Here is a 100,300-nt window from a genome sequence, read left to right on the forward strand (position 1 = left end):
CCAACGGCGGAGTACGGGAAGCGGCCAGGTCCCTCCGATGATCGGACGGATCGCCCCCCGGCTCCACGAAGCTTTCGAAGATCCCGCGGTGGGGATATGCGCCGCGCCGGGTCCGCGAGAAATCCGACAAGTTCCAGTGCCGCACCGTGGCCTCCGGCCACGCCGACACACCGAGGTTGCCGTAACCATGCGTCAGAACGAAGGAGTCTGTGGTGGGTGCTGACGTCCAGCTCGCCTCCGAGGCCAGTTGCCACCTTTTCTCCGGCTGCGGCTTCCCCGCTCCCGGCCTCGGTGAGTTCGACTTCAAGCCGATCTTCACGGTCGCCGGGGTCCACTTCACCAAGCCGATGCTGCTGGCGATCATCTGCGCGCTGCTGGTGGTCGGCTTCTTCTGGGCCGCGTTCGCCAAGCCGAAGCTGCTCCCGGGCAAGCTCCAGCTGGTCGGCGAGATCGGGTACGACTTCGTCAAGCGGAGCATCGTGCTGGAGACCATCGGCAAAAAGGGCGAGAAGTACGTCCCGATGCTGGTCTCGATGTTCTTCTTCGTGTGGATCATGAACATCATGTCCATCATCCCGTTCGCCCAGTTCCCGGTGATGTCGCGGATCGCGTACCCGGTCGGGCTGGCGGCGATCGTCTGGGTCACCTACATGGCGCTGACCTTCAAGAAGCACGGCTTCGTCGGCGGCATGAAGAACCTCTGCTGGCCGTCGGGCATCCCGGGCTGGGTCATGGTCATCCTGGTGCCGATCGAGTTCTTCTCGAACATCTTCGTGCGCCCCTTCACCCTCGCGGTCCGAGCCTTCGCCAACATGTTCGCCGGTCACCTGCTGATCGTCGTCTTCTCGGTGGCCTCGTGGTACCTGCTCAGCCCCACCATCGGCGCCCTGTACGGCTCGGTGTCCTTCGTGGTGGCCGTCGGTCTGACCGCCTTCGAGCTGCTGGTGCAGTTCCTGCAGGCGTACATCTTCGTGATGCTGGCCAGCAGCTACATCGCCGGTGCCCTGGAAGAGGCGCACTGATCCTCGCGGCCCCGGCCGCGCCCACGAACTCCCGGTGGCCAACACCCACCGGTATCCCATCCCCGCAAAGGATTAGCTGAGATGTCCGCTCTCGCTGAAGGTGTCCACGGTTCCGTCGCTTCCATCGGCTACGGCCTCGCCGCGATCGGCCCCGGCATCGGCGTCGGTCTGATCTTCGGTAACGGTGTGCAGGCGATGGCCCGTCAGCCCGAGGCCGCCGGCCTGATCCGCTCCAACATGTTCATCGGCTTCGCCCTGACCGAGGCCCTCGCCCTGATCGGCATCGTCATGCCGTTCGTCTACGGCCAGTGAGCCAGGCGCACCGGTAGTCAATTCCGACGAAAGGTTCTGATATGGCCCCCGAGGTTCTCCTCGCGGCTGAAGAGAAGATGAACCCTCTTCTCCCCGCGTGGCCCGAGGTCATCATCGGCCTGCTCTGCTTCTTCATCGTCTTCGGCATCCTCGGCAAGAAGCTCCTCCCCAGCATCGAGAAGGTGCTGGGGGAGCGCCGTGACGCCATCGAAGGCGGCATGAAGCGCGCGGAGACCGCTCAGGCCGAGGCCCAGGCCCTGCTGGAGCAGTACCGTGCCGAGCTCGCCGAGGCGCGTCACGAGGCCGCTCGGATCACCGAGCACGCTCGTGAGCAGGGCGCTGCCCTGATCACCGAGATGCGCGAGGAGGGCCAGCGCCAGCGCGAGGCCATCGTCGCGGCCGGCCACGCCCAGATCGAGGCCGACAAGAAGCAGGCGACCGCCGTCCTGCGCCAGGACGTCGGCTCGCTGGCCTCCCAGCTGGCCTCCCGCATCGTCGGTGAGTCCCTGGAGGACCACGCCCGCCAGAGCGGTGTCATCGACCGCTTCCTGGACGAGCTGGAGTCCAAGGCCGCCGCTGCCCAGGGTGCGTCCAAGTGATCGGCGCGAGCCGTGAGGCACTCGCCGCCGGCCGCGAGAACCTGGAGAGCCTGACCGACCACACTTCGGTGGACGCGGCCAAGCTCGCCGAGGAACTCGCTGCCGTCACCGCGCTGCTGGACCGCGAGGTCTCGCTGCGCCGCGTCCTGACCGACCCCTCGCGGTCCGGTGAGGACAAGGCCCGGCTGGTCGCCTCGCTGCTGAACGGCCAGGTCTCCGGCGAGACCGTCGACCTGGTCTCCGGCCTGGTCCGCTCGCGCTGGTCCGGCTCGCGCGACCTGGCCGACGCGGTCGAGGAACTCGCCGCGTACGCCGAGGTCATCGCCGCCGACAAGGCGGGCGTGCTGGACGACGTCGAGGACGAGCTGTTCCGGTTCGGCCGGGTGGTGGCGGGCTCGCACGAGCTGCGCGCCGCGCTGACCGAGCCGAAGGCCGACGCCGCCGCCAAGGCCGCGCTGGTCCGCAAGCTCCTCGGCGGCCGCGCCAACGCGGGCACCGTCCGACTGGTCGCCAACCTGGTCACCAACCCGCGGGGTCGTAGCCTGGAGGGTGGCCTGGAGTCCTACTCCAAGCTCGCCGCCTCCCGGCGGGGCCGTGTGGTGGCCCTGGTCACCAGCGCGATTCCGCTGTCGGACGTCCAGAAGCAGCGCCTCGCCGCCGCGCTGGCCGGCCTGTACGGCCGACCGGTCCACCTGAACATCGACGTGGACCCCGCGGTCCAGGGCGGTGTCCGGGTGCAGATCGCGGACGAGATCATCGACGGCACGGTGTCGAGCCGCCTCGAAGGCGCTCGCCAGGGCCTCGAAGGCTGAGCAGCAGCACCATCCGACCCTCGGTCGGGCGTCGGTCCACACCGGGTGGGCCGGCAAAACGTACGGCCGGTTCACTCGACCCGGCCGAGAGTCGAGCACTTGCGGCCCTCAATGGCGGGCCGAGGATCGCAAACTAGGAGAGCAGGGAAGCCTGATGGCGGAGCTTACGATCCGTCCGGAGGAGATCCGGGACGCGCTGGCCGACTTTGTCCAGTCGTACCAGCCGGACGCGGCCTCGCGTGAAGAGGTCGGCACGGTCACCGAGGCCATGGACGGTATCGCCAAGGTCGAGGGCCTGCCCTCGGTCATGGCCAACGAGCTGCTGAAGTTCGAGGACGGCACCCTCGGCCTCGCGCTGAACCTCGACACCCGCGAGATCGGTGTCGTCGTCCTCGGTGAGTTCTCGGGCATCGAAGAGGGCCAGACGGTGCAGCGCACCGGCGAGGTCCTCTCCGTCCCGGTCGGCGACGGCTACCTCGGCCGTGTCGTGGACCCGCTGGGCAACCCGATCGACGGCTTGGGCGAGATCGCCGCCACCGGCCGCCGCGCCCTGGAGCTGCAGGCCCCCGGCGTCATGGCCCGCAAGTCGGTCAAGCAGCCGCTGCAGACCGGCATCAAGGCCATCGACGCGATGACCCCGATCGGCCGCGGCCAGCGCCAGCTGATCATCGGTGACCGCCAGACCGGCAAGACCGCCGTCGCCGTCGACACGATCATCAACCAGCGCGACAACTGGCGCTCGGGCGACCCGGAGAAGCAGGTCCGCTGCATCTACGTCGCCGTGGGCCAGAAGGGCTCCACCATCGCGTCCGTCCGCGGCGCCCTGGAGGAGGCCGGCGCGCTGGAGTACACCACCATCGTGGCCGCTCCCGCCTCCGACCCGGCCGGCTTCAAGTACCTCGCCCCGTACACCGGTTCGGCCATCGGCCAGGAGTGGATGTACGACGGCAAGCACGTCCTCATCGTCTTCGACGACCTGTCGAAGCAGGCCGAGGCCTACCGCTCCGTCTCCCTGCTGCTGCGCCGCCCGCCGGGCCGCGAGGCGTACCCGGGCGACGTCTTCTACCTGCACTCCCGCCTGCTGGAGCGCTGCGCCAAGCTGAACGACGCCCTCGGCGGCGGCTCGATGACCGGTCTGCCGATCATCGAGACCAAGGCCAACGACGTCTCGGCGTACATCCCGACCAACGTCATCTCGATCACCGACGGCCAGTGCTTCCTGGAGTCCGACCTGTTCAACGCCGGCATCCGCCCGGCCGTGAACGTCGGCATCTCGGTCTCCCGCGTCGGTGGCTCCGCCCAGATCAAGGCCATGCGCTCGGTCGCCGGCCGTCTGCGCCTGGACCTCGCCCAGTACCGCGAGCTGGAGGCCTTCGCCGCCTTCGGCTCCGACCTGGACGCGGCCTCCAAGGCCCAGCTGGAGCGCGGTGCGCGCATGGTCGAGCTGCTGAAGCAGGGCCAGTACCAGCCGTTCCCGGTCGAGGAGCAGGTCGTCTCCATCTGGGCCGGCACCACCGGTCAGCTGGACGACGTCCCGGTGGCGGAGATCCGCCGCTTCGAGCGCGAGTTCCTGGACAACGTCCGCCTGGAGCACAAGGGCATCCTGGCTGGCATCGTCGAGACCGGTCTGCTGGAGCAGGGCACCGTCGACGCGCTGACCGCCGCGATCACCTCGTTCAAGCAGGGCTTCACCACGGCGGACGGCAAGCTGCTCTCCGAGCAGGCCTGAGTCCGGTAGCGAGGGAAAGGACGTAACGACCCAATGGGAGCACAGCTTCGGGTCTACAAGCGCCGCATCCGCTCCGTCACCGCGACGAAGAAGATCACCAAGGCGATGGAGATGATCTCCGCGTCGCGCATCGTCAAGGCGCAGCGCGCGGTGGCCGCCTCCACTCCGTACGCCGACGAGCTCACCCGCGCGGTGACCGCGGTGGCCACCCGGTCCACCGCGAAGCACCCGCTGACCACCGAGCCGCCTGCACCTGGTCAAGGGGCGAACGCCACCCGCGCCGCCGTGCTGCTGATCACGGCGGACCGCGGCCTGGCGGGCGGTTACTCCTCCAACGCCATCAAGCAGTCGCTGGCGCTCGCCGCCCGCCTCCGCGAAGAGGGCAAGGAGGTGGTCACGTACATCGTCGGCCGCAAGGGCGTCGGCTACTACGGCTTCCGCAACCTCACGGTCGCGGGCTCGTGGACCGGCTTCTCGGACAAGCCGACCTACGGTGACGCCAAGACGGTCTCGGCGGACCTGATCTCGGCCTTCACGGCCGAGACCGGCGGGGTGGACGAACTGCACCTGGTGTCGACCGAGTTCGTGTCGATGCTGACGCAGAACGCGGTGGACGCCCGGCTGCTGCCGCTGAAGCTCGACGAGGTCGAGCTGAGCGACGGCGCCCCGGCGAAGAACCAGATCTTCCCGCTGTACGACTTCGAGCCGTCGGCGGAGGGCGTCCTCGACGCCCTGCTGCCGCGGTACGTCGAGAGCCGGATCTACAACGCGCTGCTGCAGTCGGCCGCTTCCGAGCACGCCGCCCGCCGCCGCGCGATGAAGAGCGCGACGGACAACGCCGGCGAGCTCATCAAGTCGCTGACGCGGCTTGCCAACTCGGCCCGTCAGGCCGAGATCACCCAGGAAATCAGCGAGATCGTGGGCGGCGCGAACGCGCTGGCCGACGCTAGCGCGGGGAGCGAATGAGTATGACCACCACTGTTGAGCCGACGGGCGCCGGACTGGCCACGGGCCGCGTCGCCCGGGTCATCGGCCCGGTCGTCGACGTGGAGTTCCCCGTCGACGCGATCCCGAACATGTTCAACGCCCTGCACGTCGAGGTGAACAACCCCGACGGCTCGGGCAAGAAGACCCTCACCCTCGAGGTCGCCCAGCACCTCGGCGACGGCCTGGTCCGCGGCATCTCGATGCAGCCGACCGACGGCCTGGTCCGCGGCTCGGAGGTCTCCGACACCGGTTCGGCGATCTCCGTCCCGGTCGGCCAGATCACCAAGGGCAAGGTGTTCAACGCCCTCGGTGAGGTGCTGAACGTCGACAAGGCCGAGTTCGAGTCCCAGGTGCAGGTCCGCTGGCCGATCCACCGCAAGGCCCCGAACTTCTCCGACCTCGAGTCGAAGACCGAGATGTTCGAGACCGGCATCAAGGTCATCGACCTGCTCACCCCGTACGTCACCGGTGGCAAGATCGGTCTGTTCGGTGGTGCCGGTGTCGGCAAGACCGTGCTGATCCAGGAGATGATCTACCGCGTCGCCGAGAACTTCGGTGGTGTGTCGGTGTTCGCCGGTGTCGGCGAGCGCACCCGTGAGGGCAACGACCTCATCGACGAGATGGTCGACTCGGGCGTCCTGGACAAGACCGCGCTGGTCTTCGGCCAGATGGACGAGCCGCCGGGCACCCGTCTGCGGGTCGCGCTCTCCGCGCTGACCATGGCGGAGTACTTCCGCGATGTCGAGAAGCAGGACGTGCTCCTCTTCATCGACAACATCTTCCGGTTCACCCAGGCCGGTTCCGAGGTGTCGACCCTGCTCGGCCGCATGCCCTCCGCGGTGGGCTACCAGCCGAACCTGGCCGACGAGATGGGCCTCCTGCAGGAGCGCATCACCTCGACCCGCGGTCACTCGATCACCTCGATGCAGGCGATCTACGTCCCCGCGGACGACCTGACCGACCCGGCGCCGGCCACCACCTTCGCCCACCTGGACGCGACCACCGTTCTGTCGCGCCCGATCTCGGAGAAGGGCATCTACCCGGCCGTTGACCCGCTGGACTCCACGTCCCGCATCCTCGACCCGCGGTACATCACGCAGCTCCACTACGACACGGCCATCCGTATCAAGGGGATCCTGCAGAAGTACAAGGACCTGCAGGACATCATCGCGATCCTCGGCATCGACGAGCTGTCCGAAGAGGACAAGATCACGGTGCAGCGGGCCCGCCGCATCGAGCGCTTCCTCTCGCAGAACACCTACGTGGCGAAGCAGTTCACCGGTGTCGAGGGCTCGACCGTCCCGCTGTCGGAGACCATCGAGGCCTTCAACGCGATCGCGGACGGCAAGTACGACCACGTCCCGGAGCAGGCCTTCTTCATGTGCGGTGGCATCGAGGACCTCGAGCGCAACGCCGCCGAGCTGCTGAAGAAGTAGTTCGCCGAGCAGTACCGATGAGGGGTGGTCCCCGGCTCTCCGTCGGGGGCCACCCCTCACCGCTGGATCTCCTGTGATCCCGGTCATTTACGCGGTCTTGGTTTCGTTCCGGGGGCGCGAGCCCGTTATTCTTACCGAAACTGTGGAGTAGCTCCGCAGTTTCAAGAGCCAAGGAGCCCACGTTGGCTGAGCTGCACGTCGAGCTGGTCGCAGCCGACCGCAAGGTGTGGTCCGGTGCGGCCACCATCGTCGTCGCCCGGACCGCCTCCGGTGACACCGGCATCATGCCCGGCCACACCCCGGTGCTGAGCGTGCTGGAGACCGGCCCGGTCACCATCCGCACCGCCGACCAGGGCACGGTCGTCGCCGCGGTGCACGGCGGCTTCATCTCGTTCGCGGACAACAAGCTGTCGATCCTCGCCGAGATCGCCGAGCTGGCGGACGAGATCGACGTCGCCCGCGCCGAGCGCGCGCTGGAGAACGCCCGGTCCGAGGCCGACTCGCACGCCGAGCGCCGCGCCGAGGTCCGCCTGGTCGCCGCCGGCGGCCTGAAGGCGCACCACTGAGCTCGATCTCGACCGACGGTCCCGGGGACGCCTGTAGCGTGACCCCGGGACTGTCGTATCAGTTGGTAGGAGAGAGCGGCCGCGCGTCGGCCGTCACGGGGACGAAGGCAGCGAGGAGGTAGGTGAGCGTGGTCCTCGCCCTGGTGGTGTGCGTGTCCGTGGTGGTCCTCGCGGTAGCGGGCCTGCTCTGCTTCGCGGTCCGCCGCCGTCTGATCCAGCGGGTCGGCGGCACGTTCGACTGCTCCTACCGCCTGAAAATGCCGGCCGACGCCTCCACGCAGCCGGATCTCGACGAGAACGGCCGACCCACCTCCGCCCCGGTCCCGCAGACCGACGGCAAGGGGTGGGTTTTTGGTATCGGCCGGTACAGCGGCGACTCCATCGAGTGGTTCCGGGTGTTCTCCTACGCCCCCCGGCCGCGCAAGGTGCTGCCGCGCACCGAGATCGAGGTGCTGGGCCGCCGCTACCCGCAGGGCCAGGAGGAACTCGCCCTGCTCTCCGGCTCGGTGGTGCTGCGCTGCCTGCACAAGGGCGCCCCGCTGGAGCTGGCGATGAGCGACGACGCGCTCACCGGCTTCCTGGCCTGGCTGGAGGCCGCGCCCCCCGGACAGCGAGTGAACGTCGCGTAGCTCACCCCTTCCGGGTGTGAGCCACCGTTAACACGGTGCGGCCCGGCGGCTAGGCTGCCGGGCATGGTGAACCTGACGCGCATCTACACCCGGACCGGGGACGACGGCACGACCGCGCTCGGCGACATGAGCCGGACCACCAAGACCGACCCCCGGCTGATCGCGTACGCGGACACCAACGAGGCCAACGCGGCGCTCGGCGTGGCGCTGGCCGTCGGGCAGTTGGACGAGGAGCTGGTGACCGTCCTGACCCGGGTCCAGAACGACCTGTTCGACGTCGGGGCGGACCTGGCGACGCCGATCGTCGAGGACCCGAAGTACCCGCCGCTGCGGGTCGAGCAGTCCTACGTCGACCGGCTGGAGGGGGACTGCGACCGCTTCCTGGCCGAGCTGGACAAGCTGCGCAGCTTCATCCTGCCCGGCGGGACGCCCGGCGCCGCGCACCTGCACCTGGCCTGCACCGTGGTGCGGCGGGCCGAGCGCTCCACCTGGGCGGCGATCGAGGTGCACGGCGAGGGCATCAACCCGCTGACCGCGAAGTACCTGAACCGGCTCTCCGACCTGCTGTTCATCCTGGCCCGGACGGCCAACAAGGAGCGCGGGGACGTGCTCTGGGTGCCGGGCGAGAATCGCTGACGGCCCGTCAGGCGCGCGGGCCGGGGCGCTCCCGCTTGGGGAAGAGCGTGTAGCTGGCGGCGACCACCAGGTTGACCGCCACCACCACGCCCATCCGCGGGTACCAGGAATCCAGGCCCGCGGTGCGGGCGCCGTCGCCGACCAGCCACTGGACGGCCGCGATCAGCGCGACCGTGATCGCCGAGGCGAGCAGCGTCAGCGCGCACACGCCCCACTCGTAGCGGGCCCGCGCCGCACCGTACTTCGGCATCCCGGCGGGCTTCGGGCCGCCGGCCAGGCGGTGCGCGGCGTGCCCGTCCGCCCAGCGGACCAGGCGGCGGCCGTACGCCACCGAGAAGCCGACGTAGGAGGCGGCCAGGCCGTGCGTCCAGTCGGCGGTGGCGCCGCCGCGCAGGTCCGCCACGGTGGCGCCGAGGATCACCAGGTCGACCACCGGGAGCAGCGCCAGCAGCACCGCGCCGGTGCGGCGCAGCCGCAGCCCGTACCGGGCCAGCAGGCCGGCCGACAGCACCACCCAGAAGCCGATCTCGCCGACCACGATCAGGGAAACCATGCTTCGATCCTCCCCGGGCGCGGGCCCGGCCACATCGTCCGGCCAGGCGAGCGGGGCGTCCGACTTTCGTCGGACGGCGGGTCGTCCGACCGGTCGTTCCGGCCGCCGGGAAGGAGTGCTGGGATGGGTCCCGTGAGGCTCACCGAACGCCAGGAGGACCTGGCCATCGCCGCCGCCGGGCTGCTCGGCGGCCTGCTGCTGCTCGCGTTCGGCGCCTACGACGCCCGGCCCGGGCTGCCGGTGTGGGCGGTGGCGCTGCCACTGGCGGCGATGGCGGCACTGGAACTCGTCCGCCGCCGGTGGACGGTCTGGACGGTCTGCCTGGGCGGCGTGCTGTTCGGCGTCGCGGTGTACCTGGGCTCGCTGATGGCGACCCTGCTGATGTACACCGACCTGCTGTACGCGGCCACCCTGTACGGGCCGCCGCGGATGAGCAAGGTGCTGCAACTGACCGGCGCCGCCTCGACGCTGGTGCTGTCCGGGCTGACCTGGCGGTACGGCTCGGTGCCCGGGGCGCTGCTGGTCGCGGTGTTCTGCGGGCTGGTCTTCCTGGCCCCGGTCTGGACGGCCGACCTGCTGCGCCGGCACCGGGACCGGGCCGAGGCCGAGTGGCTGCGGGCCGAACAGACCGCGCTGCTCGCCGAGTTGGACCGGCGCGGCGCGGTGGCGGCGGAGCGCGCCCGGATGGCCCGCGAACTGCACGACGTGATCGCCAACCACCTGTCGGCGATCGCCATCCACGCCACCGGCGCGCAGGCGGTGGCCCGTCGGCAGCACCGGGAGCGGGACGAGCCGCTGGTGGAGGCGCTGGCGGTGATCCGGGAGAACAGCGTGCAGGGCCTGGCCGAGATGCGCCGGATGATCGGCCTGCTGCGCGCCGACGACCCCGAGGAGCCCTCGGTGGCGCCCCGGCTGGCGGCGCTGGACGTGCTGCTGGCGCAGGCCGCGACGGCCGGGCGGGCGGCCGGGCTGAGCTTCGAGCTGGCGGAGGCCGGGGAGCGCGGCGAGCTGCCCGCGCCGCTGGAGCTGGCCGCGTACCGGATCGTCCAGGAGTCGCTGACGAACGCCGTCAAACACGCCGCGCCGGGTCCGGTGCGGCTCCGCATCCGGTACGGGGAGCGCGAGTTGGAGATCGTGGTGGAGTCCGCGCACCGGGCCGGGGAGGGGCGGCCGGTGCCCGGGGCGGGGGCCGGGCTGGTCGGCATGGGGGAGCGGGCCCAGTTGCTCGGCGGGGAGTTCGCCGCCGGGCCGGCGGGGGAGACCTGGCGGGTCCGGGCGGTGCTGCCGCGGGCGGCGGGCGGGGAGCGGTCGTGATCCGGGTCCTGGTGGCGGAGGACCAGGCGGCGGTGCGCACCGCCCTGGTGCTGATCCTGCGGGCCGAGGCGGACGTCGAGGTGGTCGGCGAGGCCGCCGACGGCGAGGAGGCCGTCCGGCTCGCCCTCGAACTGCGGCCCGACGTCGTCCTGATGGACGTCCGGATGCCCCGGCTGGACGGCGTCTCGGCGACCCGGCAGGTGGTCGCGGCCGGGGCGGCGCAGGTCCTGGTGCTCACCACCTTCGACCTCGACGCGTACGTGTGGGGCGCGCTGCGGGCCGGTGCCGCGGGCTTCCTGCTCAAGGACCTGGAGGCGGACGCCCTGGTCGAAGGCGTCCGGACGGTCGCCCGCGGCGACGGCATGCTGGCGCCCTCGGTGACGCGGCGGCTGATCTCCTCCTTCGCCCGCTCCGCGCCCCCGCCGGTCGCGCCCGCCGGGGACGTGCTGGCCGCGCTCACCCCCAAGGAGCGGGAGGTGCTGGGCTGCCTCGGCGCGGGCCTGGCCAACGCCGAGATCGCCGCCCGGCTGCACACCGCCGAGGCCACCACCAAGACCCACGTCAGCCGCATCCTGGCCAAGCTGGGGCTGCGCAGCCGGGTGCAGGCCGCGATCCTCGCCCAGGAGCTGGGAGTTCCGCTCCCCGGCGAGTGACGGCCGGGCGGGGCCGGGAGGGGTGCAGATCACACCCCGTCCGGCGCAGATCACACCGCCGGAACGCACCACGGCGGGTGCGCTCGCACTAGAGTCCGGCGAGAGCGCCGCCGCTCCGCAGCCCGCCCGCGCGGTCCGGAAGCGGGACGTTCGGGGCAGTCGGGTGAGTTTGCTCACGGTCCGCCCGCAGACGGGTGATTTGGGCGGTAATCGAGCGTAGGTGTGAGGTCGTCCTGCGTATATTCCCTCGGACGGGTGAAGTTGAGGGGCAGTCCGGTGGGTGGCAGCAACCTGCGGAACCGGTTCACCGTCAGATTCAGGAAGGGGCCGTGCGGCGCGACGGCACGACCGCCCGCGCGAACGGCACCCGGCACCCCGGGCGCGGACGCACCGCAAGGACGGATGTACGGCGGACGGCCGAGGAGGAGGACAGCGTGCGCATCACCGGGGACCACACCGGACTGGCCATCGAAGGACGGCTCGACGTGCGCAGCGCCGCCGACGCCCGGGCCCTGCTGCACGCCGCCGTCGACGGCGGCGAGGGCGACCTCGTCCTCGACCTGGGCCGCCTGGAGTTCTGGGACGCCACCGGGCTCGGCGTCATCATGGGCACCCACCGCCGGGCCGGCCGGGTCGGCCGCCGGCTCGTCCTGCGCGACGTCCCCGGCCAGCTCCAGCGCCTGCTGGTGGCCACCCGGCTGCACCGCATCCTCGCGGTCGAGGGCGCCGTCCAGGATCCGTACGGGACGACGCTGCCCGCGCTCGGCTGACCCCGGCCCGGCCCCGTCCGGCCTTCTGCATGCACGTGACAGCCGGGCCGGTGTGGTGGGCCCGCGCAGGGGTGTGGGAAAGTCTCCGGTCAGGTGTCCGAGTTTGCGGGGTTGGCGGGGAGCAGCGACGTGGGTCAGCCGAGCGGAGAGTTCCGGGGGGACGGGGTGCGCCCGCGGAGCGGGGAACTGGTCAGCGGTGAGCGGCTGGTGGTGGTCGGCGGCCCCGAGGGCTCGGAGGCCCGGCACTGCCCCGACGAGTGGCTGCCGCAGCCCCGCCGGATCAGGGGCCTGGTCCAGGCCCGCCCCGAACTCGGCCCCAGCCCCGCCGTCGGACCGCTCGCCCTCGGCACCGGCGACCTGCGCCTGCTCGACCGGGACGGCGACATCGAGGCCCTGCTCGGCCAGCTCCGCGAGGGCCGCTCGGTGCGCCTGGTCGGCCAGGCCGGCTCCGGCCGCTCCGCGCTGCTCGCCGCCGTCGCCGAGGCCGCCGCCGAACTCGCCCCCGACGGCGTGGTCCGGCTCGGCGGCTACCGCCGGACCGCCGCCGACCTCGCCCAGGAGCTGTTCGCCGCCACCCACCACGCCCCCGACTTCCGCCCCGACCGGGAACAGCTCGCCGAACTGCTGGCCCCCGTCGCCGCCGTGGTCGTCGTCGACGACGTCGAACTCGCCGGGGACGAACTGGAGGACCTGCTCGCGCTCGCCCCCGAGTGCGCCTTCCTGCTCACCACCGTCCCCGGCGCCCCGCCCACCCCGCCCGGCTCCCGGCTGCGCGACCACCTGGTCGCCGGCCTGTCCCGCCCCGCCTGCCTGACCCTGGCCGCCCGGCTGGCCGGCCGCCGGCTCGACGACGCCGAACGCGCCTGGGCCGTCGACCTGTGGTTCGAGTCCGAGGGCCTGCCGCTGCGCTTCGTCCGGGCCGCCGCCCTGCTCCGCCGGCGCGACATCGCGGTGGACGCGCTGGTCGCCGCCCAGGAGGACCGCCGGAGCGTCTTCGGCTTCGCCAACCCCTACGAACTGCCCCGCGACCCCGCCGAGTTGGAGAACGAGCTGCGCCAGCAGGTGCCGCTGCCCTCGGTCGGCGAGTCCGCCGCCCCGGCCCGCCGACTGGTCCAGGGGCTCGGCGAGTCCGCCCGCCGGGTGCTGCGCCTCGCCCTCGCCCTCGGTGGGGAGTGCCCGACCGCCCCGCACCTGCCCGCGCTGCTCGACGTCGGCCTCGGCGAGAGCGCCCTGCAGGAACTCGTCGACGCCGGCCTGGCCGTCTCGGTCGGCGGCCACCACCGGCTCACCGAGGGCGTCGTCGCGGCCCTCGCGCCCGACGCCGAGGACGAGGACGGCTTCCCCGCCCCCTTCGCCCCCGGCGGCATCGCGCACGGCGCCGCCCGGCACCTCGCCTGGTGGGTCGGGCACGCCTCGGTGTCGACCCGTCAAGTCGCCGCCGAGGCCGAGGTGATCCTCGCCGTACTGCGCGCCGAACGGGACGCCGGCCGCCCCGAGGAGGTCCTCCGGCTGGCCCGGGCGGCCGCGCCCGCGCTGGCGCTGTCGCTGCGCTGGGGCGCCTGGGAGAAGGCGCTGCAACTCGGCCTGGAGGCCGCCCGGACGCTGGGCGCCAACGCCGAACAGGGCTGGTTCCACCACGAGGCGGGCGTGCTCGCGCTCTGCGCCGGCAGCCCGCAGCGGGCCGTCGCCGAACTGGAGGCCGCGGTCGCGCTGCGCGCCGCCGCGGGCGAGCAGCGCGGCGCCGCCGGGGCCCGCCGGATGCTCGACCTGCTCCGGGCGGAGCAGACCGCGGCGCTCACCGCCGGACCCGCCGCCACCCCCGTCCGCCGCCGCACCATGCGGGCGATCGCCCAGGTCCCGGGCCGGCTGCGCGGCCGGGCGAGCGGCGGGGCCCGCCGGACCGCGATGGCCGCGGGCGCGGCGGTGATGGCGCTCGGCGTCCTCGGCACCGCGGTGGGCGTGGCCCTCAGCCAGAGCGAGGAGCCGTCCGCCAAGCAGCCCGGCACCTCCGCGGACGACCTGCCGCCCGGCGACACCCCCAGCAGCCCGCGCCCCGGCACCACACCGTCGGCGACCGCGCCCGGGAGCACCGCCCCCGCGACCGGCGCATCCCCCGCCGACAGCCCCTCGGAGCCGGCGAGCCCGTCGGCGACCCACCGGACCAGCAACTCGCCGAAGCCGAGCAGCACCGCGAGCAGCACGAAGCCCGGCACGCCCAACCCGCCGAACCCCGGCCCGAACCCGCCGGCCCCGAGCACCAACCCGCCGAGCAGCGCGCCCCCCACGGCGTCGACCCCGCCGCCCGACCCGAGCCCCTCGACCTCCGCCTCCTCCTCGGCGGCCCCGCCGTCCCCCTGAGGACACCCGCCCGACGTCGGGTCGGCCCCGGGCGCTCCGGGGCCGACCGGCCGCCACCCTGACGGAGCGTCAACTCCCGGGGGTCCCGGGGGCGAGGGCCAGGTCCAGCAGCCGCCGGGCGAGAGGGGGGTGGGCATGGCGCTCGCGGAGCCACTCCGCGGCGGCGTCCGGGCCGCCGGCGGCGTGGACCGTCCGCAGCGGGACGAGCCAGCCCTCGACCCACCAGGCGGCGCGCGCGTCCGCCGGGACCTCGGCGAAGGTCGGGGCGAGCGCGGCGGCCAGCGTCCGGAGGTGGTCGGCCTCCTCGCCCGCCAGGTGCGGGTACTCCGCGACGAAGTGCGCCCACTCGGTGCCGCGGAGGCTGTCCGGGCCGAACGGGTGCTCGGCGTACACCGCCTCACCGGGCACGAACACGTCCCGCAGCACCGCGTAGCGCAGCCCGGTGGAGCCCGCGAGCAGGGCGGCGTCGTACAGGTCCTTGCCCTGCGGGTACGAGTCGGTGTGCAGCCACAGCAGCTTCCAGGCGAGGGACAGCTCCCGGGTGGCGGTGTTCAGCACCGCGCCCGGGGCGACCTCGCAGGGCTCCGGCGGCACCGGCAGCGGCTCGTGGAAGACGAAGTCCAACTGGACGGTGCCGCCCGGCAGTCCGTCCGCCGCCCAGGGCAGCAGCAGGCGGCGGCCCGGCACCCGCTCGTACGTCCAGATGTCCTCGATGACGGCCTCGGCGGGCAGGAAGCGCACCGGCCCGGCCTCGGCCGCCGCGGCCCGGACCAGGCCGTGCAGCAGGTCGCCGGTGCGCGGGTCGTCGATCGCCCACTCCTCGGGGACCACCACGAAGTCCAGGTCGCCGGGCTCGCGGGCGGCCGCGCCGAACCAGGCCCGCAGCAGCACCGAGCCGCGCAGCACCAGGTGGTCCACCCAGCCCGAGTCGGCGACGACCCGCAGGACGGCGTCCATCGCGTGGCGGCGGGCGGCGGACCAGGCCGCGCCGAGGGCCGGATCGGCGAAGCGCGGGTCGCCGGGGCGGTAGGCGTCCGCGTAGTGCTTCATGGCGGGGTCGAAGACGACGGGCTGGACGGCCCGCGGGTCCTCGATCGGGCGGAAGGTCGGGGGCAGTTCGACGTGGCGCCGCTGCCGGATCTCGCGGGCGTCGGTCACGGGTGCTCCTCCGGGTCGGGGGTGTCGAGCCAGCCGGCGTCCAGGGCGAGGGCGGAGTCGTGGACCACGTACTCGCGCTCGGTCTTCAGCGGGGGGAAGCCGGCGGCGGTGAGGGCGGCGGCCAGGCGGTCCAGGCGGGCGCCGGCGGTGGTCAGGCCGACCTGGTGGCAGCGCTGGGTCACGAAGTACTGGCGGTGGCCGTCGGCGGTCGTCCGGCGGGCGTTCCAGGAGACGTGCGCGTGGTGGCCCGCCGCTGCCGCGACCAGGTCCGCGCGGGGCGTTCCCGGGGCCGTCCGGACTTTCACGTGGTGTTCGAAGTAGTGGGCGGGGTCGGCGAGTTCGGCCTCCACGTCGGTGGCCGGAACACCCGGCGCCCAGGGGGCCGCCTCGATCTTCACCCGGACCGGGGTGAAGCCGGCGGCCCGCAGCCCGGCCGCCTCGGCGGCCGCCCGGCGGTGCTGCGCGGCGAGCGTCCCCTCGGCCCGCCAGCTCAGCATCGGCTGCGAGGGGTGCCGGCCGCGGGCCAGCAGGATGTGGGTGAACTCCAGCCCCCGCGCACCGGCCCAGGACGCCACCGCCCCGGCCTCGGCCGGGGCCAGCGTCAGGTGCGTCTCGTACAGACCGGTCGCCCCGGCGCTTCGAACGGGCATGCGGAGATTCTGGCAGCCCGCGGGGACGGGCCCCGGGGATTTTCCGCCCCCGGCAGGGGGCCGAGGGCCCTAGAAGAGCTTGAGCTTGTCGTCGTCGATGCCGCGCAGACCGTCGTAGTCCAGGACGACGCAGCCGATGCCGCGGTCGGTGGCCAGGACGCGGGCCTGCGGCTTGATCTCCTGGGCGGCGAAGACGCCCTTGACCGGGGCCAGCAGCGGGTCGCGGTTGAGGAGTTCGAGGTAGCGGGTGAGCTGCTCGACGCCGTCGATCTCGCCGCGCCGCTTGATCTCCACGGCGACGGTGGCGCCGTCGGAGTCGCGGCAGAGGATGTCGACCGGGCCGATCGCGGTCGGGTACTCGCGGCGGATCAGCTGCCAGCCCGCGCCGAGCACCTCCATCCGGTCGGCGAGGAGTTCCTGCAAGTGCGCCTCGACGCCGTCCTTCACCAGGCCCGGGTCCACACCGAGTTCGTGCGAGGAGTCGTGCTGGACCTCCTCCAACGTGATGATCAGCTTCTCGCCGGCCTTGTTGGTGACCGTCCACACCGAGCCGTCCTCCTTCAGGGAGCACGGCGGGGACATCCAGTTCAGCGGCTTGTAGGCGCGGTCGTCGGCGTGGATGCTGACGCTGCCGTCGGCCTTCACGATCACCAGGCGCACGGCGGACGGCAGATGTGCAGCGAGGCGGCCCGCGTAGTCCACGGTGCATTTGGCGATGACAAGGCGCATGGGGACAAGCCTAAGGCCCGCCGGGAGTGCCGCCGGACGTGTTCGATTCCGGCGGTCGGACGGAGCGCGGACGAAGTGTGCGCCCCCGGGGCAAGCGGACGCGACCGCTCCCCTCGGCAGTGCGGCCGGGCGGCGCCGAATCCCGAGACAGGCGGCCGGACCGGAGCAGGTGCCGGAGCCGTTTGAAGCGAGTGCGCGCACGGCAGGTGTCGCCCGGCCGGGAGGGGCGAAACATGGTGATCGCACGGGCACGCGCGGTGAGGCGTGCCAGGTCGGCGCACTGGGTTGGGGCACGTCGGATTCCGGCCAATCTCGGCTCCCGCACGGAGTTTCGGGCGGCCAATCCACCGATTCCCCCGCCTGCCGGGGGGTGGCCTGCCACCCTGGTCTGACCCCCTGGCCAGAACCCCGACGCGCGGCACGTCCACCGATCCGTCGTGCCGTCACCACTTGAGCACCGCGCGCAGTTCAGCGCGCGGCCGTCCACCGCACGGCCGCGCACGCACCCTCAGCACACCGGCACCACCGCCCCGGCGAACCCGCCGGGGCGGACCGCGAGAGGAGAACCCATGTCGCTCGACGTCTCACCGGCTCTGCTGGAGAAGGCCGAACGGGGCGAGGTCGACGAGCGGGAGTTCGTCGACTGCGTCCGCACCTCGCTGCCCTACGCCTGGGACATGATCAGCTCGCTGGTCGCCCAACTCAAGGTCGACGGAACCGACTTCGCCGACAACGAGGTTCCCCCGCCGAGCGAGCAGGAGCGCGGGCAGCTGCTCCGCGCGATGGCCAGCGACGCCATCCGCGGCGCCCTGCAGCGCCACTTCGGGGTCCAGCTGGCGTTCCAGAACTGCCACCGGGTCGCCGCCTTCGCCCCCGGCCCCGACACCGCCGAGCGGCTGGCCCGCTTCACCTCCGTCCGGGCCCAGCTGCTCAACCAGTCGCCGGAGCTGCGCGACTGCTGACCCGCCGTCGGCACCCCCGACCGGCGCACCGAGCGCGGGCCGCCCCGGCCACCCCGGGGCGGCCCGCGGGCGCGCCCGCCAGGACCCTGAGGCCCTCAGGACAGTTGCGGCAGCACGTCCGAACCCAGCCGAGCCACGTTGTGCAGGGTCGCCGCGGTGTCGCCCGAACCCTCCACCAGCAGCGCGAAGCGCCGGATGCCGGTGCCCTCCGCCGTCGCCAGCAGCCGGTCCGCGCACTGCCGCGGCGTGCCCACCGCGTGCAGGTCGCAGAGCAGTTCGGTGTACGCCCACGGGTCCCGCATCGAGCGCTCCCGGCCGTCCACCGTGCGGTGCGCGCCCAGCCCGTGCGCGAAGAAGTCCGGCATCGCCCGCAGCAGCCCGGCCCGGGCCGCGCCCGCCCGGTCGTCGATCTGCGCCACGCCCGCCGCCACGTGCTCCCGCTCCACCCGGGCCAACTGCTCCTCGCCGCGCCCCGCCGCCCGCCAGGCGGCCCGGTACGCGGCCAGCATGCTCCGCTTGTCCTCGTCGCCCGAGTGCATGCCCAGCAGCATCGGCAGGCCCCGCTCGGCGGCCGTCCGCACCCCGTTCGGCGAGGTGCAGGCCATCACCACCGGCGGACCGGAGCGGCCCGGCCGCCCGTCCTCCTGCCGCTGCCGCGGGATCACCGGCGCCGCGCCCTCCAGGCCCAGCCAGCCCGCCAGGTCGGCCCGCCGGGCCGGCTCCGCGGCCTGCGGCACCACCGCCACCTCCGGGAACTCGAACTGCGGCCCCGACGCCCCCACCCGGGCGCCGCGCAGCCAGGCCAGCAGCAGGTCCAGCCGCTCCGGGAAGCCCCGTTCGTACGCCTCCGGCCCGGTGCCGAACACCGCCAGGTCGATCCACGGCCCGCCCCGGCCCACGCCCAGCGTGAACCGCCCGCCCGAGGTCAGGTGCAGCAGCGCCGCCTGCTCGCCCAGCGCCACCGGGTGACGGGTGCTCAGCACGCTCACCGCGGTGCCCACCCCGATCCGCCGGGTGCGGCCCAGCAGCATCGCCGCCAGCGTCGCCGCGTCCGGGCACACCCCGTACGGGACGAAGTGGTGCTCGGCCAGCCAGACCGCGTCCAGCCCGGCCCGCTCGGCGGCGCCCGCCGCGGCCAGGGTGCGGTCCAGCGCCTCGCCGTGGCCCTGGCCGGGGAACTGGGCGGACAGCAGGAAGGCGCCGACCCGGATGCCGTCCGTGTCGGCGCCCCCGGCCCGCTCCGGCCCGGCCTGGACGGCCGGCACCACCCCGCTGCCGACCGTCCGCGGGCCGGCGGAACGGGACTCGGGCCGGGCGGTGGTCTTCGTCATCGGGATGCCTCCTCGGTGCGCGCAGGGTCTGCGAGCCCCGCCGTGTCACCACGTGAGTAACCCATGTCATGTGCCAATGGCACGCCGAACCGGTGATTTCCCCGAGAAAAGGATGGATTACCGCCGATTCGCGGCAGTCGCGCGCCGATCCGTGCTATTGGCGCTCAAGGGGCGCACGGGACGCGGGTGACCCCGGGAGTACAACGCGCCCGGCCGGGTCCGGTCACTGCCCGGCGACCGCCCCGCCGGGCCCCGTACCCTGGAGGGACAGCGCGCCCGACGGAGAGGTAGTCACGTGTCCCCCCGCCGCAACCGGATCGACCGGATCGACCGGTCCGACGAACGAGGCTCCGCCGCGCCGACGGGCGGCTCGCTGCGCCGGGTCGAGGAGTACCGCGGCGAGGACTGGGTGGTGCAGACCGTGGCCGGCACCGCCGGGCGGTTCTACCGCTGCCCCGGCTGCGACCAGGAGATCCCGCCGGGCGTCGGCCACGTGGTGGCCTGGCCCGACCACGGCGGGGGAGTGGACGACCGGCGGCACTGGCACCGGGCGTGCTGGGGAGCGCGGGAGCGCCGCGGCTCCAAGCTGCTGCGGGGCCGCAGCGCTCCGAAGTACTGACGGATCGTCAGGCGTCCCGCTTCTTCAGCACCAGGTAGCCGCAGAGCAGTGCGGCGGCCGCCCAGGCGGCGCAGATCAGCAGGCCGACCCACGGCCCGTACGGCTGGTCGGCGGGCTGGTAGACCTGGATCGACCGGGAGCCGGCCCAGTCCGGGAAGTAGTGCGCGACGGTCTTCACCTTCGGCACCACCGACAGGATCGGCGAGAGCAGGAAGAAGAACGGCACCAGGATGCCCAGCGCCAGGGTCTGGTTGCGCAGCAGCACGGTGATCCCGGCCGCGAACAGGCAGAGCAGGGTCAGGTAGCAGGCGGCGCTGAACACCGCGCGCAGCACGCCCTCGTCGCCCAGCGAGGTCGAGTGCTCGCCGAGCACGGCCTGTGCGACGAAGAAGGTGACGAACACCGTCACCAGCGAGACCGCGAAGGCCAGCGCGGCGAGCACCGCCGCCTTGGCCGCCAGCAGGGTGCCGCGCTGCGGGACGGCGGCCAGCGAGACCCGGATCATGCCGCTGCTGTACTCGTTGCCGACGGCGAGCACGCCGAACACCACGATCGCCAGCTCGCCGAGCATGATGCCGGAGAAGGCCGTGCCGGTGGCGTCGAACGGGGTGCTGGAGTCCTTGGTGACGTCGGCGAAGTTGTTCTTGGTCACCAGCGACAGCAGGGTGCCGACCAGCAGGGTGACCACGAAGGTGAGGGCGAGCGTCCAGACGGTGGAGCGGACGCTGCGGATCTTGGTCCATTCGGACTGGGCGACGGCGGGGAAGGCGGCCATCTCAGTTCTCCTTTCCGGCCCGGTTGGCGCCCCAGGCGGGCTGCGGCTGCGGGGGCGCGCCGGCCGGGCGGGCGCCGGCCTGGTACTCCACCGAGTCGGCGGTCATCTGCATGAACGCCTCCTCCAGCGAAGCCTGCTGCGGGCTCAGTTCGTGCAGGGTGACGCCGTGCGCGGCGGCCAGGTCGCCGAGGAAGGCAGGGTCGCCGTCGACCACCTCCCAGGCGCCGTCCGGGCCCGGTTCGGGCGTCAGGCCGGCGCCGTGCAGGGCGTTCAGCAGCTGCTCCTGGTGCGGGGTGCGCAGCCGGACCGAGGAGCGGGAGTTGCGCTTGATGAACTCGGACATCGGCAGGTCGGCGAGCAGCCGGCCGCGGCCGATCACCACCAGGTGGTCGGCGGTCAGCGCCATCTCGCTCATCAGGTGCGAGGAGACGAAGACCGTGCGGCCCTCGGCGGCCAGCCCCTTCATCAGGTTCCTGATCCACAGGATGCCCTCGGGGTCGAGCCCGTTCACCGGCTCGTCGAACATCAGGATCTTCGGGTCGCCGAGCAGCGCCGAGGCGATGCCCAGGCGCTGGCCCATGCCGAGCGAGAAGCCCCGGGCCCGCTTCTTGGCGACCGAGGTGAGGCCGACCAGCTCCAGCACCTCGTCCACCCGGGCGCGCGGGATGCGGTTGGACTGGGCCATCCAGAGCAGGTGGTCGTAGGCGGTGCGGCCGGGATGGACGGCCTTGGCCTCCAGCAGGGCGCCGATCTCGCGCAGCGGGTCCTGGATGTCGGCGTAGCGCTTGCCGCCGATGGTGACCCGGCCACCGGTCGGCTGGTCGAGGTCGAGGATCATCCGCATGGTGGTCGACTTGCCGGCGCCGTTCGGGCCGAGGAAACCGGTCACCACCCCCTCCGGAATACGGAAGTTCAGATCGGTGACGGCCAACTTGTCACCATAACGCTTCGTCAGGTGATGCAACTCGATCATTTACCACTCCTTGGTCTGGAGTCAGGTTAGGACAGAAAACCGACAAAACGGACTATCGTCGTCCGGGGCGTGCCCACCGGGCCCTACGGTGGAGCACATGACCTCCCCCAGCGCGCCGGCCGTCCGCGAGAACGGCACCGGCACCCCGCTCGTCCTGCTGCACGCCTTCCCGCTCTCCGCGCGGATGTGGGAGGCCCAACTGGAACGGGTACCCGGCCCGGCCGGGGACGACGCCCGGGTCGTCGCCCCGGACCAGTTCGGCTTCGGCGCCGACCCGCTCGACGACCGGCCGCACTCGCTGGACGACGCCGCCGACCGGATCGCCGCCCTGCTCGACCGCCTCGGCCTCGAACGCGCCGTGCTGGGCGGCCTGTCGATGGGCGGGTACGTGGTGATGGCCTTCGCCCGCCGGCACCCCGAACGACTCGCCGGACTCGTCCTCGCCGACACCCGGGCCACCGTCGACACCGAGGCCGGCCGGAACAACCGGGAGCGGATCGCCACCGCCGTGCTCGCCGCCGGCAGCGTCGACCTGCTGATCGAGGAGGGCACCGCGGAGAACCTGCTCGCCCCCGGCGCCGACCCCGAACTCGTCGACGCCGTACGGCGGATGATCGCCGAGGCCGACCCGGTTGCGGTCGCCCGGGCGCAGCGCGCGATGGCCGCCCGCCCCGACTCGCTGGACGACCTGGCCGCCCTGGAGGTGCCCGCCGCGGTCATCGTCGGCGAACTCGACACCATCACCCCGCTCGCCGAGGCCCGGATGATGGCCGAGGCCCTCGGCGACGCCGAACTGACCGTCATCCCGGCCGTCGGCCACCTCTCCTCGCTGGAGGCCCCCGAGACCTTCAACGCCGCCGTCCGGGCCCTGCTCAAGCGGGTCAAGCAGTACGGCGTCTGACGGACCGTCGGGAGACGACGGCCCGTCGGGAAACGCGGAAGGGCCCGGAGCCAGCCGGCTCCGGGCCCTTCCGGACGCTCAGCGGTCCGGACGAGGTCAGCGGGACTGCTGCGCCGGGACACCCATGGAGTCGTCGGTCGGCAGCGTGGCCGCGGCCACCGCCGCGCCCGTCAGCGTGGCCAGCATCTCGCGGACGTTGGTCAGCTGCGCGTTGATCGAGTCGCGGCGGTTGGTGAGCGCCGCCAGCTCGCGCTCCGACTCGCTGCGGACCCGGTCGGCCTTGGCGTTGGCGTCGGCCACGATGTCCTCGGCCTGGCGCTGCGCCGTCTCGATGGTCTGGCGGGAGCGGCGCTCGGCGTCGGTGCGCAGCTTCTCCGCCTCCAGGCGGAGCTGCTCGGCCCGGTGCTCGATCTCGGCGAGGCGCTTCTCGGCCTTGGCCTGACGGGCCGCCAGGTCGCGCTCCGACTGCTCCCGGCGCTTGGCCAGGTTGGTCTCGAACTCCAGCGCGGCCTGCGCGGCCTTGGTGCGGGTCTCCTCGAAGAGGGCGTCCGCCTCCTCACGCTTGTTCTGCGCGTCCTTGTTGGCCTCGGCCCGCAGCTGCGCCGCGTCCGACTTCGCCTTGTCGACGATCCGCAGACCCTCGTCCTCCGCCTTGGCCTTGCGGTCCTTGGCGTAGTTCTCGGCCTCGGTGCGGACCTGCTGCGCGGCGGCCTCGGCCAGCTCGCGGTGCTGCTCGGCGGCGCGGTGCGCCTCGTCGCGCAGGTCCTTCGCCTCCTCCTCGGCGAGGCGGAGGATCTTCTCGACCCGGGCGCCGAGACCGGCGTAGGAGGGCTCCGCCTCGGTGACCGCGGCCTGCGCCGTCTGGGTCTCCAGGTGGAGTTCCTCGATGCGCTTCTCCAGCGCGCTGATCCGGGAGAGCGCGCTGTCTCGGTCGGCCACCAGCTTGGCGATCCGCTCGTCGACCTGGGCGCGCTCGTACCCACGGCGTACCAGGTCGAAGCCGTGCGGGGAGTGACTGTCGCTCATGGGATTTCTGGGCTTCCTGTCGTCAAACCGCTGAGATGGTTGAGGGAATCCTGACACGGTACCGGAGTGTCAACGGCGAAACACCGTTGGTTCGCGGACAATGACCGCTCAATCGGGTGGCGCGCCCCCGGAGCGATTGCCTCCCGACCGCGGAGAGCCCACCCCGGCACCTGCCTTGGGCCCTCCGTCCTTCCTGTTTCCCCCGTTGCCGTGGCCCGACGACGCGGGCGACTCGAACGCCTCCAGCGCCGACAGCACGTCCTGGACCCGAGAGATCTCGGTGTTGATGTCCTTGCGGCGGCGGACCAGTTCGTCCAACTCCCGCTGGCCCTCGTCGGTCACGCGCTTCGCTTCGGCCCGGGCCTCGGCGAGCAGCCGCTCCGCCTCCTCGGCCGCCAGCCGCAGCTGCTCCTCGGCGTCCGAACCGGCCCGGCGAATCCGCTTCTCCGCCTCGTCGTCGGCCCGCTTGAGCCGGGACGCGGCCTGGTCGGCGGCCGCCTCCAACTGCTCCTCGGACTCCATCTCGGCGGCCTTCAGCTTCGCCTCGGCCTTGATGATCAGCGCCTCGGCCCGGGTGGTGGAGTCCGCGAGCTTGTTCTCGGCCTCCTTGAGCAGCGTCTCCGCCTTGCGGACCGCCGCGATCCGGACCCGGCCCGCCTCCGCGGACGCCTCCGAGGTCAGCTCCGAGGCCCGCGCCTCGGCCGCGGCGATCAGCTCGGCGGCCCGCTCCTCGGCCTCCGCGACCTGCGCCTGCGCCTGCTCCTCGGCCTCGGTCAGCTGCTCCTGGGCCGCCGTCACCAGCGCGTCCACCCGCTCGCCGGCCGACTTCATCGCCTGCGCGTTCTCCTTGCGGGCGCGCTCGTGCAGCGACTCGATCTCCGCATCGGTCCGCTCCCGCAGCTCCTCCGCGCGCTCCCGGATCGCCGTGGAGTCCCGGCGGGCCTCGGAGAGCAGCGCGTCCGCGTCCGAACGGGCCTTCTCCACCTCGGACTTGCCCTGCGCCTCGGCCTCCGCGCGCAGCCGCTCCGCCTCCTGGCGGGCCGCCGACACCATCGCGTCGGCCTGCTCCTCTGCCGCCGTGGCGGTGGCCAGCGCCTCGGCCTGGGCCTGCTCGCCGAGCTGCTCGGCGTCCGCGAACGCCTTCTCCAGCACCGACTTGGCCTGGTCGCGGGTCGACCGGTCGTACGCCTCGGCGGCCTCCCGGGTCTCCCGGTCGAAGGACTCCGCGCGGGACCTGATGTCCGCGTCGAACTCCTCCGCCAGCGTGCGGGTGGCCAGCGCGTACTCCTCGGCGTCCGCGCGCAGCGCCGCCGCCCGCTCCTCCGCCTCGGCCAGCGCCGCGGCCGCCAGCTCCTCGGCCTCGGCCAGTGCGCGCTGCGCCCCGGCCTCCGCCTCCGCCTGCTGCTGCCGGACGAACTCGGCCGCGGCCTCCCGCAGTTCGGCGGTCTCCCGGTCCGCGGCCTCGCGCAGCTCGCGGTCGTACCGCTCGGCGGCGGCGCGCAGCTCGGCGGCCTCCCGCTCGGCGCTCTCGCGCAGCTCGGCGATCTGCCGGCTCGCGCCCTCGTGCAGGCCCGCCACCGACTGCCGGACCTCGGCGGCCTCCTGCTCGGCCGCCTCGACCAGTTCGGCGGCCCGGGCCTCGCCCTGCGCCCGCAGCTCCTCGGCGGCCCGCTCGGCGCCCGCCCGCAGCTCGGCGGCCTCGCGCTCGGCGGACGCCCGCAGCTCCCGGTCGTACGCGGCGGCGGCGCTGCGCAGCTCGGTGCTCTCCCGCTCGGCGGCGGCCCGCAGGTCGGCGGTCTCCTGGTCGACCACGGCCCGCTGCTCGGCGGTCTCCCGGTCCGCGGCCTCGCGCAGCTCGCGGTCGTACTGCTCGGCGGACGCCCGCAGCTCGCGGTCGTGCTCCTCGGCGGCGGTGCGCAGCTCGGCGGCCTCCCGCGCGGCGGCCTCCCGCAGCTCGGTGCTCTCGCGCTCGGCCGTGGCCCGCTGCTCGGCGGTCTCGCGGTCGGCGGCCTCGCGCAGCTCGCGGTCGTACTGCTCGGCGGACGCCCGCAGTTCGGCGGCGGCGCCGGTGGCCTCCGCGCGCAGGCGGGCGGCCTCGGCGCGGTCGGCCTCGGCCTCGGCACCCAGTGCCGCGGCGTCGGTGCGGGCGGCGGCGAGGGCCCGCTCGGCCTCGGCGCGCAGCTGCTCGGCCTCGGTGGCGGCGGTCTCCCGGACCTGCTCGGCCGCGCCGTCCGCGGCGGCCCGGATCGCCGCCGCCTCGGCCAACCGCTCGGCGGTCTCGGCCTGTTCGCGCTCCAGTTCGGCCCGGGCAGCCTCGCGGGCGGCGGCCGCCTCCGCGCGCAGCGCCTCGGCGGCGGTCTCGGCCTGCTCGGTGACCGTCCGGCCGGCCTGCTCGGCCTCGGCCCGGACCGCCAGCCCGGCCTCCTCGGCCTGCGCCCGGTGCTCCTCGGCCCACTGCGCGGCGTCGGCGCGCAGCGCCTCGGCGGCGGCGTCGGCCTCGGCCCGGACGGTCGCGGCGGCGGCCTCGGCCTGCTCGCGCAGCGCGGCGGCGTCCCGCTCGGCGGCGGCCAGCCGCTCGTCGGCGGCGGCCTGGGCGGCCGCCAGCTTCTCGGCGCGCTCCCGCTCGGCGGCGGCGGTCAGCTTCTCGCCCTCGGTGCGGGCCCGGGTCAGGGTCTGCTCGGCCCGGCCCTGGACGGCGGCCGCCTGCTCGCGGGCCTCGGTGCGCAGCCGCTCGACCTCCTCGGCGGCGCCGGAGCGCAGCGCGTCGGCGTCGGTCTTGGCGGTGGTCAGCAGTTCCTCGGCCTGCTTCGCGGACTCCTCGACCTGGACGGCGGCCTGCCGGCGGGCCTCGGCCCGGACCCGCTCGGCCTCCGCCTCGGCGGCGGCGCGCTGCTCCTCGGCCTGCTCGCGGGCGGCGGCGGCCTCGGCCTGCATCCGCTCCAGCTGCTCGCGGATCGAGGCGGCGTCCTCCATGGCGGCGTTCTGCGCCTGCTCGACGGCCTCGCGGGCCTGCTCCAGCAGCGTGCCGGCCTCGGACTTGGCGTGCTCGACCAGCCGCTCGGCCTCCGCGGCGGCCTCGCCGCGGGTGGACTCGGCGTCGGTGCCGGCCCGGGCCAGCACCTCCTCGGCCTGCTTGGCGGCGCGGGCCAGCCGCAGCGCGGCGTCCTTGGCGGCCTCGGCCCGGCCGGCCTCCTCCGCCTCGGTGCGCAGCCGCTCGGCCTCGGCGGCGGCGCTCTCGCGCAGCGCGGCGGTCTCGCCCTCGGCGGCGGCCCGCAGCGCGGCGATCTCCGCCTCCGCCTCGGCGCGCAGCTCGTTGGCCACCGACTCGGCGGCGCCGCGCAGGCGCTCGCTCTCCTCGCGGGCGGCGGCCCTGGCGGCGTCCGCCTCGGCCTGCACGGTGGCGGCGGCGGAGCGGATCAGCTCGGCCTCGCGGGTGGCGGCGGCCACCATCTTCGCGATCTCGGCGCGGGCGGTGGCGGAGCGCTGCTCGGAGGCGGCGGCGCCGTCGGCGACCTTCCGCTCGGCCTCGCTGGTGGCCTCGGCCTGCAGGCGCTGCGCGGCGGCGGTGGCCTCCTCGCGCATCCGGGCGGCCTCGGCCCGGGCCCGCTCGGTCTCGGCCAGCGCCTCGGCGCGCAGCCGCTCTATTTCGGCCTGGGCGCCGGACAGCGCGGCCCCGGCGCGCTCCTGGTCGGCGCGGGCCTGCTGCTTGAGGGCGGTGATCTCGGCCTCGGCGGCGGCCAGCTTGCGCTCGGCGGCGGCGTGCGCCTCGGCGAGCTGCTGCTGGGCGGCGCCGAGGGTGGCGGCGCGCTGCTCCTCGGCCTGGGCACCGGTCTGCTGGGCCTGCTCGGAGGCGGCCCGGAGCAGGCGCTCGGCGTCGGTCTGGGCGCGCAGCAGGGCGGCCTCGGCCTGGGCCTGGGCCTCGCCGCGGGCGGCGTCGACGTCGGCGGCGGTCTGGGCGCGGGCCTGGTCGGCGAGCGCGGCGGCCTCGGCGCGGACCGCGGCCATCATCCGGTCGGCCTCGGCCCGGGCCTCCTGGAGCAGGCGCTGAGCCTCCTGCTCGGTGCCGGCCCGGGTCTGCTCGGCCCAGTTGACGTTCTCGCTGACGTGGCGCTCGGCGGCGGCCCGGAACTCGGCGAGCTCCTCCTCCAGCCGGCGGCGCCGGGCGTTGAACTCGGCCTCCAGCTGGGCGGTCCGCTCGGCGGCCTCGGCCATCATCCGCTGGGTGGCGGCCTGGGACTCGCGCAGCGCCCGTTCGGCGTCCGCGCGCAGCGCCTCGGCCTGCAGCTCGGCGTTGCGCAGGAGCTGCTCGGCCTGGCCGGAGACGGAGTCGAAGGCGCGCGGCTGGGCGAGCTGCCGCCGGGCCTCGTGCAGCTTGGCCCGGAGCACCTCCACCTGGTAGGCGAGGTCGTCGGCGTGCTCGACGGTCTTGTCCCGCTCCTTGCGGGCCTTCTCCAGCTCGGCCTCGAACTTGGAGAGGTGATCCTCAACCTCGTAGCGGTCGTAGCCCCGCACTCCGCGGTCCCATCCATCTCCTGGTCGCGTCCTCGACCGGGCCGCTCCGCCCCGCAGCCTGCCGGGTCGGACCGGTTGGTCCTTGCAATCGCTCCGCCGTCCGGGTGGACTCCTGAGCGAACTGTTGCCTCTGGAGAATGGTGACAGATCCGAACGGCGACCGTTCGGCCGTGCCCGCGTCGTGGACTCCCCTGCGGTGCGCGGACCGGTGGTACCTGCGCACCTGGGCATTGTAGTGGGAGCCGCTGCGGGGGGAATGGGGGCGAGGGTCTTTTCGGAAGTTACCGGCCGGTTCGTTACCGGACGGCCCGCCCCCGACCGCAGCCGCCCGGTGCCCGGCTCAGTGCTCGGACGGCTCCGCGGAGGTGACCAGCTCGGTCAGCACGCCGCCGCAGTCCTTGGGGTGCAGGAAGGTGATCCGGGAGCCCATCGAGCCGCGCCGCGGCTCGTCGTACAGCACCCGCACGCCCTTGCCCGCGATCGCCGCGGCGTCCCCGTCCACGTCCGCGGTGCCGAAGGCGATGTGGTGCACGCCCTCGCCGTTCTTGGCGAGCCACTTCGCGACCGTGGAGTCCTCCCGGGTGGGCTCCAGCAGCTGGAGGTAGGAGGCGCCGCCGTCACCGGTGTCGTTGATCTTCAGCATGGCCTCGCGGACGCCCTGCTCCTCGTTGACCTCGGTGTGGAACACCTCGAAGCCGTAGGTGGAGCGGTAGAACTCGACGGTGCGGTCCAGGTCGAAGCAGGCGATGCCGATGTGGTCGATGCGGGTCAGCACGGTGGTGTCCTCCGAGGGGTGCGGACGGGAAGAGGGTGGCACTCAGTGCAGCGCATCGCGGCGGGCGCACGCCAGCGGCGCGCCCTGCGAGTCTGCTCACACGCCCCTGCCCGGTTCCGGCACGGTGTTCACTGGACAGTGCCAGTAGCGCTGATCACATCGTCCCGGCGGTGACGCAGGGGTGACCGGTCAGTACATTGACGGCATTCCTACCCTCTGGTCCGACGCGCGAAGGGGCTCGTCCATGACTACTTCTGTGATCGTCGCAGGTGCCCGCACGCCCATGGGGCGGCTGCTCGGCTCGCTCAAGGGTTTCTCCGGTGCCGAGCTGGGCGGCTTCGCCATCGAGGCGGCGCTCCAGCGGGCCGGCATCACCGGCGAGCAGGTCCAGTACGTGATCATGGGCCAGGTGCTGCAGGCCGGCGCGGGCCAGATCCCGGCCCGCCAGGCCGCCGTCAAGGCCGGCATCCCGATGAACGTCCCGGCGCTGACCATCAACAAGGTCTGCCTGTCCGGGCTGGACGCCATCGCGCTGGCCGACCAGCTGATCCGGGCCGGCGAGTTCGACATCGTGGTGGCCGGCGGCCAGGAGTCGATGACCAACGCCCCGCACCTGCTGCCGAAGTCCCGCGAGGGCTTCAAGTACGGCGCGATCGGCATGCTCGACTCGATGGCCCACGACGGCCTGACCGACGCCTACGAGAACATCCCGATGGGCGAGTCCACCGAGAAGCACAACACCCGCCTCGGCATCACCCGCGAGGTGCAGGACGCGATCGCCGCCGCCTCGCACCAGCGCGCCGCCAAGGCCCAGGCCGACGGCGTGTTCGAGGCCGAGATCGTCCCCGTCGCCATCCCGCAGCGCAAGGGCGAGCCGGTGCTGTTCTCCCAGGACGAGGGCATCCGCGCCGACACCACCGTCGAGGGCCTGGCCAAGCTCCGCCCGGCCTTCGCCAAGGACGGCACGATCACGGCCGGCACCTCCTCGCAGATCTCCGACGGCGCCGCCGCGGTCGTGGTGATGAGCAAGGCCAAGGCGGAGGAGCTGGGCCTGACCTGGCTGGCCGAGATCGGTGCGCACGGCAACGTCGCGGGCCCGGACAACTCGCTGCAGTCGCAGCCGTCCAACGCGATCAAGCACGCCCTCGCCAAGGAGGGCCTGGAGGTCGCCGACCTCGACCTGATCGAGATCAACGAGGCGTTCGCCGCCGTCGCCCACCAGTCGATGCAGGACCTCGGCGTCAGCGACGAGATCGTCAACGTCAACGGCGGCGCGATCGCGCTCGGCCACCCGATCGGCATGTCCGGCGCCCGCGTGGTGCTGCACCTGGCGCTGGAGCTGCAGCGCCGCGGCGGCGGCGTCGGCGCGGCCGCGCTGTGCGGCGGCGGCGGCCAGGGCGACGCGCTGATCGTCAAGGTCCCCGCGCAGGGCTGACCCGAACCCCCTCCGGACCCCCGCCGGGCCGTGTCACGCGGCCCGGCGGGGCGTCCGTCTTTCTGCTGCGAGGAGCGATTTCGATGGCCGATGTGGCGACGCTGGTCGAGCAGGCCCGGCAGGGCCGTCCCCGGGCGGTGGCCCGGCTGATCACGCTGGTGGAGAACGCCGCGCCGGAGCTGCGCGAGGTGATGGCGGCGCTCGCCCCGCACAGCGGGCGGGCCTACACGGTGGGCCTGACCGGCTCGCCCGGGGTGGGCAAGTCCACCTCCACCTCCGCCCTGGTGTCCGCCTACCGCAAGCGCGGCAAGCGGGTCGGCGTACTGGCCGTCGACCCGTCCTCGCCGTTCTCCGGCGGCGCGCTGCTCGGCGACCGGGTCCGGATGCAGGAGCACGCCACCGACCCCGAGGTGTTCATCCGCTCGATGGCCACCCGCGGCCACCTCGGCGGCCTGGCCTGGGCCGCCCCGCAGGCGCTCCGGGTGCTGGACGGGGCCGGCTGCGACGTGATCCTGGTGGAGACCGTCGGCGTCGGGCAGTCCGAGGTGGAGATCGCCGCGCAGGCCGACACCTCGGTGGTGCTGCTGGCCCCCGGCATGGGCGACGGCATCCAGGCCGCGAAGGCGGGCATCCTGGAGATCGGCGACGTCTTCGTGGTCAACAAGGCCGACCGGGACGGCGCGGACGCCACCGCCCGCGAGCTCAACCACATGCTCGGCCTGGGGGAGTCCCGGCAGGCCGGGGACTGGCGGCCGCCGATCGTCAAGACCGTGGCGGCCCGCGGCGAGGGCGTGGACGAGCTCGTCGAGGCGCTGGAGAAGCACCACGGCTGGCTGGCCGAGAGCGGCGAACTCGACGCCAGGCGGCGGCGCCGGGCCGCGCAGGAGGTCGAGGCGATCACGCTGGCGGCGCTCCGGGCCCGGATCGGCGACCTGCGCGGCGACCGCCACCTGGACGCGCTGGCCGGACAGGTCGCGGCGGGCGAACTCGACCCGTACGCGGCGGCGGACCGGCTGGTCGCCGAACTCACCGGCTGACGCCGGGGACTGTGCGCACCGCGAGAGCGCGCCGTGGCGGGCAAGTCATTGCCCGCAGTGCGGTCCTGCGGTGCGCTCCCTTCCGCTGCGCGCAGTTCCCCGCGCCCCTGGTGGGCCTCCCGGGTGTGTTTCGCCCGCTTCCGGCGCTACGCCTTGCCGCGGAGGCCGCGGAGGTGTTCGGCGATCGGGGCGAGGGCCGTGTAGAGGGCGTCGAGCTGGTCGTCGGTGAGGCGGTCGACGAAGTGTTCGCGGACGCTGCGGACGTGGTCCGGGGCGACCTTGCGGAGGGTCTCCCAGCCGTGGTCGGTGAGGTGGGCGTAGAGTCCGCGGCGGTCGCCGGGGCAGTCCTGGCGGAGGACCAGGCCGGCCGTCTCCATCCGGGTGATCTGGTGCGAGAGGCGGCTCTTGGACTGCAGGGTGGCGGTGGCCAGGTCGGTCATCCGCATCCGGTGGTCCGGGGACTCGGAGAGCACGACCAGGATCTCGTAGTCGTTGATGGCCAGGTTGTGGGTCTGCAGTTCGCGGCTCAGCTGGTGTTCGAGCAGCTTGCCGACCTCCAGGTGGGTGCGCCAGAACCGCTGCTCGCGGGCGTCCAGCCAGGGCGTCCCCGGCTCCGCGTCGCGGGAGGGGGGGACCGCCGGCGCTTCGGTGTCGGGGGTGTCCATGCCGCCAGCATAGCCGATATTGTTCAATGTTGTACAACTTCTCGACGGGCGCCCGCGCGCGCCGCCCTCCCGACGGAGATCGTTCCGCGCCAATTCCCGGGGTGGAGTCGGACGGTGACACCGCGTTAGGCATAATCGCGGACATGACGATTCGGAGTGCGAATTTCCATTCGATAGCCGACGGCGTGTACGCCTGGCAGCCGCAGCAGCGCGGCTGGGGCCTGGCCAACTGCGGCCTGGTCACCGCCGCCGGCGGTGCGCTGTGGATCGACACCCCGTACGACCGCACCCTGGCCGGGGAGTTCCTGGACCGGACCCGCGCCGTCCTCGCGCCCGGGACCACCGTCGACCGGATCGTCGTCACCCACGCCAACGGCGACCACCTGTGGGGCGCCGGCGTCCTGCCCGACGCCGAGGTGATCACCACCCGCGAGGCGCTGCACCACATCGCCTACGAGCCCACCCCCGAGCAGCAGCACGCCCTGCTGCGGACCCTCGACCCGGACAGCGACACCGGCTCCTACCTGCAGGAGCACTTCGGCTGCTTCGACTGGTCCGACACCCCGCCGGTGGTCCCCGACACCGTGTTCACCGGCGAGCTCGAACTCCGGGTCGGCGACATCCCGGTGCAGGTCAGCAGCCTCCCGCCGGCCCACACCAGCGGCGACCTGATCGTCCACCTGCCCACCCGCTCCACGGTGTTCACCGGCGACATCGTCTTCGGCTCCACCGCCGAGCACCCCGGCGACCACGCCGTGCACTGGGCCGGCCCGCTCGGCAACGTGGTCGACGCCGTCGAGCGGCTCCTCGACACCGGCGCGGAAACGATCGTCCCCGGCCACGGCCCGCTGCTCACCCGCCAGGACCTCCGGGCCCATGCCGGGTACCTGCGCTACCTCCGGGACCGCGCGCACGCCCTGCACGCCGCCGGCGTCCCGCTCGCCGAGGCCGTCCGGACCGTGCTCGACGAGCGCCGCCACCCCGAACTCGGCCTGCCCGAACGGCTCCTGGTCACCCTGGGCACCGAGTACCGGCACCTCGACGGGGCCGAGCCCCCCGCCATGCTGGAGGTCGTCGGCAAGATGGCCGGCCTGGCCCGGCAGCGCGCCGCCGAGGGCGCCGCCGGCACCGTCTGATCCGCTGACCCGTTCCGCGTTCGACGACACCCCCGAGGACCCCATGGTCGAGATCGTGCTCGCCCTGCTGGCCGGCGCCGCCCTGGCCGGAGGACCGCTGCTGTGGTCCGCCCGACGCGCCACCCGCACCGCTCGAACCGCCGCCCACCGGGCCACCGACGCCGAGAACCGGGCCGACGCCGCCACCCGGCGGGCGCTCGCCGCCGAGGAGGGCGCCCGCGCCGCGGACGCCCGCGGCCGGGCCGCCGAGGCCCGGCACACCCTCGCCGAGGCCCGGCACACCCTCGCCGAGGCCCGGCTCGCCGCCGCCCTGCGGGAGACCGTCCACCTCGCCCAGGAACGGCTCCCCGCCGCCACCACCGCGCTCACCCACCCGCGCACCCCCGTGCCCGGGCCGCTCGACCCGGCCGCCGGCACCGACGAGTTCCACCACGCCCTGGACGCCGCGCTCACCGCCGCCGTCCGCGCCGTGCTCGCCGAGCGCGAGCGCACCGACGCCGCCGCCCGGGCCGCGCTGCGCGGCGCCGCCTCCAAGATCCAGGCGCTGCTGATCCAGGTCCGCTCGCTGCTGGAGGAGATCCAGCTCTCGGTCGACGACCCCCGGCTGCTCGCCCTGGACTTCCGCAACGAGCTGACCCTGCGCCGGGTGCAGTCCCTCGCCGTGCTCTCCGGCGCCTGGCCCGGCATGACCCGGGAGGACTCCCCGCTCGCCGAGCTCTGCGTCGGCGCGCAGTCCCGGGTGGCCGGCTACGCCCGCGTCGAGATCACCAACCACCTGCGCGAACCCCGGCTCGCGGTGGCCGCCCGGGCCGCCGAACCGGTCGCCATCGCGCTCGCCGAGATCCTCGGCAACGCCACCGCCTACTCGCACCCCGAGACCCGGGTCGTGGTCTCCATCGAACAGGGCAGCTCCGGCGCCCTGGTGGTGGTCGACGACATGGGCGTCGGCATGGAGCCCGACCAGCTGGCCCGGGCCGGCGAACTGCTCGACGGCCAGGCCGAGGTGCTGCTCACCGAACTCGGCGACCCGCCGCAGGCCGGCTTCGCCGTGATCGGCCTGCTCTGCCGCCAGTTCGGCTTCGGCTGCCGGGTCGAACCCTCCCCGTACGGCGGCGTCCGGGCCATCCTGCGGCTGCCCGCCGACCTGCTCACGCTGACCGACCCGGCCGCGCCGCTGTCCGCGCTCGCGCCCCGGCCGATCACCCAGACCGCGCCGGTGTTCGACGCGGGCGACGCGCTGCCCACCCGCAAGCGCCGCGCCCCGCGGATCCCCCGGCAGGACGCCGGCGCCCCGGCCGGCCACGCCCCCCTCGCCGCCCCGACGGGCCAGACCCCCGACCGGGCCCGCACCGCCTGGTCGGCCCTCCAGTCCGGCACCCTGGCCGGCCGCAGCGCCGCGGACCCGGCCACGAGCCCCGAAGGCCCCGCCGCCACCGAAGGAGACGACACCCCGTGACCGCCCAGCTCCGCCGCCACACCGAGGACCTCTCCTGGGTCCTCACGCCGCTGCTCGAACTGCCGGGCGTCCAGAACGCCGTCATCGCCACCGGCGACGGCCTGGTCACCGGGCACTCCGCCGACCTCGGCCGGGACAGCGCCGACCGGGTCGCCGCGATGACCGCCTCGCTGCACGCCGCGGCCCGCGCCTTCACCACCGCCTTCACCGGCGCCGAGCAGATCCGGCTCAACCAGACCGTGGTCGAGTCCGAGCACGGCTACGCCGTGGTCACCCCCGCCGGGGAGAACTCCTCGCTCGCGGTGTTCGCCACCTCCGGCGCCGACCTCGGCACCATCGCCTACCAGATGCAGGTCCAGGTCGCGGCGCTCGCCCGGGCGCTCGCCAGCCCGGCCCGGGAGGCGAGCGGCACATGACCGTCTCCCGCGGCCTCTACGGCCCCAGCCGCCGCCTCGTCCCGGCCTACCTCGCCACCCAGGGCCGCACCGCCGCCCCCGGCGGGCACCAGCTGGAACGGCTCAGCATCCTGCACGCCGCCGCCGACCTGCCGGCCGGACTGGGCGGCGAACACCGCCAGTTGTGGGAACTGGTCCGCCCCGGCGCGCTGACCGTCGCCGAGGCCGCCGCCCACCTCCGGCTGCCGGTCAGCGCGACGATCTTCATCGCCGCCGACCTGGCCGACCGCGGCGCCCTGCGCGTGCGCGCCCCGATCCCCAACGCCCGGCCGGTCAGCCGGGACCTCGCCGAAAGGCTCCTCAGTGGACTTCGCGCCCTCAAGTAGCACCGCCACCCTGGCCGGTGACGGACCGTCAGGCGCCCCCGCCTACCTCCCCGCCACCGACCCGATCCTGATGAAGCTCATGGTCACCGGGCCGTTCGGGGTCGGCAAGACCACCTTCGTGCGCTCGCTGTCGGAGATCCCGACCCTGCACACCGAGGAGACCATGACGGCCCACGGCGCGCCGGTGGACGACATCTCCCGCACGCCCGGCAAGACCGCCACCACGGTCGCCGTCGACTTCGGCCGGCTCACCCTGTCCGGCGGCGAGTTCGTGCTGTACCTGTTCGGCACCCCCGGACAGCAGCGCTTCCTGCCGCTCTGGCAGGACCTCGCCCGCGGCGCCCTGGGCGCGCTGATCCTGGTCGACACCAGGCGGCTCGCCGACGCCTTCGACGCCATGGACCTGATCGAGGAGGCCGGCCTGCCCTACGCGGTGGCCGTCAACAACTTCCCCGACACCCCGCCGATCGAGCTCGACACGATCCGCGCCGCCCTCGACCTCGATCCCGCCACGCCGCTGCTGGAGTGCGACGCGCGGGAGCGCGAGGGCTGCGTCGACGCCCTGATCGCCCTCACCGAGCACGTCCTGGACCGCCTCCCCCCGGAGCCCGCCCCATGACCCGCACCGCGCTGTTCGGCCCGCAGTTCGCCGCCGACCCGCACACCCACTACGCCCGGCTGCGCGACCGCGGCCCGCTGGCGCCCGTCCAGCTCGCCCCCGGGGTCGACGCCTGGCTGGTCACCGACTACCACGTCGCCCTGGAGATCCTCCGCGACACCGAGACCTGGACCCGGGACGCCCGCCGCTGGCAGGCCACCCAGCCCGCCGACTCGCCGCTGCTCCCGCTGTTCGGCTGGCGCCCCACCGCGCTGTTCTCGGACGGCGAGACGCACGCCCGCTACCGCCAGGTGATCACCGACAGCGTCGGCATCCTGGAGCCCCACCTGCTGCAGCGCGACACCACCGCCGTCGCCGAGCAGCTGATCGCCGAGTTCGCCGGCACCGGCCGGGCCGACCTGCTGGCCCAGTACGCCTACCGGCTGCCGCTGCTGATCCTCACCTCCTGGTACGGCATCCCGGACCCGGACATCGACCGGATCAGCGCCGCGATGAACCGGGCCTTCGAGTCCTCCACCGGGGCCGCCGCCGCGTACGCCGACCTGGTCGCGGTGATCACCGGGCTGGTCGCCGAACGCCGCGAGGCGCCCCGGCACGACCTGATCTCCGCCTTCCTCAACCACCCGGCGAAGCTCGCCGACGAGGAGGTGGTCCGGCACATCACGCTGACCCTGATGGCGGGCCACGAGCCCACCGCCAACCTCACCGCCAACGCGCTGCTGCGGATGCTCTCCGACGACCGGTACGCGGGCTCGCTGCACAGCGGCGCGATGACGGCGCACGACGCCGTCAACGAGGTGCTCTGGCAGGACCCGCCGCTGTCGAACTTCTCCCCGCACTACCCGCGCCGGGAGATCGTCTTCCACGGCACCGTGCTCACCCCCGAGCAGCCGGTCCTGGTCTCCTACGCCTCCGCCAACGCGCAGGCGGCGCTGCCCGCTGCGGAGGCCGAGTCGCTCGGCGGCTCCTACGCGCACCTCGCCTGGGGCGCCGGACCGCACCGCTGCCCGGCCCGGCAGCCGGCCGTCCTGATGGCCGTCACCGCCGTCGAGTACCTGATCAGCCGGCTCACCGACCTCCGGCTGGCCGTCCCCGCCGAGGGGATCGCCTGGCGGCAGGGGCCGATCCACCGGGCGCTGGTCTCGCTGCCGGTCGAGTTCACGCCGCTCTAGGAACGCCGGAACTCCGGAGCCCACCCGGGCGGTCGGCCACGGGTGGGCTCCGGGGGCGTTCCGGCGGGGGCGTGCTAGAGGCCGAACATCCGGCCGAGGTCGCCGAGGCTCGGGGCCTGCTGGCCGTGGCCGCCGGCCTGGTGCGGGACGCCGGAGCCCGGGACGCCCGCCTCGGCGGCGACCACGCCGACCGAGCGCTCGGCCATCAGGGTCTCGGTGGACTGCATCAGCACCTGGCCGGCGCCGATGAACTCGAACTGGTGCTCCTCGCCGCTGGCGCCGCCGATCCCGGTCAGGTGCCGCAGGCCGCCGATCAGGCCGTGCATGTAGCTGTGGTCGTAGTGGTGGCAGGGCGCGGGGCAGTCGGCCCAGCCGACCAGGGCCTGCGGGTCGACCCGGATCGGCGGCTCGACGAAGTGCACCGGCCCGTTGGAGGCGGCGACGAACTTGCCGGTGCCGATCAGGGTGAGGAACCCGGGGATGATCGACTGCTTGAGCTGCAGCGTGGGTTCGAAGGCCAGCAGGTTGCCCGAGCGCACCGTCAGGTTGCCCTCCTCCAGGTCGTAGGAGTTCAGGTCGAAGGCCCGGTCGGCGAGCAGCAGCTTGCCGCGGCCCTCGGCCACCACCCAGTCGGAGGCGTGCAGCGGGGAGTTGAAGTTCCGTTCGAGCACCTGGTCGAGCACGCCGCGGCCGATCCCGGAGAAGCGCATGTCGCCGTAGTAGGCGATCATCTTGCCCTTCTGCAGGTAGTACGCGCCGTTCAGGTCGACCGAGAAGCAGTACGGGTTGACGTTGTCGTTGACCGGCAGCGTCGACGGGTCGTGCACGGTCGGGCCCTCGCCGCCGGGCGGCTGGAACACCGGCGCGCCGAACTGCCCGGCCGGCGGCGCCTGGTAGGGCTGCTGCGGGGCGGGCATGCCGACCTGGGTGGCCTGGTACGACTGCTGGTACTGCTGCTGCGAGTAGCCGGGCTGGCCCGGCGGCGGCTGCGGGGGGTACGGCTGGCCGCCCTGCTGGGGCGGGTACGGCTGTCCCTGCGGCGGGTAGGGCTGCCCCTGCTGGGGGTACGGCTGCTGGCCGTAGGGCTGCTGCGGGGGGTAGGACATCAGAGCTTCACCTCGCTGGCCTGCACGTAGACCATGCCGTGTCCGGAGAGTTCGAGCTGGAACGCCTCGCCGGAGCCGCGTCCGATCATGTCGCGCCAGCCGAGGGCGCTGGAGAGCTTGTTGGTGACCTGGCCGCGGTGCGCGACGTAGGCCTGCGGGTCCACGTGGACGGGCTGGTTCGGGGCGATGGGGAGCTCCACCACGCCGCCGTGCGCCATCATCGCGACCGAGCCGTGGCCGGTCAGCTGGGTGGTGAACAGGCCCTGCCCGGTGACCTGGCCGCGCACCACGCCCATCAGGCCGCCCTGCTGGCCCATGAACATGGTGGACTGCTGCAGGCTGCCCTCGAAGGCGAGCAGCCGGTCCGCCTCGACGTACAGGGTGTCGCCGGTCAGGTCGACCAGGTGCACGTGGTGCCCGCCGTGGCCGAACATCACCTCGCCCTGGCCCTCGACGGTCATCAGCGGGGTGTCCTCGTTGGCGACCCGGCGGCCGATCATCGACATCACGCCGCCCTGGCCGCCCATCAGGTTCGGCTGGAAGGTGACCTCGCCGGAGTAGCCGAGCATCGAGCCGCGCTGGGACAGCACCCGCTGGCCGGGGAGGATCTTCGCGGAGATCATCTTGTTGTTGATCCGGGTGAAGGCCATCAGACGTCCCCTCCGAAGGTCATCCGCTCGGACGGCTGGACGTAGACCAGGCCGTCGCCGGTGAACTCGACCTGCATGGCCTCGCCGCCGCCCTCGCCGATCAGCGTGGTCCAGCCGGCGCCGGACTTGAGGGCGCGGTTCAGGTTGCCGGTGTGGGCGACGTACGCGCCGGGGTCGACCCGCAGCGGCAGGCCCTGGGCGACCCGGAGGATGACGGCCGGGCCCTTGGAGGTGACGGCGGCCCAGCCGTGGCCCTCGACCTTGGTGGTGAACAGGCCGTTGCCGGAGGCCATGCCGTTCAGACCGGTGAAGGAGGTGCCGGTGTGCAGCGTCGCCTCGGTGCACAGCAGGTTGTCCGACTCGACGAACAGCGTCTCGCCGTTCAGCCGGACCAGATTGATCTCGGTGGCCTTGTCGGCGAAGTAGCAGGTGCCCTGCCCCTTCACCTCCATGACCTCCATGCGTTCGCCGGTCAGCCGGCGGGTGACCATGCCGCGCAGGCCGTCGCCGCCGCCGGAGAGCTTCTTGAAGCCCATCTGCCCGGTGTAGGCGACCATCGAGCCGTTGCGTGCCTTGACGGTGTCGCCGGCGAGGTCGACGGCGAGGACCTTGGACCCCTGGAGTCGGAACTGTGCCACGTCCGGGAATCTACCGACCCCCTCCCAGGGTGGGGAGGGGGCTGGGGCCGGTCGGTACCGGTTCGGTACGAAATCCGGACACCTGACCCGCCGTCATCCGGTCGACAGTGGGGCGAAGCGGACAAAAGGTCAGGCCGGGTGCGGCACCGCCCCGGCGGAGGTCTCCACCTCCAGCAGCGAGGCCGAGTGCCGCTCGGCCTCGAAGGCGGCCAGGCCGCCGCGCAGGCCGAACAGCCGCTTGGAGAGCAGGATCCAGAGCACCGCGACGACGTTCAGCAGCAGGGTGCAGATCTTCAGCACGCTGACGTGCTCGGTCAGTTCGTAGACCTCCAGCGGCAGGAAGGCGGCGGTGGCGACCACGGTCAGGTACTCGGCCCAGCGGCGGCCCCACCACAGGCCGAACGCCTCGACGATCTCGATCAGCGCGTAGACCACCAGCGCGGCGGCCACGTACAGCAGGGTGGAGTGCTTGTAGTCGAAGGTCTTGCGGATGGTGTCGACGATCGGCGAGTGCTCCAGGTCCCAGTGGAAGTGCTCGGTCACCGGCTTCAGCACGCCCAGGTTCTCGTCGAAGATCCGGCGCACCGCGTCCTGGGAGTTGGAGAACTTCCAGACGCCCCAGGCCACCACGATGATCAGCAGGCCGCGCAGCAGCCGCTCGACGGCCAGGAAGCGCAGGATGAATAGGTCGCGCAGCGCCTTGCCGCGCGGCACCAGCGGCGCGTCCCCGGCCGGGCCGGAGCCGTGCGGCGCGCCGAGCGCGAAGTCGCCGCAGCGCAGGCAGCGCCAGACGGTGCCGAGGGCGGTCTCGGCGTGCAGCCGGCCGCGCAGTTCGGCCTCGTCCGGCGCGTAGGTGACGTGGCCGCGCCGGGCGCAGGTGTGCCGGTCCCAGTCCCGCTTGAGCATGTTCGTTCCCCCGTGGGTCCGCGGGCCTGCCGTTCAGGCCGCGCGCAGCACAGCAGGATAGGGGGTCCGTCCGACCGGGTTGTCAGGTCGGTGATAATAGGCCTGGCTTGTGCACCGGTTCACAAGCCCGCTGCCCGCCGTGCCCCCGTGAGGAATCCCCGTGAAGAGCGTCGCCGCCGTCCACCGCCTGCGCCTGGTCTCCGGCCCCGAGGGCCTGTCCTTCATCCTGCTGCTGATCTGCTCGGTGCTGAAGCGCACCACCAGCTTCAACGCGGTGCCGGTGATGGGCATGGTGCACGGCGTGCTGTTCGTGCTGTACCTGGTCTTCCTGGTGCTGGCGCACCAGGCCCGCCGCTGGGAGCCCAAGCGCACCCTGCTGCTGTTCGTGCTCTCGGTGCTGCCGACCGGCGGCTTCTTCGCCGAGCGGATGCTCGCCAAGGAGGAGCGCGGCGAGAGCGGCGCGGCCGCCCCGGCGACCGCCTGACGGCCCCGGACACCCCGGAAATGGTGCGCGGCGGCCGGGCCCCCTCGTGAGGGGCGCGGCCGCCGCGAGCTTTTCGTGCTCTACCGGGCGGTCGTCAGTTGACGTTCACCGCGGCCCAGGTGGCCGCGACCGCGTTGTACTCGGTCGAGCCGGCGCCGTACAGGTCCTTCGCCGCGTTCAGGGTCGCGGTGCGCGCGGCCTTGTAGTTGGTGGTGGAGGTCATGTAGACGGTCAGCGCCCGGTACCAGACCTGGGCGGCCTTGTCCCGGCCGATGCCGGTCAGGGTCGAGCCGTTGTAGGTGGGCGAGTTGTAGCTGACGCCGTTCACGGTCTTCGCGCCGCTGCCCTCGGACAGCAGGTAGAAGAAGTGGTTGGCGACGCCCGAGGAGTAGTGGACGTCCTTGCTGCCGACGCTGGAGGACCAGTAGTCGGCGGACGCGCCGTCCTTGGAGGGCTTGTCCATGTACCGCAGCGGCGTGCCGTTGCCGTTGAGGTCGATCAGCTCGCCGATCAGGTAGTCGCCCTTGTCCTTCGTCAGGTTGGCGGAGAACTCCACCATGGTGCCGAAGATGTCCGAGGTCGCCTCGTTCAGGCCGCCGGACTCGCCCGAGTAGTTCAGGCCCGCGGTGTTGGCGGTGACGCCGTGCGTCATCTCGTGGCCGGAGACGTCCAGCTCGGTCAGCGGGTGGGTGTTGGAGGCGCCGTCGCCGTAGGTCATGCAGAAGCAGCTGTCGTCCCAGAAGGCGTTGACGTAGTTGCTGCCGTAGTGGACCCGGCTGTACGCGCCGACACCGTCGTTGCGGATGCCGTTGCGGCCGAAGGTGTTCTTGTAGAAGTCCCAGGTGGCGGCGGCGCCGTACTGGGCGTCGACGGCCGCGGACTCCTTGTTGGAGGCCAGGCCGTTGCCCCAGGTGTTGGTGGACTTCGAGTAGAGGGTGCCCTTGCCGGAGGTCTTGTTGGCGAGGGTGGTGGTGTACTGGCCGCCGCGGCTGGCGTCCTTCAACTGGTAGGCGGAGCCCGTGTAGGTGGTGGTCAGCGTGACGTTGCCGACGAAGACGCCGTTGCCGCTGCCGGTCGCGTTGGCGGTCTGGATCTCCTCGTGGGTGGAGAGCACCGCGCCGCTGTCGGCGTCGGTGACCAGGATCTGCCGGCTCGGGGTGCCGTCCGCCCGCATGCCCTCCACGGTGGTCCGGTAGGCCAGCCGCGGGGTGCCCTCGGCGGCCCAGACCACCAGCTGCGCACCGTTCTTGGCGCCGGCGACCGAGGTCAGCGCGGCCTCCTCGGCGTCCTTGGCGCCGACGGTGGCCTGCACCGCGCCGGTGGCCCCGGAGGCGGCCTGGGCGGCGGTCAGCTTCGGGCTCAGCGAGGCCGGGGCCAGGCTGCCGCCCACCGCCTTGTCGCTGCCGCGCAGCTGGCCCTTGGCGTCCTGGTGGACGACCAGGTCGCCGCCGAGCACCGGAAGGCCGTTGTAGGTGCGCTCGTAGCGGAAGTGGCGGGTGCCGTCGGCGTCGACGATCGCGTCCTTGACGACCAGGTTCTCCTGGGCGCCCAGGCCGAGGGCCTTGGCGTTGGCGGGGGCCTGCGCCGCGGCCAGGGTCAGCAGTTCGCTGCGCTGCTGGCCCGCGGCATTCTGGGCGGCCGGGGAGGGAAGGGCCTGCGCGATCCCGGCGCTGACCTGGATCGCGCCGGCCAGCAGGGCCGAGGCAGAGAGAACGGCTCCGACAGCGAGCTTTCGCTTCACGGTACGGGTTCCTTCCGGATCAACCGCGTGTTGCGGTCGCACCGCGCTCCGGGGCACCGGGGTCAGTGCCTGCTGGGGCGGAAACGGGTGCTGACGTGCAGCTCCGTGCGGTCAGGAGACAGTCGCCGGTGGGGTGGGGCCGGCGGTGTCCAACGGGGCTGGCCAGAAGCATGACAACCCGCGGAATCCACGGACAGCGCCCCGGCAACAATTGGCAAACTCTCGCCAATGCGCAGGTCGTCCGGAATAGGGAAAAGTGCAGGTTTCGCTGCGAACCATGTGCTCCGGGCTGGGGCGGAGGCCGACTTCCGCGCTTTCACTGAATAGTGACGGAATATGAGGTGTAAAGAGTCGCCGCGCGCGGCCGCGTTCTTTCTTGGCGTGATCCCGCCAACCTGGTGCCTTGTCCAGCATCGTGGACACCTGCTACCCCCGCCCGCCCCCGCGGGTACGGTGGGGGCGTGCCCAAGCCCCTCGCCCTCGACTTCGACCCGATCGCCCGCGCCGACGAGCTCTGGACCCGCCGCTGGGGCAACGTGCCGTCCATGGCGGCGATCACCTCGGTGATGCGCGCCCACCAGATCCTGCTCGCCCGGGTCGACGCCGTGGTCAAGCCCTACGGCCTGACCTTCGCCCGGTACGAGGCCCTGGTGCTGCTCACCTTCAGCCGCTCCGGCGAACTCCCGCTCTCCAAGATCGGCGAGCGCCTGATGGTCCACCCCACCAGCGTCACCAACACCGTCGACCGCCTGGAGCGGGCCGGACTGGTCACCCGCCGGCCGAACCCGGCGGACGGCCGGGGCGTGCTCGCCGCCATCACCGCGCGCGGCCGCCAGGTGGTCGAGGAGGCCACCCGGGAGCTGGTCGGCGTCGAGTTCGGCCTGGAGGGCTACGACGCCGACGCCTGCCGCGAGGTGTTCGAGCTGTTCCGCCCGCTGCGGGTCGCCGCCGGGGACTTCGCGCCGCCCGCCGACGAGGGGGCGGCCCGGGGGCAGGTGTAGGGACGGTTACCCTCGTTGGCATGAAGCAGAGTGTGCTGACCCGCTACCGCACCATGGCCTACGTCACCGGTGTGCTCCTGATCCTGCTCACCCTCGGGGTGATCGCCAACCGCCTCCTCGGCATCTCGGGCGCGGCCGGCTTCACCACCGTCGTCGGCTTCGCGCACGGCTGGCTCTACGTGGTCTACCTGGTGTTCGCCTTCGACCTCGGTACCAAGGCCAAGTGGCCGCTGGGCAAGCTCGCCTGGACGCTGCTGGCCGGCACGATCCCCACCGCGGTGTTCTTCGCCGAGCGCCGGGTCAGCCGCGAGGTCGCGCCGCTGATCGTCGCACCGGAGCCCGCCGCCGCCTGACCGCGCCCGCACCAGCGCTCTGCCGGGGCGCCCCTTCCGCCGGAAGGGGCGCCCTTCGCGTGTCCCGGGGCGGCCGTCGACAGATAGTAGGACGTCCGAGTAAATTGATAGGACATCCAAGCAGTTCTCTCCGCCGCCCCACGAGGACGGCCGTACGGACCGGGAGTCGGAGCCGATGGACGCCGAGCAGATCGAAGCCGGCCGGCAGCGCTGGCAGCAGCGGTACGACAGGGCGCGCAAGCGCGACGCCGACTTCACCACCCTCAGCGGCGACACCGTCGAACCCGTCTACGGCCCCCCGCCCGGGCAGGAGGTCGAGGGCTTCGAACGGATCGGCTGGCCCGGCGAGTACCCCTACACCCGCGGCCTGCACCCCACCGGCTACCGCGGCCGGGCCTGGACCATCCGCCAGTTCGCCGGCTTCGGCAACGCCGAGCAGACCAACGAGCGCTACCGGATGATCCTCGACTCCGGCGGCGGCGGCCTCTCGGTCGCCTTCGACATGCCGACCCTGATGGGCTACGACTCCGACGACGCCCGCGCGCTCGGCGAGGTCGGCCACTGCGGCGTCGCCATCGACTCCGCCGCCGACATGGAGGTGCTGTTCCGCGGCATCCCGCTCGGCGAGGTCACCACCTCGATGACCATCAGCGGCCCCGCCGTCCCGGTCTTCTGCATGTACCTGGTCGCCGCCGAACGCCAGGGCGTCGACCCGGCGGTGCTCAACGGCACCCTGCAGACCGACATCTTCAAGGAGTACATCGCGCAGAAGGAGTGGCTCTTCGCCCCCGAGCCGCACCTGCGCCTGATCGGCGACCTGATGGAGCACTGCGCCGCCGGCATCCCCGCCTACAAGCCGCTCTCGGTCTCCGGCTACCACATCCGCGAGGCCGGGGCGACGGCCGCCCAGGAACTCGCCTACACCCTCGCCGACGGCCTGGCCTACGTCGAACTCGGCCTCTCCCGCGGCCTGGACGTCGACGTCTTCGCCCCCGGCCTGTCCTTCTTCTTCGACGCCCACCTCGACTTCTTCGAGGAGATCGCCAAGTTCCGCGCCGCCCGCCGGATCTGGGCCCGCTGGATGCGCGACCACTTCGGCGCGAAGACCGAGAAGGCGCAGTGGCTGCGCTTCCACACCCAGACCGCCGGCGTCTCGCTCACCGCCCAGCAGCCCTACAACAACGTGGTGCGCACCGCCGTCGAGGCGCTCTCCGCCGTCCTCGGCGGCACCAACTCGCTGCACACCAACGCCCTCGACGAGACGCTCGCCCTGCCCAGCGAGCAGGCCGCCGAGATCGCGCTGCGCACCCAGCAGGTGATCATGGAGGAGACCGGCGTCACCAACGTCGCCGACCCGCTCGGCGGCTCCTGGTACGTCGAGGCGCTCACCGACCGGATCGAGCAGCAGGTCGAGGCGATCTTCCAACGCATCCTGGACAAGGGCACCGCCGAGCACCCGATCGGCCCGATGACCTCCGGCATCCTGCGCGGCATCGAGGAGGGCTGGTTCACCGGCGAGATCGCCGAGGCCGCGTTCCAGTACCAGCGCGGCGTCGAGAAGGGCGACAAGCGCGTGGTCGGCGTCAACTGCCACCCCCGCAGCGTCACCCCCGAGTTGGAGATCCTCCGGGTCAGCCACGAGGTCGAACGCGAGCAGGTCCGGGTGCTGGGCGAGCGCAAGGCGCGGCGCGACGAGGCGGCCGTCCGGGCCGGGCTCGACGAGATGCTGGCCGCGGCCCGCTCCGGCGCCAACATGATCGAGCCGATGCTCCGCGCCGTCCGGGCGGAGGCCACCCTGGGCGAGATCTGCCACGCGCTCCGCGCAGAGTGGGGGACCTACCAGGAGAACGCCACCTTCTGACGCCCGGCCGGTCGCTCACCTCCCGGCCAGGAAGTCCTCCCAGGTGCGGGTGCCGCGCTCGGCACCCGCCCCGGCCAGGTTCTGCCGGGTGCGGTAGGCGCGGCCGACCTTGCCCGCCAGCGGGACGGGGAGGTTCGGGCGGCGGCGCTCCAGGGTGCTGCGGACCAGGTCGGCGAAGGCGTAGTCGCGGGGGCCGGCCAGGTCGGGGACCAGGCTGGCCGGCCCGGCCAGGGTGAGGGCGACCAGCCGGTCGGCGACGTCCCGGGCGTCGACCGGCTCGAAGCGCAGCCCGCCGGGCGCCGGGACGAAGGGGAGCCGGCCGACCTTCCCCGCGACGGTCCGCACCAGGTCGTGGAACTGGGCGGCGCGCAGCACCGTCCAGGGCACCCCGCTCCCGATGAGGGCGAGTTCGGCGTCCCGCTTGGCGCGGAACCAGCCCAGCGGCATCCGGTCCGCGCCGATCACCGAGACCATGACGACGTGCCGGACGCCGCCGTTCCGGGCCATCGCCGCGGCGAGGTGCTCCGCCGCCAGGTCGTCGCCCTTCGCGCCGCCCGCCAGGTGCAGCACGGTGTCGATCCCGTCCAGCGCCGCGTCCAGCCCCGTCCCGGCGACCAGGTCGCCCCGGACGTGGGTGCGGCCGGGGGCGTCGGCGCGGTCGGTGCGGGTGAGGACGCGCACGGGCAGGCCGGCGGCGGCCAGCCGGGGCAGGACGTGCGCGCCGAGGGTGCCGGTGCCGCCGGTGACGAGGAGGTGCATGTCGGGCTCCGATCCGGCCGCCGGAGTGATCGTCCGGCCTGCCACAGTAGGTGTCTGCTGTGTTGACCCCGATCGAGCAAGGGATGTGACGGATGAGCGGGGGAGCGCTTCTCGCGGAGCGGTTCGAGGAGCACCGGCCGCGGCTGCGGGCGGTGGCGTACCGGATGCTGGGGTCGCTCGGCGAGGCCGAGGACGCGGTGCAGGAGACCTGGCTGCGGTTGGACCGGCACGCGGAGGAGGTGGACAACCTCGGGGGGTGGCTGACCACGGTGGCGTCCCGGGTGTGCCTGAACGAGCTGCGCGGGCGCTCGCGGCGGCGCGAGGACGCGCTGGACACCGAGGTGCCGGACCCGGTGCTGACGGCGCCGGAGCGGGACGACCCGGAGGCGGCGGCGCTGCTGGGCGACCAGGTCGGGCTGGCGCTGCAGGTGGTGCTGGGGACGCTGGGCCCGGCGGAGCGGCTGGCGTTCGTGCTGCACGACCTGTTCGCGGTGCCGTTCGAGGACATCGCGCCGCTGCTGGAGAAGTCCCCGGCGGCGGTGCGGCAGGCGGCGTCCCGGGCCCGGAAGCGGGTGAAGGAGGGCGCGCCGGAGCCGGACCGCGACCCGGTGGCGCAGCGGACGGCGGTGGAGGCGTTCCTGGCGGCGTCCCGGGAGGGCGACTTCGAGGGCCTGGTGGCGGTGCTGGCCCCGGACGCGGTGCTGCGGGCCGACGGCGGTACCGCGATGGCGCAGCTGAGCAAGGTGATCCGCGGCAACACGGTGATCGCGTCCTCGGCGCAGGGCTTCCGGCAGCTGGCCCCGTTCGGCCGCCTGGTGCTGGTGAACGGCGCCTACGGGGTGCTGACGGTGATCGACGGGAAGCCGGTGTCGGTGATGGCGTTCACCGTCTCCGGCGGCCGGGTCGCGCAGATCGACGTGCTGACCGACCCGGAGCGGCTGGCCGCGCTGGACCTGACCGGCCTGGAGGGCCTGGACGGCCCGACCGGCCTGGACGGCTGACGGTGGGTCAGCGCAGCAGCCCCGGGAAGGGGTTGAGCAGCAGGGTGGTGAAGCGGCGGACCCAGTCGGCGGTGACGGGTTCGCCGCTCACCAGCAGCCGGTGCTCGACGGTGCCGGCGATGGTGTCGAAGATGATGTCGATCTCCTCGTCGGCGGCGGCCGGGTCCCGGTCCGGGTCCATCTCGCCGCGGGCCTGCGCGTTCGCCCGGCCGAGCTGGACCAGCACCTTCTGCGGCTGGACGATCCGCTCCCGGATGCGCCGGCGCAGCTGCGGGTCGCGGGAGCCCTCGGCGAACAGGGCGAGCAGCGCGGCCTGGGTCTCGGGGAGGCTGAGCAGTTCGGCGAAGCGCGCGACCACGGCCTCGATGTCGGCCTGCAGGCTGCCGCGGTCGGCGCACTCCAGCTGGTCGAAGAGGCTGGCGATGGCGTCGACCACCAGTTCGCTCTTGGACGGCCAGCGTCGGTAGAGGGTGGTCTTGGCGACGCCGGCCCGCTGGGCGACGTCGCCCATGGTGAGGCCGCCCCAGCCGAGTTCGGCCAGCGCCTCGCGGGTGGCGTCCAGGATGGCCTGGTCGGCGGCGGCGCTGCGCGGACGGCCCTTGCTGCGGGCGGGCGGGGCGTCGCCGGCCGGTGCGCCCCCGGCCGGTGCGACGGCGGGGGCGTCGGCGGGCGGGTCCGGGTGTTCGGCGGGGTGCCGGGTGGTGGGGGCCACCGCGCCTCCTGGTTTGTTTACTCAGAAGTAACTTTCTTGCCCCACGGTAGCGACCCGCCGCCCCCACCGGCACCCGCCCCGCCGCGGAAAGTGGGGCAGCTCACGCTCCCGGAGGGCGGTGGGGGCTTGCGGGGGGAGCCCCGGGGGCAGATACGCTACGACCAGTAGCGAAAGAGCGACAACCCTTGCGCCCCGCCCTCCGGGATCGGGCGGGCGCACGGCCCGGGTGGGGACCCGCGGCCACGGTTCCGGGCCCCGCCGGGGAGGCGGGCGGCTCGCGACGGTCTTTTCCGGGCGGATGGCGTCCGGTAGCGGCTCCGGCGGGGGAGGATAGAGCCATGCAGTCACGGAATTCGCGTCTCAACAGCTCCGCCCTGCGCGGTGCGGTGGACCTCGCCGCGGTGAAGGCGGCCGGAGAGGCCGCCCAGAAGGCCGAGCAGACCCGGGCCGAGCGGGCCCGGCAGGCGGCGGCGGGCGACGGCCCGGCCTTCGCCGATTACCCCCTCGTCCTGGACGTCACCGAGGAGACCTTCGAGGAGGAGGTCGTCCAGCGCTCGGCCGAGGTCCCCGTGGTGGTGGACTTCTGGGCCGAGTGGTGCGGCCCCTGCAAGCAGCTCAGCCCGATCCTGGAGCGCCTCGCCGAGGAGTACGCCGGCCGGATCGTGCTGGCCAAGATCGACGTGGACGCCAACCAGCTGATCGCCCAGCAGTTCGGCATCCAGGGCATCCCGGCCGTGATGGCCGTGGTGGCGGGCCAGTTGGTGCCGCTCTTCCAGGGCGCCGAGAACGAGGCCAACGTCCGCAAGATCCTGGACCAGCTGATCCAGGTGGCCGAGCAGCGCTTCGGCATCGTCGGCGGCCTCGGCCGCGGCGCGGCCGACGAGGACGGGGAGGCGGCCCCCCGGGTGCCGGCCGACCCGGCGCTGGAGGCCGCGCACGAGGCGCTGGACCGGGGCGACCTGGGCGGCGCGGTGCGGGCGTACCAGAACGTGCTGAGCGACCGGCCGGGCCACGTGGAGGCCAAGCTGGGCCTGGCCCAGGCCCAACTGCTGCAGCGGGTCGAGGAGTTGGACCCGCAGCAGGTGCGCGCCGAGGCGGCGGCCGATCCGAAGGACGTGCCGGCCCAGCTCCGGGCGGCCGACCTGGACCTGGTCGGCGGGCACGTGGAGGACGCGTTCGGCCGGCTGGTCTCCACCGTGGCGAAGACCTTCGGCGAGGACCGGGACACCGCGCGGCTGCGGCTGCTGGAGCTGTTCGAGGTGATCGGCCCGGAGGACCCGCGGACGGTGGCGGCCCGGCAGGCGCTGGCCCGGGTGCTGTTCTGACGGCCGCTCGGACAGCCGGTCGGACGGGCGTTCGGCCGGACGGTCCGGCGGCTGGCCCGGCGGGTGGCCCGGCGGCACCGGGTGACACCTCGGATGACCTGCGGTGTCGTCGGTGATTTGACGACTTTCGGGTGACCAACGGACAGGTTTACCAAATCTTGATAACACCCCTTCTTCGTCACTTCCCGTGACGGCGGAGGGGTGTTCGTCGTTGTTTCCCCGGGTTTCGAATGTGTTAACACCCGGCCTCCGTCACGATCCGTAGTGGAGCCTTCGATTCCATGATCGACCGTGTTCACTGTTGGATTACCCGTCAGTAACGGACCCCTTGTGCTTCGCCCGGGATTCGACAACGATCGGCGACGCCCGGTCCCTCGGCAACGGGGGTCCCCACCGGGTGAGGACAGGGGGGTAACCGCAGATCCCACGCGGCGGTTCCTGGCCTCCGCGGTCGCGCGCCCCGCGCGGTCGCAGGGTTGTCGCTCGGGGGTGATCGCCCGGTGCCGTCCCCACGGCGCAGGCGCTCTCCGCTACCGAGGACGTAGCTCTCTCCCATCCCGGGCCTGACCACGTGCGGGACGCACCGGAACGGCCGGAGATGTACGTCCTAGAAGGAGGACTCGCATGTCCCAGTCTTACGGCAAGACCCGCTGGAAGCGCTTCGCCCTGGTGATGGTGCCCAGCGTCGCGGCCACCGCGGCGATCGGCGTCTCGCTCGCCAACTCCGCGCTGGCGGCCTCGTTCTCGGTCTCCGGCCAGCAGTTCAAGGTCACCGTGCAGGACCTTCAGGGTGACGGCTTCTCGCAGTTCGGCGGAGTCGACTCCGAGGCGAACAAGACCCCGCACCCGGTCGCCATCTCGGCCTTCGACGACGCCAAGCTGCAGAGCCTGTGCCAGTCGGTCGTCACCGACCTCGGCCCGCTCGGCAAGTGGACCCTGGTCCTCAAGGCCGGCGAGAACTCGGCCAACGACGACTCGAAGAAGGTCCACGCCCAGCAGCTGCTGATCGACCTCAACCAGCTGAACGCGGACGCCGAGTTCAAGAACATCAACATCGGCCAGGACGCCTCCACGCTGACCGGTTCGGCGGTGGGCAAGCTCCAGAAGGACGGCGGAAAGCTGCCGACCGGCGCCCAGGGCTTCTCCCAGCACGCCGACAGCGCGCACCTGACCAACGTCCAGCAGACCGCCTGGGCGACCTCGGCGGGCACCTTCACGCTCCCGGGCCTGCACCTGAACATCAACCAGGGCACCGACTCCGAGTGCTACAAGTAGTCCCTGGCTGACGGGCCGTCAGGCCCCGGCAGTGGACCACCCGTCCGAGGGGGCGGCCGAGCGCGGCCCCCTCGGACGGCATCCCGGCACACCCGGGTTCCTCCGCCTTCCCCCTCGGACCCATCATCGAGGAGTCGCACCATGTCCAGCGCAACCGTCGAGGCCTGGCCCGAGGGCCAGGCCAGTCCCGTCAGCCGCGCCCGCGGAGGATTCCGCGCGTGGCGGCGCAGCCGCCCGTTCTGGGGCGGCCTGCTGGCCATGATCGCCGGCCTCCCGATCCTGTACTTCCCGTACGCCCACCTCAGCCTGGGCGGCCTGACCCTGGCGATGTCGACCACCGCCGGCGCCGGCTCGATGATCATCGGCATCATGATGATCGTGCTCGGCCTGACCGCCTGGTTCCAGCCGGTGGTGCGGATCTTCTGCGGCGTGGCGACCACCATCCTGGCGCTGATCTCGATCCCGGTCTCCAACCTGGGCGGCTTCGGCATGGGCCTGGTCCCGGGCCTGCTCGCGGGCGGCCTGCTGGTCTCCTGGGCCCCGCTGCAGCTGCCCGCCGAGCCGGTCGCCGACGAGGCCGCCGGTACGGCCGCCGCCGAGGCGCACCCCGCGCCGACCGTCGCCGAGCAGCCGCTGGAGTACGGCGCCGCCCCGCAGCCGAGCACCGGAGAGGGGCCGCAGTGACCGGGTCCGAGAAGCCGGCCGTCCCGGGCCCCCGGCACGCGGCGCCCCGGGAGGGCGTGCGCTCCCGGCTGCGCGGGCGGGCGCTGGCGATCGCCGCGGTGCCGACCGCGCTGCTGGTCGGCGCGGCCTACACGCCGACGCTGGCGGTCGCCGCCGACCCGGGCAGCGGCGCGTGCGCCAGCAGCCCGGACACCGTGCTCAAGGAGACGCCCGTCCCGAAGAGCGAGATCAAGGTGCTGCCGGACTCCTCGGTGAGCCAGGCCGAGGCCGCGCAGTCCGGGTCCGCCGGGCAGTCCGGGCAGTCCGGGTCCGCCGGGCAGGCGCCCGCGGGCAGTGCCGCCGCGGTGCCGGCGTCGTTCACCGGCACCGCCGCCGTGCGGTCCGCGGTGTACACCACGACCGACGCCGCGTCGGGCGGCGTCCAGCAGGCCGGGATCGTCGACGACTGGCTGAACAACCTGTTCCACCCGGGCCAGAACACCGCGTCCTCGCCCTCGCCCTCCCCTTCGCCGTCTGCGAAGTCCACCGCCCCGGCCACCCCCGCGCCCTCCGCCCCGGCGGAGAGCAAGCCGTCCCCGGCCGCCCCGTCGCCGTCCGCCGCCGGCCGGGCCGCCACCGCGCCGTCCTCGGCCGACCCGTCGGCCCCGGCCGGGAGCAAGCCGGCCGCGGGCGCCCCGAAGGCCGCGGCCGCCGCGCCGTCGCCGTCCACCTCCGCCTCGGCCGACCCGAACTGCCTGGTGAGCACCAAGGGCCTGGCCGCGAAGGCCGCGCCCAAGGGCGACGTGGTGCCGGACCAGAACTGGGTGCTGCACTCGACCCGGCTGGCGCTGCACGGCTCGGTGTTCAACGGCGTCTACGACGTCACCACCGAGAGCGGCACCAAGCGGGTGCTGAAGTTCACCACCGACAGCGCCGACATCGAGAACCTCGACATGTCGACCATTCAGATCCCGGGGCTGACCTTCCACGTGAAGAGCCGCCCGGGGTCGACCTCGACCATGCGCAACGGCCCGATCACGATGTACGTGGAGAGCCTGTCGGGCCACCTGGCGGCGGTCTACGGCCTGCCGATCCCGATCGACCTCGGTCCGATCACGCTCACCCCGGACACCCTGCCGAAGTGGCTGTGGGACCTGCTGGGCGCGGTCCCGATCCCGCTGGACCTCACGCTGACCGACGCCAAGGCGGTGCAGGCGGGCCAGTTCGGCGGCGACCTGAAGATCCCCGGCATGCGGCTGTTCAACGACCAGACCCCCTACGACGGCTGAGGCCGCCGTAGAACGCCCGCAGGGGCGGGACCCGGTCCTCGGGTCCCGCCCCTGCGGCTTCTCCTGACGTCCGGTCAGATGTCGGAGCGGTCGCCCAGGTGGTGCACCTGGACCATGTTGGTGGTGCCCGGGATGCCGACCGGCACGCCGGCCGTGACGATCACGGTGTCGCCCTCGGAGAGGCGGCCCATCCGCAGCAGCTCGCGGTCGACCTGCTCGACCATCTCGTCGGTGGTGGCCACCTGCTCCGAGACGTACGCCTCGACGCCCCAGCTCAGCGAGAGCTGGTTGCGGGTGGCGACGTCCGGGGTGAAGGCGATCACCGGGATCGGCGAGCGGTAGCGGGAGAGCCGGCGCGCGGTGTCACCGGACTTGGTGAACGCGATCAGCGCCTTGCCGTTGAGGAAGTCGCCCAGCTCGCACGCGGCGCGGGCGACCGAGCCGCCCTGGGTGCGCGGCTTGCGGCCCGGGTTGAGCGGCTGGAGGCCCTGCGAGAGCAGCTCCTCCTCGGCCTTCTCGGCGATCCGGCTCATGGTCTTGACGGTCTCGACCGGGTACTTGCCGACGCTCGACTCGGCCGACAGCATGACCGCGTCCGCGCCGTCCAGGATGGCGTTGGCGACGTCGGAGACCTCGGCGCGGGTCGGGCGCGAGGCGTGGATCATCGACTCCATCATCTGGGTGGCGACGATGACCGGCTTGGCGTTCCGGCGGGCCAGCGTGACCAGCCGCTTCTGGACCAGCGGCACCTTCTCCAGCGGGTACTCGACCGCGAGGTCGCCGCGGGCCACCATGATCGCGTCGAAGGCGAGGACGATCTCCTCCATCGCCTCGACGGCCTGCGGCTTCTCGATCTTGGCGATGACCGGCACACGAATGCCGACCTCGTCCATGACCTTGTGCACGTCGTCGATGTCCGCGGCGTTGCGGACGAACGACAGCGCGACCATGTCGACGCCCAGGCGCAGGGCGAAGCGCAGGTCGTCCTTGTCCTTCTCGGACAGCGCGGGGACGTTGACCGCCGCGCCGGGCAGGTTGATGCCCTTGTTGTTGGAGAGCACGCCGCCCTCGACCACCACGGTCTTCACCCGCGGGCCGTCGACGCTGACGACCTCCAGGGCGATGACGCCGTCGTTGATCAGGACCGGGTCGCCGGGCTTCACGTCGCCGGGCAGGCCCTTGTAGGTGGTGCCGCAGATGTGCTGGTCACCGGGGACGTCCTCGGTGGTGATGGTGAACGTGTCGCCGTTGTCCACGGTCACCGGGCCGTTGGCGAAGGTCGCCAGACGGATCTTGGGGCCCTGCAGGTCGGCCAGCACGCCGATGGTGCGGCCGGTGTCCTCCGAGACCTGGCGGACCCGGCGGTACCGGTCCTCGTGCTCGGCGTGGGAGCCGTGGCTCATGTTGAGGCGGGCGACGTTCATGCCCGCTTCGACGATGGCCTTCAGCTGTTCGTAGGAGTCCGTCGCAGGACCCAGGGTGCAGACAATTTTCGCTCGGCGCATATCCGTCAGTCTATCCGTTCGTGTTATCGGTACATTCGGCTCGAACCGTCAGATATCGCCAACGAACATTCCGAGGGGTGGGATACTGACGAGTAGTCATCCCGCGCCGGGCCTACACCTCGTGGACCAGCGCGAACGTCTGCTGGGCGATCTCCAGTTCCTCGTCGGTCGGCACCACGGCCACCGCGACCCGCCCGTACGGGGGCGAGACGACCCGGGCCTCGCGCGCGTGCACCGCGTTCAGCTCCGGATCGACCGAAATGCCCAACTCCTCCAGATTGGCACAGACCGCGGCCCGCACCGGCGCGGAGTTCTCCCCGACACCCGCCGTGAACGCCACCGCGTCCACCCGGCCCAGCACCGCGTAGTAGCCGCCCAGGTAGCGGCGGATCCGGTGCACGTAGGCGTCGAACGCCAGCCCGGCCTCCTCGTCGCCCTCCTGGGCCCGGCGCCACACCTCGCGCATGTCGTTGTCGCCGCACAGGCCGAGCAGGCCGCTGTGCCGGTTCAGCAGGTCGTCGATCTGATCGGCCGTCATCCCGCCGACCCGGTGCAGGTGGAACACCAGGCCCGGGTCCACGTCCCCCGAGCGGGTGCCCATCACCAGGCCCTCCAGCGGGGTCAGGCCCATCGAGGTCTCCACGCACACCCCGCCGGCCACCGCCGAGGCCGAGGCCCCGTTGCCCAGGTGCAGCACGATCACGTTCAGCTCCGCCGGGTCCCGGCCCAGCAGCCGGGCGGTGGCCCGCGAGACGTACTGGTGCGAGGTGCCGTGGAAGCCGTAGCGGCGCACCCGGTACTCGTCCGCGACCTTCCGGTCGATCGCGTACCGGGCCGCGTACTCCGGGATCGTCGCGTGGAAGGCGGTGTCGAACACCGCGACCTGCGGCAGGTCCGGGCGCAGCGCCCGGGCCACCTCGATGCCGGTGATGTTCGCCGGGTTGTGCAGCGGCGCCAGCGGGATCAGCCGGCGGACCTCGGCCAGCACCTCGTCGGTGACCAGCGTGGGCCGGGTGAAGCGCAGCCCGCCGTGCACCACCCGGTGCCCGATCGCCGCCAGCTCCGGCGAGTCCAGGCCCATCAGGTCCTTCGCCAGCTCCTCGGCGACCGCCGCCAGCGCCGCGTCGTGCCCGGCGAAGCGGCGCAGCGTCTCGCGCGGCTCCCCGACCAGCGGCAGGTGCACCAGCCGGCCGGCCTCCTCGCCGATCCGCTCGACCAGGCCGGAGGCCAGCCGGGAGCCGTCCAGCATGTCGATCAGCTGGTACTTCACCGAGGACGACCCGGCGTTCAGCACCAGGACACGGGTACCGGCGGTCACTGCGCTCCTCCTGCGGTCCGGGCCCGGTCCCGGGGCTGGGCCTGTGCCCGGTCCTGGTTCTGGTTCCGGGTCTGGTTCTGGGACTGGATCGCGGTGATCGCCACGGTGTTGACGATGTCCTCCACCAGGGCGCCCCGGGACAGGTCGTTCACCGGCTTGTTCAGGCCCTGCAGCACCGGGCCGACCGCGATCGCCCCGGCCGAGCGCTGCACCGCCTTGTAGGTGTTGTTGCCGGTGTTGAGGTCCGGGAAGACCAGCACGGTCGCCCGCCCGGCCACCGGCGAGCCCGGCAGCTTGGTCGCCGCGACGTGCGCGTCCACTGCCGCGTCGTACTGGATCGGCCCCTCCACCAGCAGGTCCGGCCGCAGCTCGCGGACCAGCTCGGTCGCCCGGCGGACCTTGTCCACGTCCGCGCCCGAGCCGGAGGTGCCGGTCGAGTAGGAGAGCATCGCCACCCGCGGCTCCACCCCGAACTGGGCCGCGGTCTCCGCGGACTGGACGGCGATGTCGGCCAGCTGCTGCGCGTCCGGGTCCGGGTTGACCGCGCAGTCGCCGTACACCAGCACCTTGTCGGCCAGGCACATGAAGAACACCGAGGAGACGATCGCCGCCCCCGGCGAGGTCTTGATCACCTCGAAGGCCGGGCGGATGGTCGCCGCCGTCGAGTGCACCGCGCCGGAGACCATGCCGTCCGCGATGCCCTCCTGCACCATCAGGGTGCCGAAGTACGAGACGTCGGTGACCACGTCCAGCGCCCGCTCCACCGTCATGCCCTTGTGCGCCCGGGCCTGCGCGTACAGCTCGGCGAAGCGCTGGCGCAGCGGGCTGGCCGCCGGGTCGACCACCCGGACCTGGGCGCCCGCGTCGCCCGGCTGCGGGAGCTCGATGCCCAGCGCGGCGACCCGGCGGTGCACCGCGTCCGGGTCGCCCAGCAGGGTCAGGTCGCAGATGTTGCGGCGCAGCAGCACCTCGGCGGCGCGCAGCACCCGGTCCTCGGCACCCTCCGGCAGCACGATGTGCCGGCGGTCCTCGCGGGCCCGTTCCAGCAGCGCGTGCTCGAACATCATCGGGGTCACTCGCTCGGACCGGCTCAGCTCGATCCGACTGGTCAACTCGGCGGTGTCCACGTGCAGTTCGAACAGGCCGAGGGCGACCTCGGCCTTCCGCGGGTTGTTCGGGCCGATCCGGCCCTCCAGGTGGGTGAGCGCCGCCGCCGTCAGCCAGGAGCCCTCGGAGACCTCCGCGACCGGGGTGCCCGGGGCCAGCCGGGAGGCCAGCGCCATCACGTTCGGGCCCGGGTGCTGACCGAGCGTCAGCAGCACGCCCGCGATCGGCGGGGAGCCCGCCGCGTGCGCCGCCAGCGACCCGATCACCAGGTCGGCCCGGTCGCCCGGGGTCACCACCAGCGCGCCCTCGGTCAGCGCGTCCAGGAAGGTCGGCAGCATCGCGCCGCCGAACACGAAGCTCCGCACGTCCCGGGACAGCCCCGCGGCATCGCCCAGCAGCACCTTCGCGCCGGTCGCCTCCACCAGCTGGGCGACCGTCGGCGCGGCCAGCGCGGGCTCCTCCGGGATCACGTACGCCGGCACCGGCAGCTTCTCGGCCAGCGCCCGCCGCACCTGCTGCTCGGCGCCCGGCGCGACCCGGTTGGCGATCATCGCCAGGATCGAGCAGCCCAGGTCCCGGTAGGCGCGGTGGGCGTTGCGGACCTCGGCGACCACCGCCTGCGGGTCCTCGTGCCGGCCGCCGACCACCGGCAGCACGACCGCCCCGAACTCGTTCGCCAGCCGGGCGTTGAAGGCCAGCTCGTCCGGGATGTTCGTGCCCGCGAAGTCGGTGCCCAGCACCAGGACCGCCTGGCAGCGCCGGGCCAGCCGGTGGAACCGGTCCACCAGCGCCGAGACCAGCTCGTCCTGGCCCTGGGCCGCCTGCAGCGCCGCCGCCTCGTCGTACGTCAGCCCGTACAGCTCCGCCGTCGGCAGGTCCAGCCGGTACCTGCTGCGCAGCAGCTCCACCACGTGGTCACTGCCCGGCTCCCCGGCGTCCCCCGCGTGCACCAGCGGCCGGAACACCCCCACCCGGTCCACCTGCCGGGTGAGCAGCTCCATCACCCCCAGCTCCACCGCCTGCCGACCGTCCCCCCGGTCGATCCCGGTCACGTACACGCTGCGCGCCACAGTGGAGCTCTCCGTCCGTCCGTCGTCCCAGGCCGCGGTCATACCGACCATACATTCGGACGGGGCGGAGGCTGCGCCGAGGCACCTGGCGGTGCGGCCGACGGGGTGTCAGGGGGTTCCGGGCGTCCGGGGGTCAGGTGTTGAGGTAGGTCAGGCAGGCGAGGCCGGCGAGGGTGCAGTAGACGGCGAAGGGGGTGAGGCTGCGGGTCTCGAAGTACTTGGTGAGGAAGCGGACGGAGAGCCAGCCGGCGGCGAAGGCGGCGAGGGAGCCGGCGAGGAGGGGGCCGCGGACGGGGGCGTTGGCGGGGGAGAGGAGTTCGGGGAGCTTGAGGGCGGAGGCGGCGAGGATGACGGGGGTGGCGAGGAGGAAGGAGAAGCGGGCGGCGTCCTCGTGGTGGAGGCCGCGGAGGATGCCGGCGCTCATGGTGGTGCCGGAGCGGGAGATGCCGGGGAGCAGGGCGAGGATCTGGGCGGAGCCGATCCAGGCGCCCTGGCGGAAGGTGAGGCGGGCCAGGCGCTGGTCGGAGTCGGCGGCGGGGTCCTCGGTGGCCCGGCGGCGGCCGGTGCCGCCGCGCTTCAGGCGTTCGGCACCGTAGAGGACCAGGCCGTTGAGGGTGAGGAAGAGCGCGGCGGGGGTGGGCTTGCCGAGGGCGTCGCGGAGCAGGTGGTCCAGGGCGAGTCCGGCGAGGCCGACCGGGATGGTGGAGACGACGAGCAGCCAGGCGAGCTTCTGCTCGGGGGTGCTGATCTCGCGCCGGGCGACCGAGGAGAACAGGCCGCCGATGATCCGGACCCAGTCGCGGCGGAAGTGCACGACCAGGGCGAGCGCGGTGGCCAGGTGCAGGCCGACCAGGACGGCCAGGTAGGGGGAGCCGTCGGCGGTGACGTCCAGGTCGTGCTGGGTCTGCCCGCCGATCAGCGCGGGTATCAGGATCGAGTGCCCGAGGCTGGAGACCGGGAACAGCTCGGTGACGCCCTGGAGCAGGCCGATGCCGATGGACTCGGGGTAGGTCAGGGACGGCGGCATCGCACTCTTCTCGGCGGCTGGGCGGGCTGCGGGCGAGCGCGAACCTACTACAGCGCTGTAGACGAGTGCGATGCCGGGTGCCGATCCTTCACCCGATGTTCAGCGGGCCGATCCGCGGGCCGATCTGCGGGCCGATCCGCGGGCCGGTCAGCGGGCCGGGCGGAGCCAGACGGTGGCCAGCGGCGGGAGGACCAGTTCGGCCGAGCGCGGCTGCCCGTTCCAGCCGGTGCCCTCGGACTTCACCGGGCCGGAGTTGGCCACCCCGCTGCCGCCGTACTGCTCGGCGTCGGTGTTGAGCACCTCCTCCCAGACCTGCTCGCCGCCCTCCAGCCGGGGCAGGCCGACCCGGAAGCCGGGCCGGACCACGGGGGAGAAGTGGCAGACCGCCACCAGCGGGCTGCCGTCGGCCGCGTACCGGACGAAGGAGAGCACATTGTCCTCGGCCGCGCCGCCGTCCAGCCACTGGAAGCCGGCCGGGACGGTGTCCTGCTCGTACAGCGCGGGGGAGTCCCGGTAGACCCGGTTGAGGTCGCCGACCAGGCGCTGCACGCCCCGGTGGTCGGCGTGCGCGGGCCAGCCCTCGTCGAGCACCCACCACTGCGGGCCGCGCTCGTGGTCCCACTCCGCACCCTGGGCGAACTCCTGCCCCATGAACAGCAGTTGCTTGCCCGGGTGGGCCCACATGAAGCCCAGGTAGGCGCGCTGGTTCGCGCGCTGCTGCCACCAGTCGCCGGGCATCTTGGCGACCAACGCGCCCTTGCCGTGCACCACCTCGTCGTGCGAGATCGGCAGCACGTAGTTCTCGGAGAAGGCGTACACCATCGAGAAGGTCATCTCGTTGTGGTGGTACTTGCGGTGCACCGGCTCCTTGGACATGTAGACCAGCGAGTCGTGCATCCAGCCCATGTTCCACTTCATGCCGAAGCCCAGGCCGCCGGAGTCGGTCGGCCGGGTCACGCCGTCCCAGGCGGTGGACTCCTCGGCCACCGTCAGCACGCCCGGGCAGCGCCGGTACACGGTGGCGTTCATCTCCTGCAGGAAGGCCGCCGCGTCCAGGTTCTCCCGGCCGCCGTACTGGTTGGGCGTCCAGGCGCCGCCCTCGCGGGAGTAGTCGAGGTAGAGCATCGAGGCCACCGCGTCCACCCGCAGGCCGTCGACGTGGAACTCCTCGCACCAGTACACCGCGTTGGCGACCAGGAAGTTGCGGACCTCGGTGCGGCCGTAGTCGAACTCCAGGGTGCCCCAGTCCGGGTGCTCGGCGCGCAGCGGGTCGGCCGGCTCGTACAGCGGCTCGCCGTCGAAGCGGGCCAGCGCGAAGCCGTCCTTCGGGAAGTGCGCCGGGACCCAGTCGACCAGCACGCCGATGCCGTGCCGGTGCAGGGTGTCGACCAGGAAGCGGAAGTCGTCGGGGGTGCCGAGCCGGGCCGTCGGGGCGTAGAAGCCGGACACCTGGTAGCCCCAGGAGCCGCCGAACGGGTGCTCCATCACCGGCATGAACTCGACGTGCGTGAAGCCGAGTTCGGCCAGGTAGCCGGGCAGCACCTCGGCGATCTCCCGGTAGGAGGTCAACTCCGGCCGCCAGGACGCGAGATGGAGCTCGTAGACGGACATCGGGGCGCGGTGCTGGACCACCTTCGCCCGGCGCGCCATCCAGTCGGCGTCCTGCCACTCGTAGCGGGAGACCGTCACCACCGAGGCGGTCTCCGGCGGGCACTGGGTGGCCCGGGCCAGCGGGTCGGCCTTCTCCAGTCGCTCCCCGCCCCGGGTGAGGATCTGGTACTTGTAGCGCTCGCCCTCGCCGACGCCCGGCAGGAACACCTCCCATACGCCCGAGGAGCCCAGCGAGCGCATCGGCTGCGCGGTGCCGTCCCAGTGGTTGAAGGAGCCGATCACCCGGACCCCGACCGCGTTCGGCGCCCACACCGCGAACGCCGTGCCCGCGACGCCGTCCACGGTGCGCACGTGCGAGCCGAGCGCCCGCCAGAGCTGCTCGTGCCGGCCCTCGCGGATCAGGTGCAGGTCCAGCTCGCCCAGCGTCGGGGCGAAGCGGTAGCCGTCCTCCTGGAGCAGCGGCTCGGCGCCCGGGTACGTCACCCGCAGCGTGTAGCGCGGGAACCCGTGCCCCGTCAGCAGGCCGGTGAACAGGCCGTCCTGCTGGTGCGTCAGCTCCGCCGGGCCGAGCTCGGTCTCCACCACCACCCGTTCCGCGAACGGGCGCAGCACCCGGATCGCGGTGCCCTCCGGCAGCGCGTGCGCACCCAGCAGGGCGTGCGGGTCGTGGTGCGCGCCGGAGACCAGCCGCTCCACCTCGGCGGGCGGCAGCGGCGCCTCCGGCAGCCGCAGCGCGGCGGCGGACGGGTCGGCGGGCCGTGCCGTGCGGGCCGGCTCCGGGTGCCGGGCGGCCGCGCCCCGGGCGGTGCCGCGCACGGCCGTCCGGCCGGCCGGGGCCCCGGCGAGGGCCTTGGCGGCCGGAGCCTTCGCGGCCGGGGTCTTGGCGCTCGCGGTCTGGCCGGCCGGGGTCTTGGCGGTCGGGGCCTTGCCGGTCGTGGTCTTGGCCGCCGGCGCCTTGGCGGCCCGGGCGGGCGCCCGCCCGGCGGCCCCCTCGGTGCGCGGCCCGCCCCGGAACGTGGCCGGGACGGCCGGTTGGCGGTCGGCGGACGGGTCGAGCGGACCGAGCGGAGTCACGGCGGAGTCCTCCTGGAACGGGGCGTCCTGCCCGGGGGAGGCAGGAACGGCGGGGAGCGAACGGCGGGGAGGTGAGGGAAACGGCGTTGCGGGAACGGGAGTTCGGGGGCGGGAGCGCGGGCCGCCCGGCCGCCCCCGTGGGCGGCCGGGCGGAGGTCAGACGGAGTCGGCCAGGCGGTTGATCGCGGCCAGCGGGATCGGCAGCCAGCCCGGCCGGTGCCGGGCCTCGTAGACCACCTCGTACACGGCCTTGTCGATCTCCAGGGCGCGCATCAGCTCCGGCGTCCCCGCCGGGTCGACGCCGCCGCCCGCGGTGTAGCCGGCGCAGTACGCGGCCCGGTTGCGGGCCGCCCAGGCCGAGGCCAGGTGGGCCAGCTCCGGGTCCTGCTCGGGCGCGCCCGCCAGCAGGTGCGCCGCCGCGTAGTCGAAGGAGCGGAGCATCGCGGCGACGTCCCGCAGCGCGGGCTGCGGCAGGCGGCGCTCGGCCAGCGGCTTCGCGGGCTCGCCCTCGAAGTCCAGCAGCACCCAGCCCTGCGGGGTGCGCATCGCCTGGCCCAGGTGCAGGTCGCCGTGGATGCGCTGGACCAGCAGCCCGTCCAGGTCGGCCTCGGTCAGCTGCCGGAAGGCGCCGCGCAGCGCGGAGCGGTAGCGCAGCAGGCCGGGCACCGCGCTGACCGCGGAGTCCAGCCGGTCGGCCATCGCGGCCGCCAGCTCGCCGATCCGGGCCCGGTCCAGCCGGGCGGTCGGCATGGTGCGGGCCAGCACCCGGTGCACCTCGGCGGTGGCCCGGCCGAGCCGGTGCGCCTCGATGGCGAAGTTGCCGGGCGACGGGTCGCCCTTCAGCCGGGCGACCTGGTCGAGGGCCAGCTCCCAGCCGTCCTCGGCGTCCGCCAGGTAGCGCTGCAGCAGCCCCAGGGTGGCGGGCTCGGAGCGCTCCAGCCGGCACTCGAACCAGGCGGCGACCCGGGGGATGCGGGTCGAGCCGGCCCGGGACAGCGCCAGCGAGAGTTCGAGGTCCGGGTTGGTGCCCGGACTGATCCGGCGGAACAGCTTCAGGATGAACGAAGTGTCGTAGATCACCGAGGAGTTGGACTGCTCGGCGGTGGACGCCCGCCCCGGCAGGTTGCCCGGCAGGCCCGGGCCGGGAGTGCGCCGGAAGGACAGCGGGCCGAACCGGTCGCCGGTGGCCAGGTGCTCCAGCAGCCGACCCGTCAGCTCCGGGTCGTGCACCGCGTCGTACAGCACCGCCCCGCCGTAGGTGCCGCCCTCCAGCCGGCCCAGCACCGCCGCCGGGCCGACCGGGGCCGGCCGCTCCGAGCGGATGCCCAGCAGCAGCTGGTAGACGTCGTCCGGCCCGGGGGCCGCGCCGCCGTGCTCCACCCGCAGCAGCAGGTGCAGCAGCGCCGGGTCGCCGACCTGGAGCGGGGTGCCGACCACCGGGGTGAGGGCGGCGATCGGCCGGCCCTTGCCGGCGTACCAGCGCTGGGTGGGAAGCCATTCGGCGATCAGCGGCAGCGCCGCCTGGACCAGCTCGCTGACTCCCGCGGCGGTTCTCCGCGCCCCCGGCGCCCGCGTCCCGACCGGCCCGGGGGCGTCGGACGGCTCGCGGTGCAGGTGGGCTCGAGAACGGGAGGGTTCGGACATGACTCCCTTTCCCCGGAAGCGGGCGACTGCCCGACGGATCGTGGCCGGGCCCTTCAGTCTTCCGGATTTCGGCGGCGCGGCGGCGACGGCACGCGAGCCGCGGCTCGGTGTCACGCCTTCGTGTGGGTGGCCGTTGGGCTGTTCTCCGTACGCGGTGGTGCGAAGACCCCCGGGGGTGCGCGGAACACCCGCGCACCCCCGGAGGGTGACGTCCCGTTCGGGGCCTGACGAGGGATCGTTACTTCGTTGACGTGCTGCGGAGGCTCCCGCCGCTACCGCGAACCGGACGGGTCCGTCCGGGCCTGGCGCAGCTGGAACCAGTAGAACCCGTGACCGGCCAGCGTCAGCAGGTACGGCCACTCGCCGATGGTGGGGAAGCGCACGCCGCCGATCAGCTCGACCGGGTACCGCCCCCCGTACTGCCGCAGGTCCAGTTCGGTCGGCTGCGCGAACCGCGAGAAGTTGTTCACGCACATGACCAGGTCGCCCTCGTACTCGCGGACGAAGGCCAGCACCGCGGGATTGCTGGAGGGCAGCTCGGTGTAGCTGCCGAGGCCGAACGCGGGGTTGAGCTTACGGATCTCGATCATGCGACGCGTCCAGTGCAGCAGCGAACTCGAACTGCTCTGCTGCGCCTCGACGTTGGTCACCTGAAAGCCGTACACCGGGTCCATGATGGGCGGCAGACTGAGCCTGCCCGGGTCCGCCGAGGAGAAACCCGCGTTGCGGTCCGGCGTCCACTGCATCGGGGTGCGGACGCCGTCCCGGTCGCCCAGCCAGATGTTGTCGCCCATGCCGATCTCGTCGCCGTAGTACAGCACCGGGGAGCCCGGCAGCGAGAGCAGCAGTGCGGTGAACAGCTCGACCTGGTTGCGGTCGTTCTCCAGCAGCGGCGAGAGCCGGCGGCGGATGCCCACGTTGGCCCGCATCCGCGGGTCCTTCGCGTACTCCGCGTACATGTAGTCGCGCTCCTCGTCGGTGACCATCTCCAGGGTCAGCTCGTCGTGGTTGCGCAGGAAGATGCCCCACTGGCAGCCGGACGGGATCGCCGGGGTCTTCGCCAGGATCTCCGAGACCGGGTAGCGGGACTCCCGGCGGACCGCCATGAAGATCCGCGGCATCACCGGGAAGTGGAACGCCATGTGGCACTCGTCGCCGCCGGCGGCGAAGTCGCCGAAGTAGTCGACCACGTCCTCCGGCCACTGGTTGGCCTCGGCCAGCAGCACGGTGTCCGGGTAGTTGGCGTCGATCTCCTTGCGGACCCGCCGCAGGAACTCGTGGGTCTCCGGCAGGTTCTCGCAGTTGGTGCCCTCGCGGGCGTACAGGTACGGCACCGCGTCGAGGCGGAAGCCGTCGATGCCGAGGTCCAGCCAGAACTTCAGCGCCGCCAGCACCTCCTCCTGCACCTGCGGGTTGTCGTAGTTCAGGTCCGGCTGGTGGCTGAAGAACCGGTGCCAGTAGTACTGCTTGCGGACCGGGTCGAAGGTCCAGTTCGAGGACTCGGTGTCGACGAAGATGATCCGGGCGTCCGGGTACTGCTTGTCGTCGTCGGCCCACATGTAGAAGTCGCCGTACGGGCCGTCCGGGTCGCTCCGGGAGGCATGGAACCACGGGTGCTGGTCGCTGGTGTGGTTCACCACGAAGTCGATGATCACCCGCATGCCGCGCAGGTGCGCCGCGTCCACGAACTCCACGAAGTCGGCCAGGTTGCCGAACTCGGGGAGCACCGACTGGTAGTCCGAGACGTCGTAACCACCGTCCCGGAGCGGGGAGTTCATGAACGGGGGCAGCCAGAGGCAGTCCACCCCCAGCCACTGGAGGTAGTCGAGCCGGGAGGTGAGCCCCTTGAGGTCTCCGACGCCGTCGCCGTTGCTGTCCTGGAACGAGCGGACCAGGACCTCGTAGAAGACCGCGCGTTTGAACCACTCCGGGTCGCGGTCCCGGGCGGGGGTGTCGGCGAAGGTGTCGGGGACGGGCTCGTTGACTGTCACTGCGGGTTCCTCCGAACCGTGAGGAGGTGGGCCGGCCCGGAAGAGGGATCGAGCCGGACGTAGTTGTGACGGCCCCAGGCGTAGGTGGCGCCGGTCAGCTCGTCGTGCACCGTCAGCGGCCCCGGCGCGTCGAGCGTCACCGTGGCCTCCTGGACGTGGTGCGGGTCCAGGTTGACCACGCAGATCACCCGGTCCTCCAGGCCGTCCTCGGTGACGGCGGTCTTGGAGAACGCGATGATCCGGTCGTTGTCGACGGGGTGGAAGCGCAGGTCGCGCAGTTGCTGCAGGGCCGGGTGCCGGCGGCGCAGCCGGTTCAGCGCCGTCAGCAGCGGCGCCAGGGTGTCCTGCCGGGACCAGTCGCGCGGCCGCAGCTCGTACTTCTCCGAGTGCAGGTACTCCTCCGAGCCGGGCTTCGCCGGCTCGTTCTCGAACAGTTCGAAGCCCGCGTACACCCCGTACGTCGGCGACAGCGCCGCCGCCAGCACCGCCCGCACCGCGAACGCGGCCGGGCCGCCGTGCTGCAGGTACTCCGGCAGGATGTCCGGGGTGTTGGCGAAGAAGTTCGGCCGCATGTACGCGGCGGCCTCGCCGGTCAGCTCGGTCAGGTACTCGGTCAGCTCCGGCTTGGTGTCCCGCCAGGTGAAGTACGTGTAGGACTGGTGGAAGCCGACCTTGCCCAGGGTGTGCATCATCGCCGGGCGGGTGAACGCCTCCGCCAGGAACAGCACGTCCGGGTCGGTGCGGGCGATGTCCGCCAGCACCTTCTCCCAGAAGTTCACCGGCTTGGTGTGCGGGTTGTCGACCCGGAAGATCCGCACCCCGCGGGCCATCCAGAACCGCAGCACCCGCAGCGTCTCGCGGACGATCCCGTCGAAGTCCTGGTCGAAGTTGACCGGGTAGATGTCCTGGTACTTCTTCGGCGGGTTCTCGGCGTACGCGATGGTGCCGTCCGCGCGGTGGCTGAACCACTCCGGGTGCTTCTGCACCCACGGGTGGTCCGGCGAGCACTGCAGCGCGAAGTCCAGCGCCACCTCCAGGCCCAGCGCCCCGGCCTCGGCCACGAAGTGGTCGAAGTCCTCCAGGGTGCCGAGGTCCGGGTGGACGGCGTCGTGCCCGCCCTCCGGCGAGCCGATCGCCCACGGCGAGCCGACGTCCCGCGGACCGGCCGTCAGCGCGTTGTCCGGGCCCTTGCGGTGGGCCCGGCCGATCGGGTGGATCGGCGGCAGGTACACCACGTCGAAGCCCATCGCCGCCACCGCGGGCAGCCGCTCGGCCGCCGTCCGGAAGGTGCCGGAGACCGGCGGCTCGACGCCCGACGGGTCCACCACCGCGCCCTCCGAGCGCGGGAAGAACTCGTACCAGGAGCCGAACAGCGCCCGCTTGCGGTCCACCTGGAGCGGCTGCGGGCGGGTGGCCGAGAGCAGTTCGCGCAGCGGGTACCGGGCCAGCAGCGCCGTCACCTCCGGGTCCAGCGCCGCCGCGTAGCGGCTCAGCGGCGGCAGCCCCGGGTCGCGCAGCGCGTCCACCGCCGCCAGCACCACCGACCGGCCGTCCTTCTTCGGCACCCCGCCGGCCGCGCGTTCCAGCAGTTGCGCGCCCTCCTCCAGCACCAGCGCGGTGTCGATCCCGGCCGGCAGCTTCACCGCGGCGTGCTTCCGCCAGGTCGCCACCGGGTCCGACCACGCCTCCACCAGGTACGACCAGCGGCCCGGCGCGGTCGGCGTGACGTACGCGCCCCAGCGGTCGCTGCCCTCGGACAGCTCGCGCATCGGCGTCCACGGGCCGCTGCGGCCGCGCGGGTCGCGGAGCACCACGTTGGCGCCGACCGCGTCGTGGCCCTCCCGGAACACCGTGGCGGAGACCAGGAAGCGCTCCCCCTCCACGGCCTTGGCCGGACGCCGACCGGCGTCGACGAGCGGGGAGACGTCAAGCACGGGGATGCGGCCGATCACGGTGTCGCTCTCTGTCGTCTTGCGGGCGGTACGGGTGGGACCGGCCGTACGGGCGGGACTGGCGGGGGACTTCTTCGCGGCCTTGCGCGCGGGCTTCGCGGCGGGGGTGGCGGCGGCTTCGGCGGGGGCGGCGGCTCCGGCGGTCGGCCCGTTCGGGCTCGAACTGCCTTCGGCCGCAACGGATCTGACGGTGGTGGTCCGTTTCGCGGCCGTCTTGCGCGGGGTGCCCGCGGTGCGCTTCGCGGCCGGTTCGGCCGCTCTCCGGCGCGCCGCCCCGGCGCGCGGGGACGGTACCGGGGGTTCCCCGGCCGACGGTGTGTCGGCTGCGTCGTCCGTCGGCACCGTGGACTGGTCCCGTGTGTCGCCGTGCATGCCAAGCTCCTGCCCGAGATCGGCGGCCTCCCGCGGCAGCGGCGCGGCGGGGAGGGCCGGGAAGGACTACTGGGTGAGGACGGACGCGCGACCGGGTCCTGCCGTGCCGACGCACCCGGCCCACCCCCGCCGGACCCGGCCGTGCGGCGGCGTGCCGAGCGGAACGCACGTGTCCCGGCGTGCGTCGCCTCGGTGCACGCCCCCGCGTGACCCAATCCACCGGCAAACGACCGGGCCGGGAACAAGGACACGCGGAGCCCCGGCAACTGGGGCCGAACGGGCGAAGGAGGGAAGAGGGTGTGTCGAACAGGGCATGAACCGGTCGAAGGCAGCGGAGAGCGACCACCCGATCGCGTACCGCAGCAACCACGACCTTGTTGCATCCTCGCACCACCGGCAAGGGCTACGCGCGGGTAGGCGCGTGGTTTCAGCCGGTATGCAACGTTGAAACAGACACCGGAAACACCGCTGTCCCCAGAAATTCACACCTGACGGCGCGTCCGATCCCGGCTTGCGCCCCCTGTGCGCCCCATCGTGCCACCGCGCGCCCGGAACGATCTCAACACTGCTCCGAACGGGTGCGGCGCGCGGGAGTTGACGCCCCCTCAGGCGCCCGTCCGGGTCTACGCTCCATGCCGTGAAGGCAATCCGCAGGTTCACCGTCCGCACCGTCCTGCCCGAACAACTGCAGCCTCTGCACGAGCTCGCGCTGAACCTCCGCTGGTCCTGGCACCCCGAGACGAGGGAGCTGTTCCGCTCCGTCGACCCCGAGGTCTGGGCCGCCGTCGGAGAGGACCCGGTCCGACTGCTCGGCGAGGTCCCCGCCACCAAACTCGCCGCGCTGGCCGGCGACCGGCGCTTCCTGCGCCGCCTCGGCGACCTGACCGACGAACTGCGCGACTACCTGACCGGACCGCGCTGGTACCAGAACGCCGCCGACGCCACCGACCCGCTGCCCGCCGCCGTCGCCTACTTTTCCCCCGAGTACGGCATCGCCGCCGCGCTCCCGCAGTACTCCGGCGGCCTCGGCATCCTGGCCGGCGACCACCTCAAGGCCGCCTCCGACCTCGGCGTCCCGATCATCGGCGTCGGACTCTTCTACCGCCACGGCTACTTCCGGCAGTCCCTCGACCGGGACGGCTGGCAGCAGGAGCGCTACCCCCTGCTCGACCCCGACGCGCTCGCCGTCACCCTGCTCCGCGAGGCCGACGGCACCCCCTGCCGGATCGACCTCGCCCTCCCCGGCGGCCGCACCCTGGCCGCCCAGGTCTGGCGCGCCCAGGTCGGCCGGGTCCCGCTGCTGCTGCTCGACTCCGACATCGAGGCCAACAGCCCCGCCGAACGCGACGTCACCGACCGCCTCTACGGCGGCGGCAGCGAGCACCGGCTGCTGCAGGAAATACTGCTGGGCATCGGCGGCGTCCGCGCCGTCCGGACGTACTGCCGGCTCACCGGCCACCCCGAGCCCGAGGTGTTCCACACCAACGAGGGCCACGCCGGCTTCCTCGGCCTGGAACGGATCTCCGAACTCACCACCGCCCACCCCGGACTGGGCTTCGCCGACGCCCTGGAGGCGGTCCGGGCCGGCACCATCTTCACCACCCACACGCCCGTCCCGGCCGGCATCGACCGCTTCGACCGGGACTTGGTGGCCCGGCACTTCGGCGGCGACGCGGCCCTCCCCGGCGTCCCCGTCGAGCAGGCCCTCGCGCTCGGCGCCGAGAGCTGGCCCGACGGCGACCCCACGCTCTTCAACATGGCCGCGATGGGCCTGCGGCTCGCCCAGCGCGCCAACGGCGTCTCCACCCTGCACGGCGCCGTCAGCCGGGAGATGTTCCGCGGCCTGTGGCCGGGCTTCGACGCCCCCGAGGTCCCGATCACCTCGATCACCAACGGCGTGCACGCCCCCACCTGGATCGACCCCGCCGTCGTCCGGCTCGGCGCCACCGAGATCGGCCAGGAGCGCGCCGAGGCCGCGATGGCGGTCGGCACCGCCGCCCAGTGGACCGGCCTGGAGCGGATCGGCAACGCCGAGGTCTGGGAACTGCGCCGCGCCCTGCGCGCCCAACTCGTCGACGAGGCCCGCGGCCGGCTCCGCGCCTCCTGGCGGCAGCGCGGCGCGGGCGAGGCCGAACTCGGCTGGACCGGCGCCGTCCTCGACCCCGACGTGCTCACCATCGGCTTCGCCCGCCGGGTCCCCTCGTACAAGCGCCTGACGCTGATGCTGCGTGACCCCGCGCGGCTGCGCTCGCTGCTGCTGCACCCCGAGCGGCCGGTGCAGATCGTGGTCGCCGGCAAGGCGCACCCCGCCGACGACGGCGGCAAGCGGCTGATCCAGCAACTCGTCGCCTTCGCGGACGACCCCGCGGTGCGGCACCGGATCGTCTTCCTGCCGGACTACGACATGGCGATGGCCAAGACGCTCTACCCCGGCTGCGACGTCTGGCTGAACAACCCGCTCCGCCCGCTGGAGGCCTGCGGCACCTCCGGCATGAAGGCCGCCCTGAACGGGTGCCTCAACCTGTCCATCCTGGACGGCTGGTGGGACGAGTGGTACGACGGCCAGAACGGCTGGGCCATCCCCACCGCCGACGGCGGCACCGGCGAGGGCGTCCTCGACCCGGACAGCCCCGAGGCCGAACACCGCGACGACATCGAGGCCGCCGCGCTCTACGACCTGATCGAGCACCAGGTCGCGGCCCGGTTCTACGACCGCGGCGAGGACGGCCTCCCGCACCGCTGGATCTCGATGGTCCGGCACACCCTGGTCACCCTCGGCCCGAAGGTGCTGGCCGGGCGGATGGTCCGCGAGTACGTCGAGCGGCTGTACGCCCCCGCGGCGGACGCCCGGCGGCGGCTGGCCGGCGACGACGGCGGGTACGCGGCGGCGAAGGCCCTGGCGGGCTGGAAGGCGACCGTCCGCGAGGGCTGGCCGGCCGTCCGGGTCGAGCACGTCGAGGCCGACGGGACGGGCGAGGCGCAGGAACTCGGCACGACACTGGCCCTCCGGGTCCAGGTCGCGCTGGGGCGGCTCCGCCCCGAGGACGTCGAGGTGCAGGTGGTCTCCGGGCGGGTCGACGAGAGCGACCGGATCTCCGAGGCGACGACGCTCGCCCTCAAGCCCGCCGCGGGCGGCCCCGACCTCGACGGCCGGGTCCGCTACGAGGGCCACCTCGAACTCGCCCGCACCGGGCCCTTCGGCTACACCGTCCGCGTCCTGCCGTCCCACCCGCGACTCGCCTCGATCGCCGAACTCGGCCTGGTGGCCGTACCGGTGGAGCCGGGCGGGATCGACTCGGGGGTGCTGCGCTAGCGGCATGCGCCGGGCTTTCGCCGAGGGCCTTCGGCCCGAAACGGGGTGGCGCCCAGCGGCCTGTCGGTCACCAGCCACTCGGCGCCGCCGTTCCCCGGGCCCCTGATGGGGCCTCCGGGCGGGGCTACTCCGTGCGCCAGGTGTGCCAGAGCCTGGCGTACGGGCCGTCCGCGGCGAGCAGGGCTTCGTGGGGGCCGAGGTCGGTGAGGCGGCCCTGGGTGAGGACGGCCACGCGGTCGGCGTCGTGGGCGGTGTGGAGCCGGTGGGCGATGGCGATGACGGTGCGGCCGGTGAGGGTGGCGGCGAGGGCGCGTTCGGTGGTGCGGGCCGCGGTGGGGTCGAGGAGGGCAGTGGCCTCGTCCAGGATCAGGGTGTGCGGGTCGGCCAGGATGACGCGGGCGAGGGCGAGTTGCTGGGCCCGGGCACCGTCCAGGCGGGTCGCGGCGGGGCCGAGTTCGGTGTCCAGGCCGTCGGGCAGGTCGTGCTGCCAGCCGACCGAGTCGAGTGCTGCGGTGAGGGCGCTGTCGTCGGCGTCCGGGGCGGCGATCCGCAGGTTGTCGCGGAGGGTGCCGAGGAAGACGTGGTGCTCCTGGGTGACCAGGACGACCTGGCGGCGCAGCCGGTCCGGGGAGAGTTCGGCGATCGGGACGCCGCCGACCGTGACGCTGCCCGCGCGGGGGCGGTCGATGCCGGCCAGCAGGCGGCCGAGGGTGGTCTTGCCGGAGCCGGAGGGGCCGACCACGGCGAGGCGTTCGCCCGGTGTCAGGTCGAGGTCGAGGCCGTGCAGGACGTCGGGGCCGTCCGGGTAGGCGTAGTGGACGCCGGTGACCCGGATGCGGTCGTCGGCGGGCACCGCGGCCGCGGCGGGCCGCTCCTCGGCGGGGGCGGCCAGGCCCTCGACCCGGGCGTATGCGGCGCTGCTGCTCTGGACGGATTCGAGCAGGACGACCACGGTGTCCAGCGGGTCCTCCAGGCGGCGCAGGTAGAGCGCCGCGGAGACGGCCGCGCCCAGGGTGATGGTGCCGTTGCCGACCAGGACGGCGCCGAGCGGCAGGACCAGCACCAGCGGCACCGTGTAGGCGGCGTTGATCACCGCGAAGAAGCGCAGCCGGAGGCGGAGGGTGCCCAGCCGGGTGCGGCGGGCTGCGGCCAGGGCGTCCCGGCCGGCGGCGAGGCGCTGCTCCTGGAGGCCGAGGGCGTCCACGGTGCGGGCGCCGGCGGCGGTCGCGGAGAGGGTCTCGGCGAGGTCGGCGTTGGCGGCGCGGTCGGCGAGGTAGGCGGCGGGGGCGCGGCGCAGGTACCAGCGGGCGCCGAGGCTGATCATCAGCACGCCGAGCAGCGCGCAACTCCCCAGCAGCGGGCTGAGGGTGAGCAGCGCGACCAGGATGAACAGGGCCTGGGCGCAGGCGATCAGGAGTTCGGGGGCGGCGTCCCGGAGGGTCTCGCCGACGGCGGTGGCGTCGACGGTGCCGCGGGCGGTCAGGTCGCCGGTGCCGGCCCGTTCGGCGGTGGCGGCGGGCAGCGCGAGGACCCGGTCGAGCAGCTGCTCGCGGACCCGGGCGGCGGCCCGCTCGCCGAACTTGTGTGCCAGGTAGCGGGCCTGACGGTTGATCAGGATCTGGGCGGCGGCGCAGCCGAGCAGCAGCAGGCCGAGCCGGTCGATCTCGCCGGTGGTGGTGCCCCGGGTGACCAGGTCGATGATCCGGCCGAGCAGCCAGGGCCCGGCCAGGCCGAGCAGCGCGGCCGCGCCGTTGAGCAGCAGGACGACGGCGAAGGCCCGGCCGTCGGCGCGGACCAGGGCGACGGCGGCCCGCCGGACCTGGCGGGCGGTGGCGATCGGCAGGGTGCTCAACGGGCGTCCTCGGTGGGGGAGTGGGGGCTGCGCAGGAGCGCGGGAGCGGGGTGCGGAGAGGTGCTCAACGGGCGTCCTGGGCCGGGGAGTCGGGGCCGCGGAAGACCAGGGCGCGGTAGCCGGGCTGGGTGCGGAGCAGGTCGCGGTGGGTGCCGGTGGCGGCGACCTTGCCGTCGACCAGGTAGTGCACGGTGTCGGCCCGGTCGAGCAGGGCCGGGGAGGTGCTGGTGACCAGCGTGGTGCGGCCCGCCCGGGCGGCGCGCAGGCCGTCGGCCATCGCGGCCTCGGTGTGGGCGTCTACCGCGGAGGTGGGTTCGACGGCCAGCAGCACCTCGGGGTCGGCGGTCAGCGCGCGGGCCAGCCGCAGCCGCTGGCGCTGGCCGCCGGAGAGGTCGCGGCCGCCCGCGGCGATCGGGGCGTCCAGCCGACCGGGCAGGGCGTGCAGCACGTCGAGGGCGGCGGCGGAGCCGAGGGCGGCGAGCAGCTCCGGGTCGGTGGCCCCGGTGCGGCCGCCGACGGTGTCGCGCAGCGGGCCGGCGAACAGCGCGGCCTCGTTCTCGGCGAGGGCGATCCGGGCCCGCACCTCGGTCAGCGGCAGGTCGGCCAGCGGGACGCCGTCCCACTCGGCGGCTGTCGGGGCGAGCCGGGCGAGGCGTTCGGCGACGGCGGCGGTCTCGGCGGGACGGGCCCCGGCCAGCACGGTGAGTTCGCCCGGGGCGAGCCGGACCCCGGACTCCGGGTCGGTGAGCGCGGCGGGGGCCGCGGGCGCCTCGGCGGTGCCGGTGTCCGGGTCGGGCCGCAGGTTGAGGAAGTCGGTGACCCGGCGGGCGCAGACCACGGCGCGGGTGATGTCCTGGCCGCTCTCGATCAGGAAGTAGATCGGGGCGACCAGCACGGCGGCGTAGGCGAACACTGCGGCGAGCTGACCGGGCGTCAGCTGGCCCTGGAGGGTGAGCCGGGCGCCGAGCCAGGTGACGGTGGCGAGCAGCAGCACCGGCAGGCCGGTGCCCAGGGCCTGGATCCAGCTGGCGGTGCCGCCGACCCGGTAGCCCTCGGCGCGCAGCCGGTCGGAGTCGGCCCGGTAGCGGGCGGCGTAGACGTCCTTGCCGCCGAGGCCGTTGAGCACCCGCAGGCCGCCCGCCAGGTCCTCGAAGCGGGCGGTCAGCCGGGACTGCTGCGCGCGGAAGTCGCTCTCGGTGCGCTGCTGGCGGGCGAACAGCGGGCGCAGCACCAGGCCGAGGGCGGGCAGGCCGAGCAGGACGACCAGGGCGAGCAGCGGGGAGAGGGTCAGCAGGATGACGGCGACCGTCAGGTAGCAGACCACCGAGCCGACGCCGGGGCCGATGAAGGTCAGGGCGAGCGAGATCCGCACCACGTCGGACATCCCGATGGTGACCAGCTCGCCCGCGGAGACCTGCCGGGGCAGCGCGGCGCCGAGCCGGACGCTGTGCCGCAGCACCACGGCGACGGTGCGGAAGGTGGCGTCGTTGCGGATCAGCGTCATGGTGCGGTGCCGCCACCAGGCCAGCACCAGGTTGACCGCGCCGTAGCCGAGCAGCGCGCCGGACCAGGCCAGCGTCGTCCCCGGCCGCCCGGCCCGCAGCCCGTCGTCGATCGCCCGGGACAGCAGGTAGGGCGGCACCGTCAGGCAGAGCATCCAGGCGGTGCCGTAGAAGGTGCCGGCCAGCGAGCGGCGGCGCTGGCTCAGCACCAGCCACCACAGGAAGCGGATCGGGCCGCGAGCGTCGGGGGTGCCGGGATGGCCGGCGATCGGGTCGTCCACGGAGCGAAGACTAGTGGGGCGCTCTCCGGCCGGTCGACGGGGTTTCCGGGGGAACTCTTGGGCACATGGTCAGGAAGATCAGGGGCCCGGGGAACGGCGGGGCCGAGAGGCGTGGGGCCGGGGCACAGTGGGGCGCGACGGGGCTTTCGCCGAGGACCTTCGGCCCGAAACGGGGTGGCGCCCAGCTGCCTGTCGGACGCCCGCCCCTCGGCTCCGCCGTTCCCCGGGCCCCTGGAGCTTCGCTCCCCGGGCCGGGCGAAGCGAAGCTCAGCAGGCCCGGAAAAGCGAAGCTCGGCAGGCCCGTGGAAGCGAAGCGCTGCTCAGACCAGGCTGTCCTGCCAGGTGCGGTGGAGGGTGGCGAAGCGGCCCCGGCCGGCGATGAGGGCGGCGGGGGTGCCGTCCTCGATGATGCGGCCCTGGTCCATGACGAGGACGCGGTCGGCGATCTCGACGGTGGAGAGGCGGTGGGCGATGATCACGGCGGTGCGGCCGGCCAGGACGGTGCGCATGGCGTGCTGGACGGCCTGTTCGCCGGGGACGTCGAGGGAGGAGGTGGCCTCGTCGAGGATCAGGACGGCGGGGTCGGCGAGCAGGGCGCGGGCGAAGGCGACGAGTTGGCGCTGGCCGGCGGAGATCCGGCCGCCGCGCTTGCGGACGTCGGTGTCGTAGCCGTCGGGGAGGGCGGCGATGAACGCGTGGGCGCCGATCGCCCGGGCCGCCGCCTCGATCTCGGCGCGGGTGGCGTCCGGTCGGCCGACGGCGATGTTCTCGGCGACCGTCCCGGAGAACAGGAAGGACTCCTGGGTGACCATCACGACGTTGGCGCGCAGTTCGGCGGTGGCGAGTTCGCGCAGGTCGACGCCGTCCAGGGTGATCGTGCCGGAGGTGGGGTCGTAGAACCGGGCGAGCAGCTTGGCCAGCGTGGACTTGCCGGCGCCGGTCGCGCCCACCACGGCGGTGGTCCGCCCGGCGGGCAGGACCAGGTCGAAGGCGGGCAGCACCTCCTTGCCGTTGGCGTACGCGAAGCGGGTGTCGCGGAAGGCGACCTCGCGGCCCCGGCCGGCCGCGTCCGGCAGCGGGGTGGGCTCGGCGGGCTCGGGGACGGACGGCTCGTGGGCGAGCAGGCCGGAGATCTTCTCCAGGGCGGCGGCCGCGGACTGGTAGCTGTTGAGGAACATCGCCAGCTGGTCGATCGGGTCGTAGAGCCGGCGCAGGTAGAGCACGAAGGCGGTGAGCACGCCGAGTTCGAGGCTGCCGTCGGTGACCAGCAGGGCGCCGAGGACGACCACGCCGGTGATCCAGACGTTGGCGGTCAGCCGGGACAGGAAGACGTACCTGGCCATCTCCAGCAGGCCGTCCGCGGTGGCGGTCGCGGACTGCCGGTTGACGGCGCCGAACGCCTTGTCGTTGGCGGCCTCGCGGCGGAACGCCTGGACCGGGCGGATGCCGTTCATGGTCTCGGTGAAGCGGACGATCATGGTGGCGACGGCCGTCCGGGAGCGCCGGTAGACCTGCTGGGAGCGGCGCCGGAAGGACCGGACGATCAGGTACATCGGCAGGAAGGAGGCCAGCGCGGCCAGGCCGAGCCGCCAGTCCACGACGATCAGCACCACCGTGATGTAGCCGACCGAGAGAAAGACCATCAGGAGTTCCTGCAGGCCCTCGGCGAGCAGCTCGCGCAGGGTGTCGACGTCGCTGGTGGCGCGGGAGATGATCCGGCCCGAGGTGTAGCGCTCGTGGAAGTCCAGGCTGAGCCGCTGGGCGTGCCGGAAGATCCGGCCGCGCAGCTCCAGCAGGATGTCCTGGTTGATCCGGGCGGCGAGCCGGATGAAGGCGCGCTGCAGCAGGGTGGCGACCAGCGCGCAGCCCAGGTACGCGGCGGTGACGGCGACCAGCGGGCCGGAGTCGTGCTCGCGCAGGGCGGGGACGCCGCGGTCGATGGCGAAGGCGACCAGCAGCGGGCCGGCCTGCAGGGCGGCCTGCTGGACCAGGACGGCGAGGACGGCGACGGCGATCCGGCGGCGGTGCGGGGCGAGCAGCGAGCCGAGCAGGGCGCGCGGGGCGCCGGGCGGGACGGGGATGTCCTGGTCGTCGGCGGCCGGGGGGAGGAGGTCGTCCTCGTCGACGGCGGGTTCGGCGACGGCGGTGGTCATCGGGCCAGCGCCCCTTCCAGTTCGGATTCGCCGGACATCAGGGCCCGGTAGGCGGGACAGGAGTGCAGCAGCTCCTGGTGGGTGCCGACGGCGGCGATCCGGCCGTCGGCGAGCAGCGCGACCCGGTCGGCCAGCAGCACGGTGGACGGGCGGTGCGCGACGACCAGGGCGGTGGTGTCGGCGAGCACCCGGCGCAGCGCCCGCTCGACCAGGGCCTCGGTGTGCACGTCGAGCGCGGAGAGCGGGTCGTCCAGCACCAGGAAGCGGGGCTCGCCGACCACGGCGCGGGCCAGCGCGAGGCGCTGGCGCTGGCCGCCGGAGAGGCTCAGGCCCTGCTCGCCGACCTCGGTGTCCAGGCCCTCGGGGAGCTTGTCGACGAAGGCGGCCTGGGCGGTGGCCAGCGCGGCGTCGACCTGCTCGGGGGTGGCGTCGGGGGCGCCCATCAGGACGTTCTCCCGGACGGTGGCGGAGAACAGCGTCGGGTCCTCGAAGGCGACGGCGACCTCGCGGCGCAGCCGCTCGCGGGGCAGGTCGCGCAGGTCGGTGCCGTCCAGCGTGATCGACCCGGCGGTGGGGTCGTACAGGCGGGGGAGCAGCGCCGTCAGGGTGGTCTTGCCGCTGCCGGTGGCGCCGACCAGGGCGAGCGTCTCGCCGGGGCGGACGTGCAGGTCGATGCCGGACAGCAGGTCGGGGGTGCCCGCCGGGGCGTCGGGGTAGCGGAAGCGGACGCCGGAGAAGCGGATGCCGCGGTCGTCGGCGGGGGCCAGGCCGGAGGGCGGGTCGGCCGGCTCCGGTTCGTCCATCACCTCGAAGTAGCGGTTGGCGGCGCTGGCGGCCTCGGCGGCGAAGCCGAGCAGCCAGCCGATCGACTCGACCGGCCAGCGCAGGGCGAGCGCGGTGGACAGGAAGGCGACCAGGGTGCCGACCGAGAGCTGGTCGTGCGCGACCAGGACGGCGCCGGCGGCCAGCACGCCGCCGAGGGCGAGCTCGGGCAGGCCGACGATGACCGCCCACAGGTTGCCGAGCAGGCCGGCCTTGCGCAGCTCGGTGCCGCGGAGTTCGGTGCTGCGGTCGCGGAACTCCGCGGCCATGGTGCGGTGCCGGCCGAAGGCCTTGAGGATGCGGATGCCGAGCACCGACTCCTCGACCACGGTGGCCAGGTCGCCGTTCTGGTCCTGGGCCAGCCGGGAGGCGGCGGAGTACCCGGCCTCGAAGCGGCGGGTGTAGACCATCAGCGGGATCGCCGGGACCAGCGTGATCAGGGCGAGCCGCCAGTCCAGCACGAACATCAGCGCGGTGCCGGTCAGGAAGACCGTGGAGTTGACGACCAGGAAGACCAGGAACATCCGCAGCACGAACAGGTCCGAGGTGGCCCGGGAGAGCAGCTGGCCGGAGGGCCAGCGGTCGTGGAAGGAGATCGGCAGCCGCTGGAGCTTGGCGAACAGGTCGCCGCGGAGCCTGGTCTCGACCCTGGCCAGCGGGCGGGCCACGATCACCCGGCGGACGCCGAACAGCACCGCCTCGGCGACGCCGAGCAGCAGCAGGGCGACGGCCAGCGGCCACAGGCCGGCCAGGTCGTGCCGGGCGACCGGCCCGTCGACGATCCGGCGCAGCACGATCGGGACGGCCAGCACGCTGAGCGAGGCGAGCCCGGCGGCCGTCATCGAGCCGAAGATCCGCCAGCGGGCCTCGCGGGCGTACGGCCACAGGCGCAGCAGCGAGCGGACCGCGGACCGGGGGGCCGGTGCCGGGGTGCCGGGCGGCCCGTCGGTGGACGGTTCGTTCGAATCCGCGGGGGTGGGCGGAGCGGGGTTCTGGTTCTCGGCCATCGCCGAGCAGGGTAGGCGCCCGCACTGACATTTCTCATCCGGTTTTTTGCCCCTGTCGGCGAGAACCGGCCAGGCCGGACCGGCGCGGCCCGGTGCGGCCGGATCAGGCCGTCAGGAGCATCGCCGAACGGCCCGTCAGCAGCACCTCCGCCACCGGCACCGCGGCCGGCTCGCCCGCCAGCGCGGTGTCCAGCAGCGGGACGTGCGGGGCGGGCAGCGTGAACCGGCACGGCTCGGGAGCCGCGTTCAGCAGCAGCAGGAAGTCCGCGTCCCGCACCTCGCGGCCCTGCGGGTCGCGCTCGGACAGCGCGGTGCCGGACAGCCGCATCGCCAGCGCCCGGCCCGGCGCGAACCAGTCCGCGTCGGTCATCTCCCGGCCCGCCGGGGTCAGCCAGACCAGGTCGCGCTGCCCGTCCGGGCCGTCCGGGCGGCCGGAGAAGAACGCCCGCTGGCGCAGCACCGGGTGGGCCCGGCGCAGGTGGACCAGCTTGGCGGTCAGCTCGGTCAGCGAGCGCCAGTCCGGGTCGTCCAGCAGCGACCAGTCCAGCCAGCTGGTCTCGTCGTCCCAGCAGTAGGCGTTGTTGTTGCCGCCCTGGGTGCGGCCCAGCTCGTCGCCCGCCGTCAGCATCGGCACCCCGCTGGAGAGCAGCAGCGTGGTCAGCAGGTTGCGCAGCTGGCGGACCCGCAGCGCGCGGATCGCCGGGTCCGCGGTCTCGCCCTCGACGCCGTGGTTCCAGGACCGGTTGTCGTCGGTGCCGTCCCGGTTCTCCTCGCCGTTGGCCAGGTTGTGCTTGCGGTCGTAGGAGACCAGGTCGCGCAGCGTGAAGCCGTCGTGCGCGGTGACGAAGTTGACCGAGGCGTACGGGCGCCGGCCGCCCCGCTGGTACAGGTCGGAGGAGCCGGAGAGCCGGGTGGCCAGCTCCCGGACGTCCGGGCGGGCGCCGCGCCAGAAGTCCCGGACGGTGTCCCGGTAGCGGTCGTTCCACTCGCCCCACAGCGGCGGGAAACCGCCCACGCAGTAGCCGCCCGGGCCGACGTCCCACGGCTCGGCGATCAGCTTCACCCGGCTCAGCAGCGGGTCCTGGGAGACCGCGGCCAGGAACGGGTGCTCCATCTCCACGCCGTCGCCGCCGCGGGCCAGCGCCGCCGCCAGGTCGAACCGGAAGCCGTCCACGCCCATCTCGGCGACCCAGTACCGCAGCGAGTCGGTGATCAGCCGGATCACCTGCGGGCGCCGGGTGTCCAGGGTGTTGCCGCAGCCGGTGTAGTCGGCGTAGCCGCGCCGGGAGCGGTCCAGCCGGTAGTAGCCGGCGTTGTCGATGCCGCGGAAGGACAGCGCCGGGCCCATCGCCCCGGACTCCGCGGTGTGGTTGTAGACCACGTCGAGGATCACCTCGATGCCCGCCGCGTGCAGCGCCCGCACCATCCGCTTGAACTCGCCGACCTGCTGGCCCCGGCTGCCGGAGGCCGCGTAGCCCGCGTGCGGGGCGAAGTAGCCGAGCGTGTTGTAGCCCCAGTAGTTGACCAGGCCGCGGGCCTGCAGGTGGTCCTCGCTGACGTGGTGGTGCACCGGCAGCAGCTCCACCGCCGTCACCCCCAGCCGGGTCAGGTGCGCGACCGCCGCCGGGTGGGCCAGCCCCGCGTAGGTGCCGCGCAGGGCCGGCGGGACCTCGGGGTGGCGCATCGTGAAGCCCTTGACGTGCAGTTCGTACAGCACCGTCTCGGCCCAGGGCGTCTTCGGGCGGTGGTCGTCGTACCAGTCGTCGTCGTCGTGCACCACCACCGCCTTCGGCACGTACGGCGCCGAGTCCCGGTCGTCCCGGACGGTGTCCGCGACGTCCCGCTCCGGCCAGTTCCGGACGGCCGCGCAGGTCGCGTCGTGGGCGGTGTAGCCGCCGTCGACCGCCCGGGCGTACGGGTCGAGCAGCAGTTTGGCCGGATTGTGCCGGGCGCCCGTCCACGGGTCCCACCGGCCGTGCACCCGGAAGCCGTACCGGGTGCCGGGCAGCACGCCCGGCAGGTAGCCGTGCCAGGTCTGGTACGTCTGCTCGGCCAGCCGGTGCCGGGTCTCCCGGCCCGCCTCGTCGAACAGGCAGAGGTCGACGGCCTCCGCGTTCGGCGCCCAGAGCGCGAAGTTGGTGCCCCGCCCGCCCGCGCCGTCGGCCCGGAACCGGGCGCCCAGCGGCTGCCAGCTGCCCGGCCAGGGCGGTGCGGGACCGTCCGGGGCGGCCGGCCGCGACTCCCGGGACGCGTCCGTGCCCAGCTCCTGCCACGCCGTCATGGCGACCCTCCCAGCCATCCGGGGGCCCGTCCCCGTTCTTCCGGTTGTTCCCTGCCCGGTGCCGTCCGGCACCCCGGGGCCGGGGTGTGACGCACCGTGTTCGATCATGTGCCCGGCGGAGGCGGGGGCGGAAACCATCCGGTCGTGTCCGGGAGGCGGAATCCCTCGTTGTGCCCGGCGACGGCTGGTGGCGGAGGAACCCGGGAGGACGGCATGCGCGCCGCGGTACGGCTCTGGGCACGGCGGGCGGCGGCGGCCGGACTGGTCCTGCTGGCCGGCTGCTCCGGCGGCGGCCGGACCCCGGCGGAGGACGCCGCCCCCGCCACCGCCCCGGCGGTCTCCCGGGCCCGGCTGACCCTCGCCCCCGGCGACGGCGCGCAGGCCGTCCCGGTGGACGGCGCCGTCCGGGTGGCGGTCGACCGGGGCCGGCTGCTCTCGGTCCGGCTGGCCGCCGACGGGGGCGCCGAGGTCCCCGGCACGCTCACCGCCGACGGCACCGGCTGGACGCCCGACGCGAAGCTCGCCACCGCCACCGCCTACACCCTGGACGCCGTCGCCGAGGACGCCGCCGGGCTGCGCGCCGTCCAGCACGCCGGCTTCGCCACCCTCGCCCCCGAGCACACCTTCGTCGCCTTCTTCACCCCCGAGGACGGCTCCACCGTCGGCGTCGGCATGCCGGTCTCGCTGCGCTTCTCCCGCCCGGTCGCGGACCGGGCCGCCGTCGAGCGGGCGGTCGCCGTCACCGCCGACCCGCCGGTCGAGGTCGGCGCGCACTGGTTCGGCGACCAGCGGCTGGACTTCCGGCCGGAGAAGTACTGGAAGCCCGGCACCGAGGTCACCCTGGCGCTGCGGCTCAAGGACGTCGAGGCCGCGCCCGGGTACCTCGGCACCCAGCACAAGGACGTGCACTTCACCGTCGGCCGCTCGCTGGTGGCCGCCGTCGACCTCGACGCGCACACCATGACGGTCCGTCAGGACGGCCGGGTGCTGCGCGTCCTGCCGATCAGCGGCGGCAGCCCCGAGCACGCCGGCTACCTCGGCACCATGGTGGTCTCCGAGCGCTTCGGGGAGACCCGGATGAACTCGCAGACCGTCGGCCTCGGCGACGAGTACGACATCAAGGACGTGCCGCACGCGCTCCGGCTGACCGCCTCCGGCACCTTCGTGCACGGCAACTACTGGTCCGACCCGGCGGTGTTCGGCACCGCCAACACCAGCCACGGCTGCATCGGCCTGGCCGACGCCAAGGGCGGCTCCGACGACTCCCCGGCCGGCTGGCTGTTCCGGCGCACCGCGGTCGGCGACGTGGTCGAGGTGCGCGGCTCGCACGGCGACCGGGTGGCGCCCGACAACGGCCTCGGCGACTGGAACCTGGACTGGCCGGCCTGGCGGCCCGGCGGCGCGCCGGACGTTCACTGAACCACCACCCCGCTCCCCCCGAGGATTCACTCAGGTGCGCCGGTTATCCTGACCCCCGCGCGCGCGACCGCCCCCGGCGGGAGGGCGCGAATCGCATCCGACCCGGTGCAACCGATCCCGGGCGCCACACGTGTATTCGTCGTGAATACCTGGAGGGGAGCAGCACGGTGAAGGCGGTTCAGAAGTCCGGTGCGGGAATAGCCGGCGGCGGGCGCGGACGCGGGACGCGCCGCGCCGCGACCGCCCTGCTGATGGGCGGCGTCCTGCTGCTCGGCACGGCGTGCAACGACGACGCGAAGGCCGGCGGCGCCGGCGGCAGCTCGACCGAGGCCAAGGGCGGTGACAGCAGCACCGCGGGCAGCTCGGACGCCACCCCGAAGGTCTCCACCGCACAGCTGACCGTCACCCCGGCCAACGGCGCCACCGACGTGGCGCCCAAGGACGGCCTGCAGATCGCGGTCGCGAGCGGCAAGCTGACCAAGGTCGAGGTGGCCGACAAGAACGGCGCCGCGGTGGCCGGCGAGATCGCCGCCGACGGCCTGAGCTGGAAGCCCACCGGCCAGCTGGCCGTGGGCACCACCTACACGGTGAACGCGCAGGCGGTGGACTCGGCCGGCCTGGTGGCCGCCTCCACCACCAGCTTCACCACGCTGACCCCGGCGAAGACCGCGGGCACCAGCGACAACATCGCCGACAACGGCACCTACGGCGTCGGCATGATCGTCTCGGTGAAGTTCGCCAAGTCGATCAAGAACAAGGACGCGGTGCTGGGCGCCATCACCGTGGTCGGCTCGGACGGCACCGAGGCCAAGGGCCACTGGTTCGGCACCCAGCGGCTGGACTTCCGGCCGGAGAAGTACTGGAAGCCCGGCACCAAGGTGACGGTCAAGTACCGCCTGAAGAACGTCGAGGTCGCGCCCGGCATCTACGGCGACATCGACAAGGACGAGCCGTTCACCATCGGCCGCTACCAGGTCTCCACGGTCGACGCGGCCACCCACATGATGTCGGTGGCGCACGGCGACGGCAGCACCCAGAACGTCCCGATCACGGCCGGCAAGGACCAGTACTCGTCCTGGAACGGCAGCATGGTGATCATGAGCAAGGACAAGGTCACCCGGATGAACTCGGCGACCCTGTCCAACATGAAGGGCGACGAGTACGACATCCCGGACGTCCCGCACGCGATGCGGCTGACCGACTCCGGCACCTTCGTGCACGGCAACTACTGGGGCAACGCCTTCGGCAAGGCCAACACCAGCCACGGCTGCGTCGGCCTGCAGGACACCAAGGACGGCAGCGACAGCTCGCCCTCCGGCAAGTTCTTCAACTCGTCGATGGTCGGCGACGTGGTGACGATCAAGAACTCCACCAGCAAGACGGTCTCCCCGGACAACGGGCTGAGCGGCTGGACCCTGCCGTGGAGCCAGTGGTAGCCCACGGCGCTCCGCGGCCGTGACCGCGGCGACGGCGACCGCACCGGCGGCCCGGCAGCCCGATCGGCTGCCGGGCCGTGGTCCGTTCGTGACCGGACCGGGACACTTCCCCCGCAACGTTTCGGGGAGTTGGCCCGTCATATCAACCGAAAGACCTGTCAGCCGACAGGCGGGGTGTGTGGGGAGAGCGGAATCGTGAAGGCTATGCGCGGGGGATTCGCCGTGGGAGCGCTCGCGGGCGCCCTGGTGCTGATGGCCACGGCCGGCTGCAGCGGGCCGGCGAAGGCGGAGGGCGGGGGCGGGGGCGGCGGCTCCAGCAGCAGCGCGACGCCGAGCCCGGCGAAGCCGACGGTGTCGGCCGCCACCATCGCCATCGAACCCGCCAACGGCACGGTGGACGTCAAGCCGTCCGGAGCGGTCAAGGTGACCGCGGCCGGCGGCAAGCTCACCTCGGTCAAGGTGACCGGCCCCGACGGTACCCAGGTGCCCGGCGCGCTCACCGCCGACGGCACCGGCTGGGCCCCCGGCGGCCCGCTGCTGGTCGGCACCGCCTACACCGTCGACGCGCTCGCCGAGGACGGCCAGGGCGTGGTCGTCAACGCGCGTTCCTCCTTCACCACCCTCACCCCCGAGAAGGACGCCGGGGTCAGCGACAACATCGCCGACAACGAGACCTACGGCGTCGGCATGATCGTCTCGGTCAACTTCGACCGCGCGGTGAAGAACAAGGACGCGGTGCTGGCCGGCATCGCCTTCGAGACCTCGGACGGCACCAAGGTCAAGGGCCACTGGTTCAGCGACAAGCGGCTGGACTTCCGGCCGGAGAACTACTGGAACGCCAACACCAAGGTCACCATCCACTACAAGCTCAAGAGCGTGGAGACCGCGCCCGGCGTGTACGGCGGCGTCGACAAGGACGAGCCGTTCAGCATCGGCCGCTCCCAGGTCTCCACCACGGACGCCGCCTCGCACCGGATGACGGTGGTCCGGGACGGCCAGCAGGTCGACGACATCCCGATCACCACGGGCAAGCCAGGCTTCGACACCTGGAGCGGCGTCATGGTGGTCGAGGCCAAGGAGGGCACCACCCGGATGACCTCCAACGGCATCACCCGGGACGGTTCCGGCGACGAGTACGACCTGGTGGTCCCGCACGCCATGCGGCTGACCGACTCCGGCACCTACGTGCACGGCAACTCCTGGAGCGCGGGCGTGATCGGCCACTCCAACGGCAGCCACGGCTGCATCGGCGTCACCGACACCAAGACCGGCAGCCCGAGCACCGACGCCGGCAAGCTCTACGACTCCACCCTGGTCGGCGACGTCTTCAAGGTGGTCAACTCCAAGAGCGAGGCGGTCGACCCGGCGAACGGCCTCAGCGGCTGGAACCTGGCCTGGTCCCAGTGGTGACGGTAGGTCACCAGTTCGGTTGCTGACAGCATATGCCAAATGAATAGTGATCGTTTGCTCATTGTCCGTACGCGGCCGCTCGCGTTCCGCAATGATGGGGCGCATGGCGGGATGGGGCGAAGCGGAGCGGGCATCACTTCCACCGGCCGGCGGCCGCGGTGACGATCCGTCAGGGATCGGGGCCCGCGTCGTGCTGGCCGACCTGGAACGGCTGACGCCGGAGGAGATGGAGCACATCTTCTTCGGCGTACTCAGCGATCCCGACGCCGGCGAGGAGGTGCGGCTGCCCTCCCGCCCGGAGTCGGCCGGGGTGGCCCGGCGGCTGGTGCGCTCGGTCTTAGAGACCTGGAAACTCCATCAGCTCCTGGAAGCCGTCGAGTTGCTCACCGGTGAACTCGTCGCCAACGCCGTCCGGCACGCCGGCGGTCGGATGATCGGCCTCAAGGTGGTCCGGCGGCCCGGCTGGCTGCGGGTCGAGGTCCGTGACTCCTCGCGCGCGATGCCCTGCCTGATCGTCGCCCCCGAGTCCGTCTGCACCAACGGGCACGGCCTCAAGCTGGTCGACTCGATCGCCGAGCGCTGGGGCGCGGACCTGCTGCCGCGCGGCAAGGGCGTCTGGTTCGAGATCAAGATCCGCGAACGCGCCGCCGCCTAGCAAGTGAAGGTGAACTGAGCCACACGCCTTGTTTTCAGTTTTGTCCGCCATTCAAAACATGCGATAGTCATGCATGTCGGGCGACAAACCCGACCACTTCCACCCCGCGGCACGCACCCCCTCTGGCCGCCGGGTGACGCGCAGGGGCCCCGGACCGCGACACCGCGGACAGGGGCCCCGCACCGTTTTCGGGGGATTTCGGGGAAGCGCCCCGTCAGCACTCGATGACGTTGACGGCGAGGCCGCCGCGGCTGGTCTCCTTGTACTTGATCTTCATGTCGGCGCCGGTCTCCTTCATGGTCTTGATGGCCTTGTCGAGGGAGACGTGGTGGCGGCCGTCGCCGCGGAGGGCCATCCGGGCGGCGGTGACGGCCTTGACCGAGGCCATGCCGTTGCGTTCGATGCAGGGGATCTGGACCAGGCCGCCGACCGGGTCGCAGGTGAGGCCGAGGTTGTGCTCGATGCCGATCTCGGCGGCGTTCTCGACCTGTTCGGGGGTGCCGCCGAGGACCTCGGCGAGGCCGCCGGCGGCCATCGAGCAGGCGGAGCCGACCTCGCCCTGGCAGCCGACCTCGGCGCCGGAGATGGAGGCGTTCTCCTTGAAGAGCATGCCGATCGCGCCCGCGGCGAGCAGGAAGCGGACGATGCCGTCCTCGTCCGCGCCGGGGATGAAGTTCAGGTAGTAGTGCAGGACGGCGGGGATGATGCCCGCGGCGCCGTTGGTGGGGGCGGTGACGACCCGGCGGCCGGAGGCGTTCTCCTCGTTGACGGCCATCGCGTAGAGGGTGACCCACTCCATCGCGTTGGCCGGGCCGATGCCCTCGGCGCGCAGCGCGCGGGCCGCGCTGGCGGCCCGGCGGCGGACCTTGAGCCCGCCGGGGAGGATGCCCTCGCGGGCCATGCCGGCCGCGACGCACTCCTTCATGACGGCCCAGATCTCCAGCAGCCCGGTCCGGATCTCGGCCTCGGTGCGCCAGGCCTTCTCGTTCTCCAGCATCAGGCCGGAGATGGACAGGCCGGTCTCCCGGGTGAGGCGGAGCAGCTCCTCGCCGGTCCGGAAGGGGTGGCGCAGCGCGGTGTCGTCGGGCTTGACCCGGGCCTCGCCGATGGCGTCCTCGTCGACGACGAAGCCGCCGCCGACGGAGTAGTAGGTCTTGGTGAGCAGTTCGCCGCCGTCGGCGGAGTACGCCCACAGGGTCATGCCGTTGGCGTGGTACGGGAGGGCCTTGCGGCGGTGCAGCACCAGGTCGGTGTCGGGGTCGAACGCGATCTCGTGCCGGCCGAGCAGTGGGAGCCGCTTCTCGGCGCGGATGCGGTCCACGTCGCCGTCGGCGAGTTCCACGTCGACGGTGCGCGGCGAGTGGCCGGCGAGGCCGAGCAGGACGGCCTTCGGGGTGCCGTGGCCGTGCCCGGTGGCGCCGAGCGAGCCGTACAGTTCGGCGCGGACCGAGGAGACCCGGTCGAGCAGGCCTTCGGAGTCGAGGCGGCGGGCGAACATCCGGGCGGCCCGCATCGGGCCGACGGTGTGCGAGGAAGACGGCCCGATGCCGATGGAGAAGAGGTCGAAGACGCTGAGGGCCACGGGGTGACGTCCTTGTCGGGTCTCGTGGAGTGGTCCGTCCGGTGGGACGGGAGCGGGGCATGGAACGGGGCACCGCACTCACTGTCCAGTGTGCGCGGTGCCCCGGGACCACCCGAAGGGGGTGGGGTTACAGCTCGGGGTACAGCGGGTGCTTCGCGGCCAGGGCGGAGACCCGGGCCTTCAGCGCCTCGGCCTTGGCCTCGTCGAAGCCCGGCTTGAGGGTCTCGGCGATGACGTCGGCGACCTCGCGGAAGTCCTCGGCGCCGAAGCCGCGGGTGGCCAGCGCCGGGGTGCCGATCCGCAGGCCGGAGGTGACCATCGGCGGGCGCGGGTCGTTCGGGACGGCGTTCCGGTTGACCGTGATGCCGACCTCGTGCAGGCGGTCCTCGGCGTCCTGGCCGTTCAGCTCGCTGTTGCGCAGGTCGACCAGGACCAGGTGCACGTCGGTGCCGCCGGACAGGACGGAGACGCCGGAGGAGGTGACGTCGTCCTGGAGCAGGCGCTCGGCGAGCAGCTTGGCGCCCTCCAGGGTGCGCTGCTGGCGCTCCTTGAACTCCTCGGAGGCCGCGACCTTGAACGCGACGGCCTTGGCGGCGATCACGTGCTCCAGCGGGCCGCCCTGCTGGCCGGGGAAGACCGCGGAGTTGATCTTCTTGGCCCACTCGGCCTTGGAGAGGATGACGCCGCCGCGGGGGCCGCCCAGGGTCTTGTGCGTGGTGGTGGTGACCACGTCCGCGTACGGCACCGGGGAGGGGTGCAGGCCGGCCGCGACCAGGCCGGCGAAGTGCGCCATGTCGACCATCAGCAGGGCGTCGACCTCGTCCGCGATCCGGCGGAACTCGGCGAAGTCCAGCTGGCGCGGGTAGGCGGACCAGCCGGCGATGATCAGCTTGGGCCGGTGCTCCTTGGCGAGGCGCTCGACCTCGGCCATGTCGACCTGGCCGGTCTTCTCGTCCACGTGGTAGGCGGCCACGTTGTAGAGCTTGCCGGAGAAGTTGATCTTCATGCCGTGGGTCAGGTGACCGCCGTGGGCCAGGTTCAGGCCCAGGATGGTGTCGCCCGGCTGGATCAGCGCGAACATCGCGGCGGCGTTGGCCTGCGCGCCGGAGTGCGGCTGGACGTTGGCGTGCTCGGCGCCGAACAGCTCCTTGATCCGGTCGATGGCGATCTGCTCGACCACGTCGACGTGCTCGCAGCCGCCGTAGTAGCGGCGGCCGGGGTAGCCCTCGGCGTACTTGTTGGTGAGCACCGAGCCCTGGGCCTCCATGACCGCCACCGGGGCGAAGTTCTCGGAGGCGATCATTTCCAGGGTGGTCTGCTGGCGGTGCAGCTCGGCGTCGACCGCGGCGGCGATCTCCGGGTCGAGCGCGTGGAGGGACTGGTTGAGAACCGTCATGAGGGGGGTCTCCCGGTCAGGCGCCGGTGAAGGCGGTGTAGCCGTCGGCGTCGAGCAGCTCGTCGGTCGCCTCGACCCGGACCTTGAACAGCCAACCGCCCTCGAAGGGCTCCGAGTTGACCAGGGCCGGCTCGTCGATGACGGCCTGGTTGACCTCGGTGACCTCGCCGGTGGCGGGGGAGTAGAGGTCGCTGACCGACTTGGTGGATTCGAGCTCGCCACAGGTCTCACCCGCGGTGACGGTGTCACCCACTGCGGGGAGCTGGACGTACACGATGTCGCCGAGGGCGTCGGCCGCGTGCGCGGTGATGCCGACCGTGGACACCCCGCCCTCGGCGGCGGTCAGCCACTCGTGCTCCTTGGTGTACTGCAGGTGCGTGGGGTTGCTCATGACGTCATTCTCCAGGATCGCGGGAGGGGAGGGCGCGGCCGTCCGCTGGGCGGACGAACCGGAAAAGGACTGCTCGGGGGGTGACGGAGGGTCAGCGGGCGCGCTTGTAGAACGGCAGCGCGACGACCTGGACCGGCTCGGCCTTGCCGCGGACGTCGACCGCGACGGTGCTGCCCGGCTCGGCGTGCGCGGCGTCCACGTACGCGATGGCGATCGGCTTGCCCAGCGTCGGGGACGGCGAGCCGGAGGTGATCCGGCCGATCACGGCGCCCTCGGCGTCCACCACGGAGTACTCGGCGCGCGGGACGCGCTTGCCCTCGGAGACCAGGCCGACCAGCTTGCGCGGCGGGTTGGTCTCGGCCGCCGCGGCGGCCTCCTCCAGCGCCTTGCGGCCGACGAACTCGCCGTTGTTGGTGGTCTTGTCGAAGCGCACCACCCGGCCGAGGCCGGCGTCGAACGGGGTCAGTTCGGTGGACAGCTCGTGCCCGTACAGCGGCATGCCGGCCTCCAGGCGCAGCGTGTCGCGGCAGGACAGGCCGCACGGGACCAGGCCCTCGGCGGTGCCCGCCCCGGTCAGCGCCGTCCACAGGTGCTCGGCGTCGGCGGGGGCGCAGAACACCTCGAAGCCGTCCTCGCCGGTGTAGCCGGTGCGGGCCAGCCAGACCTGACGGTCCGCCACCGTGGCGGGCAGCAGGGCGTAGTACTTCAGGCCGGGCAGGTCGGCGTCGGTCAGCTTGGCCAGGATGCCGTTGGCCTCCGGGCCCTGGACGGCGAGCAGCGCGTAGGCGTCCCGGTCGTCGCGGACGGTGGCGTCGAAGCCGGCCGCGCGCTCGGTCAGCGCGTCCAGCACCACCTGGGCGTTGGAGGCGTTGGCCACCACCAGGTACTCGTCCTCGGCGGTGCGGTAGACGATCAGGTCGTCCAGGATGCCGCCGTCCTCGCGGCAGATCATGGTGTAGCGGGCGCGCAGCACGCCGAGCGCCGAGATGAAGCCGACCAGGGCGTGGTCGAGCAGCTCGCCGGCCTGCGGGCCGGACACCGTGATCTCGCCCATGTGCGAGAGGTCGAACAGGCCCGCCCGGGTGCGGACGGCGAGGTGCTCCTCGCGCTCGCTGCCGTAGCGCAGCGGCATGTCCCAGCCGGCGAAGTCGGTCATGGTGGCGCCGAGCGAGCGGTGCAGCGCGTCGAGCGCGGTCAGGCGGAGGGACACGACGGGACTCCCGGGATCTGGAAACGGGCAGGCTGGGGCGGGTCTCCCCATCTGTCGTCGAACCTGAGAGCTTCACCGCCTCCTGAACAAGGTAGGGCGGCTTGCACCGTGGGTGGGCGCACGGCGCGGCCGTGTCCACTTTCCAGATCTGCCTCGCCCACGCGGTAGGGGTGCCTGAGAGATTCCGGGGAGGACTTGCTCCTTCGGCGCCGGGCGCGGCCTGCGGACAGGCCGTTCCGGCTCTCCCGCGCGGGTTCGAGCGGCCGGTATGAAGTTTGGGCGGGCCCATCATGGCATGCCGCGGGCCGCTCGCGGGAGAGGGGTCCGGCCGGGCCCCGGGCGTACACCTGCGACCGGCCCCCCGCCCGGCCGCCGGGCGCCCCCGGGGCCGCGGGCGCCGCGGCGCACCCCGCCGCGCCGCTAACCTGGGCGCAACCGCGGATGTGGAGGGGCGAGATGGGGTTCCCGCTGGGTCAGGTTCCGGAGGGCGGGGCCTGGCCGGCCAACGAGCTGGAACGGGTGCTGACGGCGGCGCTCGGCGACCCCGGGGCGACGCCCCGGGTGATCGAGGTGCTGGCCCGCAGCCAGGTGTGGGTGCCGCTGCCCTCGGGCGCCGACCCGCAGTCCGGCGCGCTGGACCTGCCGACCCTGGAGCTGGCCGGCGCCCCCTACGTGCCGGTGTACTCCTCGCAGGAGCAGTTCCTCCGGCACTGCCCGGGCCTGCCGTTCGCGATCGCCCCGATGTGGGAGTTCGCCCGCGGCCTGCCGCTGGGCATCGGCGTCGCGGTCAACCCGGAGGCGCCGGTGGGCATCCCGGTGCCGCCGGAGGGCGTGGGCGAGCTGCGGCGCGGACCGCGCGGCCCGGAGTGGGAGGCGCAGGGCGTCACCGAGGGGGCCCGGGTGGCGCTCAAGGAGCCCGAGCCGCACCAGGAGCCGTTCGCCTTCCTGGCCGCCGCCACCGGTGAACTCGCCGCACTGCCGGGCGTGCTGACGGCCCGTCGGGCGCTGGCCAAGGTCGAGGGCGAGGCCACCCTGCTGTACGTGGGCGTGCAGCTCGACCCGGCGGCCCCGGCGGACCCGGGCGAGGTCAACCTGGCGCTCGGCCGGGCGCTCGGAACCGCGGCGCCCTCGTGGGGCGTCCACCTGGTGCTGCTCGACCTGGTCGCCGACCCGGTGGTGGACTGGCTGCTCGGCCGGGTACAGCCCTTCTACGTACGGCCCTGAGCGCCGCCCCGGACCGGACCCGCGGAGAGGGCCGCACGGGGGACGCGGCATGACGGCTGTCGGGCGCGCCCCATAGGGTTGCCCCGGCCCACCGAGCGCGGTGGGGCGGGCGGGGCGAGGAAGACGAGAGACGAGGCGGCGACGTGGCGGGAGCAGCCGGCGACCCGGGCGCGATCGAGCGCGCCCTCGCAGCGGTCGCACCGGAGCGCTGGGAGGCGTACGAGGGGCTGTTGCGCGCCCTCGCGGGCGGACAGGTCTGGATGCTGCTCTGGCACGGCAGCCCCGGCAGCCCGGACGCCCAGTACGGGAACATGGACGTCGGCGGCCACGGCTACGCCCCCGGCGTGACCTCGCCGGGCCAGCTGGCCGCCTGCGGCTGGTCGCGCGGCCACGAGGTGGTCTCCGGGCCGGAGATCGCGGCCTCGCTGTACCGCTCGCGCTGGGGCCTGTGGCTGGACCCGCACCGCCCCGGCGGCGGCGTCGGCGTGCCCTGGGCCGACCTGCGGCGGATCGCGGTCGGCCTGGACCTGCTGCCGGCCGGGCCGCTGCGGATCTCCGAACCGGCCGGGCAGGCACCGCAGTTCTTCACCGTGCTGGAGCAGCAGGCCCCCGAGGTGCGGCCGCTGCGCTCGCTCCGGCGGGCCTGGGTGCAGCCGGTGCTCGGCGAGCCCTACCTGGCGGTCGGGCTCGACCTGTACGACACCTCGCCGCCCTCGGTCGAGGCGGCCCGGGCGCTGGTGCAGCGCGCCGCCGCGCAGGCCCCCGAGGGGCCGGCCGTCTCCACCGTGATGCTGGCCGACGAGTTCGACCCGGTGGCGATGTGGATGTGGGCCAACGCCCGCCCGTTCTTCGACCGGCACGGCGCGCCGCAGGGCGCCCCGCACGGGGTGCCGCCGGGCGCTCCGCAGCCCTACCCGACCGGCTTCGGTTACGGAGCGCAACCGCCCGCCGGGCCGGCCCAGGGCTGGCCGCAGGCCCCCTGGCCGGGCTACGGGGGCCGTTGACCCTACCCCCCGACGGACCGTCCGAAAACCCCCGGTCCGGCTGCCTCCGCAGTCGGCGGGGGTTTTTCGTCACCCCGGTGTCTACGCGCGGAGCACCCGGAACACCTGGCGTTATCCCGCCAGTGGCGGGGTGTCGTCACCGGCCCTCTTGACGCACATGTAACAGCTGTGTGAAGAGCGATATGCGCGGTGAGTGATCTTGCATGCCGACAGATCACAGTTAGGCATCCTTCCCGAGCACGGTCTTCCGCCGGGCACTCCCCATGACAGAGAGTGCTGCGCAACCCGCCTGATGGTTATCCCGCACGAACTTCTGCACCGCCGACAGGTGTTGCGGTACCGCCGCCCGAGGCCGCCAACGCGTCGGCGAGGGGAACGAACTGACTCATGACCACACCCACCGAGACCGCCGGCCCCGCCGCCGGTGAGGCCGCCACCGCGGCCAAGCAGATCGAGGGCCGCTCCCTCGGCCGGATCGCCTGGACGCGCTTCAAGCGCGACAAGGCCGCCGTCGCCGGCGGCGTGGTGGTGATCCTGCTGGTGCTGCTCGCGGTGCTGGCCAAGCCGATCGAGGCCGTCTTCGGGCTCGACCCCAACGAGTTCCACCAGGACCTGCTGGACGCCAACCTCGGCGGCATCCCGCCCGGCGACTTCGGCGGCATGAGCTGGGACCACCCGCTCGGCATCGACGTCCAGTACGGCCGCGACATCATGACCCGGATCATCGAGGGCTCCTGGGTGTCGCTGCTGGTCGCGTTCGGCGCCACCGTGCTGTCCAACGTGATCGGCACCGTGCTCGGCGTCGTGGCCGGCTACTACGGCGGCCGGGTGGACGCGGTGATCAGCCGGCTGATGGACATGTTCCTGGCCTTCCCGCTGCTGCTGTTCGCGATCGCCATCTCGGCCTCGCTCAAGGACGGCGCCTTCGGCCTGCACGGCACCTCGCTGCACATCGCGGTGCTGGTCTTCGTGATCGGCTTCTTCAACTGGCCCTACATGGGCCGGATCGTGCGCGGCCAGACCCTCTCGCTGCGCGAGCGCGAGTTCGTCTCCGCCGCCCGCAGCCTGGGCGCCCGGACACCGTTCATCCTGTTCAAGGAGCTGCTGCCGAACCTGGTCGGCCCGATCCTGGTCTACTCGACCCTGCTGATCCCGACCAACATCCTCTTCGAGGCCGGCCTGAGCTTCCTCGGCGTCGGCGTCGAGCCTCCGCAGGCCTCCTGGGGCGGCATGCTGGCGACCGCGATCGACTACTACCAGGTGGACCCGCAGTACATGCTCGTCCCCGGCCTGGCGATCTTCGTCACGGTCTTCGCCTTCAACCTGCTGGGCGACGGGCTGCGAGACGCCCTCGACCCCAAGAACAACTGACCTCGGGTCAGGATTCCACCGCCACACCCGCGTTCCTACCGTCCAAGGGGTTGATCTCTCCCATGCGCAGGTCCCGTATCACCGCGCTGACCGCGCTCGCCGCGGCCACCGCGCTGACGCTCACCGGCTGCTCCAGCAGCAAGGGCGGCAGCGGCGACTCCGGCGGCGACAAGGCCGGCGGTGCCAACGCCGCGACCAAGGCCGTCGTCAACGTCTCGGACAAGAAGGGCGGCACGGTTGTCTACGAGCACTCCGACGTGCCGGACTCCTTCGACCCGGGCAACACGTACTACGCGTACATGTACAACTTCTCGCGCCTGTACGGCCGTCCGCTGACCACCTTCAACCCGGCCGCCGGCGAGGAGGGCAACAAGCTCGTCCCCGACCTGGCCGAGTCGCTGGGCAAGGTCAGCACCGACGGTCTGACCTGGACCTACAAGCTGCGCGCGGGCCTGAAGTACGACGACGGCTCCGCGATCACCTCGAAGGACGTCAAGTACGCGGTCGAGCGCTCCAACTTCGCGCCGGACGTGCTGTCCAACGGCCCGACCTACTTCCACGACCTGCTGGTCGACAACCCGGAGCCGTACCAGGGCCCGTACAAGGACAAGACCGGCGACCTGAAGTCGATCGAGACCCCGGACGACACCACGATCGTCTTCCACCTGAAGCAGCCGTTCGCGGACTTCGACTACCTGGTCTCCGCCCCGCAGACCGTCCCGGTCCCGCAGGCCAAGGACACCGGCGCGGACTACGTGAAGAACATCGTGTCCTCCGGCTCCTACAAGTTCCAGAGCTACGCGGACGGCAAGGAGGCGGTGCTCGTCCCGAACCCGAACTGGGACGCCAAGACCGACCCGATCCGCAAGCAGCTCGCCGACAAGATCCAGGTCAAGCTGAAGATCGCGCAGGCGACCATCGACCAGGACCTGCTGGCCGGCAACGCCCAGGTCGACCTGGCCGGCAAGGGCGTCGACCCGCAGACCCAGGCCAAGATCCTGCAGGACCCGAAGCTCAAGTCCTCGACCGACAACGCCTACGGCGGCCGCCTGGTCTACACCGCGATCAACACCCAGGTCGCGCCGTTCGACAACATCGACTGCCGCAAGGCCGTCCAGTACGCGATCGACAAGGTCTCGGTGCAGACCGCGATCGGCGGCCCGATCCGCGGCGACATCGCCTCCACCGTGCTGCCCCCGGACATCCCGGGCCACCAGGACTTCAACCTGTACCAGACCGCCGGCAACAAGGCGGACGAGGCCAAGGCCAAGGACGCGCTGAAGGCCTGCGGCAAGCCCGAGGGCTTCAAGACCACCATCATGGCCCGCCAGGACCGCGCCACCGAGGTCGCCTCGGCCACCGCCGTCCAGGCCGCCCTGCAGAAGGTCGGCATCCAGGTCGACATCCAGCAGTTCCCGCAGGGCAAGTACTTCTCGGACTTCGCGGGTGTTCCGGCGTACAACAAGGAGCACAACATCGGCCTGATCATGATGCAGTGGGGCGCCGACTGGCCGACCGGCTACGGCTTCCTGCAGCAGGTGGTCGACGGTAACGCGATCAAGAAGTCCGGCAACACCAACCTGTCCGAGCTGAACGACCCGTCGATCAACAAGCTGCTCTCCGACGCGATCGCCAACCCGGACCGCGCGGCCCGCGAGAAGATCTACGGCGAGATCGACAAGAAGACCATGGAGGCCGCGGTCATCGTCCCGCTGACCTACTACAAGGTCTTCCTGTACCGCCCGGCGTCCGCGACCAACGTGGGCTCCACCCCCGCCTTCTCGGGTGAGTACGACTACCTGAACATCGGCGTCTCCAAGTAAGGCCCTGGCTCCAGACCCTGGCTCCACGTTCCTGAAGGCAGGTGAAGGCAGCGGCGCCCGCCTCCGTCCCGGACCCCCGGGACGGAGGCGGGCCGCCGCGGCCGTCCAACTATGCTCGCTTACATCATCCGAAGGGTCGCTGCGGCCGTCCTGCTGCTGCTGGTGGTCAGCGCGATCACCTTCGCGATCTTCTTCGTGCTGCCCGCCCTGGCCGGCGAGACCACCGACCAGCTGGCCGCCCAGTACGTCGGCAAGAACCCGAGCCCCGAGGCGATCGCCGCGGTCAAGCAGAACCTCGGGTTCGACCAGCCGCTCTACGTCCAGTACTGGCGGTTCCTGAAGGGCCTGGTCAGCGGTGCCGAGTACCAGTTCGGCCCGGACCCGGTCAGCTGCCACGTCCCCTGCTTCGGGTACTCGTTCAAGAACCACGTCGAGGTCTGGCCCGAGATCTCCTCGCGGATCCCGGTCACCTTCTCGCTCGCCGTCGGCGCGGCCGTGATCTGGCTGATCGCCGGCGTCTCCACCGGTGTCGTCTCCGCGCTCAAGCCGCGCTCGTTCTTCGACCGCGCCTCGATGAGCGTCGCGCTGGCCGGCGTGTCCGCCCCGATCTTCTTCACCGGCCTGCTGGTGCAGTGGCTCTTCCACTACAAGTGGGTGGTCTTCGAGAACATCGAGTACGTCGACTTCACCGACGACCCGTTCGCCTGGGCCGGGCACCTGATGCTCGCCTGGATCTCGCTGGCCTTCCTCTACTCCGCGCTCTACGCCCGGCTCACCCGGGCCGGCATGCTGGAGACGATGAGCGAGGACTACATCCGCACCGCCCGGGCGAAGGGCCTGGAGGAGCGGAAGGTGGTCGTCCGGCACGGCCTGCGCGCCGCGCTGACCCCGATCATCACCATCTTCGGCATGGACCTCGGCCTGCTGCTCGGCGGCGCCCTGATCACCGAGCAGGTCTTCTCGCTCAAGGGCATCGGCGCCTACGCCGTCCAGGCCATCGGCGAGAACGACCTCCCCAAGGTCCTCGGCGTCACCCTGGTCGCGGCCTTCTTCATCGTCCTCTGCAACCTCCTGGTTGACCTCCTGTACGCCGCTGTCGACCCCCGCGTGAGGCTGTCATGACCGACCTCGATAAGCCCTCCTCCCGGGCCTTCCTCTCCGTCCGCGACCTGAAGATCCACTTCGACACCGACGACGGCCTGGTCAAGTCGGTGGACGGGGTGAGCTTCGACCTGGAGCGCGGCAAGACCCTCGGCATCGTCGGCGAGTCCGGCTCCGGCAAGTCCGTCACCTCGCTCGGCATCATGGGCCTGCACCGCTCCAAGCGGGCCCGGATCAGCGGCGAGATCTGGCTGAACGACGAGGAGCTGATCGCGGCCGGCCCCGAGCGGGTGCGCCAACTGCGCGGCCGCGAGCTGGCGATGATCTTCCAGGACCCGCTGACCGCGATGCACCCGTACTACACGGTCGGGCAGCAGATCACCGAGGCGTACCGGGTGCACCACCCGGCGGCCAAGAAGAAGGACGCCCGCAAGCGCGCCGTCGAGATGCTCGACCGGGTCGGCATCCCGCAGCCCGACAAGCGGGTCGACAGCTACCCGCACGAGTTCTCCGGCGGCATGCGGCAGCGCGCGATGATCGCGATGGCGCTGGTCAACGACCCCTCGCTGCTGATCGCCGACGAGCCGACCACCGCGCTCGACGTCACCGTCCAGGCGCAGATCCTCGACCTGATCCGCGACCTGCAGCAGGAGTTCGGCTCCGCGGTCGTCATCATCACCCACGACCTCGGCGTGGTCGCCGAACTCGCCGACGACATCCTGGTGATGTACGGCGGCAAGCCGGTCGAGCGCGGCCCCGCCGCCGCCCTCTTCGAGGCCCCCGAACACCCCTACACCTGGGGCCTGCTCGGCTCGATGCCCCGGCTCGACCGCGAGCTGCAGGACCGGCTCACCCCGGTCAGGGGCACCCCGCCCAGCCTGATCAACGTGCCGTCCGGCTGCGCCTTCCACCCGCGCTGCCCGTACGCCGAGCTCACCGGCGGTCGCTCCGGCACCGAGGTGCCGGTCCTCGCCGAGGCCGCGCCCCGGCACCACGCCGCCTGCCACCTGCCGATCGCCGAACGCCACCGGATCTTCGCCGAAGAGATCGCGCCCCGGCTGTGAGCACGTACCACCCACTTGGAGAGCAGCGATGACGGACCGTCAGACCGCGACCGTGCCGGCCCAGGCCGGACCGTCCGACCGGGAGCCCCTGCTGCGGGTCACCGGGCTCACCCGGCACTTCCCCGTCACCAAGGGCCTGTTCAAGCGCCAGGTCGGCGCGGTCCGGGCGGTCGACGGCATCGACTTCGAGGTGCGGGCCGGCGAGACCCTGGGCGTGGTCGGCGAGTCCGGCTGCGGCAAGTCCACCATGGGCCGGCTGGTCACCCGCCTCGACGAACCCACCGGCGGGACGGTCGAGTTCGAGGGCACCGACATCACCCACCTCGGCACCGGGGCGATGCGCCCGCTCCGCCGGGACATCCAGATGATCTTCCAGGACCCGTACTCCTCGCTGAACCCCCGGCACACCGTCGGCACCATCGTCGGCGCGCCGTTCCGGCTGCAGAAGGTCGCCACCGAGGGCGGCGTGAAGAAGGCCGTCCAGGAACTGCTGGAGCTCTGCGGCCTCAGCCCCGAGCACTACAACCGCTACCCGCACGAGTTCTCCGGCGGCCAGCGCCAGCGGATCGGCATCGCCCGGGCGCTCGCCCTGCGCCCCAAGATGATCGTCGCCGACGAGCCGGTCTCGGCCCTCGACGTCTCGATCCAGGCGCAGGTGGTCAACCTGCTGGACGACCTGCAGAACGAGCTCGGCCTGACCTACCTGATCATCGCGCACGACCTCTCGGTGGTCCGGCACGTCTCCGACCGGGTCGCGGTGATGTACCTCGGCAAGATCGTCGAGATCGCCGACCGGGACGCGCTCTACGCCCGCCCGATGCACCCCTACACCAACGCGCTGATGTCCGCCGTCCCGGTCCCCGACCCGCGGCGCAAGGAGCAGCGCGAGCGGATCCGCCTCACCGGCGACGTGCCCTCCCCGCTCGACCCGCCGTCCGGCTGCCGGTTCCGCACCCGCTGCTGGAAGGCCCAGGAGAAGTGCGCCGTGGAGGAGCCGCCGCTGGCCGTCGCGGCCGACGGGCACCGGGTGGCCTGCCACTTCCCGGAGAACGCCGCGGAGTAGCCCGGGGCCGCCGACCGGACTGTCCGCACCGCGTGGCACAGTGGCGGCCATGCTCGATATCACGGTGCGGGACCAGTCCGACGTCGTCCGGGTGCGCGTGTCGGAGGACGAACTCCTCGACCTGGTGCGGGACATGGCCCACTGGCCGGACGCCTTCCTGGTGCTCCAGCGGGTCCCCGACCTGCCGGACACCTACGCCCAGGCCTGCCCCGGGAACGGCGGCTGGACGGTCGAGCACCGGGACGGCGCGCAGTCCCGGCACTACGGGACGCAGGTCGAGGGGCCGGAGCGGGTCGGCGCGCTGCTGCTCGGCTGGGCCCGCGGCGACGCCGACTGGGACGCCGGCGCGGAGTGGGAGCGGATCGACTTCGGGCCGGACCCGGAGCCCGCGCCGCTCGCGCTGCCCGCGGACGACGAGCGGCTGCTGGTCGAGGAGGTCCGGCAGCTGCTGGCGGGCGGGTACGCCACCCTGGCGGAGGCCGCCGAACTGGCCGAGGAGTTCCTGGTCGACGGCGACCGCCGGCCGGTGACGAAGGAGCAGGCCGAGCAGCTCGCCGACCGGCTGTGGCTGGAGCGGGTCGCCGAGCAGCGCGGCTGGGTCGGCGAGACCGACCCGGAGCGGCTGGCCCGGGCCTTCGCGGCGCTGGAGGAGGCCGGTCTCACCGCCCGGGAGAACTTCACCTGCTGCCACGGCTGCGGCCAGGCCGAGATCGGGGCCGAGAACGAGCAGGCCCGCGGCTTCGTCTACTTCCACCGCCAGGGCACCGGCCACGCCGTCCGCGGCCACGGCCTGTCGCTGTACTACGGCGGCTTCGACGGTTCGGAGGCCACCACCACCGCCGTCGGCCACGAGGTCGTCGCGGCGCTGCGGGCCCAGGGCCTGACGGTCCGTTGGGACGGCGACCCGTCCGGGGCGATCGAGCTGGTCGACCTGGACTGGCGGCGCCGGCTGGTGGGCTAGGCCGTGTCCTGCCGATCAGTTGAGTCGTTGATGCGGCTATGGGGAGTAGGGGTGATCTGACTGATGGTCAGTGGGAGCGGCTTCGTCCGCTGCTGCCGGTGAGCAACGGGCGTTGCGGCAGGTGGCGGGACCATCGGCAGGTTATCGACGGGATCCTGTACCGGACCCGGACGGGTGTGCCGTGGCGGGACCTTCCGGAGCGCTACGGCTCGTGGAAGACGGTTCACGAGCGGCATCGCCGCTGGTCGGCGGACGGAACGTGGGAGCGCCTGCTCCAGCGGGTCCAGGCGGAGGCGGATGCCGCCGGCGGGATCGACTGGGACATCTCCGTCGACTCCACCTCCATCCGCGCGCACCACCGTGCGGCCGGCGCCCGCCGTACGGCGCCGGTCCTCAAAGGGGGTGCCGCGCACGCGGTCAGGAACGCTCGGTTGTGGACGGAACTGTTCAACTGCC

The 100,300-nt window shown here is 73.1% G+C and carries 83 protein-coding genes and 1 riboswitch; of the genes, 48 read left to right on the forward strand and 35 right to left on the reverse strand.

Annotated elements, in window-relative coordinates:
• Positions 1–212 precede the first annotated feature (212 nt).
• From atpB to ACIOHG_RS05500, 10 genes are all read left to right on the forward strand, one after another.
• Positions 213–1,022: a F0F1 ATP synthase subunit A gene (gene atpB, locus ACIOHG_RS05455; RefSeq protein WP_400945561.1), complete on the forward strand. Its 810-nt coding sequence runs from the start codon at positions 213–215 to the stop codon at positions 1,020–1,022.
• Positions 1,023–1,103: 81 nt separating this feature from the next.
• Positions 1,104–1,334, forward strand: coding sequence for an ATP synthase F0 subunit C (atpE, locus tag ACIOHG_RS05460; protein ID WP_285734887.1), 231 nt, complete (start codon positions 1,104–1,106; stop codon positions 1,332–1,334).
• 41 nt (positions 1,335–1,375) lie between these two features.
• Positions 1,376–1,933 (forward strand): F0F1 ATP synthase subunit B, encoded by a 558-nt coding sequence (locus ACIOHG_RS05465; protein ID WP_400715792.1) that lies wholly within the window; start codon positions 1,376–1,378, stop codon positions 1,931–1,933.
• The gene (locus ACIOHG_RS05470) at positions 1,930–2,745 is read left to right on the forward strand and encodes a F0F1 ATP synthase subunit delta (protein WP_400945563.1); all 816 of its coding nucleotides are present in this window, start codon (positions 1,930–1,932) and stop codon (positions 2,743–2,745) included. Before ACIOHG_RS05465 ends, ACIOHG_RS05470 begins: the two co-directional genes overlap by 4 nt.
• 154 nt (positions 2,746–2,899) lie before the next feature.
• Positions 2,900–4,474, forward strand: a complete 1,575-nt coding sequence (atpA, locus tag ACIOHG_RS05475; RefSeq protein ID WP_400945565.1) for a F0F1 ATP synthase subunit alpha — start codon at positions 2,900–2,902, stop codon at positions 4,472–4,474.
• Between the two features lie 33 nt (positions 4,475–4,507).
• Positions 4,508–5,440, forward strand: a complete 933-nt coding sequence (locus ACIOHG_RS05480) for a F0F1 ATP synthase subunit gamma (RefSeq protein ID WP_400945567.1) — start codon at positions 4,508–4,510, stop codon at positions 5,438–5,440.
• A gap of 2 nt (positions 5,441–5,442) precedes the next feature.
• Complete coding sequence (gene atpD / locus ACIOHG_RS05485) at positions 5,443–6,897, forward strand: F0F1 ATP synthase subunit beta (protein WP_400945569.1); 1,455 nt, start codon at positions 5,443–5,445, stop codon at positions 6,895–6,897.
• A gap of 182 nt (positions 6,898–7,079) precedes the next feature.
• Positions 7,080–7,463, forward strand: coding sequence for a F0F1 ATP synthase subunit epsilon (locus ACIOHG_RS05490; RefSeq protein ID WP_400945571.1), 384 nt, complete (start codon positions 7,080–7,082; stop codon positions 7,461–7,463).
• Positions 7,464–7,591: 128 nt separating this feature from the next.
• On the forward strand, positions 7,592–8,092 hold the full coding sequence (locus tag ACIOHG_RS05495; protein ID WP_400945770.1) for a DUF2550 domain-containing protein: 501 nt from the start codon (positions 7,592–7,594) through the stop codon (positions 8,090–8,092).
• Positions 8,093–8,155: 63 nt separating this feature from the next.
• Positions 8,156–8,728 carry a cob(I)yrinic acid a,c-diamide adenosyltransferase gene (locus ACIOHG_RS05500; protein ID WP_400945573.1) on the forward strand — a complete coding sequence of 191 codons (573 nt, stop codon included), beginning with the start codon at positions 8,156–8,158 and terminating at the stop codon, positions 8,726–8,728.
• A gap of 7 nt (positions 8,729–8,735) precedes the next feature.
• Here the strand turns inward: ACIOHG_RS05500 and ACIOHG_RS05505 are convergent, their stop codons facing one another.
• Positions 8,736–9,281, reverse strand: coding sequence for a hypothetical protein (locus ACIOHG_RS05505; RefSeq protein WP_400945575.1), 546 nt, complete (start codon positions 9,279–9,281; stop codon positions 8,736–8,738).
• 123 nt (positions 9,282–9,404) lie between these two features.
• Here ACIOHG_RS05505 and ACIOHG_RS05510 point away from each other — a divergent pair, with 123 nt between their 5' ends.
• The 4 genes from ACIOHG_RS05510 (at position 9,405) to ACIOHG_RS05525 (ending at position 14,376) form a co-directional block, all read left to right on the forward strand.
• Positions 9,405–10,595: a sensor histidine kinase gene (locus tag ACIOHG_RS05510; RefSeq protein WP_400945577.1), complete on the forward strand. Its 1,191-nt coding sequence runs from the start codon at positions 9,405–9,407 to the stop codon at positions 10,593–10,595.
• Complete coding sequence (locus ACIOHG_RS05515) at positions 10,592–11,248, forward strand: response regulator (RefSeq protein ID WP_400945579.1); 657 nt, start codon at positions 10,592–10,594, stop codon at positions 11,246–11,248. Before ACIOHG_RS05510 ends, ACIOHG_RS05515 begins: the two co-directional genes overlap by 4 nt.
• Before the next feature lie 434 nt (positions 11,249–11,682).
• Complete coding sequence (locus ACIOHG_RS05520; RefSeq protein WP_400945581.1) at positions 11,683–12,018, forward strand: STAS domain-containing protein; 336 nt, start codon at positions 11,683–11,685, stop codon at positions 12,016–12,018.
• Between the two features lie 129 nt (positions 12,019–12,147).
• On the forward strand, positions 12,148–14,376 hold the full coding sequence (locus tag ACIOHG_RS05525; RefSeq protein WP_400945583.1) for an ATP-binding protein: 2,229 nt from the start codon (positions 12,148–12,150) through the stop codon (positions 14,374–14,376).
• Positions 14,377–14,445: 69 nt separating this feature from the next.
• Here ACIOHG_RS05525 and ACIOHG_RS05530 read toward each other — a convergent pair whose 3' ends face one another.
• The 3 genes from ACIOHG_RS05530 to nucS all read right to left on the reverse strand — a co-directional run bounded on the left by ACIOHG_RS05530 (position 14,446) and on the right by nucS (position 16,913).
• Positions 14,446–15,534, reverse strand: coding sequence for a nucleotidyl transferase AbiEii/AbiGii toxin family protein (locus ACIOHG_RS05530; RefSeq protein WP_400945586.1), 1,089 nt, complete (start codon positions 15,532–15,534; stop codon positions 14,446–14,448).
• Entirely contained in the window at positions 15,531–16,184 is a 654-nt protein-coding gene (locus tag ACIOHG_RS05535) for a hypothetical protein (RefSeq protein WP_400945588.1), read from the reverse strand. The genes ACIOHG_RS05530 and ACIOHG_RS05535 overlap by 4 nt, the downstream gene beginning before the upstream one ends.
• 69 nt (positions 16,185–16,253) lie before the next feature.
• Positions 16,254–16,913: an endonuclease NucS gene (gene nucS, locus ACIOHG_RS05540; RefSeq protein WP_400945590.1), complete on the reverse strand. Its 660-nt coding sequence runs from the start codon at positions 16,911–16,913 to the stop codon at positions 16,254–16,256.
• Between the two features lie 569 nt (positions 16,914–17,482).
• On the opposite strand from nucS, the gene ACIOHG_RS05545 reads away from it, so the two are divergent.
• Positions 17,483–17,875: an SCO5389 family protein gene (locus tag ACIOHG_RS05545; RefSeq protein WP_400303572.1), complete on the forward strand. Its 393-nt coding sequence runs from the start codon at positions 17,483–17,485 to the stop codon at positions 17,873–17,875.
• Positions 17,876–17,970: 95 nt separating this feature from the next.
• Here ACIOHG_RS05545 and ACIOHG_RS05550 read toward each other — a convergent pair whose 3' ends face one another.
• Positions 17,971–19,086: an LLM class flavin-dependent oxidoreductase gene (locus tag ACIOHG_RS05550; RefSeq protein WP_400945773.1), complete on the reverse strand. Its 1,116-nt coding sequence runs from the start codon at positions 19,084–19,086 to the stop codon at positions 17,971–17,973.
• Positions 19,087–19,501: 415 nt separating this feature from the next.
• Between ACIOHG_RS05550 and ACIOHG_RS05555 the strand changes: the two genes are divergently transcribed.
• Complete coding sequence (locus ACIOHG_RS05555; protein WP_400945592.1) at positions 19,502–19,825, forward strand: ATP/GTP-binding protein; 324 nt, start codon at positions 19,502–19,504, stop codon at positions 19,823–19,825.
• 7 nt (positions 19,826–19,832) lie between these two features.
• Here ACIOHG_RS05555 and ACIOHG_RS05560 read toward each other — a convergent pair whose 3' ends face one another.
• Together ACIOHG_RS05560 and ACIOHG_RS05565 are read right to left on the reverse strand one after the other, a co-directional pair.
• Entirely contained in the window at positions 19,833–20,600 is a 768-nt protein-coding gene (locus ACIOHG_RS05560) for an ABC transporter permease subunit (protein ID WP_400945594.1), read from the reverse strand.
• A 1-nt stretch (position 20,601) separates the two neighbouring features.
• Positions 20,602–21,573: an ABC transporter ATP-binding protein gene (locus tag ACIOHG_RS05565; RefSeq protein ID WP_400945596.1), complete on the reverse strand. Its 972-nt coding sequence runs from the start codon at positions 21,571–21,573 to the stop codon at positions 20,602–20,604.
• Positions 21,574–21,670: 97 nt separating this feature from the next.
• On the opposite strand from ACIOHG_RS05565, the gene ACIOHG_RS05570 reads away from it, so the two are divergent.
• On the forward strand, positions 21,671–22,474 hold the full coding sequence (locus tag ACIOHG_RS05570) for an alpha/beta fold hydrolase (RefSeq protein ID WP_400945599.1): 804 nt from the start codon (positions 21,671–21,673) through the stop codon (positions 22,472–22,474).
• Positions 22,475–22,570: 96 nt separating this feature from the next.
• Here the strand turns inward: ACIOHG_RS05570 and ACIOHG_RS05575 are convergent, their stop codons facing one another.
• The 3 genes from ACIOHG_RS05575 to mce form a co-directional block, all read right to left on the reverse strand.
• Positions 22,571–23,500: a cellulose-binding protein gene (locus tag ACIOHG_RS05575; protein ID WP_400945602.1), complete on the reverse strand. Its 930-nt coding sequence runs from the start codon at positions 23,498–23,500 to the stop codon at positions 22,571–22,573.
• Positions 23,501–23,608: 108 nt separating this feature from the next.
• Complete coding sequence (locus ACIOHG_RS05580; protein ID WP_400945604.1) at positions 23,609–28,012, reverse strand: hypothetical protein; 4,404 nt, start codon at positions 28,010–28,012, stop codon at positions 23,609–23,611.
• A 340-nt stretch (positions 28,013–28,352) separates the two neighbouring features.
• Entirely contained in the window at positions 28,353–28,787 is a 435-nt protein-coding gene (gene mce / locus ACIOHG_RS05585; protein ID WP_400945607.1) for a methylmalonyl-CoA epimerase, read from the reverse strand.
• Between the two features lie 244 nt (positions 28,788–29,031).
• On the opposite strand from mce, the gene ACIOHG_RS05590 reads away from it, so the two are divergent.
• Together ACIOHG_RS05590 and meaB are read left to right on the forward strand one after the other, a co-directional pair.
• Complete coding sequence (locus ACIOHG_RS05590) at positions 29,032–30,222, forward strand: acetyl-CoA C-acetyltransferase (protein ID WP_400945609.1); 1,191 nt, start codon at positions 29,032–29,034, stop codon at positions 30,220–30,222.
• A gap of 83 nt (positions 30,223–30,305) precedes the next feature.
• The gene (gene meaB, locus ACIOHG_RS05595; RefSeq protein ID WP_400945611.1) at positions 30,306–31,259 is read left to right on the forward strand and encodes a methylmalonyl Co-A mutase-associated GTPase MeaB; all 954 of its coding nucleotides are present in this window, start codon (positions 30,306–30,308) and stop codon (positions 31,257–31,259) included.
• Positions 31,260–31,405: 146 nt separating this feature from the next.
• Here the strand turns inward: meaB and ACIOHG_RS05600 are convergent, their stop codons facing one another.
• A complete protein-coding gene (locus tag ACIOHG_RS05600; RefSeq protein WP_400945613.1) occupies positions 31,406–31,924 on the reverse strand; it encodes a MarR family winged helix-turn-helix transcriptional regulator in 519 nt (172 codons plus the stop codon).
• Positions 31,925–32,067: 143 nt separating this feature from the next.
• Here ACIOHG_RS05600 and ACIOHG_RS05605 point away from each other — a divergent pair, with 143 nt between their 5' ends.
• The 6 genes from ACIOHG_RS05605 (at position 32,068) to ACIOHG_RS05630 (ending at position 37,088) form a co-directional block, all read left to right on the forward strand.
• Positions 32,068–33,060 (forward strand): MBL fold metallo-hydrolase, encoded by a 993-nt coding sequence (locus tag ACIOHG_RS05605; RefSeq protein WP_400945616.1) that lies wholly within the window; start codon positions 32,068–32,070, stop codon positions 33,058–33,060.
• 43 nt (positions 33,061–33,103) lie between these two features.
• Entirely contained in the window at positions 33,104–34,516 is a 1,413-nt protein-coding gene (locus ACIOHG_RS05610) for an ATP-binding protein (protein WP_400945618.1), read from the forward strand.
• Positions 34,513–34,932 (forward strand): roadblock/LC7 domain-containing protein, encoded by a 420-nt coding sequence (locus ACIOHG_RS05615; RefSeq protein WP_400945620.1) that lies wholly within the window; start codon positions 34,513–34,515, stop codon positions 34,930–34,932. Before ACIOHG_RS05610 ends, ACIOHG_RS05615 begins: the two co-directional genes overlap by 4 nt.
• A complete protein-coding gene (locus ACIOHG_RS05620; RefSeq protein ID WP_400945623.1) occupies positions 34,929–35,297 on the forward strand; it encodes a DUF742 domain-containing protein in 369 nt (122 codons plus the stop codon). Before ACIOHG_RS05615 ends, ACIOHG_RS05620 begins: the two co-directional genes overlap by 4 nt.
• Before the next feature lie 70 nt (positions 35,298–35,367).
• Complete coding sequence (locus tag ACIOHG_RS05625; protein ID WP_400945776.1) at positions 35,368–35,916, forward strand: GTP-binding protein; 549 nt, start codon at positions 35,368–35,370, stop codon at positions 35,914–35,916.
• Complete coding sequence (locus ACIOHG_RS05630) at positions 35,913–37,088, forward strand: cytochrome P450 (RefSeq protein ID WP_400945626.1); 1,176 nt, start codon at positions 35,913–35,915, stop codon at positions 37,086–37,088. The genes ACIOHG_RS05625 and ACIOHG_RS05630 overlap by 4 nt, the downstream gene beginning before the upstream one ends.
• A 74-nt stretch (positions 37,089–37,162) precedes the next feature.
• Here the strand turns inward: ACIOHG_RS05630 and ACIOHG_RS05635 are convergent, their stop codons facing one another.
• The 4 genes from ACIOHG_RS05635 to ACIOHG_RS05650 all read right to left on the reverse strand — a co-directional run bounded on the left by ACIOHG_RS05635 (position 37,163) and on the right by ACIOHG_RS05650 (position 40,388).
• Positions 37,163–38,005 (reverse strand): AIM24 family protein, encoded by an 843-nt coding sequence (locus ACIOHG_RS05635; RefSeq protein WP_400945779.1) that lies wholly within the window; start codon positions 38,003–38,005, stop codon positions 37,163–37,165.
• Positions 38,006–38,193: 188 nt separating this feature from the next.
• Positions 38,194–38,844, reverse strand: coding sequence for an AIM24 family protein (locus tag ACIOHG_RS05640; protein WP_400945628.1), 651 nt, complete (start codon positions 38,842–38,844; stop codon positions 38,194–38,196).
• Entirely contained in the window at positions 38,844–39,482 is a 639-nt protein-coding gene (locus tag ACIOHG_RS05645; protein ID WP_400945631.1) for an AIM24 family protein, read from the reverse strand. The genes ACIOHG_RS05640 and ACIOHG_RS05645 overlap by 1 nt, the downstream gene beginning before the upstream one ends.
• A gap of 129 nt (positions 39,483–39,611) precedes the next feature.
• Entirely contained in the window at positions 39,612–40,388 is a 777-nt protein-coding gene (locus ACIOHG_RS05650) for a DUF2127 domain-containing protein (protein ID WP_400945633.1), read from the reverse strand.
• Positions 40,389–40,542: 154 nt separating this feature from the next.
• Here ACIOHG_RS05650 and ACIOHG_RS05655 point away from each other — a divergent pair, with 154 nt between their 5' ends.
• Positions 40,543–40,872, forward strand: a complete 330-nt coding sequence (locus ACIOHG_RS05655) for a DUF3817 domain-containing protein (protein WP_400945782.1) — start codon at positions 40,543–40,545, stop codon at positions 40,870–40,872.
• A 94-nt stretch (positions 40,873–40,966) separates the two neighbouring features.
• On the opposite strand, the gene ACIOHG_RS05660 is transcribed toward ACIOHG_RS05655, so the two are convergent.
• Positions 40,967–42,613 (reverse strand): M4 family metallopeptidase, encoded by a 1,647-nt coding sequence (locus ACIOHG_RS05660; protein ID WP_400945636.1) that lies wholly within the window; start codon positions 42,611–42,613, stop codon positions 40,967–40,969.
• A gap of 461 nt (positions 42,614–43,074) precedes the next feature.
• Between ACIOHG_RS05660 and ACIOHG_RS05665 the strand changes: the two genes are divergently transcribed.
• The 3 genes from ACIOHG_RS05665 (at position 43,075) to ACIOHG_RS05675 (ending at position 45,828) form a co-directional block, all read left to right on the forward strand.
• On the forward strand, positions 43,075–43,614 hold the full coding sequence (locus tag ACIOHG_RS05665; protein ID WP_400945638.1) for a MarR family winged helix-turn-helix transcriptional regulator: 540 nt from the start codon (positions 43,075–43,077) through the stop codon (positions 43,612–43,614).
• A gap of 20 nt (positions 43,615–43,634) precedes the next feature.
• Positions 43,635–43,967 carry a DUF3817 domain-containing protein gene (locus ACIOHG_RS05670; protein ID WP_400945641.1) on the forward strand — a complete coding sequence of 111 codons (333 nt, stop codon included), beginning with the start codon at positions 43,635–43,637 and terminating at the stop codon, positions 43,965–43,967.
• Between the two features lie 175 nt (positions 43,968–44,142).
• Positions 44,143–45,828 (forward strand): methylmalonyl-CoA mutase, encoded by a 1,686-nt coding sequence (locus tag ACIOHG_RS05675; protein WP_400945643.1) that lies wholly within the window; start codon positions 44,143–44,145, stop codon positions 45,826–45,828.
• Between the two features lie 15 nt (positions 45,829–45,843).
• On the opposite strand, the gene ACIOHG_RS05680 is transcribed toward ACIOHG_RS05675, so the two are convergent.
• Complete coding sequence (locus ACIOHG_RS05680) at positions 45,844–46,587, reverse strand: SDR family oxidoreductase (RefSeq protein ID WP_400945645.1); 744 nt, start codon at positions 46,585–46,587, stop codon at positions 45,844–45,846.
• A gap of 92 nt (positions 46,588–46,679) precedes the next feature.
• Between ACIOHG_RS05680 and ACIOHG_RS05685 the strand changes: the two genes are divergently transcribed.
• Complete coding sequence (locus ACIOHG_RS05685; protein WP_400945648.1) at positions 46,680–47,588, forward strand: sigma-70 family RNA polymerase sigma factor; 909 nt, start codon at positions 46,680–46,682, stop codon at positions 47,586–47,588.
• 7 nt (positions 47,589–47,595) lie between these two features.
• Here the strand turns inward: ACIOHG_RS05685 and ACIOHG_RS05690 are convergent, their stop codons facing one another.
• A complete protein-coding gene (locus tag ACIOHG_RS05690) occupies positions 47,596–48,300 on the reverse strand; it encodes a TetR/AcrR family transcriptional regulator (RefSeq protein WP_400945650.1) in 705 nt (234 codons plus the stop codon).
• 338 nt (positions 48,301–48,638) lie between these two features.
• On the opposite strand from ACIOHG_RS05690, the gene trxA reads away from it, so the two are divergent.
• The 4 genes from trxA (at position 48,639) to ACIOHG_RS05710 (ending at position 52,852) form a co-directional block, all read left to right on the forward strand.
• The gene (trxA, locus tag ACIOHG_RS05695) at positions 48,639–49,625 is read left to right on the forward strand and encodes a thioredoxin (RefSeq protein WP_400945651.1); all 987 of its coding nucleotides are present in this window, start codon (positions 48,639–48,641) and stop codon (positions 49,623–49,625) included.
• Positions 49,626–50,249: 624 nt separating this feature from the next.
• Complete coding sequence (locus ACIOHG_RS05700) at positions 50,250–50,900, forward strand: DUF6230 family protein (protein WP_400945654.1); 651 nt, start codon at positions 50,250–50,252, stop codon at positions 50,898–50,900.
• A 141-nt stretch (positions 50,901–51,041) separates the two neighbouring features.
• Positions 51,042–51,584 carry a DUF6114 domain-containing protein gene (locus ACIOHG_RS05705; protein ID WP_400945656.1) on the forward strand — a complete coding sequence of 181 codons (543 nt, stop codon included), beginning with the start codon at positions 51,042–51,044 and terminating at the stop codon, positions 51,582–51,584.
• A complete protein-coding gene (locus tag ACIOHG_RS05710) occupies positions 51,581–52,852 on the forward strand; it encodes a hypothetical protein (protein WP_400945659.1) in 1,272 nt (423 codons plus the stop codon). Before ACIOHG_RS05705 ends, ACIOHG_RS05710 begins: the two co-directional genes overlap by 4 nt.
• 74 nt (positions 52,853–52,926) lie before the next feature.
• On the opposite strand, the gene pyk is transcribed toward ACIOHG_RS05710, so the two are convergent.
• The 8 genes from pyk to ACIOHG_RS05750 form a co-directional block, all read right to left on the reverse strand.
• The gene (pyk, locus tag ACIOHG_RS05715) at positions 52,927–54,357 is read right to left on the reverse strand and encodes a pyruvate kinase (RefSeq protein ID WP_400945661.1); all 1,431 of its coding nucleotides are present in this window, start codon (positions 54,355–54,357) and stop codon (positions 52,927–52,929) included.
• A gap of 112 nt (positions 54,358–54,469) precedes the next feature.
• Positions 54,470–55,675, reverse strand: a complete 1,206-nt coding sequence (locus tag ACIOHG_RS05720; protein WP_400945663.1) for an acetate kinase — start codon at positions 55,673–55,675, stop codon at positions 54,470–54,472.
• Entirely contained in the window at positions 55,672–57,852 is a 2,181-nt protein-coding gene (gene pta / locus ACIOHG_RS05725) for a phosphate acetyltransferase (RefSeq protein WP_400945666.1), read from the reverse strand. The genes ACIOHG_RS05720 and pta overlap by 4 nt, the downstream gene beginning before the upstream one ends.
• Positions 57,853–57,985: 133 nt before the next feature.
• On the reverse strand, positions 57,986–58,879 hold the full coding sequence (locus ACIOHG_RS05730; RefSeq protein WP_400945669.1) for an undecaprenyl-diphosphate phosphatase: 894 nt from the start codon (positions 58,877–58,879) through the stop codon (positions 57,986–57,988).
• Positions 58,880–59,026: 147 nt separating this feature from the next.
• Positions 59,027–61,564 (reverse strand): 1,4-alpha-glucan branching protein GlgB, encoded by a 2,538-nt coding sequence (gene glgB, locus ACIOHG_RS05735; RefSeq protein ID WP_400945672.1) that lies wholly within the window; start codon positions 61,562–61,564, stop codon positions 59,027–59,029.
• 156 nt (positions 61,565–61,720) lie between these two features.
• The gene (locus ACIOHG_RS05740) at positions 61,721–63,208 is read right to left on the reverse strand and encodes a maltokinase (protein ID WP_400945675.1); all 1,488 of its coding nucleotides are present in this window, start codon (positions 63,206–63,208) and stop codon (positions 61,721–61,723) included.
• Between the two features lie 272 nt (positions 63,209–63,480).
• Positions 63,481–65,199, reverse strand: a complete 1,719-nt coding sequence (gene treS, locus ACIOHG_RS05745; RefSeq protein WP_400945677.1) for a maltose alpha-D-glucosyltransferase — start codon at positions 65,197–65,199, stop codon at positions 63,481–63,483.
• Complete coding sequence (locus tag ACIOHG_RS05750) at positions 65,196–67,151, reverse strand: alpha-1,4-glucan--maltose-1-phosphate maltosyltransferase (protein ID WP_400945785.1); 1,956 nt, start codon at positions 67,149–67,151, stop codon at positions 65,196–65,198. The genes treS and ACIOHG_RS05750 overlap by 4 nt, the downstream gene beginning before the upstream one ends.
• Before the next feature lie 1,009 nt (positions 67,152–68,160).
• On the opposite strand from ACIOHG_RS05750, the gene glgP reads away from it, so the two are divergent.
• Positions 68,161–70,836, forward strand: a complete 2,676-nt coding sequence (gene glgP / locus ACIOHG_RS05755; RefSeq protein ID WP_400945679.1) for an alpha-glucan family phosphorylase — start codon at positions 68,161–68,163, stop codon at positions 70,834–70,836.
• A gap of 124 nt (positions 70,837–70,960) precedes the next feature.
• Here the strand turns inward: glgP and ACIOHG_RS05760 are convergent, their stop codons facing one another.
• The 5 genes from ACIOHG_RS05760 to glgX form a co-directional block, all read right to left on the reverse strand.
• Positions 70,961–72,688, reverse strand: a complete 1,728-nt coding sequence (locus tag ACIOHG_RS05760; protein WP_400945682.1) for an ABC transporter ATP-binding protein — start codon at positions 72,686–72,688, stop codon at positions 70,961–70,963.
• Positions 72,689–72,752: 64 nt separating this feature from the next.
• Entirely contained in the window at positions 72,753–74,471 is a 1,719-nt protein-coding gene (locus ACIOHG_RS05765) for an ABC transporter transmembrane domain-containing protein (protein ID WP_400945684.1), read from the reverse strand.
• A 320-nt stretch (positions 74,472–74,791) separates the two neighbouring features.
• Positions 74,792–76,624, reverse strand: a complete 1,833-nt coding sequence (locus ACIOHG_RS05770) for an ABC transporter ATP-binding protein (RefSeq protein ID WP_400945687.1) — start codon at positions 76,622–76,624, stop codon at positions 74,792–74,794.
• The gene (locus ACIOHG_RS05775) at positions 76,621–78,453 is read right to left on the reverse strand and encodes an ABC transporter ATP-binding protein (RefSeq protein ID WP_400945689.1); all 1,833 of its coding nucleotides are present in this window, start codon (positions 78,451–78,453) and stop codon (positions 76,621–76,623) included. The genes ACIOHG_RS05770 and ACIOHG_RS05775 overlap by 4 nt, the downstream gene beginning before the upstream one ends.
• Before the next feature lie 103 nt (positions 78,454–78,556).
• Positions 78,557–80,734 (reverse strand): glycogen debranching protein GlgX, encoded by a 2,178-nt coding sequence (gene glgX / locus ACIOHG_RS05780; protein WP_400945691.1) that lies wholly within the window; start codon positions 80,732–80,734, stop codon positions 78,557–78,559.
• 213 nt (positions 80,735–80,947) lie between these two features.
• Between glgX and ACIOHG_RS05785 the strand changes: the two genes are divergently transcribed.
• The 4 genes from ACIOHG_RS05785 (at position 80,948) to ACIOHG_RS05800 (ending at position 85,654) form a co-directional block, all read left to right on the forward strand.
• Positions 80,948–82,153: an Ig-like domain-containing protein gene (locus ACIOHG_RS05785; protein ID WP_400945694.1), complete on the forward strand. Its 1,206-nt coding sequence runs from the start codon at positions 80,948–80,950 to the stop codon at positions 82,151–82,153.
• 167 nt (positions 82,154–82,320) lie between these two features.
• The gene (locus tag ACIOHG_RS05790; RefSeq protein WP_400945697.1) at positions 82,321–83,589 is read left to right on the forward strand and encodes an Ig-like domain-containing protein; all 1,269 of its coding nucleotides are present in this window, start codon (positions 82,321–82,323) and stop codon (positions 83,587–83,589) included.
• 222 nt (positions 83,590–83,811) lie between these two features.
• Complete coding sequence (locus ACIOHG_RS05795) at positions 83,812–84,999, forward strand: Ig-like domain-containing protein (RefSeq protein ID WP_400945699.1); 1,188 nt, start codon at positions 83,812–83,814, stop codon at positions 84,997–84,999.
• Positions 85,000–85,189: 190 nt separating this feature from the next.
• Complete coding sequence (locus ACIOHG_RS05800; protein ID WP_400945701.1) at positions 85,190–85,654, forward strand: ATP-binding protein; 465 nt, start codon at positions 85,190–85,192, stop codon at positions 85,652–85,654.
• A 214-nt stretch (positions 85,655–85,868) separates the two neighbouring features.
• On the opposite strand, the gene ACIOHG_RS05805 is transcribed toward ACIOHG_RS05800, so the two are convergent.
• From ACIOHG_RS05805 to gcvT, 4 genes are all read right to left on the reverse strand, one after another.
• Positions 85,869–87,236 carry an L-serine ammonia-lyase gene (locus tag ACIOHG_RS05805; protein WP_400945703.1) on the reverse strand — a complete coding sequence of 456 codons (1,368 nt, stop codon included), beginning with the start codon at positions 87,234–87,236 and terminating at the stop codon, positions 85,869–85,871.
• 127 nt (positions 87,237–87,363) lie between these two features.
• Positions 87,364–88,632 (reverse strand): serine hydroxymethyltransferase, encoded by a 1,269-nt coding sequence (gene glyA, locus ACIOHG_RS05810; RefSeq protein ID WP_400945706.1) that lies wholly within the window; start codon positions 88,630–88,632, stop codon positions 87,364–87,366.
• 16 nt (positions 88,633–88,648) lie between these two features.
• The gene (gene gcvH, locus ACIOHG_RS05815; protein WP_400945708.1) at positions 88,649–89,023 is read right to left on the reverse strand and encodes a glycine cleavage system protein GcvH; all 375 of its coding nucleotides are present in this window, start codon (positions 89,021–89,023) and stop codon (positions 88,649–88,651) included.
• A 91-nt stretch (positions 89,024–89,114) separates the two neighbouring features.
• Complete coding sequence (gene gcvT / locus ACIOHG_RS05820) at positions 89,115–90,284, reverse strand: glycine cleavage system aminomethyltransferase GcvT (protein WP_400945710.1); 1,170 nt, start codon at positions 90,282–90,284, stop codon at positions 89,115–89,117.
• A 101-nt stretch (positions 90,285–90,385) separates the two neighbouring features.
• Positions 90,386–90,491: riboswitch (glycine riboswitch) on the reverse strand.
• Between the two features lie 198 nt (positions 90,492–90,689).
• Between gcvT and ACIOHG_RS05825 the strand changes: the two genes are divergently transcribed.
• The 9 genes from ACIOHG_RS05825 to ACIOHG_RS05865 form a co-directional block, all read left to right on the forward strand.
• Entirely contained in the window at positions 90,690–91,457 is a 768-nt protein-coding gene (locus ACIOHG_RS05825; protein ID WP_400945712.1) for an enhanced serine sensitivity protein SseB, read from the forward strand.
• A gap of 143 nt (positions 91,458–91,600) precedes the next feature.
• Positions 91,601–92,461 (forward strand): enhanced serine sensitivity protein SseB C-terminal domain-containing protein, encoded by an 861-nt coding sequence (locus ACIOHG_RS05830; protein ID WP_400945714.1) that lies wholly within the window; start codon positions 91,601–91,603, stop codon positions 92,459–92,461.
• Between the two features lie 387 nt (positions 92,462–92,848).
• The gene (locus tag ACIOHG_RS05835; protein ID WP_400945716.1) at positions 92,849–93,832 is read left to right on the forward strand and encodes an ABC transporter permease; all 984 of its coding nucleotides are present in this window, start codon (positions 92,849–92,851) and stop codon (positions 93,830–93,832) included.
• Between the two features lie 62 nt (positions 93,833–93,894).
• Positions 93,895–95,655, forward strand: coding sequence for an ABC transporter substrate-binding protein (locus ACIOHG_RS05840; protein WP_400945719.1), 1,761 nt, complete (start codon positions 93,895–93,897; stop codon positions 95,653–95,655).
• A 111-nt stretch (positions 95,656–95,766) separates the two neighbouring features.
• Positions 95,767–96,777, forward strand: a complete 1,011-nt coding sequence (locus ACIOHG_RS05845) for an ABC transporter permease (RefSeq protein ID WP_400945721.1) — start codon at positions 95,767–95,769, stop codon at positions 96,775–96,777.
• The gene (locus tag ACIOHG_RS05850; RefSeq protein ID WP_400945724.1) at positions 96,774–97,820 is read left to right on the forward strand and encodes an ABC transporter ATP-binding protein; all 1,047 of its coding nucleotides are present in this window, start codon (positions 96,774–96,776) and stop codon (positions 97,818–97,820) included. The genes ACIOHG_RS05845 and ACIOHG_RS05850 overlap by 4 nt, the downstream gene beginning before the upstream one ends.
• Positions 97,821–97,848: 28 nt before the next feature.
• The gene (locus tag ACIOHG_RS05855) at positions 97,849–98,883 is read left to right on the forward strand and encodes an ABC transporter ATP-binding protein (protein WP_400945727.1); all 1,035 of its coding nucleotides are present in this window, start codon (positions 97,849–97,851) and stop codon (positions 98,881–98,883) included.
• Positions 98,884–98,932: 49 nt separating this feature from the next.
• The gene (locus ACIOHG_RS05860; RefSeq protein ID WP_400945729.1) at positions 98,933–99,844 is read left to right on the forward strand and encodes a DUF6891 domain-containing protein; all 912 of its coding nucleotides are present in this window, start codon (positions 98,933–98,935) and stop codon (positions 99,842–99,844) included.
• Positions 99,845–99,882: 38 nt separating this feature from the next.
• A partial coding sequence (locus ACIOHG_RS05865; RefSeq protein ID WP_400945734.1) for an IS5 family transposase occupies positions 99,883–100,300 on the forward strand: 418 nt, incomplete at its 3' end.

The organism is Kitasatospora sp. NPDC088134, from assembly GCF_044741705.1.
Lineage (GTDB): Bacteria > Actinomycetota > Actinomycetes > Streptomycetales > Streptomycetaceae > Kitasatospora.

Excerpts from the sequence above, each read along its gene's own strand:
- ACIOHG_RS05600 (WP_400945613.1), bottom strand. The coding sequence starts at position 31,924 with ATGGACACCCCCGACACCGAAGCGCCGGCGGTCCCCCCCTCCCGCGAC.
- ACIOHG_RS05845 (WP_400945721.1), top strand. The coding sequence starts at position 95,767 with ATGCTCGCTTACATCATCCGAAGGGTCGCTGCGGCCGTCCTGCTGCTG.
- ACIOHG_RS05535 (WP_400945588.1), bottom strand. The coding sequence starts at position 16,184 with ATGCCCGTTCGAAGCGCCGGGGCGACCGGTCTGTACGAGACGCACCTG.
- ACIOHG_RS05770 (WP_400945687.1), bottom strand. The coding sequence starts at position 76,624 with ATGACCACCGCCGTCGCCGAACCCGCCGTCGACGAGGACGACCTCCTC.
- ACIOHG_RS05705 (WP_400945656.1), top strand. The coding sequence starts at position 51,042 with ATGTCCAGCGCAACCGTCGAGGCCTGGCCCGAGGGCCAGGCCAGTCCC.
- glgX (WP_400945691.1), bottom strand. The coding sequence starts at position 80,734 with ATGACGGCGTGGCAGGAGCTGGGCACGGACGCGTCCCGGGAGTCGCGG.
- ACIOHG_RS05840 (WP_400945719.1), top strand. The coding sequence starts at position 93,895 with ATGCGCAGGTCCCGTATCACCGCGCTGACCGCGCTCGCCGCGGCCACC.
- ACIOHG_RS05835 (WP_400945716.1), top strand. The coding sequence starts at position 92,849 with ATGACCACACCCACCGAGACCGCCGGCCCCGCCGCCGGTGAGGCCGCC.
- ACIOHG_RS05685 (WP_400945648.1), top strand. The coding sequence starts at position 46,680 with ATGAGCGGGGGAGCGCTTCTCGCGGAGCGGTTCGAGGAGCACCGGCCG.
- ACIOHG_RS05785 (WP_400945694.1), top strand. The coding sequence starts at position 80,948 with ATGCGCGCCGCGGTACGGCTCTGGGCACGGCGGGCGGCGGCGGCCGGA.
- ACIOHG_RS05650 (WP_400945633.1), bottom strand. The coding sequence starts at position 40,388 with ATGCTCAAGCGGGACTGGGACCGGCACACCTGCGCCCGGCGCGGCCAC.
- ACIOHG_RS05680 (WP_400945645.1), bottom strand. The coding sequence starts at position 46,587 with ATGCACCTCCTCGTCACCGGCGGCACCGGCACCCTCGGCGCGCACGTC.
- pyk (WP_400945661.1), bottom strand. The coding sequence starts at position 54,357 with ATGCGCCGAGCGAAAATTGTCTGCACCCTGGGTCCTGCGACGGACTCC.
- ACIOHG_RS05510 (WP_400945577.1), top strand. The coding sequence starts at position 9,405 with ATGGGTCCCGTGAGGCTCACCGAACGCCAGGAGGACCTGGCCATCGCC.
- ACIOHG_RS05675 (WP_400945643.1), top strand. The coding sequence starts at position 44,143 with ATGGACGCCGAGCAGATCGAAGCCGGCCGGCAGCGCTGGCAGCAGCGG.
- ACIOHG_RS05635 (WP_400945779.1), bottom strand. The coding sequence starts at position 38,005 with ATGCCCGCCCCGCAGCAGCCCTACCAGGCGCCGCCGGCCGGGCAGTTC.
- ACIOHG_RS05670 (WP_400945641.1), top strand. The coding sequence starts at position 43,635 with ATGAAGCAGAGTGTGCTGACCCGCTACCGCACCATGGCCTACGTCACC.
- ACIOHG_RS05825 (WP_400945712.1), top strand. The coding sequence starts at position 90,690 with ATGGGGTTCCCGCTGGGTCAGGTTCCGGAGGGCGGGGCCTGGCCGGCC.
- ACIOHG_RS05590 (WP_400945609.1), top strand. The coding sequence starts at position 29,032 with ATGACTACTTCTGTGATCGTCGCAGGTGCCCGCACGCCCATGGGGCGG.
- ACIOHG_RS05740 (WP_400945675.1), bottom strand. The coding sequence starts at position 63,208 with ATGTCCGAACCCTCCCGTTCTCGAGCCCACCTGCACCGCGAGCCGTCC.
- glyA (WP_400945706.1), bottom strand. The coding sequence starts at position 88,632 with ATGACGGTTCTCAACCAGTCCCTCCACGCGCTCGACCCGGAGATCGCC.
- ACIOHG_RS05500 (WP_400945573.1), top strand. The coding sequence starts at position 8,156 with ATGGTGAACCTGACGCGCATCTACACCCGGACCGGGGACGACGGCACG.
- atpD (WP_400945569.1), top strand. The coding sequence starts at position 5,443 with ATGACCACCACTGTTGAGCCGACGGGCGCCGGACTGGCCACGGGCCGC.
- ACIOHG_RS05640 (WP_400945628.1), bottom strand. The coding sequence starts at position 38,844 with ATGGCCTTCACCCGGATCAACAACAAGATGATCTCCGCGAAGATCCTC.
- atpE (WP_285734887.1), top strand. The coding sequence starts at position 1,104 with ATGTCCGCTCTCGCTGAAGGTGTCCACGGTTCCGTCGCTTCCATCGGC.
- ACIOHG_RS05620 (WP_400945623.1), top strand. The coding sequence starts at position 34,929 with ATGACCGTCTCCCGCGGCCTCTACGGCCCCAGCCGCCGCCTCGTCCCG.
- ACIOHG_RS05480 (WP_400945567.1), top strand. The coding sequence starts at position 4,508 with ATGGGAGCACAGCTTCGGGTCTACAAGCGCCGCATCCGCTCCGTCACC.
- ACIOHG_RS05605 (WP_400945616.1), top strand. The coding sequence starts at position 32,068 with ATGACGATTCGGAGTGCGAATTTCCATTCGATAGCCGACGGCGTGTAC.
- ACIOHG_RS05775 (WP_400945689.1), bottom strand. The coding sequence starts at position 78,453 with ATGGCCGAGAACCAGAACCCCGCTCCGCCCACCCCCGCGGATTCGAAC.
- gcvH (WP_400945708.1), bottom strand. The coding sequence starts at position 89,023 with ATGAGCAACCCCACGCACCTGCAGTACACCAAGGAGCACGAGTGGCTG.
- ACIOHG_RS05505 (WP_400945575.1), bottom strand. The coding sequence starts at position 9,281 with ATGGTTTCCCTGATCGTGGTCGGCGAGATCGGCTTCTGGGTGGTGCTG.
- ACIOHG_RS05855 (WP_400945727.1), top strand. The coding sequence starts at position 97,849 with ATGACGGACCGTCAGACCGCGACCGTGCCGGCCCAGGCCGGACCGTCC.
- atpA (WP_400945565.1), top strand. The coding sequence starts at position 2,900 with ATGGCGGAGCTTACGATCCGTCCGGAGGAGATCCGGGACGCGCTGGCC.
- ACIOHG_RS05850 (WP_400945724.1), top strand. The coding sequence starts at position 96,774 with ATGACCGACCTCGATAAGCCCTCCTCCCGGGCCTTCCTCTCCGTCCGC.
- nucS (WP_400945590.1), bottom strand. The coding sequence starts at position 16,913 with ATGCGCCTTGTCATCGCCAAATGCACCGTGGACTACGCGGGCCGCCTC.
- gcvT (WP_400945710.1), bottom strand. The coding sequence starts at position 90,284 with ATGGGGAGACCCGCCCCAGCCTGCCCGTTTCCAGATCCCGGGAGTCCC.
- ACIOHG_RS05570 (WP_400945599.1), top strand. The coding sequence starts at position 21,671 with ATGACCTCCCCCAGCGCGCCGGCCGTCCGCGAGAACGGCACCGGCACC.
- meaB (WP_400945611.1), top strand. The coding sequence starts at position 30,306 with ATGGCCGATGTGGCGACGCTGGTCGAGCAGGCCCGGCAGGGCCGTCCC.
- ACIOHG_RS05730 (WP_400945669.1), bottom strand. The coding sequence starts at position 58,879 with ATGCCGCCGTCCCTGACCTACCCCGAGTCCATCGGCATCGGCCTGCTC.
- ACIOHG_RS05625 (WP_400945776.1), top strand. The coding sequence starts at position 35,368 with ATGAAGCTCATGGTCACCGGGCCGTTCGGGGTCGGCAAGACCACCTTC.
- ACIOHG_RS05545 (WP_400303572.1), top strand. The coding sequence starts at position 17,483 with ATGTCGCTCGACGTCTCACCGGCTCTGCTGGAGAAGGCCGAACGGGGC.
- ACIOHG_RS05610 (WP_400945618.1), top strand. The coding sequence starts at position 33,104 with ATGGTCGAGATCGTGCTCGCCCTGCTGGCCGGCGCCGCCCTGGCCGGA.
- ACIOHG_RS05560 (WP_400945594.1), bottom strand. The coding sequence starts at position 20,600 with ATGGCCGCCTTCCCCGCCGTCGCCCAGTCCGAATGGACCAAGATCCGC.
- ACIOHG_RS05565 (WP_400945596.1), bottom strand. The coding sequence starts at position 21,573 with ATGATCGAGTTGCATCACCTGACGAAGCGTTATGGTGACAAGTTGGCC.
- ACIOHG_RS05700 (WP_400945654.1), top strand. The coding sequence starts at position 50,250 with ATGTCCCAGTCTTACGGCAAGACCCGCTGGAAGCGCTTCGCCCTGGTG.
- ACIOHG_RS05465 (WP_400715792.1), top strand. The coding sequence starts at position 1,376 with ATGGCCCCCGAGGTTCTCCTCGCGGCTGAAGAGAAGATGAACCCTCTT.
- ACIOHG_RS05630 (WP_400945626.1), top strand. The coding sequence starts at position 35,913 with ATGACCCGCACCGCGCTGTTCGGCCCGCAGTTCGCCGCCGACCCGCAC.
- ACIOHG_RS05860 (WP_400945729.1), top strand. The coding sequence starts at position 98,933 with ATGCTCGATATCACGGTGCGGGACCAGTCCGACGTCGTCCGGGTGCGC.
- ACIOHG_RS05575 (WP_400945602.1), bottom strand. The coding sequence starts at position 23,500 with ATGAGCGACAGTCACTCCCCGCACGGCTTCGACCTGGTACGCCGTGGG.
- trxA (WP_400945651.1), top strand. The coding sequence starts at position 48,639 with ATGCAGTCACGGAATTCGCGTCTCAACAGCTCCGCCCTGCGCGGTGCG.